The sequence below is a fragment of the Candidatus Tisiphia endosymbiont of Nemotelus uliginosus genome, from assembly GCF_964264755.1.
GTDB lineage: Bacteria > Pseudomonadota > Alphaproteobacteria > Rickettsiales > Rickettsiaceae > Tisiphia.
Map to the genome: position 1 here is coordinate 57,672 of NZ_OZ183481.1, position 115,343 is coordinate 173,014.

Annotated in this window: 108 protein-coding genes, 3 tRNA genes, 1 other RNA gene and 8 pseudogenes (1 of these 120 only partly in view); 55 read left to right on the forward strand and 65 right to left on the reverse strand. The window is 32.3% G+C overall.

Annotation, left to right across the window (positions count from 1 at the left end; translation table 11 throughout):
- From secA to tyrS, 3 genes are all read left to right on the forward strand, one after another.
- Window positions 1-2,350 carry the 3' portion of a preprotein translocase subunit SecA gene (gene secA, locus ACFELW_RS00300; RefSeq protein WP_375330092.1) on the forward strand. 383 nt of this gene lie to the left of the window's left edge, so 2,350 of the gene's 2,733 nt are visible here — the last part of the coding sequence; its start codon lies off the left edge, out of view; the stop codon is at window positions 2,348-2,350.
- Between the two features lie 580 nt (window positions 2,351-2,930).
- On the forward strand, window positions 2,931-4,673 hold the full coding sequence (locus ACFELW_RS00305; RefSeq protein ID WP_375330093.1) for an ABC transporter ATP-binding protein: 1,743 nt from the start codon (window positions 2,931-2,933) through the stop codon (window positions 4,671-4,673).
- A gap of 224 nt (window positions 4,674-4,897) precedes the next feature.
- The gene (gene tyrS / locus ACFELW_RS00310) at window positions 4,898-6,178 is read left to right on the forward strand and encodes a tyrosine--tRNA ligase (protein ID WP_375330548.1); all 1,281 of its coding nucleotides are present in this window, start codon (window positions 4,898-4,900) and stop codon (window positions 6,176-6,178) included.
- Between the two features lie 111 nt (window positions 6,179-6,289).
- On the opposite strand, the gene ACFELW_RS00315 is transcribed toward tyrS, so the two are convergent.
- The 15 genes from ACFELW_RS00315 to ACFELW_RS00385 all read right to left on the reverse strand — a co-directional run bounded on the left by ACFELW_RS00315 (window position 6,290) and on the right by ACFELW_RS00385 (window position 18,623).
- Complete coding sequence (locus ACFELW_RS00315; protein ID WP_375330094.1) at window positions 6,290-6,778, reverse strand: adenylyltransferase/cytidyltransferase family protein; 489 nt, start codon at window positions 6,776-6,778, stop codon at window positions 6,290-6,292.
- Window positions 6,771-7,115: an iron donor protein CyaY gene (gene cyaY / locus ACFELW_RS00320; RefSeq protein WP_341759568.1), complete on the reverse strand. Its 345-nt coding sequence runs from the start codon at window positions 7,113-7,115 to the stop codon at window positions 6,771-6,773. The genes ACFELW_RS00315 and cyaY overlap by 8 nt, the downstream gene beginning before the upstream one ends.
- A gap of 2 nt (window positions 7,116-7,117) precedes the next feature.
- Window positions 7,118-8,098: an endolytic transglycosylase MltG gene (gene mltG / locus ACFELW_RS00325; protein ID WP_375330095.1), complete on the reverse strand. Its 981-nt coding sequence runs from the start codon at window positions 8,096-8,098 to the stop codon at window positions 7,118-7,120.
- 155 nt (window positions 8,099-8,253) lie between these two features.
- Window positions 8,254-8,592: a DUF2672 domain-containing protein gene (locus ACFELW_RS00330; RefSeq protein ID WP_341749387.1), complete on the reverse strand. Its 339-nt coding sequence runs from the start codon at window positions 8,590-8,592 to the stop codon at window positions 8,254-8,256.
- 3 nt (window positions 8,593-8,595) lie between these two features.
- Entirely contained in the window at window positions 8,596-10,263 is a 1,668-nt protein-coding gene (ettA, locus tag ACFELW_RS00335; protein WP_375330096.1) for an energy-dependent translational throttle protein EttA, read from the reverse strand.
- Window positions 10,264-10,381: 118 nt separating this feature from the next.
- Entirely contained in the window at window positions 10,382-10,849 is a 468-nt protein-coding gene (locus ACFELW_RS00340; protein WP_341759571.1) for a PD-(D/E)XK nuclease superfamily protein, read from the reverse strand.
- Entirely contained in the window at window positions 10,842-11,744 is a 903-nt protein-coding gene (locus tag ACFELW_RS00345) for a DNA adenine methylase (RefSeq protein WP_341759572.1), read from the reverse strand. Before ACFELW_RS00345 ends, ACFELW_RS00340 begins: the two co-directional genes overlap by 8 nt.
- Before the next feature lie 54 nt (window positions 11,745-11,798).
- Window positions 11,799-12,083 carry a hypothetical protein gene (locus ACFELW_RS00350; protein WP_375330097.1) on the reverse strand — a complete coding sequence of 95 codons (285 nt, stop codon included), beginning with the start codon at window positions 12,081-12,083 and terminating at the stop codon, window positions 11,799-11,801.
- Window positions 12,084-12,115: 32 nt separating this feature from the next.
- Entirely contained in the window at window positions 12,116-12,766 is a 651-nt protein-coding gene (gene fsa, locus ACFELW_RS00355; protein ID WP_375330098.1) for a fructose-6-phosphate aldolase, read from the reverse strand.
- Window positions 12,767-13,639, reverse strand: a complete 873-nt coding sequence (locus tag ACFELW_RS00360; RefSeq protein WP_250311630.1) for a ParB/RepB/Spo0J family partition protein — start codon at window positions 13,637-13,639, stop codon at window positions 12,767-12,769.
- Window positions 13,636-14,400 carry a ParA family protein gene (locus ACFELW_RS00365; RefSeq protein WP_375330099.1) on the reverse strand — a complete coding sequence of 255 codons (765 nt, stop codon included), beginning with the start codon at window positions 14,398-14,400 and terminating at the stop codon, window positions 13,636-13,638. Before ACFELW_RS00365 ends, ACFELW_RS00360 begins: the two co-directional genes overlap by 4 nt.
- Window positions 14,375-14,974, reverse strand: coding sequence for a 16S rRNA (guanine(527)-N(7))-methyltransferase RsmG (gene rsmG, locus ACFELW_RS00370; protein ID WP_094648981.1), 600 nt, complete (start codon window positions 14,972-14,974; stop codon window positions 14,375-14,377). The genes ACFELW_RS00365 and rsmG overlap by 26 nt, the downstream gene beginning before the upstream one ends.
- A complete protein-coding gene (gene mnmG, locus ACFELW_RS00375; RefSeq protein WP_094648990.1) occupies window positions 14,974-16,824 on the reverse strand; it encodes a tRNA uridine-5-carboxymethylaminomethyl(34) synthesis enzyme MnmG in 1,851 nt (616 codons plus the stop codon). Before mnmG ends, rsmG begins: the two co-directional genes overlap by 1 nt.
- 7 nt (window positions 16,825-16,831) lie before the next feature.
- Window positions 16,832-17,254, reverse strand: coding sequence for a nucleoside-diphosphate kinase (gene ndk / locus ACFELW_RS00380; RefSeq protein ID WP_094648980.1), 423 nt, complete (start codon window positions 17,252-17,254; stop codon window positions 16,832-16,834).
- A gap of 88 nt (window positions 17,255-17,342) precedes the next feature.
- Complete coding sequence (locus ACFELW_RS00385) at window positions 17,343-18,623, reverse strand: MFS transporter (RefSeq protein WP_341749396.1); 1,281 nt, start codon at window positions 18,621-18,623, stop codon at window positions 17,343-17,345.
- Window positions 18,624-18,790: 167 nt separating this feature from the next.
- On the opposite strand from ACFELW_RS00385, the gene ACFELW_RS00390 reads away from it, so the two are divergent.
- From ACFELW_RS00390 to ACFELW_RS00400, 3 genes are all read left to right on the forward strand, one after another.
- On the forward strand, window positions 18,791-18,970 hold the full coding sequence (locus ACFELW_RS00390; protein WP_375330100.1) for a DUF2706 domain-containing protein: 180 nt from the start codon (window positions 18,791-18,793) through the stop codon (window positions 18,968-18,970).
- The gene (locus ACFELW_RS00395; protein ID WP_375330101.1) at window positions 18,957-19,457 is read left to right on the forward strand and encodes a ComF family protein; all 501 of its coding nucleotides are present in this window, start codon (window positions 18,957-18,959) and stop codon (window positions 19,455-19,457) included. The genes ACFELW_RS00390 and ACFELW_RS00395 overlap by 14 nt, the downstream gene beginning before the upstream one ends.
- A gap of 124 nt (window positions 19,458-19,581) precedes the next feature.
- Window positions 19,582-19,695, forward strand: a complete 114-nt coding sequence (locus tag ACFELW_RS00400; protein ID WP_341750996.1) for a ComF family protein — start codon at window positions 19,582-19,584, stop codon at window positions 19,693-19,695.
- 67 nt (window positions 19,696-19,762) lie between these two features.
- Here ACFELW_RS00400 and der read toward each other — a convergent pair whose 3' ends face one another.
- Complete coding sequence (der, locus tag ACFELW_RS00405; RefSeq protein ID WP_341749305.1) at window positions 19,763-21,124, reverse strand: ribosome biogenesis GTPase Der; 1,362 nt, start codon at window positions 21,122-21,124, stop codon at window positions 19,763-19,765.
- Between the two features lie 177 nt (window positions 21,125-21,301).
- Here der and tolQ point away from each other — a divergent pair, with 177 nt between their 5' ends.
- Genes tolQ through ACFELW_RS00420 form a run of 3 tightly spaced genes read left to right on the forward strand, consistent with a single transcriptional unit; the run spans window position 21,302 to window position 23,416 of the window.
- Entirely contained in the window at window positions 21,302-22,027 is a 726-nt protein-coding gene (tolQ, locus tag ACFELW_RS00410; protein WP_094649069.1) for a protein TolQ, read from the forward strand.
- Complete coding sequence (gene tolR, locus ACFELW_RS00415; protein WP_375330102.1) at window positions 22,027-22,461, forward strand: protein TolR; 435 nt, start codon at window positions 22,027-22,029, stop codon at window positions 22,459-22,461. The genes tolQ and tolR overlap by 1 nt, the downstream gene beginning before the upstream one ends.
- Window positions 22,451-23,416, forward strand: a complete 966-nt coding sequence (locus tag ACFELW_RS00420) for an energy transducer TonB (RefSeq protein ID WP_375330103.1) — start codon at window positions 22,451-22,453, stop codon at window positions 23,414-23,416. Before tolR ends, ACFELW_RS00420 begins: the two co-directional genes overlap by 11 nt.
- A gap of 69 nt (window positions 23,417-23,485) precedes the next feature.
- On the opposite strand, the gene ACFELW_RS00425 is transcribed toward ACFELW_RS00420, so the two are convergent.
- The 21 genes and pseudogenes from ACFELW_RS00425 to ACFELW_RS00525 all read right to left on the reverse strand — a co-directional run bounded on the left by ACFELW_RS00425 (window position 23,486) and on the right by ACFELW_RS00525 (window position 43,722).
- Window positions 23,486-25,723 carry a hypothetical protein gene (locus ACFELW_RS00425; RefSeq protein ID WP_375330104.1) on the reverse strand — a complete coding sequence of 746 codons (2,238 nt, stop codon included), beginning with the start codon at window positions 25,721-25,723 and terminating at the stop codon, window positions 23,486-23,488.
- A gap of 731 nt (window positions 25,724-26,454) precedes the next feature.
- A complete protein-coding gene (locus ACFELW_RS00430; RefSeq protein ID WP_375330105.1) occupies window positions 26,455-27,741 on the reverse strand; it encodes a citrate synthase in 1,287 nt (428 codons plus the stop codon).
- Window positions 27,742-27,853: 112 nt separating this feature from the next.
- Window positions 27,854-29,059: a dicarboxylate/amino acid:cation symporter gene (locus ACFELW_RS00435; protein WP_341748633.1), complete on the reverse strand. Its 1,206-nt coding sequence runs from the start codon at window positions 29,057-29,059 to the stop codon at window positions 27,854-27,856.
- Window positions 29,060-29,208: 149 nt separating this feature from the next.
- Window positions 29,209-29,523 (reverse strand): divalent-cation tolerance protein CutA, encoded by a 315-nt coding sequence (gene cutA, locus ACFELW_RS00440; RefSeq protein ID WP_094648709.1) that lies wholly within the window; start codon window positions 29,521-29,523, stop codon window positions 29,209-29,211.
- A complete protein-coding gene (locus tag ACFELW_RS00445; RefSeq protein WP_375330106.1) occupies window positions 29,524-29,940 on the reverse strand; it encodes a 6-pyruvoyl trahydropterin synthase family protein in 417 nt (138 codons plus the stop codon).
- 120 nt (window positions 29,941-30,060) lie between these two features.
- Window positions 30,061-30,243, reverse strand: a pseudogene (locus ACFELW_RS00450) (hypothetical protein); the annotation flags it as partial.
- 201 nt (window positions 30,244-30,444) lie between these two features.
- Window positions 30,445-31,386, reverse strand: a complete 942-nt coding sequence (locus tag ACFELW_RS00455; RefSeq protein ID WP_341759582.1) for a DNA-methyltransferase — start codon at window positions 31,384-31,386, stop codon at window positions 30,445-30,447.
- Window positions 31,387-31,447: 61 nt separating this feature from the next.
- Window positions 31,448-32,839, reverse strand: a complete 1,392-nt coding sequence (locus ACFELW_RS00460) for a Ppx/GppA family phosphatase (RefSeq protein WP_375330107.1) — start codon at window positions 32,837-32,839, stop codon at window positions 31,448-31,450.
- A gap of 30 nt (window positions 32,840-32,869) precedes the next feature.
- The gene (locus ACFELW_RS00465) at window positions 32,870-34,639 is read right to left on the reverse strand and encodes a type IV secretory system conjugative DNA transfer family protein (protein ID WP_375330108.1); all 1,770 of its coding nucleotides are present in this window, start codon (window positions 34,637-34,639) and stop codon (window positions 32,870-32,872) included.
- A 2-nt stretch (window positions 34,640-34,641) separates the two neighbouring features.
- Window positions 34,642-35,634, reverse strand: a complete 993-nt coding sequence (gene virB11 / locus ACFELW_RS00470) for a P-type DNA transfer ATPase VirB11 (protein WP_341759584.1) — start codon at window positions 35,632-35,634, stop codon at window positions 34,642-34,644.
- Window positions 35,631-37,082, reverse strand: coding sequence for a TrbI/VirB10 family protein (locus ACFELW_RS00475; RefSeq protein ID WP_375330109.1), 1,452 nt, complete (start codon window positions 37,080-37,082; stop codon window positions 35,631-35,633). The genes virB11 and ACFELW_RS00475 overlap by 4 nt, the downstream gene beginning before the upstream one ends.
- 62 nt (window positions 37,083-37,144) lie before the next feature.
- Window positions 37,145-37,597, reverse strand: coding sequence for a TrbG/VirB9 family P-type conjugative transfer protein (locus ACFELW_RS00480; protein ID WP_341759586.1), 453 nt, complete (start codon window positions 37,595-37,597; stop codon window positions 37,145-37,147).
- Window positions 37,584-38,324, reverse strand: a complete 741-nt coding sequence (locus tag ACFELW_RS00485) for a virB8 family protein (protein WP_375330110.1) — start codon at window positions 38,322-38,324, stop codon at window positions 37,584-37,586. The genes ACFELW_RS00480 and ACFELW_RS00485 overlap by 14 nt, the downstream gene beginning before the upstream one ends.
- Before the next feature lie 232 nt (window positions 38,325-38,556).
- The gene (gene mlaD / locus ACFELW_RS00490; RefSeq protein WP_341759588.1) at window positions 38,557-39,006 is read right to left on the reverse strand and encodes an outer membrane lipid asymmetry maintenance protein MlaD; all 450 of its coding nucleotides are present in this window, start codon (window positions 39,004-39,006) and stop codon (window positions 38,557-38,559) included.
- On the reverse strand, window positions 39,006-39,347 hold the full coding sequence (locus tag ACFELW_RS00495) for an NADH-ubiquinone oxidoreductase subunit NDUFA12 family protein (RefSeq protein WP_341759589.1): 342 nt from the start codon (window positions 39,345-39,347) through the stop codon (window positions 39,006-39,008). The genes mlaD and ACFELW_RS00495 overlap by 1 nt, the downstream gene beginning before the upstream one ends.
- A complete protein-coding gene (gene rnhA, locus ACFELW_RS00500; RefSeq protein ID WP_375330111.1) occupies window positions 39,335-39,838 on the reverse strand; it encodes a ribonuclease HI in 504 nt (167 codons plus the stop codon). The genes ACFELW_RS00495 and rnhA overlap by 13 nt, the downstream gene beginning before the upstream one ends.
- Window positions 39,839-39,888: 50 nt before the next feature.
- On the reverse strand, window positions 39,889-40,371 hold the full coding sequence (locus tag ACFELW_RS00505) for a ClpXP protease specificity-enhancing factor SspB (RefSeq protein WP_375330112.1): 483 nt from the start codon (window positions 40,369-40,371) through the stop codon (window positions 39,889-39,891).
- 117 nt (window positions 40,372-40,488) lie between these two features.
- Window positions 40,489-40,832: a transfer-messenger RNA gene (gene ssrA / locus ACFELW_RS00510) on the reverse strand.
- Between the two features lie 163 nt (window positions 40,833-40,995).
- Window positions 40,996-41,790 (reverse strand): GNAT family N-acetyltransferase, encoded by a 795-nt coding sequence (locus ACFELW_RS00515; protein WP_375330113.1) that lies wholly within the window; start codon window positions 41,788-41,790, stop codon window positions 40,996-40,998.
- Between the two features lie 37 nt (window positions 41,791-41,827).
- Complete coding sequence (locus ACFELW_RS00520; protein ID WP_375330114.1) at window positions 41,828-42,538, reverse strand: class II aldolase/adducin family protein; 711 nt, start codon at window positions 42,536-42,538, stop codon at window positions 41,828-41,830.
- Between the two features lie 14 nt (window positions 42,539-42,552).
- Window positions 42,553-43,722 (reverse strand): mechanosensitive ion channel family protein, encoded by a 1,170-nt coding sequence (locus ACFELW_RS00525; protein ID WP_375330115.1) that lies wholly within the window; start codon window positions 43,720-43,722, stop codon window positions 42,553-42,555.
- Window positions 43,723-44,011: 289 nt separating this feature from the next.
- On the opposite strand from ACFELW_RS00525, the gene lgt reads away from it, so the two are divergent.
- From lgt to ACFELW_RS00560, 7 genes are all read left to right on the forward strand, one after another.
- Entirely contained in the window at window positions 44,012-44,803 is a 792-nt protein-coding gene (lgt, locus tag ACFELW_RS00530) for a prolipoprotein diacylglyceryl transferase (protein ID WP_375330116.1), read from the forward strand.
- Complete coding sequence (locus ACFELW_RS00535; RefSeq protein WP_375330117.1) at window positions 44,782-45,861, forward strand: class I SAM-dependent methyltransferase; 1,080 nt, start codon at window positions 44,782-44,784, stop codon at window positions 45,859-45,861. Before lgt ends, ACFELW_RS00535 begins: the two co-directional genes overlap by 22 nt.
- Window positions 45,862-45,948: 87 nt before the next feature.
- Window positions 45,949-46,434: a helix-turn-helix domain-containing protein gene (locus tag ACFELW_RS00540; protein ID WP_375329860.1), complete on the forward strand. Its 486-nt coding sequence runs from the start codon at window positions 45,949-45,951 to the stop codon at window positions 46,432-46,434.
- A gap of 20 nt (window positions 46,435-46,454) precedes the next feature.
- On the forward strand, window positions 46,455-46,952 hold the full coding sequence (locus tag ACFELW_RS00545) for an IS630 family transposase (RefSeq protein ID WP_375329846.1): 498 nt from the start codon (window positions 46,455-46,457) through the stop codon (window positions 46,950-46,952).
- Window positions 46,953-47,117: 165 nt separating this feature from the next.
- Complete coding sequence (locus tag ACFELW_RS00550; RefSeq protein ID WP_375330118.1) at window positions 47,118-48,389, forward strand: HlyC/CorC family transporter; 1,272 nt, start codon at window positions 47,118-47,120, stop codon at window positions 48,387-48,389.
- On the forward strand, window positions 48,367-50,244 hold the full coding sequence (locus tag ACFELW_RS00555) for a heme lyase CcmF/NrfE family subunit (protein ID WP_375330119.1): 1,878 nt from the start codon (window positions 48,367-48,369) through the stop codon (window positions 50,242-50,244). The genes ACFELW_RS00550 and ACFELW_RS00555 overlap by 23 nt, the downstream gene beginning before the upstream one ends.
- Window positions 50,245-50,396: 152 nt before the next feature.
- Window positions 50,397-51,077, forward strand: coding sequence for an HD domain-containing protein (locus ACFELW_RS00560; protein ID WP_375330120.1), 681 nt, complete (start codon window positions 50,397-50,399; stop codon window positions 51,075-51,077).
- Between the two features lie 127 nt (window positions 51,078-51,204).
- On the opposite strand, the gene ACFELW_RS00565 is transcribed toward ACFELW_RS00560, so the two are convergent.
- Window positions 51,205-52,533 carry an MFS transporter gene (locus tag ACFELW_RS00565; protein ID WP_375330121.1) on the reverse strand — a complete coding sequence of 443 codons (1,329 nt, stop codon included), beginning with the start codon at window positions 52,531-52,533 and terminating at the stop codon, window positions 51,205-51,207.
- A 269-nt stretch (window positions 52,534-52,802) separates the two neighbouring features.
- Window positions 52,803-53,566 (reverse strand): IS5 family transposase gene (locus tag ACFELW_RS00570; protein ID WP_375329685.1). Its coding sequence is split into 2 segments (ribosomal slippage): window positions 52,803-53,209 and window positions 53,209-53,566, totalling 765 coding nucleotides; the frame shifts between segments, so codons are not numbered across the junction.
- Window positions 53,567-53,752: 186 nt separating this feature from the next.
- On the opposite strand from ACFELW_RS00570, the gene ACFELW_RS00575 reads away from it, so the two are divergent.
- Window positions 53,753-54,007 (forward strand): type II toxin-antitoxin system Phd/YefM family antitoxin, encoded by a 255-nt coding sequence (locus tag ACFELW_RS00575; RefSeq protein ID WP_375330122.1) that lies wholly within the window; start codon window positions 53,753-53,755, stop codon window positions 54,005-54,007.
- Window positions 54,007-54,429 (forward strand): type II toxin-antitoxin system VapC family toxin, encoded by a 423-nt coding sequence (locus ACFELW_RS00580; RefSeq protein WP_341759601.1) that lies wholly within the window; start codon window positions 54,007-54,009, stop codon window positions 54,427-54,429. Before ACFELW_RS00575 ends, ACFELW_RS00580 begins: the two co-directional genes overlap by 1 nt.
- Here ACFELW_RS00580 and ACFELW_RS00585 read toward each other — a convergent pair.
- The 4 genes from ACFELW_RS00585 to hemE all read right to left on the reverse strand — a co-directional run bounded on the left by ACFELW_RS00585 (window position 54,426) and on the right by hemE (window position 59,102).
- Entirely contained in the window at window positions 54,426-56,378 is a 1,953-nt protein-coding gene (locus tag ACFELW_RS00585) for a primosomal protein N' (RefSeq protein ID WP_375330123.1), read from the reverse strand. The genes ACFELW_RS00580 and ACFELW_RS00585 overlap by 4 nt on opposite strands.
- Window positions 56,379-56,542: 164 nt before the next feature.
- A complete protein-coding gene (gene hemJ / locus ACFELW_RS00590; RefSeq protein ID WP_341759603.1) occupies window positions 56,543-56,980 on the reverse strand; it encodes a protoporphyrinogen oxidase HemJ in 438 nt (145 codons plus the stop codon).
- A 27-nt stretch (window positions 56,981-57,007) separates the two neighbouring features.
- The gene (hemH, locus tag ACFELW_RS00595; protein ID WP_375330124.1) at window positions 57,008-58,105 is read right to left on the reverse strand and encodes a ferrochelatase; all 1,098 of its coding nucleotides are present in this window, start codon (window positions 58,103-58,105) and stop codon (window positions 57,008-57,010) included.
- A complete protein-coding gene (gene hemE, locus ACFELW_RS00600) occupies window positions 58,083-59,102 on the reverse strand; it encodes a uroporphyrinogen decarboxylase (RefSeq protein ID WP_375330125.1) in 1,020 nt (339 codons plus the stop codon). Before hemE ends, hemH begins: the two co-directional genes overlap by 23 nt.
- A gap of 393 nt (window positions 59,103-59,495) precedes the next feature.
- Here hemE and ACFELW_RS00605 point away from each other — a divergent pair, with 393 nt between their 5' ends.
- The 4 genes from ACFELW_RS00605 (at window position 59,496) to ACFELW_RS00620 (ending at window position 62,306) form a co-directional block, all read left to right on the forward strand.
- Window positions 59,496-60,320 (forward strand): pyruvate, water dikinase regulatory protein, encoded by an 825-nt coding sequence (locus ACFELW_RS00605; RefSeq protein WP_375330126.1) that lies wholly within the window; start codon window positions 59,496-59,498, stop codon window positions 60,318-60,320.
- 132 nt (window positions 60,321-60,452) lie between these two features.
- Complete coding sequence (gene trxA / locus ACFELW_RS00610) at window positions 60,453-60,776, forward strand: thioredoxin (RefSeq protein WP_375330127.1); 324 nt, start codon at window positions 60,453-60,455, stop codon at window positions 60,774-60,776.
- A gap of 16 nt (window positions 60,777-60,792) precedes the next feature.
- Window positions 60,793-61,530 (forward strand): ABC transporter ATP-binding protein, encoded by a 738-nt coding sequence (locus ACFELW_RS00615; protein ID WP_375330128.1) that lies wholly within the window; start codon window positions 60,793-60,795, stop codon window positions 61,528-61,530.
- Entirely contained in the window at window positions 61,530-62,306 is a 777-nt protein-coding gene (locus ACFELW_RS00620) for an ABC transporter permease (RefSeq protein WP_341749373.1), read from the forward strand. Before ACFELW_RS00615 ends, ACFELW_RS00620 begins: the two co-directional genes overlap by 1 nt.
- Before the next feature lie 132 nt (window positions 62,307-62,438).
- Here the strand turns inward: ACFELW_RS00620 and ACFELW_RS00625 are convergent.
- A tRNA-Val gene (locus ACFELW_RS00625) sits at window positions 62,439-62,515 on the reverse strand.
- 309 nt (window positions 62,516-62,824) lie between these two features.
- On the opposite strand from ACFELW_RS00625, the gene cmk reads away from it, so the two are divergent.
- From cmk to ACFELW_RS00650, 5 genes and pseudogenes are all read left to right on the forward strand, one after another.
- Window positions 62,825-63,475, forward strand: coding sequence for a (d)CMP kinase (cmk, locus tag ACFELW_RS00630; RefSeq protein ID WP_375330129.1), 651 nt, complete (start codon window positions 62,825-62,827; stop codon window positions 63,473-63,475).
- A 200-nt stretch (window positions 63,476-63,675) separates the two neighbouring features.
- Window positions 63,676-65,421, forward strand: coding sequence for a 30S ribosomal protein S1 (locus ACFELW_RS00635; protein WP_375330130.1), 1,746 nt, complete (start codon window positions 63,676-63,678; stop codon window positions 65,419-65,421).
- Entirely contained in the window at window positions 65,402-65,554 is a 153-nt protein-coding gene (locus tag ACFELW_RS00640) for a hypothetical protein (protein WP_375330549.1), read from the forward strand. The genes ACFELW_RS00635 and ACFELW_RS00640 overlap by 20 nt, the downstream gene beginning before the upstream one ends.
- Window positions 65,521-65,755 (forward strand): annotated as a pseudogene (locus tag ACFELW_RS00645) (helix-turn-helix domain-containing protein); the annotation flags it as partial. The gene ACFELW_RS00640 and the pseudogene ACFELW_RS00645, both read left to right, overlap by 34 nt.
- A 158-nt stretch (window positions 65,756-65,913) precedes the next feature.
- The gene (locus ACFELW_RS00650; protein ID WP_375330131.1) at window positions 65,914-69,105 is read left to right on the forward strand and encodes an FAD-dependent oxidoreductase; all 3,192 of its coding nucleotides are present in this window, start codon (window positions 65,914-65,916) and stop codon (window positions 69,103-69,105) included.
- A 224-nt stretch (window positions 69,106-69,329) separates the two neighbouring features.
- On the opposite strand, the gene rplI is transcribed toward ACFELW_RS00650, so the two are convergent.
- Genes rplI through rpsF form a run of 3 tightly spaced genes read right to left on the reverse strand, consistent with a single transcriptional unit; the run spans window position 69,330 to window position 70,574 of the window.
- On the reverse strand, window positions 69,330-69,881 hold the full coding sequence (rplI, locus tag ACFELW_RS00655; RefSeq protein ID WP_341759612.1) for a 50S ribosomal protein L9: 552 nt from the start codon (window positions 69,879-69,881) through the stop codon (window positions 69,330-69,332).
- 13 nt (window positions 69,882-69,894) lie between these two features.
- Window positions 69,895-70,179, reverse strand: coding sequence for a 30S ribosomal protein S18 (rpsR, locus tag ACFELW_RS00660; protein WP_341750523.1), 285 nt, complete (start codon window positions 70,177-70,179; stop codon window positions 69,895-69,897).
- 20 nt (window positions 70,180-70,199) lie between these two features.
- Window positions 70,200-70,574, reverse strand: coding sequence for a 30S ribosomal protein S6 (gene rpsF / locus ACFELW_RS00665; RefSeq protein WP_341759614.1), 375 nt, complete (start codon window positions 70,572-70,574; stop codon window positions 70,200-70,202).
- A 464-nt stretch (window positions 70,575-71,038) separates the two neighbouring features.
- Here rpsF and ACFELW_RS00670 point away from each other — a divergent pair, with 464 nt between their 5' ends.
- Window positions 71,039-71,749: a winged helix-turn-helix domain-containing protein gene (locus ACFELW_RS00670; RefSeq protein ID WP_375330132.1), complete on the forward strand. Its 711-nt coding sequence runs from the start codon at window positions 71,039-71,041 to the stop codon at window positions 71,747-71,749.
- A 273-nt stretch (window positions 71,750-72,022) separates the two neighbouring features.
- Complete coding sequence (locus ACFELW_RS00675) at window positions 72,023-73,246, forward strand: multidrug effflux MFS transporter (protein ID WP_375330133.1); 1,224 nt, start codon at window positions 72,023-72,025, stop codon at window positions 73,244-73,246.
- Between the two features lie 393 nt (window positions 73,247-73,639).
- On the opposite strand, the gene ACFELW_RS00680 is transcribed toward ACFELW_RS00675, so the two are convergent.
- Window positions 73,640-74,403, reverse strand: a protein-coding gene (locus tag ACFELW_RS00680) for an IS5 family transposase (RefSeq protein ID WP_375329687.1) whose coding sequence is annotated in 2 segments (ribosomal slippage) — window positions 73,640-74,046 and window positions 74,046-74,403 — 765 coding nt in all. Because the reading frame shifts where the segments join, the coding sequence is not laid out codon by codon here.
- 266 nt (window positions 74,404-74,669) lie between these two features.
- Between ACFELW_RS00680 and ACFELW_RS00685 the strand changes: the two genes are divergently transcribed.
- Window positions 74,670-74,746 (forward strand) — tRNA-His (locus ACFELW_RS00685).
- 127 nt (window positions 74,747-74,873) lie between these two features.
- Window positions 74,874-75,674 carry a hypothetical protein gene (locus ACFELW_RS00690; protein WP_375330550.1) on the forward strand — a complete coding sequence of 267 codons (801 nt, stop codon included), beginning with the start codon at window positions 74,874-74,876 and terminating at the stop codon, window positions 75,672-75,674.
- 34 nt (window positions 75,675-75,708) lie between these two features.
- Here ACFELW_RS00690 and ACFELW_RS00695 read toward each other — a convergent pair.
- Together ACFELW_RS00695 and iscX are read right to left on the reverse strand one after the other, a co-directional pair.
- Window positions 75,709-75,840 (reverse strand): annotated as a pseudogene (locus ACFELW_RS00695) (transposase); the annotation flags it as partial.
- A gap of 124 nt (window positions 75,841-75,964) precedes the next feature.
- On the reverse strand, window positions 75,965-76,174 hold the full coding sequence (gene iscX, locus ACFELW_RS00700) for a Fe-S cluster assembly protein IscX (RefSeq protein ID WP_375330134.1): 210 nt from the start codon (window positions 76,172-76,174) through the stop codon (window positions 75,965-75,967).
- A 216-nt stretch (window positions 76,175-76,390) separates the two neighbouring features.
- On the opposite strand from iscX, the gene ACFELW_RS00705 reads away from it, so the two are divergent.
- Window positions 76,391-78,202 carry a Ulp1 family isopeptidase gene (locus ACFELW_RS00705; protein ID WP_375330135.1) on the forward strand — a complete coding sequence of 604 codons (1,812 nt, stop codon included), beginning with the start codon at window positions 76,391-76,393 and terminating at the stop codon, window positions 78,200-78,202.
- Window positions 78,203-78,221: 19 nt separating this feature from the next.
- Here ACFELW_RS00705 and dusB read toward each other — a convergent pair whose 3' ends face one another.
- The 3 genes from dusB to ACFELW_RS00720 form a co-directional block, all read right to left on the reverse strand.
- The gene (dusB, locus tag ACFELW_RS00710) at window positions 78,222-79,193 is read right to left on the reverse strand and encodes a tRNA dihydrouridine synthase DusB (protein WP_341759621.1); all 972 of its coding nucleotides are present in this window, start codon (window positions 79,191-79,193) and stop codon (window positions 78,222-78,224) included.
- Window positions 79,194-79,439: 246 nt separating this feature from the next.
- The gene (locus ACFELW_RS00715) at window positions 79,440-79,706 is read right to left on the reverse strand and encodes a hypothetical protein (RefSeq protein ID WP_375330136.1); all 267 of its coding nucleotides are present in this window, start codon (window positions 79,704-79,706) and stop codon (window positions 79,440-79,442) included.
- A gap of 64 nt (window positions 79,707-79,770) precedes the next feature.
- On the reverse strand, window positions 79,771-79,980 hold the full coding sequence (locus ACFELW_RS00720; protein ID WP_375330137.1) for a palindromic element RPE2 domain-containing protein: 210 nt from the start codon (window positions 79,978-79,980) through the stop codon (window positions 79,771-79,773).
- A gap of 126 nt (window positions 79,981-80,106) precedes the next feature.
- On the opposite strand from ACFELW_RS00720, the gene ybeY reads away from it, so the two are divergent.
- The 6 genes from ybeY (at window position 80,107) to lpdA (ending at window position 85,586) form a co-directional block, all read left to right on the forward strand.
- Window positions 80,107-80,604 (forward strand): rRNA maturation RNase YbeY, encoded by a 498-nt coding sequence (gene ybeY / locus ACFELW_RS00725; protein ID WP_375330138.1) that lies wholly within the window; start codon window positions 80,107-80,109, stop codon window positions 80,602-80,604.
- A 59-nt stretch (window positions 80,605-80,663) separates the two neighbouring features.
- On the forward strand, window positions 80,664-81,530 hold the full coding sequence (locus tag ACFELW_RS00730; protein WP_341759915.1) for a hemolysin family protein: 867 nt from the start codon (window positions 80,664-80,666) through the stop codon (window positions 81,528-81,530).
- Window positions 81,531-81,550: 20 nt separating this feature from the next.
- Window positions 81,551-83,161, forward strand: coding sequence for an ABC-F family ATP-binding cassette domain-containing protein (locus tag ACFELW_RS00735; RefSeq protein WP_375330139.1), 1,611 nt, complete (start codon window positions 81,551-81,553; stop codon window positions 83,159-83,161).
- Between the two features lie 247 nt (window positions 83,162-83,408).
- Entirely contained in the window at window positions 83,409-83,576 is a 168-nt protein-coding gene (locus ACFELW_RS00740; protein ID WP_341759625.1) for a hypothetical protein, read from the forward strand.
- A 1-nt stretch (window position 83,577) separates the two neighbouring features.
- A complete protein-coding gene (locus ACFELW_RS00745) occupies window positions 83,578-84,111 on the forward strand; it encodes a GNAT family N-acetyltransferase (protein ID WP_341759626.1) in 534 nt (177 codons plus the stop codon).
- A gap of 77 nt (window positions 84,112-84,188) precedes the next feature.
- A complete protein-coding gene (gene lpdA, locus ACFELW_RS00750) occupies window positions 84,189-85,586 on the forward strand; it encodes a dihydrolipoyl dehydrogenase (RefSeq protein WP_375330140.1) in 1,398 nt (465 codons plus the stop codon).
- A 129-nt stretch (window positions 85,587-85,715) separates the two neighbouring features.
- Here the strand turns inward: lpdA and ACFELW_RS00755 are convergent, their stop codons facing one another.
- Both ACFELW_RS00755 and ACFELW_RS00760 read right to left on the reverse strand, forming a co-directional pair.
- Window positions 85,716-86,066, reverse strand: coding sequence for an HIT domain-containing protein (locus tag ACFELW_RS00755; protein ID WP_375330141.1), 351 nt, complete (start codon window positions 86,064-86,066; stop codon window positions 85,716-85,718).
- A gap of 22 nt (window positions 86,067-86,088) precedes the next feature.
- Window positions 86,089-86,439, reverse strand: coding sequence for a DUF2628 domain-containing protein (locus ACFELW_RS00760; RefSeq protein WP_375330142.1), 351 nt, complete (start codon window positions 86,437-86,439; stop codon window positions 86,089-86,091).
- A 104-nt stretch (window positions 86,440-86,543) separates the two neighbouring features.
- Here ACFELW_RS00760 and hslV point away from each other — a divergent pair, with 104 nt between their 5' ends.
- From hslV to ACFELW_RS00775, 3 genes are all read left to right on the forward strand, one after another.
- A complete protein-coding gene (hslV, locus tag ACFELW_RS00765) occupies window positions 86,544-87,089 on the forward strand; it encodes an ATP-dependent protease subunit HslV (RefSeq protein ID WP_094648690.1) in 546 nt (181 codons plus the stop codon).
- A gap of 107 nt (window positions 87,090-87,196) precedes the next feature.
- Window positions 87,197-88,507 (forward strand): ATP-dependent protease ATPase subunit HslU, encoded by a 1,311-nt coding sequence (gene hslU, locus ACFELW_RS00770; protein ID WP_375330477.1) that lies wholly within the window; start codon window positions 87,197-87,199, stop codon window positions 88,505-88,507.
- Window positions 88,508-90,028 (forward strand): YifB family Mg chelatase-like AAA ATPase, encoded by a 1,521-nt coding sequence (locus tag ACFELW_RS00775; protein WP_375330143.1) that lies wholly within the window; start codon window positions 88,508-88,510, stop codon window positions 90,026-90,028.
- Window positions 90,029-90,170: 142 nt separating this feature from the next.
- Here ACFELW_RS00775 and ACFELW_RS00780 read toward each other — a convergent pair whose 3' ends face one another.
- Together ACFELW_RS00780 and ACFELW_RS00785 are read right to left on the reverse strand one after the other, a co-directional pair.
- The gene (locus ACFELW_RS00780) at window positions 90,171-90,395 is read right to left on the reverse strand and encodes a hypothetical protein (RefSeq protein ID WP_341759629.1); all 225 of its coding nucleotides are present in this window, start codon (window positions 90,393-90,395) and stop codon (window positions 90,171-90,173) included.
- 182 nt (window positions 90,396-90,577) lie between these two features.
- Window positions 90,578-92,464, reverse strand: a complete 1,887-nt coding sequence (locus ACFELW_RS00785) for a DUF3857 domain-containing protein (protein WP_375330144.1) — start codon at window positions 92,462-92,464, stop codon at window positions 90,578-90,580.
- 737 nt (window positions 92,465-93,201) lie between these two features.
- Between ACFELW_RS00785 and rpmG the strand changes: the two genes are divergently transcribed.
- The 7 genes from rpmG to ACFELW_RS00820 all read left to right on the forward strand — a co-directional run bounded on the left by rpmG (window position 93,202) and on the right by ACFELW_RS00820 (window position 98,850).
- A complete protein-coding gene (gene rpmG, locus ACFELW_RS00790; RefSeq protein ID WP_094649033.1) occupies window positions 93,202-93,372 on the forward strand; it encodes a 50S ribosomal protein L33 in 171 nt (56 codons plus the stop codon).
- A gap of 17 nt (window positions 93,373-93,389) precedes the next feature.
- Window positions 93,390-93,725, forward strand: a complete 336-nt coding sequence (gene rpsP, locus ACFELW_RS00795) for a 30S ribosomal protein S16 (RefSeq protein ID WP_341759631.1) — start codon at window positions 93,390-93,392, stop codon at window positions 93,723-93,725.
- A 192-nt stretch (window positions 93,726-93,917) separates the two neighbouring features.
- Window positions 93,918-93,992: transfer RNA gene (locus ACFELW_RS00800), tRNA-Thr, on the forward strand.
- Between the two features lie 26 nt (window positions 93,993-94,018).
- The gene (locus ACFELW_RS00805) at window positions 94,019-95,764 is read left to right on the forward strand and encodes an ABC transporter ATP-binding protein (protein WP_375330145.1); all 1,746 of its coding nucleotides are present in this window, start codon (window positions 94,019-94,021) and stop codon (window positions 95,762-95,764) included.
- Window positions 95,765-95,918: 154 nt separating this feature from the next.
- Complete coding sequence (locus ACFELW_RS00810) at window positions 95,919-96,089, forward strand: hypothetical protein (protein WP_375330146.1); 171 nt, start codon at window positions 95,919-95,921, stop codon at window positions 96,087-96,089.
- A 560-nt stretch (window positions 96,090-96,649) separates the two neighbouring features.
- Window positions 96,650-97,413, forward strand: a protein-coding gene (locus ACFELW_RS00815; RefSeq protein ID WP_375329689.1) for an IS5 family transposase whose coding sequence is annotated in 2 segments (ribosomal slippage) — window positions 96,650-96,982 and window positions 96,985-97,413 — 762 coding nt in all. Because the reading frame shifts where the segments join, the coding sequence is not laid out codon by codon here.
- 78 nt (window positions 97,414-97,491) lie between these two features.
- A complete protein-coding gene (locus tag ACFELW_RS00820) occupies window positions 97,492-98,850 on the forward strand; it encodes an ankyrin repeat domain-containing protein (RefSeq protein ID WP_375330147.1) in 1,359 nt (452 codons plus the stop codon).
- 269 nt (window positions 98,851-99,119) lie between these two features.
- Here the strand turns inward: ACFELW_RS00820 and fabG are convergent, their stop codons facing one another.
- From fabG to mnmE, 5 genes are all read right to left on the reverse strand, one after another.
- Entirely contained in the window at window positions 99,120-99,845 is a 726-nt protein-coding gene (fabG, locus tag ACFELW_RS00825) for a 3-oxoacyl-ACP reductase FabG (RefSeq protein ID WP_094648950.1), read from the reverse strand.
- 65 nt (window positions 99,846-99,910) lie between these two features.
- The gene (recA, locus tag ACFELW_RS00830; protein WP_375330148.1) at window positions 99,911-100,945 is read right to left on the reverse strand and encodes a recombinase RecA; all 1,035 of its coding nucleotides are present in this window, start codon (window positions 100,943-100,945) and stop codon (window positions 99,911-99,913) included.
- A gap of 315 nt (window positions 100,946-101,260) precedes the next feature.
- Complete coding sequence (gene dksA / locus ACFELW_RS00835) at window positions 101,261-101,680, reverse strand: RNA polymerase-binding protein DksA (RefSeq protein ID WP_094649386.1); 420 nt, start codon at window positions 101,678-101,680, stop codon at window positions 101,261-101,263.
- A 64-nt stretch (window positions 101,681-101,744) separates the two neighbouring features.
- The gene (locus ACFELW_RS00840) at window positions 101,745-102,689 is read right to left on the reverse strand and encodes a tyrosine recombinase XerC (protein WP_094649387.1); all 945 of its coding nucleotides are present in this window, start codon (window positions 102,687-102,689) and stop codon (window positions 101,745-101,747) included.
- A 3-nt stretch (window positions 102,690-102,692) separates the two neighbouring features.
- A complete protein-coding gene (mnmE, locus tag ACFELW_RS00845; RefSeq protein ID WP_375330149.1) occupies window positions 102,693-104,051 on the reverse strand; it encodes a tRNA uridine-5-carboxymethylaminomethyl(34) synthesis GTPase MnmE in 1,359 nt (452 codons plus the stop codon).
- 446 nt (window positions 104,052-104,497) lie between these two features.
- On the opposite strand from mnmE, the pseudogene ACFELW_RS00850 reads away from it, so the two are divergent.
- The 7 genes and pseudogenes from ACFELW_RS00850 to ACFELW_RS00885 form a co-directional block, all read left to right on the forward strand.
- Window positions 104,498-105,037, forward strand: a pseudogene (locus tag ACFELW_RS00850) (glutamate dehydrogenase); the annotation flags it as partial.
- Between the two features lie 312 nt (window positions 105,038-105,349).
- Window positions 105,350-106,921: pseudogene (locus ACFELW_RS00855) on the forward strand (palindromic element RPE1 domain-containing protein); the annotation flags it as partial.
- Window positions 106,922-107,068: 147 nt separating this feature from the next.
- Window positions 107,069-109,588, forward strand: a pseudogene (locus ACFELW_RS00865) (NAD-glutamate dehydrogenase domain-containing protein); the annotation flags it as partial.
- A gap of 6 nt (window positions 109,589-109,594) precedes the next feature.
- Window positions 109,595-109,948 (forward strand): helix-turn-helix domain-containing protein, encoded by a 354-nt coding sequence (locus ACFELW_RS00870; RefSeq protein ID WP_375330150.1) that lies wholly within the window; start codon window positions 109,595-109,597, stop codon window positions 109,946-109,948.
- Entirely contained in the window at window positions 109,945-110,154 is a 210-nt protein-coding gene (locus ACFELW_RS00875) for a hypothetical protein (protein WP_094649411.1), read from the forward strand. The genes ACFELW_RS00870 and ACFELW_RS00875 overlap by 4 nt, the downstream gene beginning before the upstream one ends.
- A gap of 5 nt (window positions 110,155-110,159) precedes the next feature.
- The gene (locus tag ACFELW_RS00880; RefSeq protein ID WP_094649410.1) at window positions 110,160-110,477 is read left to right on the forward strand and encodes a cell division protein ZapA; all 318 of its coding nucleotides are present in this window, start codon (window positions 110,160-110,162) and stop codon (window positions 110,475-110,477) included.
- Between the two features lie 239 nt (window positions 110,478-110,716).
- Window positions 110,717-112,942, forward strand: a complete 2,226-nt coding sequence (locus tag ACFELW_RS00885; protein ID WP_375330151.1) for a DNA translocase FtsK — start codon at window positions 110,717-110,719, stop codon at window positions 112,940-112,942.
- A gap of 196 nt (window positions 112,943-113,138) precedes the next feature.
- On the opposite strand, the pseudogene ACFELW_RS00890 reads toward ACFELW_RS00885, so the two are convergent.
- The 3 genes and pseudogenes from ACFELW_RS00890 to ACFELW_RS00900 all read right to left on the reverse strand — a co-directional run.
- Window positions 113,139-114,233: pseudogene (locus tag ACFELW_RS00890) on the reverse strand (DUF2748 family protein); the annotation flags it as partial.
- 11 nt (window positions 114,234-114,244) lie between these two features.
- Window positions 114,245-115,008 (reverse strand): IS5 family transposase gene (locus tag ACFELW_RS00895; protein WP_375329687.1). Its coding sequence is split into 2 segments (ribosomal slippage): window positions 114,245-114,651 and window positions 114,651-115,008, totalling 765 coding nucleotides; the frame shifts between segments, so codons are not numbered across the junction.
- Window positions 115,009-115,092: 84 nt separating this feature from the next.
- Window positions 115,093-115,329, reverse strand: a pseudogene (locus tag ACFELW_RS00900) (DUF2748 family protein); the annotation flags it as partial.
- Between the last annotated feature and the right edge of the window lie 14 nt (window positions 115,330-115,343).

Below are 115,343 nucleotides of genomic sequence, written 5' to 3' on the forward strand. Positions count from 1 at the left end.
TACGGTAAATGATTATTTAGCAAAACGTGATGCTGAGTGGATGGAGAAGATATATAATTTCTTAGGATTATCTGTTGGGTGTATCGTTGCTAATATCAGTGACAAAGAGAGACATGATGCCTATAGAGCAGATATTACTCATACAACTAATAACGAGCTTGGATTTGATTTTCTCAGAGATAACATGAAATATAGCGAAGACTCTAAGGTACTTCGTCCCTTTAAATTCGCTATTATTGATGAAGTTGACTCAATTTTAATTGATGAAGCAAGAACTCCACTAATTATATCGGGTCCAGTAGATGATCGCTCGGATTTATACACTAAGATTGATAAATTGGTTTGTCAGTTTAAAGATGAAGATTACGAAAAAGATGAGAAATTACGAACCGTTAATCTTACTGAGGATGGTATAACTCATGTAGAATCAATGCTTGTGACCAATAATCTTATTGAACAAGGTTCAAGCCTTTATGATTTTGAGAATTTAAGTTTGGTTCATTATGTCAATCAATCATTGAGAGCCCATATTCTCTTCAATCGTGATGTTGATTATTTGGTGCGTGATGGTAAAGTGATGATTATTGATGAATTTACTGGGCGGGTGATGGAAGGTAGACGTTATTCTGAAGGGTTACACCAATCACTAGAGGCAAAAGAACATGTGCCAATTCAAAACGAAAATCAAACTTTGGCTTCTATTACTTTTCAAAACTATTTTAGGAATTATCCCAAATTATCAGGCATGACTGGTACGGCAATGACCGAAGCTACAGAGTTAAAGGACATATATAATCTTGATGTACTAGCTGTTCCTACTCATAATCCAATCACTAGGGTTGATTATGATGACGAAATTTACGGCAATAAACACGATAAATATCAAGCTATTATAAAATTAATACAAGAGTGTTATGATCGCGGTCAACCTGTTTTGGTTGGAACGGTTAGTATAGAGAAGTCTGAAGAAATTTCTAAGTTACTTACCATAAATAAAATAACCCATAATGTTTTAAATGCAAAATTTCATCAACAGGAAGCGTTTATTATAGCTCAAGCTGGACGATTTAAAGCTGTGACTATTGCGACAAATATGGCAGGTCGTGGTACCGATATTATGCTTGGTGGTAATCCGGAAATGCTAATAGAGCAACTTTCTCTACAAAACCTACCTGAGGAACAGTATCAATTAGAAATGATCAAAATAAAGGAGCAAATATCTGAAGAGAAGCAGCGGGTAATAGAGGCTGGAGGGTTATTTGTTATAGGTACCGAAAGACACGAGAGTCGTAGAATAGATAACCAGTTGCGAGGAAGAGCCGGTAGACAAGGTGATCCAGGTAGTACAAAATTCTTCTTGTCTCTAGAAGACGACCTTATGCGTATTTTTGCTTCAGATCGTATTTCTGGAGTCCTAAGAACGTTAGGCTTAAAAGATGGTGAAGCAATCCATCACCCTATGATTAGCCGTTCACTTGAGAAGGCTCAGCAGAAGGTTGAAGGACATAATTACGAGATACGTAAAAATTTATTACGTTTTGACGATGTTATGAACGATCAACGTAAGATAGTTTACGAACAACGCACTGATATCATTGCATCAAACTCTGCCCATGATTTTTTAGCTAGCATGACAAAAGAACTAGTAGAAAAAGTGGTATTAACTTTCATTCCCCCCGGTTCTTATAGGGAAGACTGGGATGTAAATGCTTTAACAGGAGAGTTGCAACGTATTTTTGCTGTAAAACTAAATCAAGAATCTATAACCAAGGCTAATGTCACCGAAATAGAGGTGACATCTAATGTTGTGCAAATGGTAAATGACCTATACCAGGCAAAGAATGAAGCATATAGCGTTGACTTGATGAATGACGCAATTAAATATATTCTACTAACAACTTTAGACCAAGTATGGAAAGATCATTTACATAATTTAGATCATTTACGACAAGGTATATCACTAAGGGCTTATGCTCAGAAAGATCCACTTAACGAGTATAAAAGAGAAGCGTTCAATTTATTTGAACAAATGCTTGATAATTTGAAGGAGCTATTTATCCAGAAAGTTTGTCATCTTCATATGGATACTAGCCACATTAAAAAAGAATCAATGTCTTTGGCAAACAAAACACTGCAAAAGACCATGCGAGAAACTAGGGAAGACCCGGCTTTTAGTAAATATAATGCAGGGATTAGTATTGAAACTCAGCTTAAACCTATTAAAACTCAAGTCAATCCACAGGATAGAATACCATCAGATCAATCAAGTTGGGGAAAGGTGGCTAGAAATGAGATATGTCCTTGTGGTTCCGGTAAGAAATATAAATATTGTCATGGAAGTAATGAATAAACCTCTCCGACAAATTATTTCATTCCCGCTTTCCATTGTCATTCCCGCGTAGGAGGGAATCTAAGACCCCTGCTTTCGCAGGGGTGACACAAAACAGGATTGCTTTGTCGCTACTAAAGTAGCTCCTCGCAATGACGTTTTTACCCTGTCATTCACGCGTAGGCGGGAATCTCTAGCCCCCACAACTGTTGAAAGTTAGAAGGTAAAGCGGGTTTTAGATAGGTTTTTTGTCATTGCGAGACCACGCAAGTAGGTCGTGGCAATCCATCTTTGGTTACTTTTATGGATTGCTTCGTCGACCTAAGGTCTTTCTCGCTAATAGACGTTGACCACATACGACTTTTAAACTATTCGGTCTAAAACCGCTTCCTCTTCTAACTTTCAACAGTTGTGCGGCTTACGCCTTCTCGCAATAACGATGTGTTGCAACAGTAATGTACTGAGTTAAGGAATAAAAAAAATAACCAATACCGCAAAAATAATGAAAACAGCTATTAGTGGAGCAAAAAAATCTGTTATATATAGATATAACCGAATTTGGAATAATTAGTTATTCTAATTCTTAAACAAAAAATAACTCATGCAAAATAAATCTATTATTACATTTTTTTGGCACCATATAAAACCATATAAATGGTTTTATATGGTTATGCTACTTGCTCCTACTGTAAGTAGTTTTTACCCGTCTGCTAATTATTATGCGATTAAATTATTTCTTGATACAATAGCTGGGCAAGAAAATTTAACTTACCAGTTAGTTCTACTGCCGATTGTAATATTCATGTCTGCACAAGTGATGTTAGATTTGGTTTGGCGTATCAGTAACATAGCTGAATGGAAAGCGGCACCTTATGTTCGGCGTTCTATATTGCTTCAATCATATGACTATGTTCAGCATCATTCTTATCCGTTCTTCCAAGAAAATTTTACAGGAGCTATCAGCAGCAAAATCAAAGGCATTTTGGATGGATATGATAAATTCTGGGCGGAAATGCATTACGGATTGCTGCAAAAGTTTTTTAAATGTGTTGTAAATTTTTGTGCCCTTAGCCTTGTTAACACAAATCTTGGCATATTTGTACTAATATGGTGTAGTTTTTACATACCAATTATGTATAAACTCTCAACTAAATTAAACCAACTATCTTGCTTAGAATCCGAAAGCAAGCATTTTATAATTGGACAAGTTGCCGATAAAATTACTAATATTATTTCACTTTTTTCTTTTGCTTCTAGGACAAGAGAATTAAAGGCACTAGATAATAATATATTAAATGATTTTATTCCCAAACAGGTAAAAGCATACAAATATAACTTTAAGACTCAAATAGTAGCTATGTGTTTCTATTTTGTTTTGTTTGTTTTTATTCCATTCTATATGCTGCATTTGAGAATACATGGCTTAATTTCTGTTGGAGATTTTGCTTTTGTCTTTGGTATTGCCTTGATTGTTGCAGACGATATCTGGGATGCAACAGTTTCATTGCAGAATTTTACCAGATCAATGGGTGATCTGAAAAGTGCTTTGTCACTAGTTACTATCAACCAGCAGGATTTGGATAAATTTAGTGCAAGTCCGCTAATAGTTGATAAAGCTATTATTGAATTTAAAAATATAAATTTTGGTTATAACAAAGAGCTGATCTTTAAAGATATGACTTTTTCTATTAGTCCTGGTGAAAAGGTAGGAATAGTTGGTCATTCTGGTAGCGGCAAATCAACACTTATTAATCTCTTGTTACGTTATTTTAAAGTGGCAAATGGTCAAATTTTAATAGACGGACAAAATATTGACAATGTTACTCAGGATTCATTACGACAAAATATCGCGGTAATCCCTCAAGACACTTTGTTATTTCATCGAACGCTGATGGAAAATATCAGATATGGGAACCAAGAAGCAACTGAGGCGGAAGTAATTGAGGCAAGCAAAAAGGCACATATCCATGAATTTATTACAACATTGCCAGAAGAGTATAATACTTATGTTGGAGAGCGAGGTATCAAATTATCTGGTGGACAACGGCAAAGGGTGGCAATAGCGAGAGCTATTCTAAAAGATGCACCTATTCTTATCTTAGATGAAGCAACTTCTGCACTTGATAGTCAAACTGAGCGTTTTATCCAAGATAGCCTTAACTTCCTAATTCAAGATAAAAGAAAGACTGTGCTTGCAATTGCCCACCGCTTATCCACTTTAAAACATATGGATAGGATAATTGTATTAGATAAAGGGGTAATTATTGAAGAAGGCACACATACTACATTAATTCGTAATAAACATAGTCTATACAAAAAATTATGGAAGTTACAAGAAATTTAGGTTAGGATATAGTCAATTCAGGAAAATTGGGTAAAAGGAGCGATGGAGCAACGCATAAGTGTAAGTTTAAGAAAATAAATTGCAAGCCATCGTAGGTGGCGTGGCAATCCATTAATCACTTTTCTGGATTGCTTAGTCGACCTACAGTCTTCTTTACAATGACGCTGAAGAATTTTGTGTACATCGCCTATGTTCTATTGTTTAATTTTATTATTTTGTGAATAATTATGTTTATTAAGGATTTTGAGAATAAAGGTTTTTTATATCAATGTACTGATTTAGAAAAACTAACAACACTAATGAACAATAGTAAAATATCTGTTTATATTGGCTTTGATTGTACAGCTCAATCTTTACATGTTGGGAGTCTGATGCAAATTATGATTTTGCGTCTATTGCAACAATATGGTCATAAACCAATAGTAATCCTGGGAGGGGCGACTAGTAAAATTGGTGATCCTACTGGTAAAGATGAGGCAAGAAAATCTTTAACAAAAGAAGAAATTGCCAAAAATGCCGAAGGTATAAAAAAATCATTATCAAAATTTATTAAATTCGGTACTGGGACAAATGATGCAATATTAGTTGATAATTCAGAGTGGCTCGAATCGTTAAATTACTTAGATTTTCTTGGCAAATTTGGTAGTTTTTTTTCTGTGAATCGTATGTTATCTATGGACTCGGTGAAATTACGTTTGGAAAGAGAACAGCATATGAGTTTTTTAGAATTTAACTATATGTTACTACAAGCCTACGATTTTTATCATTTAAATAAAGTATATGGTTGTTCTTTACAAATAGGTGGTAGCGACCAATGGGGTAATATCATAATGGGCGTTGATTTTACCAGGAAACTAACTGGTAATGAAGTTTTTGGTATGACTACGCCATTATTAACAACTGCTTCTGGCAATAAAATGGGCAAGTCTGTTGGTGGGGCGGTGTGGTTAAATGAAGATATGTTAAGCCCATATGATTATTATCAATATTGGCGAAATTGTGAAGATCAGGATGTAGTTAAATTTGCTAAATTATATACTGAGCTAGAGGAAGGTAAAATGCAAGAATTTATCTTACTTGCTGGATCTGATATTAATGGTGCCAAGAAGCAATTAGCCTTTAATTTAACAAAACTTTGTCATGGTGAACAAGCAGCTATAACAGCCTTAGAAACAGCTACAAAGGTTTTTGAACAAGGAGAAATCGATATAAATTTACCAGCTATCTATATTGAACATAGCAGGTTAACTATAGGTATTCCGGCATATGAATTGCTTTATGAACTAAACCTTGTTGAGTCAAAATCTGAGGGGCGTAGGCTCATTAGAGGGGCTGGAGCTAAAATCAATAATCAACTAATCGAAGATGAAAATATGATGATTAATTTGACTTTTATGCAGGATAATCAAGTTATTAAAATCTCTGCGGGTAAGAAGAAACATGTGTTAATAAGGTTGAGGGAGTATGGTGGTTCACTTTCTCTAGACAAAAATTTAGCAATTTAGAGATATAATTCCCATAAAATTAGTATTGTTACTATTATGAAGTGAAGGTAAGCATTTATAATATCCTGCAATAAATAAAGCTGTTCAAAAATCAAACATACATAAGGTGAGTCATTTGACTATATTACTGGTGCTAAACACTGCTCCTATTTCTTGGTCTCTTACTAAGTCAGTAACTTCAATCACCTTTGCTCCTATAAGTTTAGCTTGAATCTGTTTATTGCTAAGTTGAGGATCATTCTTTGTTATGGCGATTATCGACGGACAAGTATTTTGTACTAATTTATTATAGTCATCAAAACCTTTAAGTTGAGGTAACATAAGTACTTTATCAACAAAACTTAAGCTACTTAAAATTTCTGCACGTTGCAACTGATTATGGATGACTTCACGTTTCTTATAATTATTAATAGTTTCATCTGGTTCCAAAGCTACAATTAGATAGTTTCCTTGAGCTTTAGCATTACGTAAAAACTGTATATGACCATAATGCAATAAATCAAAACATCCTCCAACTAAAACTAGTTGATTATTTTTTGAACATTTATGCAATAATGTACCATTATAATAAATTATTTTTGTGTGATTATCTTCAACCATATTCAAATTCTCCAAATCTTTTTAAGTTTTTGAAGCATATTCTGAAATTAATTTTTAGCTCCTGTTCTAAAATGGCAACTAGCTCATCAGATGATTTTGATTGCCATCTATCAGCAGCGTAATAAAAATGGTAAGGACCGCTAATCGGTGAAGATAGCCAAATTTCCTTAGCAGCTGAGTGTTTATTAATAACAAATATGCCTTGGTTGGTAGTTAAAGTTAAAATATCACCCTGGAAATCAATATCGATAAGGCAATCTTTATCTTCTGTTTCAATTATCTCTGCAATTAAAGATATAGTTTGTTCAGCTAATTTAGCAAATTCAGTATTATCCATGCTTAAGGTTCCTTCAAAGTTTTACGATAAGCATTAACATGCTTACTATGATCATTAAAATTATTAGAAAAATTATGCCCTCCAGCACCGTTACCAACAAAATATAATGAATCAATTTTAGCAGGATTTACCACAGATTCTAGAGATTTTATTCCAGGACAAGAAATAGCTCCAACTGGTAAATTAGCAATATAATATGTATTATAAGGCGATTGCATTGCAAAATCTTTTTTAGTTAATGGTCTTGTTAGTTTATCTTTCCCAAGTGTTATAGCATAAATTGTTGTTACATCTGATTGTAGTTTCATATGTTTTTTTAGGCGATTTAGAAATACAGCGGCAATTGAAGGTTTGTCGGAGTTTAAGCTAGCTTCCTTCTCCACAATGGATGCTAAGATTAATACATCAAGGCGAGTTTTTAATGGAGAATCAGGTGATAATTTTTCCATAATTTTGTCGAGCTGTAAAGACATTAATTTTCGCATTTTATCAATGATTTGCTCTTTTTGATCGCCATATGAAAAGAAATAGGTAGATGGCATTAAAAATCCTTCCGGAATTGTTCCTATAATCTCTCCCATTAATCGTTCTTCGCTATTAATTTTTTTTATTATTTCATGGACAAGCATACCTTCAGGTATAAGCATTTTATGAATAATTGATTTACCACTGGATAATATCCTTAGAGTTTGCATAGGAGAAATATTTTGAGTAAAAATATATTCCCCACTCTTTATAGAATGTTTTAATGAATATATTTTGGCAAGAAAGGCAAATAAAGCAGGATATTTAATGATGTTATGATCATTTAATGTCATAGAAATTTGATCAGTTGACAATCTAGGTTTGATTATTACCGTCTTGTTTTCTACAAGTTCCCCAGGGGCAAATAAGTAAAATATACAAAAATTGATTCCACTGACTAGTAGAATCAATGTAATAGTTACACAAATAAATTTTATTTTTAGTATTTTCTTAAACAAGATACACCTAATAAGAGTTAAACAGATTCATATAATTATATAGTCAATTCAGGAAAATTTGGAGCTAGGAGGCTGCCTACGATAACGTTCCCAATTTCTCATCAATTGACTATAGCACAAAATAAGCTAGCACTAATAGCATATGAAAAAATTTATTATTTTTTATGATTTTCCACTATATTCCCATATTCTGTACTTTTTATTTTTATAAGCTTATCATATTTTACTTTAAGTTCATTTAGGGAATAATTACCATCATAATATCCTTGGATATTAATAATTCTTTCTAAATAAAAGTTCAACTGCTCAACATCATTTTCTACAATATCATTATCAATTTTTAAATCTTTTGTAATATATGTTAATGCCTGATTTTTGACTGCTGAGCAGTATAATTTAAATTCTTGGATTTTTTTTATAATCATAGGAATATCTTCTGGCTTTGTTACTATCATTGCTACTAACATAACCACTAATATTTCTCCTATAGACATATTTTATACTAATTTTTTATGACGATATTTAGGATTAATAACATTTTCACCTGTTAAATTAATCATATAATCATGATAATCTTGGTAATTTCCTTCAAACCATGTAGCATTTCCATCTTTATCAAAAGCAATAATATGGGTTGCTATTCTATCTAAAAACCAACGATCATGGCTTATCACTAATACACATCCAGCAAAATCTAAAATAGCATCTTCTAAGGCTCGTAATGTGTCAACATCCAGATCATTCGATGGTTCATCAAGTAAGATAACATTAGCTCCTTCTTTTAATAATTTGGCTATGTGTACCCTATTACGTTCACCTCCAGAAAGTTGCCCTACTTTCTTTTGTTGATCGCCCCCTCTAAAATTAAAGGCTGCACAATAAGCACGACTTTTCATTGATCTAGAACCAAGTTGTAGCTCCTCAAGACCTGAAGAAATTTCATGCCACACAGTATTGTTATCATCTAAACTATCCCTTGATTGATCAACATAACCAAGCTTAACAGTTTGTCCTAATTTAATAGAACCGTGATCTGGGTTGGTTTTACCAGTGATAATATTAAATAAGGTAGATTTGCCGGCTCCATTTGGACCTATAATACCAACAATAGCCCCTGGAACCACCTTAAAACTAAAATCTGATAACAGTACCTTATCATCATATCTCTTTGCTATATGTTCTGCCTCTATGACTAAATCGCCTAGACGTGGACCATTAGGTATAATAATTTGTGCCACGCTTGATTTTTGTTCTTTTTGTTTGAGTAACAGATCTTGATAGGCAGTAATTCTAGCCTTGCTTTTTGATTGCCTTGCCTTTGGTGATTGGCGTATCCATTCAAGTTCTCGTTTTAATTGTTTATTCCTATCATCATCTTCTTTATCTTCATTTTCTAATTTTGCTTGCTTTTGTTCAAGCCAAGCACTGTAGTTAGAATGCCATGGAACACATCTACCTCGATCCACTTCTAATATCCAATCCGTTACATTATCAAGAAAATATCGATCATGGGTAATAACTACTACTGTGCCTTTATAATTTTTTAAGTAATTTTCTAGCCAAGAGACCGATTCAGCATCTAAGTGGTTTGTTGGCTCATCAAGTAATAACATATCAGGCTTTTCTAGCAAAAGTTTACATAATGCCACTCGCCTTTTCTCTCCACCTGAGATTTTTGTAACATCAGCATCTTTATCTGGACACCTTAATGCAAACATAGCAATCTCTATTTCTCGCTCTAAGCTCCAAGCATCACAACTATCTATTTTTTCCTGTAGATCAGCCTGTTTTGCTAGAAGTTCATTCATTTCATCATCGGACATTTCTTCAGCAAATTTATTGCTTATTTCATTAAATTCGTCAATTAAGGCTTTTTTATCATTTAAACTTTCCATAACATTATCGAAAACATTTAGAGTAGGATCAAGATATGGCTCTTGAGCTAAATAACCAACTTTAACCCCATTAGCCACAAAAGCCTCACCATCATATTCTTTATCAATAGCTGCCATGATTTTTAGAAGAGTAGATTTACCTGCTCCATTTGGACCAATAATACCAATTTTTGCCCCTGGTAAGAAGGACAAATAAGTTTCCTTTAAAATTTGTTTACCGTTGATGGTCTTACTTAAACCATTCATAACATAAACATATTGATACGACATAATCATTAATTCCTTTATTTTTTGTAGTTTATTTGTAGTTTTTAAATAGTTAGTGAAACAGATTAATCTTACATGAATTTTTTAATCATTAAATTTGTAAATTATATACATATATAGCCTAAATATTTTGTTTGTTTGTCCAAGTTGTAAATTCAGACATACTAAAAACACCTTTTAAGTTTCCATGAACTTGATCTTTTAACCATTGTAAAGCACCTTTTTTGTAACCATCTCCATCTATAATGATAATAGCATCATAAACACTTTGTTTTTTAATATTTAATATTGTATAAGGGTATTTTTCATCTGCAGAACCGCTTGATTGTTGCCACTTAGATTCAATAACAAGACAATTAGAATGTTTTATAGGATGATATAGAATAAAATCACATTGCCAAACAGTATTATAAATAGTTTTTCCTAAATTAAATTGCCTAGTATAAATTGGTTGTGCTAATGTTTGTGAAGCAATAAATCTAATCTTAGGAACAAAAACGTAACCTTCCCTAACAAGACGATTATTTATAAATACCTCAAGTTCATTACCTGTTTTATTTGCAATTGATCCACCTTGTGTTTTATTCATAATTTCTAATCAAAACCTCTTCTGCATTTTTCCTTTCATTAGCTTTACAATTAATAGTGCGTGGTGCTTCGATAATCTCTATATAAAAATCTTTATACATCTGCTTTATAAACTGAATATTAGAATTTGAAAGCATAAAATATACACCCTTATCGTTTAACTCTTTACATTTTTGATAAAGTTTTATCTGATCTGTTTCTATAAAATCAAGTTTGGTATATTTAGTAAAAGATGCATTAGTTATAGGATGATAAGGAGGATCAATATAAACAAAATCACCCTTATTTGGAGAGACTTTGCTGAAATCTTGATATTTTATGTCAACATTTTGTAGTAATTTACTACAAGCTATTATAGTTGTCTCATCAACTATTGCTGGATTTTTGTATCTCCCCATAGGCACATTAAATTCACCTTTTTTATTGACTCTATAAAGCCCATTATAACAGGTTTTATTAAGATATATAAAACGTCCAGCAACTTCTATATCATTATCATTAATAAATTGTTTTCGGATTTTGTAATAATACTCTTCACAATGATTTACTTTATGTTTTGCCAGTAGCTTTATTAATTCTTGAGGTTTATTTTTAATCACAGCATATGTAATAACTAAATCTAGGTTTATGTCTGATATAGTTGCACTAGCTGGAGCAAGAGCAAACAAAAGTGCTCCTCCCCCTACAAATGGTTCATAATAGCTTTTATAAGTTTGTGGCGTTCTTGAGGATAATTCTTTTATTAAACTTCTTTTTCCACCTACCCATTTTACAAATGGTTTTGCCTTATCGTCGTTTTCAATTATCATGTCATCATTTTTTACTACAGCTTTTCCTATCCTTGATAAAGCTTCATTAAACGATATTTCTAAATTGTTTAATGATTCAATTTTCATAAGAATTTACCAAATATTTTTTGACATTTAAAAGAATGTTATTAAACATATTGCCTATTTAAAGATAAATTCATTCAAATATCTTTCAGTGTGTTTTTCACTTATAGAATGATAAACACCAAATACTCCATGCTTAAACAGCACATTATAGAAGTTTTGTAATACTCTAGATAAAATTGTCGAACCAATAGTTATATTATTCATCGTTGTTTTTTCTATGGTTTTTATCTTAACCTTTTCAATAACCTGTGCTTTGACATTACCACTTCTTTCTACCATAACCAAACTGTAAGCTCGTTCACTTGGCAATTCGTAACTTTTGCAAAAACATATTTGCATAAATGTTTAGGTTATACAAGTATATAATTTTCTTAAATTTTTAACCCCGATTTATTCCAATCCTTATTAAAAATCTCTAAACCTGAATCTGTTAGTGGATGATTTAATAATTGCTTAATAATTTTACCAGACATTGTAGCAACATCAGCCTTATACATAGCAGCTTGATAAATATGGTTAGGGCTTCTTATAGATGCAGCAAGGATTTTTGTTTGATACTGATAATTATCGTATACTTGTCTTATATCACTTATTAAACTAATACCATTTTGACCTATATCATCAAGTCTACCGATAAAAGGTGATATATAAGATGCTCCAGCTTTTGCAGCGATAAGTGCTTGATTAACAGAAAAGCATAAGGTCATATTCACTTTTTTTCCTTTATCTGCAAAATATTGGCACGCTTTAATACCGTTCCATGTCATAGGTAATTTAATCACAATATTGTTGGATATTCCTAGGATCTTATTACCTTGACTAATCATAGTATCAACATCATTAGCAACTACTTCAACACTAACATCAGAAGTTATTATCTTACATATTTCTGCAATAGTTGATACAAAGTCGTATTTTGTCTTAGACATCAAGGAATGATTAGTAGTTATGCCATCAATTATACCTAATTGGTTAATCTCATCAATTTCTTTAATATCAGCACTATCTAGAAAAATTTGCATTTAATTTAACCTCGATAAAATTGAATCAAGTTCTTCTAAATTACTATAGTGAAATATCAATTTCCCACCAATTGGGTAATCTTCAATGGTTACTTTTATATTAAATCTTTCTGACAATGATTTAGCTAATAATTGTAGATCATTCTCTTTACTACTCTCTTTTAGAAGACCTCTCCCTATACGTTTATCATGTTCTGGGGTTTTTGTATATTCATTTTTAGACCAATTTCTTACTATATCTTCAGTTTGACGAACACTTAAATCATTCTCAATAATATGATTAGCTATTACCTCAGCTTGCTGGTGATTAATTAGACATCTTGCATGTCCCATAGTTAAAAGCCCCTCATTTATTTTATCTTTGATAGATTGTGGTAACTGATTTAGTCTTAATAAATTAGCTATATGACTACGGCTCTTGCTAACTTTTTCTGCTAATTGCTCTTGTGTATAACCAAACTCTTTTATTAATCTCTCAAATCCTTCCGATTCTTCTATAACAGATAATTCCTCTCTTTGAATATTTTCAATTAGAGCTATTTCTATAATTTCTTTATCTCCTATATCTTTTATAATAGCAGGAATATCAGTAAGCTTAGCCACCTTACAAGCACGCCAACGTCTCTCACCAGCTATAATTTTATATTTCCCATCACTGACTGAGCTAACAATAATTGGTTGTAACAAACCATTATTACTTATGGAATCGGCTAATTCTTTTATTTTATCATATTCAAACTTTTTTCTTGGTTGATTATTCCTAGCTTCAATTTTATCAATATCTATAATTTTTACTAACTCATCCTTCTCTACAGTAAAAACTTCTTCTCCAAGCAAAGCTGATAATCCTTTGCCTAAATTTTTATTTTTCATATATTTCTACCTAAAATCTCTTTTGTAAGTTCTATATAAGCAATAGAGCCAGTACATTTATGATCGTAGATAATTGCTGGTTGACCGTGAGATGGTGCTTCAGATAGTTTTACATTCCGTGGAATAACTGTCTTAAATACCAATCCTCCTAAGCATTTTCTAACATCATTCTCTACTTGCTCAGTTAATCGATTGCGTTTATCATACATAGTAAATAAAATGCCGGCAATTTTTATTTTGGGGTTTAAATTCTTTTTTACAATTTCAATTGTTTTTAGCAAATGACTTAATCCTTCTAATGAATAAAAATCACATTGCATAGGGATTAATACATAGTCACAAGCCACTAATGCATTAACTGTCAATAAGTTAAGAGAAGGAGGGCAATCTATAATAATGTAGTCATATTTATTGACTAATTTATTTAACAAATTTGATAATAAATATTCACGCTTTTGTATACTTAATAAATCTATCTCAGCACCTGATAAATTAGTGTTAGCTGTAATTATTTGTAAATTTGGAATATTCGTTTGTATTATGGCTTCTTCAATCGTTTTTGAACCAATTAGTACCTGATAAATAGTAACTTTTCTATCCTGTTGGCTTATACCAAAACCAGTGCTACTATTTCCCTGAGGATCTAAATCTATTACCAAAATCTTTTTACCCATCACAGATAAAGCTGTTGACAAATTTACAGTAGTTGTGCTTTTTGCAACTCCACCTTTTTGGTTAACTACCGCAACTATTTTTGTCATATATGTTACTAATTTCTAAAATCTTACTATTATTAGAAGTCTCACTATCATATATAGAATGACAAAAAGACCATCTCTTTTTAGCAATCTCAATTTCTTGTTGATACTTCTCACCTTTAAATAATAAATACTTATTTCTTACATTAATATGTTTAGTATAAGCCAATATTTTATCTAACTGAGTACAAGCTCTAGAAGTTAATATATCACAATCTAATTTAACACTTTCTATTCGTTGATTAACCACATTAATTTTATTACTAGAAATTTTGGAAGCTTGCAATAAAAAAACAGATTTTCTTACATCAGACTCTACTAAAGTAACATTCTTTATCCCGGCAATAGACAAAACTATTCCTGGAAATCCACCACCTGAGCCAACATCTATTAAATGAATATTTTGGTCATTTATGTACTTCATTAGTTGTAAAGAATCTAAGATATGTCTCACCCAAAAATCATTCTTGGTATTACAAGAAACGAGATTAATAGCTTTATTCCATTTCAACGTTAATGATTGATACTTCTCAAGAGCTTCTAATACTTCACGTGAAACACTACTATAATTATACATTAATGTCTATATTTTGTTTTTATATAAATTATAATTGCTATTAAAGCAGCTGGAGTAACCCCAGATATTCTTCTAGCTGCACCAATAGTAGCTGGTTTGTGATACTGGAGTTTTTCCCTTACTTCTGTAGACAAGCTGGGTATTTTGAAGTAATCAATATCATCATCTAATAATTCTAGCTCTTCTTCTTTAAATAATTGAATATCTGCATTTTGTCTAGTCAAATAAGAAGAATATCTTGATTCAATACAAAGATAATGAAGAATTTTTTTATTTAATGAAATAAGCTCTGGAAAGATTTCTATCGTTTTATCAACACCAAAATTTGGTAATCCTAGTAAATCAAAGGCTGTTTTATATGAACCATCTTGTGCGATAGAGACGCCCAGGTTGGCTAATTTAGTAGTTGTTAAAGAGATAGTTTTTACAATGTTTTCTACCTTATGAATATCGTCACATTTCTTACTAAAAACTTCTTTACGTAAATTAGATATAATACCAATATCTATAGCCATTTGAGTTAGTCTTAAATCTGCATTATCTGCCCTAACCGAAAGTCTATATTCAGATCTAGAAGTAAACATTCTATAAGGCTCTATTGTACCAAGAGTGATTAAATCATCAATCATAACACCAATATAGGCATCTGCTCTAGTCAAAATAAAATTTGATTGATTTTTTAGTGATAAGGCTGCATTAATGCCAGCCATAATTCCTTGCCCCGCGGCTTCTTCATAGCCAGTGGTGCCATTAATTTGACCAGCAAAATACAATCCCTTAATTTTTTTCGTTTCTAACGTTATTTTTAACTCTCTAGGATCAACATAATCATATTCTATTGCATATCCTGGTTTTAACATAGTGGCATTTTTAAGACCAGGAATTGTTTTTAGCAATGCTAATTGTATATCTTCAGGTAATGATGTAGATATGCCATTTGGGTATATAGTATGGTCGTCCAAGCCTTCAGGTTCTAAAAATATTTGATGACTTGCTTTAGAGAATCTAGTAACCTTATCTTCAATGGATGGACAATATCTTGGTCCTATACTCTTGATTTGTCCAGAATACATAGCTGACTTATCTAAGTTATTCCTAATAATTTCATGAGTTTGTTCAGTTGTTCTAGTAACGAAACAATTTATTTGCTTTATCTTAACAGAAGTTGTGAGTTCGGAAAAAGGGCGTGGCACAGCATCTCCAGCCTGCACCTCTATTTCGTTATAATCAATTGTTCTTCCATCTATTCTTGGAGGAGTACCAGTTTTTAACCTACCAAGAGCAAAGCCGAAAGATTTTAGTGCGTTAGATAAACCGTATGACGGCTTTTCACCTATTCTACCCGATGGAATTTTTTTATCTCCTATGTGAATGAGTCCGGATAAAAATGTACCGGTAGTTAATATAACTTTTTGACATTCAATTCTAGTACCATCATCTAAGGTTAATGCTTTTACTTCAGAGTTGTGTATCTCAATATTTTCTACAGATGCACATAAAATTGTCAAATTTGGATGATTTATCAAGGCATTATACATAGCTTTTTTATAAAGCTTTCTATCAGCTTGAGCTCTTGGTCCCCAAACTGCTGGACCTTTGCTTTCATTAAGCATCTTATAATGGATACCAGCTTGATCTATAATTTTACCCATGAGTCCATCAAGAGCGTCTATCTCTTTTACTAAAGTACCTTTTGCTACCCCACCTATTGCAGGATTGCAAGACATTTCACCAAGATTATCTAGTTTTAAAGTAATTAAAAGAGTATCTATGCCAAGACGTGCAGCAGCCGAAGCTGCCTCACAACCAGCATGACCACCGCCAATAACTACAACGCTATACTTCATAATCATTGTGTTATTCTACAATTTCTTTTTCAGCAAAGAAAAATCTCACTTCTCTTTCAGCACTTTCTAAAGTATCAGAACCATGTATACTATTTTCCTCAATATTTTTTGCAAAATCTTTTCTAATAGTACCTAATTCAGCATCATTTGGATTAGTAGCTCCCATTATTTTACGATTTTGTAAAACAGCATTTTCTCCTTTAAGAACCTGCAAAACAACCGGACCGGAAGTAATAGACTCTATTAAACTATTAAAAAATGCTCTTGATTTATGTTCTGCATAAAAAATTTCTGCTTGATCTCTAGTTAAAATAGTCATTTTTTGAGCTACTATTTTTAGCCCATTATTTTCTAAGTAAGAATTAATTTTACCAATTAGATTTCTTTTCGTAGCATCTGGCTTAATCATTGAAAACGTATATTCTTGAGTCACAGTAAACCTTTATTAATTTATTATTAACATTTATATAAATTTATATATTTTTGGCAAGTAAATTCTGATAGTACAGTTAGGTAACATGTTATGCAGTTCTTCTAGAGCTATAATTCCAAGTTAAGGAAAGAATTATTGCTCCCAAGAAAGCGGACAGGCTAAAAAATAAAAAAACACCATTCCAACCTAAGTTATCAGAAATCCAACCAACACATACGCCAGCCAGTGCAGCACCAAGATAACCAAATAAACCTGAAAGACCATTAGCTGTACCAACGGCTTGTTTATTAGTAAAATCTGCTGTAGCAACACCTATTAATACTTGTGGTCCAGATACAAAAAAACCAACCAAAGCAAGAGTAATAATACTAAATATTTCATACTCATTTGGCATTTGCCAAAATAAAATAATAGTAAAAGCTAAAGCAAACATAAATACTGAACCAACTGGTCCACGTCGTCCCTGAAATATTTTATCTGACATCCATCCAGCAACAATACCACCAGTTAAACCTAAAATGTCATAAGAAGCAACTTGCCAACCAGCTTGAGCAATAGTAATGTTTTTTAGCTCGCACAAAAACACAGGAGCCCAAAAAATTATACCTGAACGCACAATATAAATAAACATGTTGGCAAAACACACATACCACATTAATCTATTACAAAATACAATTTTTATTAATTGAGTTGTTAATAAATTATCACTATCAAGAGATATATCACATTCTTTGTACTCTTCCACTATAGGTAAATTAACCTCACTGGGAGAATTACGTAATCTATTGAATAGAAATAATGATACTAATAATGCAATTATTCCAGGAATTATAAACGCTGCTTTCCAACCGTAAGCATCTATTAAATAACCACATACTATCATAGTGATTGCTCCGCCAATTTGATTAGAAGTGGCTCCTAGAGACCATTTCATTCCTAATTCCTTAGAAGCGTACCAATAAGTTAACATACGTGTTGCAGGTGGCCAACCCATAGATTGAAACCAATTATTCATAATCCATAAAATACCAAGAGATGTTATGCTTGAAGCAAAACCTGATAACAATGTTACAACACCTACACATATAAGACCAATTACCATAAATATACGAGCATTTGATCTATCACTTAAGAATCCATTACATAACTTTCCTATACCATAAAATATAGAGGCAGTTGTTAAAATCCAACCAAGTTGAGTTTTGGTTACATCAAAATGCTCCATTAAAGCAGGCATTACAATATTAAAATTCTGACGACAAAGTATGAATGTCGAGTAACCAACAATTATCGAATATAAAATTCTAATACGCCAACTATTATACTTTTTTGCATAAGGGGGTCTTTCTTTAAAGGGTATATTTGCCATCACTGCCTTGATTTATCAATTTTGCATTATATATCCTTGTCAAGAAAAATACCACAAGCTATTATGTTTTTTATATCTAAAACTTATTTTTCATCAAATATACTTGAGATATATTGCAAACTAGGATAACTTACCTATAAACTCTAAAATTATTTTAAATGACAATTATGACAAAATTATTAAGATTTCTTCTGCCTTTTGTTGTGTTATTACAATTATTATCATGTACCTCTAGTCCTCCTTATGAGATTAAAAGTCCTTGTGTATCTATTAAATCAACAGATCCGTCTGGTATTAGAAACCCATGTGTTCGTAGACCAGTAAATTTAACCATTGACATCGCTTAAAGATTTGCTTCATTACGTACACAAAATCAGTAGACTTTATGATTATCTTATAGATTACATCTTACCAGCAAGATGCTTGTCTTGTATCGAAATGACTGAAACTAAAGAGGATTTTTGTCAAAATTGTTGGAAAAAACTTGATTTTATTACAAAACCCTACTGTATTATTTGTGGTAGTAGATTAGATATATCAATTTTAGATAATATGTGTTGTGCAAAATGCTTTCAACATAAACCTTGTTATGATAAATCTCGTAGTCTAATTAAATTTAATGAGCATAGCAAAAAAATAATTCATGCCTTTAAATACCAGGATAAAACTATTCTTGCTAAAACTTTTAGTAAATTATTTTATACACACTATAATAGTGAAATTCAAGACATTGACTTAATTATTCCAGTTCCCATGAATAGGTTCAAGAGGTTGTTTAGAATGTATAATCCTGCTTTGATTCTAGCCTTAGAAATTAGCAAGAAAGTCGTTTAGTCCGGATGTATTAATTAAGTCAAAATGGACTAAATCTCAAACATTTTTATCTAAAAAAGAACGAGAAAAAAACTTATCAAATAGCCTTATACTCAATAAAAAATATCAGATTATAGGTCAAAAAATATTATTAGTAGATGATGTATTGACCACTGGAACTACAGTTAACAAATGTGCTAAAATCTTAAAAGATTCTGGAGCTGAATGTGTTTATGTTATGACAATTGCCATGACATAAGTACCATAGGGCTACGCCTTCTCGCAATGACCTTATACTTTAACTTTTTTTCGTGAACGCTAACATTCTATGATTTTACATATGGATTTTCAGTTTTAGTATAAATAAATCTTATTGGAACACCTGGTAAATTAAAAGCTGCCCGCAAGTTGTTTATAAGGTACCTAGTATAACTATCAGTGATTTTTTCAGGATTATTGGAAAATAGCTTAAAGGTCGGTGGACGAATTTTTGTTTGAGTCATATATTTAATTCTAACACGTCTTCCGCCTTTTTGTAAGGGTAACGGATGCTGTTCAAGGGCAAAACCTAACCAATCATTCAGTTTACTTGTTGTAATTTTTTTATTCCATAAATTATAAATTCTGATAGATTCATCTAGCACCATATTAATATTATGTTTTTTTAAGGCTGATATGAATATTATTGGCAATCCTCTAACTTGTGGTAGATTGGTTTCTATCTTATAAGCAAATTCCTCTTTAAATTTATCCTGATCTCTTCTCTCAATCAAATCCCACTTATTAACTACTATAAGCAAACTTCTGCCTTGATCTATAACATAATTGGCAATATTTAGATCTTGTTGTTCTAGAGGAGTTCGTGCATCAACCATCAGAATAACTGTATTAGCAAACTTGATGCTATTAATAGCGTCAGAAGATGATAATTTTTCTAAGGATTTAGTAACCGTTCCTTTTTTTCTTAAGCCAGCCGTATCAATTAATTTAAATTTATTATCATTATATAGCCAATCAATTTCTATAGATTCTCTTGTTATACCGGCTTCAGGTCCTGTTAATAATCTTTCATTGTTAATAATGCTATTAATAAAAGTAGATTTTCCTGCGTTTGGTCGACCACTCACCACTATTTGTATATAGTTAGCTTTTATTGGATCGGTTAATTGGTCAGTTAATTCTTCCTCTCCATCTTCATTTTCTAATTCTTCAGTTATTGCATCGTATAAATCTGCCATACCAACACCATGCTCAGCAGAAATTGGTACTACATTATCAAAACCAAGCTTGTAATATTCTTTAGCAAAGTCAAATCTTCCTTCACATTTATTAACGATTAACACAGATTTCTTATTATATCTTCTGATAAAATTAGCAAAAAACTGATCTTCAGGTAACACCCCCTCCTTGCCATCTACCACAAGACATAGCAAATCTGCCTCTATAATCGCTTCCATAGTTTGTTGCATCATTCTATATTCTAATTTTTCATCTTCTGCTTCTTCTAAACCAGGAGTATCAATTACCGTAAAATCGAATGGACCAATTTGTGCATCAGCGTATTTTCGGTCGCGTGTTACCCCAGGGAGATCATGGACGATTGCCTTTTTCCTGATAGCTAAACGATTAAAGAGCGTAGATTTTCCGACATTGGGTCTGCCAATAATTGCCACAATTTTTTTAGTCATGTCACTTCATTTTATCATAATAACGCGTTAACACTAATATCAAATCATTTGAATATTAGCAATATTTGCTATATTATTAGCACTTAATTATATAAAGTTAAACAGTTTATTGTACCTATCAGGGATTTTGTATATAGTTATTCAAAATAACATTTTAAATAATATATAATGGCAACAATGAGCACAAATAACAATATTAATGATGTTGTAGAAATTACAGCACAAAGTGGTTCATCAATTTTTTCTCTGATATCGTCATCTGATATCATCGGAAAATTTGTTATGATAATTTTGGTAATTGCCTCAATCTGGGCATGGACTATTATTATAGATAAGATACTCCATTTAATTCAGGTAAGAAGGAAGATTGCAGTTTTTGAAGTTACTTTTTGGTCTGGAACAGTTTTAGACCAATTATATGAAACTACCAAAAGAACAATCAATAATCCTCTTGCTGCAGTTTTTGTAGCCGCGATGAATGAATGTAACCGTCAAAGTTCCAAAAACCTCACTGATGCACTTAAAATTAGTCATAAAGAGCGAATAATACAATCTATGTATTTGATCAGAAATCGTGAAATTGAAAGATTAGAACAAAATTTAGGTTTTTTGGCAACTGTTGCTTCTAGTACACCATTCATAGGATTGTTGGGTACTGTCTGGGGAATTATGCATAGTTTTCAGTCTATTGCAGCATCAAAAAACACCTCACTTGCTGTTGTTGCGCCTGGTATTGCAGAAGCTCTATTAGCAACGGCAATTGGCTTATTTGCGGCAATTCCGGCAGTGATTTTTTATAATTACCTTTCCTCGCAAATAATTAAGATTAACAACAAAATCGATGATTTTATTAATGAGCTTAGTTCTATATTATCAAGAGCTATAGATGAAGGAAAAATGTAATGGCAATACAATTACGCAACTTAGGTAATCAAAGAGCAAGAAGTAATTTAGTCAGCGAGATTAACATTACACCACTCGTTGACGTTATGCTAGTATTGTTAATTATCTTTATGATAACCTCTCCAATGCTAGTATCAGGTATTAATGTTGATTTACCAGAAACAACTTCTAGCCCACTGTCAGGACAAGATGAGCCTTTAGTGATTAGTATTAACAATAAAGGAGAATTATATTTATTAGAATCTAAAATAGAAAGACAAAATTTGGCTAGCAAGCTAACTAATATTACAAAAGAAAAAAAAGATACTAGAATTTTTGTAAGAGGAGATAAAAATGTATCCTATGGTGAGGTAGTTAGTGTTGTAGCTGAAATCCATGCAGCTGGCTTTTCTAAAGTAGCACTAGTTTCAAATATTAAATATAATGAAAAATAATAATATTGTTTCTGTCTCTTTTATTTGCTCGGTAGTACTTCATTTACTAATAATTTATTTCTTTTTATTTGGTCTACCATCATTGTTTAAAAAGCTTCCTGAAGAGCAAGTAATAGTTTTTGAAATGTTACCGATTAGTAATCAATCTAATGTACCCAATAAAACTAAACAGCCTGAAAAAGCTATAGAGAATCAAGATGCAAAAAAGGTAGAGCAAAGTAAACCTGACTATGTAGAAGAGAAAAAACCTGTAGAGAAGGCTGTTGAAGAAAAGAAATTGGTAGAAGACAAACCGGTAGAAGAGAAGAAGTCCATTGAAGAGAAGCCTATTATTGAGGAAAAAAAGCCTATAGAAAAGCCTATTATTGAAGAAGAAAAGCCTCTAGAAGAAAAACCTATTATCGAGAAAAAGAAGGCTATAGAAGAGAAGAAACCTACAGAAGTGAAAAAGCCTACAGAAGTAAAGAAGCCAATTGAGAAAAAAAAGAAAATTCCTAATAAAAGTGACTTAGATTCTTTGCTTAAAAATTTAGAACAATCATCTGAAGGCTCTAATGCAAAGTCAAATAAACAAGCAAGAGCCAAAGAAAATAAAGAAACTCAGGAATCGAAAGGTTCATACGATGACACGTTAGCTCTTTCTATCAGTGAAATATCTTTAATTAAGCAACAAATAGAGAGATTATGGAGTAAGCCTATTGGGATACAAAATCTTGAGCAGTTAAGGGTAATTTTGTATATTGCTTTAAATAAAGATGGTAGTGTTAAAGAAGTAAAAGTAAAAGAAACAATATGCCCAAATATAACGAAAACAGCTTGTGACGCTCTATCTGACAGTGCAATGAGAGCCGTATGGCAAGCAAGCCCTATTAATAATCTAGACCCTCAGCGTTACGATAGCTGGAAAGAATTTAATTTTCTTTTTAATCCGAGTAATAGCAATTCCTCAAATTAATTTTTGGGATTTGATATAGAATATTTTAGGATATAAGAGCCTAGGTGCTATACAACTTTTAGCTAACTCTTATGATTCTTCTCCAATACAGCTTACTTCATCATATGGGCTAGGATAATCTTCAATGTTAGGATAACTTTCTTGAGGAACATTGTACTTTAAAGTAGACTCTTCTTCCTGTGTATGATAATCTGCACCAGAAACTTTTATAACATTAATAGCATTAGACTTAAATGCCTTTCTTATACCAGCATGGTTAGTTTTGTAATCAAATTCTATTAAAACAGCACCATTATTGTTCTCATAAATTTTGCTTGCCCATAACCTAGTATCTTCATTTATTTTAAGTTCTGGAAAATATTTTTCTAATATTTTAATCCCACTATTAGTATAATTTTTTACTATACCTTTAGTTAAAGCATTGATAAATGCTGTCCGTGTAGAGTCCTCTAATGAATCTAGCAGATTAGGGGCAATCATAGCATAAATATTATTGTGTTTCTTACTAATACTAACAATATCTTTATTCTTTGTTGTATATGATACCTTGTCGGGAATGTACCAAATTTGATAATTTTCTTGATGAAGATCAGAAATCTTATCATGAAAGGGTTGAGTACTCTTTTTAAGGTTTTGATAATATTTATGTATAATTGTCCAGTGGTTTAAACATTTTGTAACAAAACTTTCTTTGTATAAGGAATCTTCTTGAGTAGTAGCAGTATTATTTGCTTTAGTTTCAGACTTTTCTTCAGAGCTGTATTCTTTTGAAGCATAATTAGATGCCTCAATATGCTCACTAGCCGGAATTACAACCTGTTGTTCTTCACTAATATGTTGTTCTTTAATACGTTGTTCTTCACTAATAGTTTGATTGATAATTTCTAAAGCAAAAGTAACTTCATCATCTTCAGTAATGTTACGAATAATGTTTTTAAGTTTTTCTCCTAATTTTGGATCTATTGTAGTATCTCTTGATAATAGATAATACTGACATATATCAAGTATGTTTTTATAGTAACTGAAAAATTTTCCCTTTATGGCATTACACGCATTGTATGTTTCTTTAATATAACCCCAGTTCACTTTTAGAAAATCTTTATTCTTATCTGCAAATGCCTTTAACATCAAACCTAATTTAACCTCATAAAGGTAAACTTCAGGTTCTATTTCATATTCAAACTGTTTGAATTTATAGGGTTTTAACAATTTTGTTGCGGTATCTAAATGATTTTTAGTTTGATCTAAGTTTTCAATAGCTAAATATAATTCTGCCACTTTTATGTTAGTTATAGGATCTTTCTCTAGATGATCATTGTTTCGGAGCTTATCTAAAACTTTTTGATAATTTATTTGTTCTATCTCATTTTTAGACCAATTTTTTAAACAACCTAAAATCCTTAAGGAACTCTCAGACGTGGTACTCTCAAAATTCGGGTCATTAATTATCTCCTGCATAGCGTTAACACTACACTTTCCTGTTTGCATAATGAATGCATTTAAGAATTTTGTAATAGTTGTATGAATTCTTGGGCTTTGTTCTGAAAAAGCTTGATCAATTATTTTTAGATTTTCCTGTATCTTTTTAACAAATTGTTCAGAAGGATGATATGAAAACAGTTCTATAAATATTTCTAGAGCTTCACCAGATAATTTAAATTCTTTAACTAAATAATCAAGGGTACGATTTTTAAATGAACCACTTTTCATATTATATAGAGCTATTAATAAACCATACAAATCCTCCTCTATCTGAGTACTATTAGCATATTTCATTAATTCTAATGATACTTCAATTGTTTCTTTTAAGTCGTTCTTATGCTTACAGTAATTAAGTCGTAGACTATAAGCATGGTGTTTCATACTATTGTCAATTATTAGACTACTATTATCCTTAGTATGTAATGCAACTATTTCTCTAGTATAATTATCTAATGAATCTTCATCTGTTTTTGTTAATATCCCATTTTTATTATATCGCTTTATTAACTCTTCACCTAACTCTTCATAGTAAACCCGCTTCAAGAAATCTGATGGTATATCTTTGACAATAGAACGTATTATTTTTATGTAATTATCAATATCTGTATCTTTATAACATTCCCTTAGAAATGCATTTACAACATGAAACTCATAACATTCATCATTAGTCTTGGGAGAAAATAATCTCATACATCGAGGAATATCATCTGTTTTGTAATTTAAGATAGCATCCAAACAGTCTAAAAGTTCTGCTGACGTCCCTAAATCTTCTGCTAACACACTCACTTTCTTGGCTATACATAAATATCCTTCTGATTTTCTCATGGATGTAGACGAATCTTCTTCTAATTTTTTTAAATTTCTCTACATTTTTATCGTAATCTGCTTTATTAGGGTTTTGTGTTATTTCTAAAGAACTCTTAGCACCTTTGTCTTTCAAAAATTGAATTAATTCTTTGTTTTTCTTTATATCTGAGTTAATGTTTAATTGACCATGTAAAGATTCAACCAAATCCAGTAATGTTAGTTCATCATTGGTTAATCTGTTAGGATTAAATAAATTCTTACCAAGAGCTTCACTATTCACTAAATATTTGATAACACTGTTCTCGTCTTTCTTTATCTTTAAATGCTCACGAGTGGATATAAGCTTATATAATATCGTCCCACATAGTTGAAAGATTTTTGCAGTCTCATCTATTTTTTGAACAGAACTTAATAAGAATTGCTCGATAATATTTACATATTTTATTTTTTTTTCATTAGTTATATCAGCTGCCCCGAGGGAACGTAAAATATGTTCGACTATAAAATCTCCCATAGTAGATTCACCATGACCATGTATAAACTGTAAAGATATAAAATCCTTTAAAGGTATAAGTAAAATTTTTTCTAATTGCTCAAAGTGTTTTTGTTTTATACTAATATTACCTGCTGAGCTGCTAGCTGATAAGCTAGTATTTGTAGACGTTTCTGCAGAATGCTTCTGTTTTGCAGGGTATTTATGTTTTGTAGATATTGTTTTTTCATATAAATAAAGCTACCTTATTTTTTAGCTATCTTTTATCAAAAGGCATAAATTCTCTTTGTACATACCCAGTATATAATTGCCGAGGTCTGCTAATTTTTTGTTCTGGATCTTCATGCATCTCTTTCCATTGCCCCATCCAGCCGACAGTTCTTGCCATAGCAAACAATACTGTAAACATCTGTGATGGTATACCCATAGCCTGATAAATAATACCAGAATAAAAATCAACATTCGGATAAAGCTTGCGATCGATAAAATATTGGTCATTGAGAGCAATTTTTTCAAGCTCAGTAGCAATTTGTAATAAGGGGTTCTTACGGTTCCCTAACTCATCTAATACTTCTTTGCAAGTTTCTCTAAGTACAATTGCTCTTGGATCATAACTTTTATAAACTCGGTGACCAAAACCCATTAATCGAAATGGATCATTTTTATCTTTTGCCCGTGCGATATATTCCGGAATACGGTTTATGGTGCCAATCTCTTTCAACATGTTAATTACTGCCTCATTAGCTCCACCATGGGCTGGTCCCCATAAAGAAGCTATGCCAGTACTGATACAAGCAAATGGATTGGCTCCGGACGACCCGGCTAAACGTACTGTTGAAGTGGAGGCATTCTGCTCGTGATCAGCATGAAGGATGAATATTTTATCTAAGGCATTCTTTACTACCTGATTCACCTTATATTTTTCACAAGGGGTTGAAAACATCATATAGAGAAAATTTTCAGTAAAATCTAGACTATTATCAGGATAGATAAAAGGCTGTCCTATTGAATATTTATATGCCATTGCCGCAATAGTTGGCATTTTGGCGATCATTCTAATAGAAATCAATTCACGTTCATTTTCTTCTACATTTAGAAAATCTGGATAGAATGCAGATAAAGAACCAACCACAGCCAACATAATTGCCATAGGATGATCTGATGGACAAAACGCCATAAATAAATTTCTAAGCTGCTCATTAATCAAAGAATGATAGGTAATTTTCTGAGAGAAAGATTTATATTGATCAATAGTCGGCAATTCACCATTTAATAGCAAATAGGATACCTCTAAGAAATTACTTCTTTCTGCTAATGTTTTAATATCATATCCCCGATATCTCAATATCCCCTGATCACCATCTATATATGTCATAGCTGATTTACAAGCTGCTGTAGACATAAATCCAGGGTCGTAAGTGAAATAGCCTGTTAATGAATATATACTGCTAACATCAATAACATCTTGACCGATTGAGGCTCTTTTGATTGGTAAATTAAAGGTTTTATCTCCTATTTTTAGTTCAACATTTTCTACTTTCATATATCCTTCATTTTTTCATAATGATGCCAATTTACTATTGCTAACACCTTCTCGGGTTAACCATCATGTTACTATATCATATTTTTATTGTCCACTAATACCAAAATTCTAATTATATTGAGTTATATGTATCTTTATCCAGAGTACCTTCACTATTATCGATAATCAAGGTAATTGTTGCATCCCCTGTAATATTAATGGTCGTACGTAACATATCTAATATCCTATCAATTCCAGCGATTATAGCAACCCCTTCAATCGGTAAATTGATCGAAGACAGTACCATAGGTAGCATTATTAAAGAAGCTCCAGGAATGCCAGCTCCACCTATAGACCCGAGAGTTGAGGTAATAATGATTACTAAATAATCATGCAATGCTAAATCTACACCCATCATTTGGGCAAAGAATATAGTGGTAAGAGCTAAATTTATTGCAAACCCATCCATGTTTATCGATGCACCAAGTGGTAATACAAAAGAAGTGCTAGATTCAGATATACCTAGTCGTTCACGACAAACTTGCATAGTAGTAGCAAGCGTTGCTTTACTACTAGAAGTAGAAAAGGCAAGCACTTGATATTCTAGACTTTTTCTATAAAAAGGTAATGGTGATATTCGACAGAATAGATAAATTAACATGCCAAAAATACCATATTGACATATCATAGCAATAACTACCGCAACAACTAATTTGGACAAACTAATCATTACATCAAAGCCCTGAGTACCAACTATCCAAGCCGTTAAAGCAAATGCACCATATGGAGAAAGCTGAATGATCATTGAGATCATTTTTAACACCACTTTTGATAATATATGAAATAAATTCTTAATTGGTTCAGCACTAATACCCATTTTATTTATCACAAGTCCAAAAAATATTGCAAAGAATACAATTTGTAAAACATTAGAATTGGCAAATGAACCTACTACATTCTCAGGCACAATACTTACAAAAAAGTTAAGTATGTTAAAGGATTTTTCTTGCGGTATAGTTTGTGCAACATCAAAGTTAATATGTACACCATGCCCTGGCTTTAATATAAGAGCAACTGTAATACCAAAAACTACGGCAAAGAAGGTCGTGCCTAAGAAAGCTGCAACCGCCTTTAACCCTACTCTACCAAGAGAAGCAGGGTCATTCATACTAGTTATACCCGCTACTAAACTAAAAAATATTAAAGGAGCAATAATCATTTTTATCAAACGCAGGAAAATATCTCCTAGCGGTTTTATGTAAGATACATATTCAGGAAAATATATACCAAACACTATACCTAAGATTAACCCCAATGTAACTTTTTTCCATAATTTCATTATTATACTTAATTAAATTAAAGAGTGTTTTAAACTTATTTTGCTGATTTCAGGTGAATGTCTATAATAAAAACTAGCTGTACTAACTAATTACAACTCTTTTTACCATAATTGAGTAAATCTTAATTCTAATAAACACTCTCTTAAAATTAGATACTTTGAGTTACCCAGTTTAAGTACGCCGGTAGCCCATCTTGAATGTCGAGCTTTATTATTTGAGGAAGATCATAATTGTGTATATCAATAATCATCTTTTCTATTGCATTGTAGTTATCAGACTTGGCTTTTACTACAATACGAAATTCTGGTACAGAAGATATCTTACCTTCCCATTTAAAATAGCTGACTATATTGTCTACTTGTATGCAAGCAGCTAGATTTGCTTCCAACAAACTAATGGTTAGTTTGTCTACTACTTGCTGGTCATCGGTCGTAGTTAAAATTACACAACATCTTTGTACCACTTATACCTCAACAAAGCAATTAGGTGTTTCAAATAATTTGACTTTTGTAATAAAAAAGGAACTATTAGTAAATAATAGTGGCAAAATATCCAACTTTAAGTGCAACGCTATATTCTCTGCTGTTGGATTTTGTTGCATATAATATATTTTCTGACCAGTCCAATCACATATTTTATCTCCTATCTCTTTATCATTTTGATGTAATATAATATTATGATCAAAATTATCATCTATCCAGTTTTTTATTACTGATTTTAGGTAACTAAAATCTACCACCATACCAAGATTATTGGTAACATCAGATCCAGCGGTAACTTCAAGGACATAACGATGACCGTGTAAAAATTGACATTTATTCTTATGCCCGATCACCCTATGACCTGCATCAAATTCAATTTTGCGCGTACATTTTATCATAATTTCTTGTTCAGTATCTTATATTACCCAAAAATATTTTGTCAGCAATGGTGTAAACGTCATTGTGGGAAACCACTTTAGTGGCGACGAAGCAATCCAAATTTATAGTAATTTTGGTGATTATATATTTACTTCCCCTATATCAACCAGAATTACATAGACAGGCACAGAAGGAAAATGTCTTTTTAATTGCTCAATATCGTAAACAAATTGTTCTCCATAAGAGACACCTATTGACATTTGTTGTTGTAAACTATGACATGGTACTATTTCTAGCCCTACATCAGCCTTATCTTCATTAAAAAAATATGAGAAAAAGCATTATTTAATTCTTTTGGCGAATAAAGCATTTTTCCTTTGCTTGTTTTCTCTTGGCTGACCTTATTTTTCTTTATGTCATTTATCGCTTTTATTGATTCATGAACTTCTTGAAAAATTTTAGGATAATCAACTTGTAAAATTTATCTTCCCCCAAGATGAGAATATTCATAAACTATTTTCATATTATACTGTTTCAGGTTCATAGACGGGTTTATTCATTTCTCTAACCCTAATAATTCCGTTTAATGTTTCTTTAATTCTTTTTCTTGAAATATTTACATATTTTTTATCTATTTCTGCACCTATACATTTTCTGGAATTTTTTAGACTTGCAACAAAAGAACTACCAGAACCAACAAAAGGATCTAAAACAATATCATTTTTTTTGGTCATTGATAAAATCAACCTTTCAACTAAACCGACAGGAAATTGACACGGGTGTTCCGTTTTTTCTATATGATTACTTTTTACATTTGGAATATCCCAAACATCTGATGGGTTTTTGCCTTTTGGATTGCAAGACAATTCCCCTTTTTTGTTGCCCTTAAAATATTTTTTATTAGGATATTTTTGAGGTATCCTAACAGCATCTAAGTCAAAGTAATAATTGTCAGTTTTACTAAACCACATAATAGTTTCGTGTCTTCCAGAGAATCTTTTTGAAGCATGTAATCCATGTCCAAAATGCCAAATAACCCTATTTCTCATTTTCATTTTTAATTCTGAAAATATAGGATATAATAAAATATCTAAAGGTATTACCTCTCCATTTTCTACATAATTACCGACCTGCCAACAAATATGTCCATCATCTTTTAGCACTCTATAACACTCATTGATGACTTCTTTTTGCCAATTATAATATTTATTAATATCTAATTTTTTTTCGTATTCCTTACCTATGTTATATGGCGGTGATGTTATTATTAAATTTATACTGTTATCTGAAATCTGTTTTAATAATTTCATACAATCACCTTCAAATAGAATTGCTTGATTATTTAAATCAAAACTATTTTTTAAGATATTATGTTCTTGTTTTTGACAAGGCAATTTATTCACAAATTCACTAAAACTATAATTCTTTTCCTGTATTTCAGGTACTCTAATTGCTTCTTGTGCCATATTCTAGAAAGTTAAAGTTTTTTATAAGTTATATTTAGTATTAGATAAGTTACTTAGAAATTCAACAAATATTCTTTCGTGCTAAACCTATAGCTTTCAAACGTTCACACAGTTTTGCAAAAACTTGTTTTGGTAAAATATTTAGTGTAGAAATTTCAATATATTTATCATCTTTTAATTCAAAAGAAAAAGATGGTGACTGAAATCTTGGTCCATCAACCTCTCTAGCAATTTTTATAAAATTACCTATTATATAACTGTTACAATAATCATACTGAGAAATCATTCTTTTTGCCAGCCTATTAATATATGTATCACTTTTGGATGCATAGCTAAGTGCAAGAGCGTTACTCAGCATTAACCGTTGACGATGACTAAAAGGAATATCTGAAGCTAGAATAAATTCAACAATAAAATTAGAACGCAGTGTTCTATCAATATTCTTATTATATTGTGCAAGCATTACGACCAAAGCAATTATACTAATTGTTGTGGTATCTGGTTGAATTAAGATAGGTTTAATAACTTCTGTATAATTTTTGATATTGCAAGTAGCCTCGTCAAAATTTACTAATGTCTTGATTCGTTCATAAATAATATCTTTTTGCTGTTCTTCTTCAGGAAGGCAATCAAATCTAACACCTTCTTTTAAACCATAATTTGAAATTATTACCTTTTCTGGTGAAAAGACATTTAACATAGATTGTGCCACTAAAATTGCATTACCATGAATTTTTGACTTGTATTGCTTTTTCTCACTGATAGAATTAGCCAATCTTTCAAGATACAGCTCAAATTCCTTACTGTTTATTTCAAGGTTATGTAAGTTTTTAAGAGGGTAATGAGCAAACTCCATATAAGAACGCCCCATTAATCTTAAAGCTCCTCCTATTAAGTATAAGTTTTGGCAATGTAATTCTTCAAATTCTTTCTTGATCATTTGACTAATTATATCAATATCATCAAAGTGATTATTAGCGATTATACCAGTACCTAAAGGTAAAGACTTTAAGATACCAACCTTTCTGTCTTTAATTTGAACAAGCTCAAGACTACCACCACCTAAGTCTGCTACTATACCACAGGCATCATTAATACCAGAAATTAATCCGGTAGCTGTAAGATAAGCCTCGCGGTCACCAGAAATAATTTCAATATCAATATTAAATTTTCCCTTAACTATCTCCCTAAACTCTTCCGCTCTTGGATGTCCTCTAAGTACAGCAGTAGCAACGCATTTAACATCTGTTACTGATAACCTATCAAAAATATGTACCAAATATTGTAACGACAAATATGCTTGATGCTTTATGTCTATGTTATCTAGATTAAGTAAATTAATAATATCACTTTTAAATTTATCATTAAAAATTTCTGGAGCTCCAAGCCTATCACATTCATAAACTACAGCTCTCACGGCATTATAACCAATATCAATAATAGCTGAACGCATAGAGATTTATCTTACTTCTTACTTACAAAATTAATCTTCTTTAGTGGTAGAATCTGTATTTTCTTGATCCTCATCTACATTATTTTTATTTGGATCATAAGGTTTTTGAGTTGGAACAAATGTAGGGGGTAATAATCTATTTGTAAAGAACTTATCTTCATAATACTTAATTTTTAAAGATTTTATAGGCGGGAAAGATTCAATTAAAACGATTTGTTCATCTTTTGGCAGTTGAATTACTTCTTGAGGTAAAAGCAGAGCTCTTGAAACTTGTGATACATTCTGCGTTCTTGTTGAAATATTAAGATCAAAAAATATTGGTTTACTATAAGATCGTTGTTCAACTGTTTTATTACCAACTAGCTGAGATATTAAGTTAGCTGTTTCATAGTTATTAGCTGCAAAAGTAATACGATATGTAGAATTTGACAGAAATGAATTCATGCCAGCATCCTCATAAGTTCCTTTGAGCTGTTGAGTATCTTGGATAATCAAGAATAGGCGAACTCTATATCCCCTGAAGAATGCGATACCAGCCTTAAATGTTTCCATTTTTCCTAAAGTAGGGAATTCATCAAGTAAGAACATCACCCCATAAGGATCTTCTTTTAGATCAGGCATTTTACGACTTAAAAATTCTGTAGCTTGCTGGTAAAAAACCTGCATCAGTTTTTGTAAACGTTGTATGTTATCAGGGGTTAAACCAACATACACTGTTGTCTTAATCTTCTTAAACTCAAGTATATTAAAGTCAGATGAGGCGGTAGCAGCATCAATAAGGGGATTTGCCCATAATTCTAAAGAGGAGTTCATTGTTGAAATAACACCCGAACGTTCTTTATCTGCTTTTTGTAGAAATGCTGCTATATTCATATAGGCAACAGGATGTATTACCTTGCCTAAAGTATCTAGAACTACTGCCAAATTATACACTACGTCATCGCTACGCATTGTTCTCACCACTTCGCCAAAAGATTTAGTTTTTGTCGGATCAGCAATTAAGTATAGTACCACACCAAGAAATAAACTGCGTGCTTCATTATTCCAAAAATCTTTTTCAGGCATAATCAGATTTGAGATTTTTTGGACGTCATCCACCATTTGACCTGGTTTGGTACTTACCCAATCTATCGGATTGTAGCAATGAGTTATCCCATCAGGATTTGATGGTTCCCAAACAAATACACGTTGCCCTTGTTTTTGCCGCCACCCACTTGTAATACCATGATTCTCTAGCTTAATATCATGCACTATCATAGAATGTTCCCAAAATAATAAATTGGGAATTACAAATCCTACACCTTTACCTGAACCGGTTGGGGCGAAAAGTAAAGCATGTTGAAACCCATCAGCAACAAAATACCCACCACTATTAGTACCAAGTAACATACCATGTTTTGCACGTAAATTAGCTCTACTTATATCATCTTCAGTAGCCCAACTAGCATCACCATAAACTTTCTCTGGCTGAGTAAAAAATTGTAAACTTTTTATTCTTTTAAAATTTTTCCAATAGAATATGATAACTATAATTGTTGGCATAGTCAGAGCTAATATTAACTTAATTTTTAAGTAATTATATGCTTGGAGAGTTAATTGTGACCACACACTAACTAGCCAATAAGACCACTTATAAGCTATGTCTATGGCTACTAAGTCAATATTTAGGGCTCTAGTTTCGTTAGTAATAAATGCAACTATCGCTCCACTTACCCATATCGTACAAAATATTACCAATGGGTGTATTATAGCATGCCCTAAAATGTTACGAGTAAGTTTTTGTATTTTATGCCATTCCATCGTTAGCCTTGCCTATTCTTACTATAGTATATTTCTGAGACATATCTTTTACCGCCACTACCTCGCTTTAATTGTACCACAATATCGACGACCGCTAATATATATTTTTTTACCTCATCCGGTGGCATACCTAAACTAGCTTGCATAACCATTAACTTAAGTTGTTCTATAGCCATGGCTGGTGTATCAGCATGTAAAGTAGATATAGAACCAGGATGCCCTGTATTAATGGCTCGTAAAAAACTAAATGCCTCAGCTCCCCTAAGTTCACCAACAATAATTCTATCAGGTCTTAGACGTAAACACGCCTCAATCAAATCCTGAGTAGTAACTTTTGCACGACCTTGCCCCCCTTTTGAAGCTAGGAGATGTAATTTATTAGGATGGCTTGTTAGAATTACCTCTCGTGCATCTTCCACAGTAATTAATCGCTCACTACTTGGAATTTCTGCTAAGGCAGCGTTAGTAAAGGTTGTTTTACCAGTTGATGTTCCACCACTAATAATAATATTTTTCTTAGAAATTACCGCATGCCGAATAAATTCTTTAATTTTATTTTCTTTCAGATAGTTGTTTAATACTTCTTCATTCTCGTCAATCAATTCCCCTGTAGATGTTGAATCAAAAGCTCCCATCTTGTCATATTGATCTAGCGTAAGACTCATTGCACTACCTTTCCTGATAGCATAGCCAACATAACCCGGTTCACAAGCAGGAGGAAATACTACTTGGATACGGTAACCATTGGGTAATGAGGCGGAAAGTAAAGGTCTTTCTTCGGAAATTATCTGATCAGTTGACTGAGCTACCAACCTACCAAGTGATATAAGATGTTCAAAATCAAGCTCAGGTACCAATTTACAAAATTGATCTCCTTTCTTTTCAATCCATACTTCTCCTGGTTTGTTTACCATGATCTCATTAATACCATCTTCTGCGAATAATTCTTTAAATGGTAATAGAAAAGTCTCTAATGCCGCAAAATTATCACTCATTTTATTAATCTTGATTTTCTTAGTACAGCTTGAGGAAATTTATAATCTTTATTAACATAAATTTTTATTAACGTACCTTGATCTATGGTAATAGTTGGTTTAAATGCCTGTTGCTTCATCATATCTTTCACAGTATTGCTAACATCAGTAAATGCTTGTTTTGAAGCTGCTTGTGCCTGAGTTGGAGTGCTAGCATTTGTTGTACTAGATAACAAACTAGCTGCTGCACTAGTTACTGCACTCATTAATGCTATAAGTCTTTGACCAGGTTGCGAACCAGTTGGATTACGAGCAGTATTACAAGCCTGCATCATTGAAATATATGCCGTTGAGCTTTTATCAGTAATGGCACTCATCACATTAGTACATATCTGTGCAATTTTAACATCCTCAGTACCAGAACTATTATTAATACTTTGTGCCAAATTCTGTATATTAACAGCGATAGCAGTATTAGCAGCAGTAGCTTGTGCATTAACTGGCGGAGCTACCACCTTGTCAAGAGCATTGGCAAGTACAATATTAAATGCTGATGATAATACAGCATTGGTTAACCGCTCTTTAAATTTATTATCTACTCTTCCTTGTTCGCCTGGTCTTCCAAGATTATCAACAGCCAAAGCATCTAAATTAATGGTATAACCGCTTGATAGATCAATACGATTCCATATTATGGAAATTCGACCATACGCTCCATCAGTACCAGTTGCATAAACACCAAAAATCTTTGACCCTTTAGGAATTAAAATAATCTTCTCCTTTTCAGAGAATACATCTCTGCTAATTATTGCTCTTATCTCTCCACCAAAATCAGTATTAATAGCACTCTCTAATACCGCTTCCATTATCTTACCACGAGCCAGAACAAATGCCATATCCCCACGATCTTGGAAATTTGCTTCTTCGGCAATTTGATCCGGTGTTTTTTTCTCTGGAACTCCTGCAATTAATACTATAGCAGATTTTCTCTTTGCTTCACGACGGTTCTTTTCCTCCTCACTTTCAGTTAATTTCCCAGGAAGAGCTGTTGGCGTAACGGAAGGAAGAGTAGCTTTGTCAGCACTATTATTCTCTCCAGTAGGTAAAGCAACTTGAGGGAGAATAGGTTGTGGAGGAGGAGGTGGTGGTGGTGGTGGTGGTGGACGCTCCGCAGGGGCTTCAAGCTTAGGGGCTTCTGGTAATTTTGGAATTTCTGGTATATTTTTAGAGTTATCTTGTGTCGGTTTAGTAATATCAGTAGGTGCTGACGGAGCTACTACCACCTCAGATTGTTTATTATCACTAAGAAAAAGTTTAAAAAAAATAAATATAAAAACAGCAGAAATGGCAAGCAAAATCACAATACTTTGCTTAGGATTAGTTGCAACTTTTGACAGTTCATTTTGAACTTCTGGTATGTCTTGTTCCTCTGTACCAGATTGAAAAGTAGTATTATCTTGTTCTGCCATGTTAAATTAATATCAATTTATAAAAAAATCGTCTAAAATGTAGATTAGAGCTAACAATAAATTTATTGTGTAGTACTAAAGGTTTTCTTAGGATAATAAAACCTAACTACATACACCAAATCCTTTTCACGTCCTTCTTCCAATTCTTTAGATACAACATCGAATTGGTAAGTTCTTTTATTCGTTATTATAGTCATATTTGTTCTAATGTTTTTTTCCAACGGCTTAATGAACAATCTGTTTGCCAACGGAGTCATTTTCCAAGCATATGACTCTCCTAGAACAATATTTTGTATTTCCTCATTTTTGGCAAATTCTATACTTGACTGAAACCCAAAATGTAGAACTAATAAATAAACCTCATTAGGATTATGTATATAAGTTTTAATTCTGTTATCAGTAGTTATGGCTAGATCATCTAAATCATTATCTATATGCATATTACCTGTATAAGCATTGACAATAACCGAATGCAATAATATTATTATTGAAAAAAGAAGTCTAGCTATTATCATCATCTACCCTGTACTCATTAATTTGAAATCCTACTGGATTAATATCTCGGTCTGCATCTGTTAATTCCATTGGAATATAGGCGAAACTTACTACAGCTATTTTATTAGAAACCTTTTTACTACCTGCTGTTTCATTAATAGAGAACCTAACCATATATTTATTTTTATTTTCTTGTAAATTTTCTTGTAATTTTGACCAAGATTTAATTAATAGAAAAGTTGTATTGTTTTGACCATACATTAAAACTGGATCTATATCTTTATTTTTTATGTAGCCGAGATAGTTATAATATACTGAACTCGAAGATAATAATCTAATGCTTTTCCGGGCTTCAGTATCAAAATCAACAGGATTATAGGTTTCTCTAGCTATTAGGTATTTTTTAATAAAATATCTTGAAAGAGCATCATTGCCACTTAATATCTCCGAAGATATTGGATTAACAATCGTTGCCATACCTGTACTATTATCAATTTGGATAACAAAAGGGCTAAATTCTCTTGAATTTATTACTATAGTTACCGCTGCTATAGATGCCATTACTAAAAGTATCAGTAATATAGATATTACCAACAAGATATTACGCTGTACAATGATTTTATCAGATCTTTCTTCGTACCAATTCCTAGTAATTTTAACAGAGTTACCAGACTGAACATTTTTGGGTTCTATCGTGGGATTAGTAGGTGATTTTAGTATATTTAATACATTCGCTAATTTAAACATTGTGATTATAACTTATTTCATTTTGTAATATAGCCTGAATTCGATATAACAAGTTATGGCAAAATCTGTTATATCTATAAATATAACAGATTTTTTTGCTCCACTAATAGCTGTTTTCATTATTTTTGCGATATTACTTATTTTTTATTCCCTAACTAGTTAATATAATAATCCTTGTCACTACAATTATACACTAATTTGCAATGTACACTAATAGGATTTTTAATATTATTTATTTTTTACCAAAGGAATAAATTAATTTACCTATCAAGGATTCAATATTAACCGCCGACTGAGTGTATTTTATCTGCTCACCTATCGCCAAATTCTCTTCAGATGAACCTGGAGTTACGGATATATATCTACTACCAAGTATTCCACCTGTAACTATTGCTATACTAGTGTCTTTAGGTAACTTTATATCGTTATTGATGCAAATAGTTAATAAGGCAAAAAAACTAGTCTTATCTAAAGTTATATCAATTACTGATCCGATTTTTACACCAGCTAACATCACATCACTTCCCCTGACTATCCCTTCAGCATTTTGAAAATTTGCTTTAAGCATATACCCAGATTCAACTCTTGATGAGTTGCCAATTTTATAAGCAAAAATAAAAAAACCTATAGCAACTAATATTACTATAAAGCCAACTAAAGTCTCTATAACATTCTGTTTCATTATTTTGATTCACCTAAAGGTTGCCACCTACTATATTCGGCTTTGGTTGTCTTATTTTTTACTATCTTATGAGACAAGCTAGTACCAGTGATATTAGGAAGATAATCTTGTTGCCAGTCGAATTTATCATTATTGATTGGCACTTCATTGATCATATAGTGCAGCCAAGCATGCCACATAGGGGGAACTTTTGATGCTTCTACTTTACCTTTATAAACCACCTGTCTTCTAGCTTGACCTAAATAATCAAGCTTTTTACTTTCATAATATTTGTTACCAAATTGATCTTTCCCAATTTCCTTAGAGAAAATAGATATAAAAAAATTATCTATGAATGACATTTGAGCATTTTTATAGCAGTTTCTTTTCCCTTAACAGCCAGACTATCGGCTATCTGATTTCCCTTATTATTACCATGACCTTTAACCCAATTCCAGATAATAGAGTGTTTACCTAGTTCGTCGTACAATTTTTTCCATAAATCAACATTCTTGATAGGATCATTGTTGTTTTTATGCCAGTTATTTTTTATCCAGCTGTTAATCCACTGAGTTATTCCAAGCTGTAAATACTTACTATCTGTATAAAGTTCTACACAGCATGATTTTTTAAGAACTTTTAACACTTCAATTGCTGCTGTCATTTCCATGCGATTATTAGTAGTGTGTAGCTCATGACCAAATATCTCCTTACAAACTCCATTAAATTGTAACAACGCCCCCCAGCCGCCTGGTCCAGGATTACCTGAGCAAGCTCCATCAGTATATATGATAACTTTAGGTAAACTCAAATGATTCTGTGAATCTGTTCCATAAAACGACGTGGTACTCATGTGATCACCTCTTATTTTAAGCTCCAATTCTTCAAATCATTTGAGTATATCTATAATGGTTTACGGGGTTTCCGAAACTTATCCAAAACTATTATATTATCTGCTGAATTAGATTTACTGCTAGAATCAACACTCCCCTTGATTGTTTCTCTTTGTTTTTCGTCCGATAATTGATTAGATTTGATTGCTTCTGGCTTAAATTTTAGGCTATAACCACTATTAGGATCAACAAAACTGATCAGAGAATCAAATGGTACATTAATCGTTTCTTTGATACCATCAAAACTAACTGTTATGGAAAAGCCATTGATTCCTACAGTTAAATCTTCAAATTGATATTGCATTACTATAGTTATTTCTTTTGGATAGCGTGCTTTTATCCTAGAAGATAAGACCACGGCAGGATTGTCAGTTCTATAAGAAATATACAAGATTTGATCCATCTGCAACTTATCCGCACGAACTCTTGTAAGAATCTTTTTTACAAATTCCAACATACATTCATTAAGAAATTGTTGATATGAGTTGTTCATAGTTATAAAATAAATAAAGAAAATAACACTTTGGAGGCTACCTGCAATAACTAATTAATTCTATAATCTTCTGTTCTGCACTTATAAACTAACGGTCAATCCAACATAATTACTATTAGTGGGGCTTTTTCTGTTGCCCGGTTAAGCCCCCAACCGCGTAGGATTAAGCAGCTAGTGCTTGATTTCCTACGAAACGTTCATTATCATTTGCGTTTCTTTTTTTTAACCCAAAGACACAAGGTCCGGCGGAATTATACCGAGTAAAGATAATTTTTTTATTAAGCACGTCGATCCTATTTCGCCCCCATAAAGTTTCGCTTACAAAATATACTACAACTTATTTGGTGGAAGCGCCGGGTACCGCCCCCGGGTCCGCAACCTCTATTCTAAATTATGTTTATTACTATAGCTACAAAAATAGCAATTTTATATTACATCAATCATAATGAGATGTAAAGGCTAATTTTAACACAGGGCTACCTCATATAAAAACAGTAAATATTGTAAGCGTTCACGGTTTTTTTGCTATTTTCTTATGATGAATAAAAAATCTGAGTTGCCAAACATCTATTAGCAAAGAGCGGCGATACAGCAACGAAACAATCGCATTACATAAGTTTACTCTCACGGGTAAGAATTATTTTTCAGCCAATTTGCCAAATTAGAGCAAAGAACGTTGCCGCGATCAGGGACAAGTAATGTATAATAACGGTTTATCTCAAAGCCCAGTTTCATAGCTGTATGTAATGAGCTTCTATTATCAACGTTGCAACTCCATTTAGGAGTTATTTTGGTATTGAAACACTGTGTAATTAAATGAGATACAATTTGTCTACCGTATCCTTTACCGCGATAATCAGGATGGGTGATAACACCTATTTCAGCGTAATCGCCACCAATACTAGCGTAAACTTCACTCACAACTTGCAAACCAAGACATAACGCATATCCAGTACCATGCATTAAAAAATTTTTATCTGAACCATATAGCTGAGATTGCTCTTTGTACCGAAAGCATTTTTTAAAGATATCCAACGTCTTAATTGGTTCAATATCTACATGTTGTTTTGGCACTCCAGTATCTTTTAGATTTTTGAGTGAAAGTTCAGTGCGTAAGTGAAAATTCCACCCAAGCCGTAAAAACAAAGGATGATATTTGGGGTGGCAGTAAACCATTGGAAACTTTAAATTACCAACAAGGGAAATCGTATCCTTAATCGCCTCATCTGTTAATAACCCTACAATAAAGACAAATGGATCGGGGCAATTTTCCATAATTAATATAGCTCCACCTGATAACTCAAATATTTTTCCAGATTGGTTTTTCTCTATAATTTCCCAAAGTACACCTTGATTTGGAAATTCTTTTAACTCTGATGTTAAGTTAAGATTGTTGATATTCTTAATTTCTTGAATCATTTTTGACCAATATTAAATATTCTATACCATAAACCTGTTAAAAATTTTTCCTAGCCGTCTTGAGCAAATTAAGCCAAGCTATCCAGTCACGTTTGCCTAAATCTTCCTCAAATGACAATAAATCTTGCACTGATTTCTTGCAAGTTTCTGGAGATGGTATGATTAACTCCTGATTTGTTGAACATGCTAAACATTGGGTTTTACATGCTTGCTCTAAATGATAAGTATAAAACATCGCTTCATGTATTGTCCTGCCACAGGCTAATATTCCGTGATTACGTAGAAACATAACATAATTCTGCCCAAGATCGTCTAGTATTTTACTAGTTTGATTGGAGGTCAGTATAAGAGAGTTATACTCATGATAAGATAGTTTTTCATAAAAATGTAGTGCCCACTGACTTATTGGCATCAATCCTACTCGCATAGATGATACAGCAACAATTGCTGGAGTATGCAGATGAAAGATAGATAAAATATCCGACCTTTCTTTGTATATATTACCGTGAGTAACGTAGCCGGTTTTACTATAATTATATTCATTGCCCTTTATAATTGCTCCATCTAAACTAACTTGCAGTAAATTATCGCTAGTTACTTCCTCAAACCTTAACCCAAAAGGATAAATATAGTAATAGTCAGCCCCTTTAGGTCTTGCAGATAGATGTGTATATGTATGATCATCTAAGCCCAAAATTGCAAGAATTTGGTAGGCAGAAGCTAAATTAAATTTGGTCTCTAAAGTCATTATTATATCCAGTTTTAATTACTACTATTTTGAAATATTTTTAATTTGAGTTCAGGTAGCACCGCCATCAAATGATCAAAAATATCTGATTGGATATCTTCAAATAGCCCCTTCCTCGTTTCATGGGTAAAGACACATAACTCTATTGGCAGACCATTAGGGGTTGGAGTCAACTGACGCACCAGAAAGGTGAAATTTTGCTGATAGATCATCGGGTGATTTTTCAAATATTCTTTTATATATAGCCTAAATATCTTGATATTTGTTACATAATCATCTAGCTGTTTCAAATCCACTTTATCCATTACTTCCTTTAGCAAATATGGTGATTTTTTTAACTCTTGTATAAATGCTATAGTCGAAACCGACAAAATACTGTTTATGTCAATACAGATTGCTCCCTGAATCCTTTTTGCCATTGAGTCAGTTATACCACGTGAGTTCACTACATTAGTCGTTAAAAGACTAGATGTCGGTATTGTTGAAATAGTCTGATCATTATTCCTAATTTTAACTAATGTAATAGTAATTTTCTCTACGGTACCTTCAACATTATACTGACTAATACTAACAAAATCACCAATTCGTATTATATCTTGCGAAATTAGTTGTAAGCTTGCTAGCAAAGCCACAACCGTATCCTTAAATAGAAAGGTTAACAACGCTGCTGCTGCTCCCAAGCTAGTAAAAAATGCACTAAGAGAAACATTCAAAATGCTGGAAATAATGATAATGGTAGCAACCGAGATAATAAGTATCTTTAATATTTGAGTGTATAAACTTAAATATGATTGGATGGAAATTGTCAGTCTGCTTCGATAAATATCCGCAAAAGCATCGATAAGAGATAGGATTAGCATTGTAACAAAGCTACCTGTATAGAGTATTATCGCAACATTCTTGATGCTAATCATCCAAGATAAAGTAGGAAATGTCTGTAAGATATTATCCCAAAATATAAGGTATAAAGCTAGTAATGTATGTAATAAATATGTGTATATAGAATATTTTTTAAATATTTTCTGATAATCAGGATGCCACTGATTAATATAGTTTTTGAGCATTGAAAATATTATTGTCTTAATAAAAATAATCAATGGAATGATTGAAACTATCATAATTATTAACATTAAAATTTCTTGATTGCCTTTATGATAAAGATCCAATAAATATTGTACTAGCATATAAACTAACCTTTCTGATGGCTATTACGTTAACGATAAATAACATTAATTTGGGATAAGAATAATTATTTTTCTACCCAATTCATATAGTATACAACAATTATAATGGGCACTAAGTGTTATTATGAATATTTTATAAAAAATATTCACACACTTCTCGTAATGACGTTTTTATGCTGTTGTAATACTTATATAATAAAAATTGTAGGATTGCTATGGGTCTAATGACACCTAACATTTTTTCATACTACTGCTTGCAATCGATAAAGTCTGTGTATATAATAAACGTATGCTCTTTCCAAATATCAATCCTGTTATTTTTTCTATCGGATCATTTACTGTTTATTGGTACTCTGTGGCTTACGTTTTGGGTATAATAGTTGGGTGGTTCTATGCTTATAAAATTATAAAAAAATTCGAAGTTGGGGTTACTGCAACACATTTAGAAAATTTTGTTACTTGGGCTATTCTTGGTATCGTAATAGGTGGAAGATTAGGCTATGCGTTACTATATAATCCGATTCAATATTTTTCTGCTCCTCTTCTCATTTTGAAGACTTATGAAGGTGGTATGTCATTTCATGGTGGGGTGATTGGTTTAATTATGTCTAGTTATTTTTTCTGCTATAAGCATAAAGTTAACTTCTTGCTTATGTGTGATATATTAGCTACGATTTGTCCTATTGGTTTATGTTTAGGTAGAATGGCCAATTTTATTAATGGTGAATTATATGGCAGAGTGACCACAATGCCTTGGGGCATGATTTTTCCAAATAGTGACCTACAACTAAGACATCCTAGCCAACTCTATGAGGCATTTTTTGAAGGAGCTGTATTATTCCTAATTCTAGCTTACGCCACTTTCAAATATAAAACTATAAATATCCATGGTTTGAATTTTGCTATATTTTTAATATTCTATTCGGTATTTCGAATTATTATAGAAATGTTTCGTGAGCCAGATTTTCACATAGGTTTTATTTTTAATAATTTAACTATGGGGCAAATTTTATCATTACCTATGATAATACTAGGAATTTATTTAATAATACGAATTAAATGCCAATCGATTCCAAAATAAGAAAACTTATTGAGCAAAATGGTAGTATTAAGCTTGATGAAATGATGCTCCAAGTAACGTCTGTAGCCCCTTCTTCCTATTACCAAAAACAAGATAAACTAGGTTGCTTAGGAGATTTTACAACAGCTCCAGAAATTTCTCAGCTTTTTGGTGAAATGATAGCTTTATGGACTATTGACCAATGGTATAAAATGGGTTGCCCAAAAAAAACTAATTTAGTCGAATTGGGTCCTGGGCAGGGAGTGTTAATGCGAGATTTGCTAAATGTTGCTAAATTAGTTCCAGAATTTTACCAATCTCTCTCTATAGAATTAATTGATATTAATCCTCATTTTATCAAAAAACAAAAAACAAACCTAAAGTTAACAGGTCTGCCTATCAAACACTATACAACCATACAATATATATCTAAAATTCCTTCTATTATAATAGCTAATGAATTTTTTGATGCTATGCCAATTAAGCAATATATTAAAAGCAAAAATCTTTGGTATGAGCTAACACTTATTATTGACCCAGCTGATGGTAAAATTAAATTCGATAAGATAGAAGTTAATAAGAACTTGCAACATTATCTACTGCAAGAGTACTCAAACGCACATGATGGAGCAGTAATAGAAGAATCACCTAAATCATTAGAAATCATAAAATTTATTAGCAAGCATATAATGAAATTTGGTGGGGCGAGCTTAGTTATCGATTACGGTTATGATATAGAACCAATAAAAAGAACACGTAACCAATACAACCCTACTTTACAAGCGATAAAAAATCATAAATATTACCCACTACTTGAAACTTTAGGAGAAGCCGATTTGTCAGCCCATGTTGACTTTTATGCCTTAAAGACAGTAGGTAGAAATATAGGAATAAATGTGTATGGATCAATAACTCAACGTGATTTCTTAATTAGCAATGGTATATTATTACGAAGTCAAATTTTACAAAGTAAATTACCTATTATAGAGGCAAATATCATAGCAAAACAAGTTGATAGACTAATTGCTCCCAATAAAATGGGACTATTGTTTAAAGTATTGATCTTTGTGCAGAAGTAAGGTATTATACCAATTCCCAAATTTAATTTAGTATAAAGATGAGAAAAATAGGTTATAATGTAAAAGATAGATAAAATTAGGAATGTAATGGGTACTCATCAAAAATTAATAACAGAAGATTTATACAAACAGGCTATAGCTCAACTTGCAAGTACGAACAAAGAGAATAGGATCGCTATTAGGTTAAGAGCTATAGTAGCTGCAAAAGAACATGGTATTGGTATGGTGTCTAAAATATTTGATATCACAACTAATACGCTAAGAAACTGGATAAAAAGCTTTGCCCAAGGCGATGATAAAAATCTTGAATATAAAAAAGGTAGGGGAAGGAAAAGCGATTTAACGGAAAGCTGCTATGAAGCAATAAACAAATGGATACAAGAAGATTGTAACATAACAATAAAAAGTATCGTCATAAAACTTAAAGAAAATTTGGGAATTAATGTAAGTAAATCGGCTGTACACAGGGCATTGCACAATCTTAAGTTTGCGTACATTACTCCAAGACCAGTGCATTACAAACAGAATAAAGAAACTCATGAACAGTTTAAAAAAAAATTCAAGAAAAAATAACAAGCAATCCAAGAAGTTTTTTGTATTTCTTTGATGAATCGCGTTTTGGAACTCATTCTAAATTAGGTCATGGTTGGTTTCGCAAAGGTATCAGAACTCAAGTTAAAATCAAAATAGGTTTTCAGAATTTTTATGTTTACAGTGCTGTTAACCCAATAACAGGAGATGATTTTAGCTTAATGATGCCAAATGTTAATACTATGTCTTTGAACATGTTTCTTGCGGAAATGTCTAAACATATAGGCGTTCAAAAAGCCATTGTTGTTATGGATTGTGCTGGATGGCATAAGGCTAAGGACTTAGTGGTTCCTGCTAATATAGAAATTCTTTATTTGCCACCATATTCTCCTGAATTAAATCCTGCGGAGCGATTATGGGAGCATTTAAAGTCTGAGACTATAAAGAATAAAGTATACAATACAATTGAACAATTAGAAATAGTAGTATCTTCCTCTATTAAAAATTTAAATACCTTGCTAATTCAATCTATTTGTTGCATGAATCATTTACTAAATTAAATTCGGGAATTGGTATTAGTTTATTATAAGGCTTAAACTTTTATAAATTTTTGCCTACTCAGGAAAGAGATTGCCTTCGCCATTTTTTCAGCAAAAAAGTATTAGGGGAATTGTTCAGTTAGCAATATAATCAGCTTTATACTAAATAATTTATACAAAGGATCAATGACTATTTTCTTGATAATCATTATTGTTCTAATGATAGGATGTTCCGCACTACTCTCAGCTACTGAAACGGCTATAACCGCCTCTTCTCCTGGGAAAATACAAAAATTTAAGGCAGAAGGCATCAAACGTGCCACGATTGTATTACAGGTTCTAAAGAAAAAAGAAAAGGTAATTGGCACATTACTAATTGGTAATACCTTATTTAATACTGTTTGTACTACGATTGCTACAAGTATATTTATCGACTGGCTAGGTGATAATGGGACTATTGCGGCATCAGCAATTATGGCTTTCTTAATAATTGTTTTTGGTGAAATAATACCGAAAGCTATTGCTGTGGCAAAAGCAGAACAGTTAGCATTATTCACTTCTCCAGCTATTATATATCTTTTAAACATTTTGAGACCAATTAACTATATCTTTGAATTGATAGTTAAAGGGTTTTGTTTTATTTTTCGTATTAATCTACAACAAAATATCTCAGGAGCAGAGGAAGTTAGGGGAGTTATTGAACATTATCATCAAGAAGGTAATGTTTATAAATCTGACCGTGATATGTTAGGCGGTATATTAGATATTAGGAAAATGACAGTATCTGAAATTATGATACACAGAAGCAACGTAATAGCCATTAATATAGATTTGCCTAAGGAGGAGATAGTAAGGAAAGCATTATTATCCAGCCCTCACACCAGAATACCATTATGGAAAGATACTCAGGACAACATAATTGGTGTACTTCACATACGAGATCTACTCCGAGCTCTCTATGAAAAAAATAACGATGTAAAAAAAATTAATATCGAGGAATTAGTAATTCAGCCTTGGTTTATACCTGATAATGCTTTGGTCACTCATCAACTTCATGCTTTTAGAGAGAGAAAAACCCATTTTGCTTGTGTTGTTGACGAATATGGTGATTTACAAGGTATTATTACTTTAGAAGATATCTTAGAAGAGATTGTTGGTCCTATTATTGATGAACATGATTATCCTATTAACACAATTGTAAAAAAATCTGAAGTGGAGTTTATTATTGACGGATCTGTAACTATAAGAGATGTAAATAGAGAACTAAATTGGAATCTACCTGATTATAATGCAAATACCATAGCTGGCTTGATTATCCATGAAGTTGAGCGTATTCCCAATCAAGGAGAATCTGTCAAGATATTTAATTTAAATATTACTATTAACAAAAAAATAGGCAACAGACTTGATAGCATAAAAGTCACTGTTTTACCAAATGAAGAACTTGAAAGTGATTAGTAGTCTTGGCAATTATCTACAAATATTGGCAATGCTGTTCAGTGTACTAGCAGTTATTACTGCTTCATATCGTGCAGGTACTTTATTTTTTTACTGTAGCTGGCTGTCAACATTACTATCTTTTTTGCTATTAGTATGTGGATTTATTATATCGGATTTTTCTATACAGAATGTTTTTCTAAATTCTAGTACATTAAAGCCGCTAGGATTTAAAATTGCTGCCAGCTGGGCGAGTCATGAGGGGTCTATTCTGTTGTGGCTGTGTTTATTACAAACTATAGGCGTTATTTATATTGCACTATTTAATAGCCGTCCAACTCGAGTCTACCACATAATTGTACTAGCACTAATACAATTATTGTTCAGTAGCTTCATTTATTTTACCTCCAACCCATTTGACAGCCTATCATTCCATCCCACTCAGGGTCTCGGCTTAAACCCTATGCTTCAAGATATTGCCCTAATAATACATCCACCTATATTATATCTAGGTTCGGTCTGTTATGTCGCCCCTTTTACATCGGCTTGCGTTATGTTGCTTACCTCTAACTTAGACTCGGCTAATCTTAGAACTATTAAAATATTTAGCAATTTAGGAATAATTTTTTTAACCTTAGGAATAGCCCTAGGATCATGGTGGGCTTATAGAGAACTCGGCTGGGGTGGCTTTTGGTTTTTTGATCCAGTAGAAAATATTTCCCTACTACCATGGTTGTCGGCTATCTCTCTACATCACTCAATCTTGGTAACAATCAAATCTGGACGAATGAAAAATTGGACAATAACCTTATCCATCATCACTTTCTTACTGGTAGTTTTGAGTACGTTCTTGGTACGCTCAGGGCTAATCACCTCAATTCACTCTTTTGCCTCATCAGCTGAGCGGGCAATCTATATGCTGGCAATATTTGCTATTATTGCCATATCAAGCTTAGTTCTACTACTAGTAAAAGGGCAAAATATCACTCAACCTGATTCGATAGGATTAGACAAATACCAATTCAAGCACAAGCTTATTGTTTGGGGAAGTATATTTTTCTTAACGGCTCTATTAGTATTACTATGTTCCACCATTTACCCCGTAGTTTATTCTTTATTATATCAAGAATCTGTTACCATTAGTGAAAGATTTTTTATCAATAATTTTATAATTTTTATCATCCCAACGGTTCTACTAGCTGGTATCGCTCAAAGAAATCATATAAGAAAAAAAAACCTACTCATTTTAGTTTGTTCTTTTGCAATAACGTTTATCAGCTCATACCAAATTCAGTATGGCTTCATTTCAGCATGGGCTGTAACATTTTCTCTTTTTCTAATAATACAAAATTGTTATTATGTATTAACAAATAGCAATTTTTTTAGAACTAAACTACAAGCCAATATTGCCATGATATTAGGACATTTAGGCTTTGGCTTACTTGTTTTAACTATTACTGCTAATTCATTATTACAAAGCGAAGTAGATTTTATAGGCAAAGTTGGAGACAAGGTAACAGCAGGTGGATTTGAAGTTACCTTAAAAGATATTAGAGTATCATCATCGCAAAATTATTATCGGCAAATTGCTGAATTTTGGATTCAGGATCAACAAAATAATATCACTATATTAAAGCCTGAAAATAGATTTTATATAATAGAAAAACAACTATCCCAAGAAAGTAATATATATTCTTATTTAACTTATGATCTTTACGCGGTGTTAAGTAAAATTGATGATGATGTAATTCATGCAAAAATATATTACAAACCAATGATGAGTCTTATCTGGCTATCTATTATACTTATAGCCGGAGGATTCTTAATTGGACTATTTAGTCGCTCCGTCAAAAGTTTAGGAGGTTGCCTACGATAACTATTAATTAGACTATACTCGATCTCATTGCTTATGAGCAGGTAATTGAAAACATTTGTCATAAATTCCAAAAGAATTTTAAAATATATCATAAAATCATTGGTAATATTATTTTAATTTAATGTACAATTAAAATAATGGAGAGGTATTTTATGGAAGATCTTAAAAATTGGCAGACAAAGTTTAAGCCTTGCGAATATTCTGCTAAGTTACTTAATAAATTGATTTTACTAAATGAAGAAGTAACTCAACCAGTAGATATCAGAGAAATTATCAAAGCTATCTATTACGCTAAGAAATATCATGATAGTCAAATGAGGCAATCGGGTGAACCTTATTACTCTCATCCAATAGAAGTAGCTTACATGGTTGCCGAATACACAGCCCAAGAAATTCGCCAATTGTTTAGAACTGACATGATCGTTACTAGTTTACTGCATGACACGATCGAAGATACAGCCCTTACCAAAGAGATGATTGCTCGAATTTTTGGGAGTAACGTTGCTAGCCAAGTGGAATCTCTAACAAGGATCAAACCTTACGGCAAGATTAGCTCCAAAGAGATTTTGAATTTATTATCTCAACAAAATAGATTTGACGTGGCATTAATTAAATTATTTGACCGTATTCATAACCTACAAACACTAGGGGTTAAATCACCGGAAAAGGCACTGAAGATAGTTAAGGAAACTATAGCCTATTTTGTAACTCTTTGTTTCTACTTGGAAATACCAACAGCCGAGCAACAATTAACAGATCTCTGTTACCAAAACTTACCTATTACCCATGACCCACTTGATCTAGGTTCTGTGAAAAAAATTTTAATTGTCTAGATTTTGACTCTTTTTAGCTGCAAGTATAATATTTTTTTGAAATAGGTACACTATTCCTGCAAAAATCTTATCAACTTTCGCTTAAAAACACTCAAAATCTAGACAATTAAAATTTTTTTCACGGAACCTAGACTACACATTTCTTTGAGTAGATGATTTCAGCTGATTTTTCCAGATTTTCAAAATGAGATAACCCATAGACAAAACCGATAATTGTCGGAATCATAATAAACCATATTCCCCAATTGCCAAAATACTCAATAAGGTAGACAAAACCAAAAGAGCTAATAACATACATTAAAGCACGATATCCAGAAAATGTAATGCTAGCACAGGTAAAACGTTTTAATATAGGAAATCTTTTTAAACAAATGGGAATAGCAGGACTTAGGCATTTCCCAAATAAAACTATAAAGAATTGAATGAAAAATAACTGACAAGGAGAATTAATATTATTTAATAAATAAGGACAAAATATCATAAAAATAGAAAATATTAGCAGTATAATTTTCATGGTTACTAATGGATACACTTCTAAACTTAAATAACATAATATTAATGTGATTAACACCTCCATTAGACAAACAATAAAATTATGATAAATAACTTCGGACAATGTGTAACCAAAGCTAGTTTTTAAAATATTACCACAATATATATAAATAAAATAAACACATACCGGTAAGGCACATTGTAATAAAAAGAAAGCCATTGCTGTTTTTTTATTAACTTTTTCTTGTAAAAGAGGATAGTCTTGTAAAATATTTATATCTGTATTAGTTTTTTTTAAAACTTTTTTTATTCGATGCTTTGCATCAGCAAATTCTGGTGTCTCTCTTAATTTTGTACGAGCTACTGAACCAATTAATGCAACTATTGCACCTATCCAAAATGCCATACGCCAGTTAAAGATATGAGAAGCAACAAGTGAGGCAACTCCTAAAGCAGCTAACGTTCCTAGGATAGCACAAACCCCTATCAATCCAACACTTGCATATTGTATAGGTGGATGAAGCATTTCAGTTAAATAAAGTTCTGCCCCTACTATTTCACCCATAGAAGATATACCTTGAACAGCTCGGCAGATGATCGCTATCCAAGCCGCTAAGCTCCCTATTTGTGCATAAGTAGGCAGATTAGCCATAACAACACATGATACAGCCATTGTAATAGTTGTGATGATAACTGTTTGCTTACGCCCTATATTATCACCTATCCATCCAAATATTAAAGCACCTAATGGTCTAAGTAAGTAAGTTGAGCAAAAAGTAGCTGCATAATACAAAGAAGTAGTGTGTGGGTCGGTTTTGGGAAAAAATAATTCATTAAGAAATATCGCCATGTGAACATATATCATCAAATCAAAATATTCAAGGAATGTTCCTATTGACAATAACCACATAGTTTCTTTTTGTTGTTTTTTTAAACTTCTTTGTTCTTGAGGGTACCCTATCATTTTTTTTACCATCAATAGCTTGGCTATTGATGATAGCAAGAAAAAAATAATATTAAAAGTAAAATAATAAAATTTAGTGAACAATATCACCAAACATTAATAAATCTTCACTTGAGAGCTTGTCCGCAAACTAAAATTAAGATATAGTTAATTCAGGAGAATTTGGGGCTAGGAGTGATGGAGCGACAACGTCACCAACTTCTCATCAATTGACTATAGCTCAAAATATGATTAATTAGTTATCGCAGGTAGCCTCCTAGGGTATGTCGTCACGAGATTTGAGCCCACATTAGTAAAGCCCTTAAACAAAGACCCACCATGTATGATTTTGTATTTTTAGCATATCTTGTTGCTATACCACGCCATTCTTTAAATTTTTGAAATGTATTTTCAATAATGTGCCTTAGCTTATATAGATATTTATCTATCTCTCTTTGAATCTTCCTGTTTCTTTTTGATGGTATTACAGGAATTATGTTTGCATTCACAGCCGATTCTATTATGGCGTTTGTATCGTAAGCTTTATCAGCCATAAGATGTTGTGCCTCCATATTCTGGATTAACTCACAAGCTTGAGTACAATCATTTCTGGAACCTTCTGTAACAATAATTCTGACCGGCATACCATACGCATCCACGGCCATATGTACCTTTGTATTGAGCCCCCTTTTGTGCGACTAACCGTTTGATTCCCGCCTTTCGCTCCAAGTCCTGCTTTGTGAGTTTTTACAAATGTAGAATCTATCATTAACCATTCAAAATCAGGAGCATTTATAAAAATATTTAGCAAATTCTCCCATATCCCATTATCACGCCATCTACAGAATCTTCTGTGTACATTCTTCCAATTGCCATAATCAGGAGGCAAATCTCTCCATGGAGCTCCCGTTCTAAATATCCACATCACTGCATTTATAAAAGTTCTATTGTCTCTTGCAATACCTCCCCAACAACCTTTCTGACCAGGTAAATTACTTTCTATCTTATTCCAAAGCTCATCGCTTATATCATGTCTTCTATGTGCTAAACTCATTGCTTCTTATCGCCTATTTTTATTACTACAATTATAATAACAAATCACATAAAATTATGCAATCACAATCTCGTGACGACATATCCTAGTATTATCAAACTTACACCAGAAATAATATTGACATTATCAGATATAAATATAAACTAGTTTAATACTAGTTTATATTTAATTTAATCAGCAAATATTATGAAAGAAAAGCTTTCTAACCAAATTAGTGCATTTGAAGCAAAAACACATTTTTCTAATCTTATTAAAAGAGTAAAAGATGGGGAGAAATTCACTATTTTAAAACATAATGCACCAATTGCAATTCTTATGCCCATTCCTTCCCAACAAAGGTTCAATATTGAAGAAATAATAAAAAATCTTGGTGAATTTCGTCAAGGAAAAAAACTCGTTGGTTTATCTCTCAAAGAGTTAATAACAGCAGGAAGAAAATAATGACTAAGTCTTTTATATTGGATTGCTCCGTTACTATGTCATGGTGCTTTGAAGATGAATTTGATAGTTATTCCGAAATAGTTCTTAACTCTCTTACTCAATCCAAAGCTTTGGTACCACCACTTTGGAGCCTTGAAGTAATCAACGTTTTGCTTATGGCTGAAAAACGCGGTAGACTAAAAAATGCTGACTCAACTAGGTTTATAGATTTGTTAGGTTCTTTAGCAATATACATTTCTGATTTGTCATTTTCTATGTCTGAGATTATAAATACCGCTCGTAGTCATAAACTGACCTCATATGACGCAAATTACTTATTATTGGCTATGCACGAAGGATTAGGTATTGCTACTAAAGACAATGATTTAATAAATGCTTGTCAGATAAATGGAGTAGAGATTTTTTTGGACATAGTCAATTAATGAAAACTCTTAGGATCAATGTCTATTTTCAAGTGACAAAAAGAAGGGATTTTGATTAAACTTAACCATATTTGCAAGAATTTCTGTAGATTAAATTTCCTATCTACTATGATTAAGATACGATAACGAAATTTTCCTGCTAATTTAGACATTAATGCACTAGATGGTCCAAGTATTCGTGCTGAACTTTTTGGAGCAATGGCAACTAAATTTTTGGATATTTCAAACACTTTATGCTCACTTTTTCCAGATAAAATTATCGATGCCATTTTGGTAAAAGGTGGCATATTTTCTGCTTGTCTTGTTTTAAGCTCATATTGCAAAAATTGATCTCCTCCATTTTTTATATAGCTAAATATAGCATTATCTGGATAATAACTTTGCATTAATACTACACCTTTTTTATCTTCTCTTCCTGCCCTACCTCCAACTTGATGAAGTAATTGATAATTACGTTCACTTGATCGTAAATCTCCACTATTAACTGTTCCAAGATCAGCATCAATAACACCCACTAAGGTAAGATTGGGAAAATGATAACCTTTAGTAATCATCTGAGTACCAATTAAAATATCAATTTCCAAATGCTCCATTTTATATAGTAATTCTTGTATGTCTTTAGATTTTTGAGAATAATCTTTACTAATTACAGCAATTTTACTATCAGGAAAAATACTCCTAGTTTCTTCTTCAATTCTCTCAATTCCAGGACCACAGATAGTTAAAGAATCTTTTTCTAAACAATCTGGACAAAAAATATGAATCCTACTCTGATAACCACAATGGTGACATTCAAGTTTTTTACTAGATTTATGTACCACTAACCAAGCAGAACAATAATTACAAGTAAAACGATAACCGCAAAGTTTACACAACATTAACGGAGCATAACCTCTACGATTTAGAAACAATAATACTTGCTCTTTGCTTGCCAGCTTTTCACGAATTAACTCTATTAACTTTGTAGATAAATAAGAATTTTTTGGTAAATTCTCCTTCTTCATATCTATTATTTGAATTTCTGGTAAAGTTGCATCTTGGTAACGACTTGACAATTCAATTAATTGATATTTATCTGTATTTACATTATAAATTGTTTCAATAGATGGAGTAGCTGAGCATAATACTACTTTTGTTGCAGATAGGCTTCCCCGCAATATTGCTACGTCACGAGCATTATATAATATACCATCATCTTGCTTATAAGAACTATCATGCTCTTCATCAATAATAATTAATCCAAGACTAGGGTACGGTAAGAATAAACTACTTCTAGCACCAATTATGACTTTAATTTCATTGTTCAGCAAACCTCTTAAAATCATCTTTTTCTGAGCTTTAGTAACTGCTGAATTCCATATTATTGGATTAAAGCCAAATCTTTCTATAAAACGATTTATAATTTGTTGACTTAAAGCAATTTCTGGTAACATTATCAATATTTGCTTACCTTGCCTCAAATATTTAGCTAATAAATGAAAATAAACTTCTGTTTTACCTGATCCGGTTACTCCCTTAATAATTGATGGTTTATCTGATTGACTTAATAGAGAAAGTGCCTTTTGTTGATCTATTGAGAGGGGTGGTAAAGTAAAATCTTTATTTAATTCTTGGTGTTTTACTTTTATAGGTTGCTCAGCAATATCAATTGGTAAAACCAACTTTGCAATTGAACCAAGCTCTACCATGTAATAATTATCAGCCCACTTAATTAGCGATAATATCTCTTGATTAAGTTTAAATTCAAGTGGTACTTTCTGTTTAATAGATTTGATTTTGTTATATTTCTCTGAAACTTCAATATCTAACTGCCAGACTATACCAGTTAATTCCTTATTTCTAAAAGGAACTATTACTAAATCCCCTATAGCTAATTCTAATTCATTTGGAATTGAATAATCTAATGGAAAAAGATTAGCTAATGGCAATAATATTTTAGCAATTTGCATTAAAATTCATTTTTATACTATTTTATCATATTAAGCTATATAGTCATTGGGGCTAGGAACAATACCTATAAGTAATAGACAAGCGACGAGTGGCAACGTCCCTAACTTCCCATTAATTGACTATACATTATTTTTTCAATACACTAATAGGTAATTGCATAAAATTAATCAAATGGTTTAACAATAACCATAATAACCGCTATGATCATCAATAATGCCGGCACTTCATTGACCATACGATAAAATTTCTCAGAATGATTATTTTTTCCATCAACAAAATTCTTTCGCCATCTAGATAATAAACCGTGAAAAATAGTTATGCCTAAAACTGCTGTCATTTTTATATAAAACCATGTTCCTAAAGCTACTAACCCATATATATAACTATTGATTATACCTAAAGTATAGGTACTTATCATAGCAGGATTCATGATTATTCTGAGTAACCTACTTTCCATTAACTGAAATGTTTTATCAGATTCACTCCCTACCGCAACTCTAGAATGATATACATATAATCTTGGCAAGTATAATAAACCCACCATCCAAGAAATTGCCGATATAAGATGGAATGCTTTAAACCATAAATAATAACTAGCCATTAATATTACCTCCTGTTACTTAATTTTTTAAATTCCTGAATTGAATATACAAGGACACATAGTAAAATTACCAGGACATATTTTCTTGTTAATTGAACTACATATCAAGTTTTTCGTTTCTTCTCCACAATCAATTAAATTTGATATCATCTTAGTTAGACTATTAATAAATAATTCATTTACCCCCACAGTGGGAGTTCTAATATATTCTATCCCATATTTGTCAGCTATTTTTCTATATTCAATATCTAATTCTACTAATGTTTCAACATGCTCTGATACAAATGCTATTGGAACTATTATAAGAGGTTTATTTTCTTTACCAGCTATTTCAATTTCATCCTCTGTGTTAGGTTTTAACCATTCCACCGGACCAACACGGCTTTGATAAGTTATTTTATAATCTAAATTATCTATGTTAAGATTAGACACTATATTTTCTACGGTTTTTTCAATTTGCCATTGATAAGGATCACCTGCTTTTATTATTTTTGTAGGCAATCCATGAGCTGAAAATAATATGCGAAAAATATCTTTGTTTTTTAACTTTTTTAATGATTTTTTTATTAACAGTAAGTGAGATTTAATAAATTGATCATCAATGGGATAACAACAAATAGTTTTAATTGGTATATCTAAATTTGAATGTATATTTTTTTGGAAAGAAGATACAAAATCTTTAATCGAAGACCCAGTAGTAGTGCTAGAAAAATGTGGATATAATGGTAATAATATTATTTCTGAAGGATTATATTCATTTATTCTTCTTACAGATTCTTCAGAATTAGGGAAAAAATGACGCATTGCTATAAAAACTCTAAAATCATCATTTATAGTATTTTTTAACTTTTCTATAATGGCATCTTTCTGAGATTCTGTTTCCTGTAAAATAGGTGACTTATTACCTATTAGAGAGTATATTTTTTGAGATTTTTTATTTCTGGTAATTGATATTATTTTAGCAATAATAAATCTTAGAGGATTTGGTAGATTAATAATCGCTCTGTCATAAAATAAATTAAATAAGAACTGCTTAACTGAGCTTAAACTCTCTGGTCCACCAAGATTAAAAAGTACAATAGCTACTTTTTTTTGAGAGATTTTAATATCTAAATTTTCTGACATAATTAACTAAAAACTCAACATTTTCAACTGGTGTATTTGGTAATATACCATGTCCAAGATTAAATATAAAGTTCTTTTTTTTAAAATTTAAAATTATTTTACTAACTTTTTCCTCAATAATCTCTTGATTAGTAAGTAATATAAAAGGATCTAGATTACCTTGTACAATAATTTTTTCGCTCCATAATTTCATAGAACTAACCGGTACAAATTGATCCACCCCAATAACATCTACACCAGTATTATTAATATATTTTTCATATAAAAGCCCAGAACCTCTTGGAAAACCTATAATCGGTAAGTAAGGAAATTGTTCTTTTAAAGCTATTACTATTTTTTTTGTTGGTTGTATAACAAACTGGTCATATTCTTTCTCTTCTAATATCCCTGCCCATGAATCGAATAATTGTACTAAGTCCGCTCCAGCTCTTACTTGTCCTATTAAGTGGATAATAGTCTTCTCAGTGATAAAGTCTAGAAGTTCTTGTGCTAAATTATTATTTTCATAAATAAATCTTTTACTTGTCTCAAAATTTTGTTTACCTCTTCCTTCAAGCATATAAGTCATTACCGTCCATGGACTACCGGCAAAGCCTATTAGTGCAGTATCAGTTGGCAAATTTGCTTTAATTTTATTTATTATCTCATAAACTACATTTAATTTTTCACTAGAATTTTCTTTAAGATATTTAAAATCTTCTTTTGATTGAAATTTACGTAATATTGGTCCTATATTTTCTTCAAATTTAACATCCCAGCCTAGTGCATCAGGTAAAACAAGAATATCAGAAAAAACTATAGCTGCATCAAAATTATATCTTCTTATGGGTTGTAAGGTAACTTCTACAGCCTTATTAACATCATAACATAAATTTAGGAAACCACTAACAGTTTTTCTTATTTTTTGGTATTCAGGTAAATATCTACCAGCCTGACGCATTAGCCAAATTGGAGTATAATTATTATTTTTCTTAAAAGTTTGTAATATCTGGTTCATAAATATAGTCCATATTAATCTATATAGTTATATAGTATTTTTTTAGTTGTTGTAGAGATTGTTTATATGTAGATATATTATATATACACGTAGTTATACACATTTTTTATTGTTAAATTACTTAGTATAATATATTGATTGTAATTATTACTCACATTATTTATATAATTATTTTTTAAGTGGATAATTATAGTAATTTATGTGTTTAAAGTTAGGAAACGTGATGGATATTGGATATCTAGCATTTTACACACAAAATTATCCACAAAGTTATTCTTTGTATTTTATAGGTTATTAACCTCTTGATACATGATATATATACCTAATTACTGGTTAATTTTAATATAGATATTAAAGTATGAATAAAAAATTATCCACAAATACTAATAAGTTATGAACAAGCTAGTTATTCACTTGGTTTCAGACTCTTCAGTACAAGCAGTTAAGCATGCAGCTCATACTGCTTTGTCACAATTTAGTAAAATTGAGTCAAAATTATATCATTGGCCAATGTTAAGAAATGTAGAATTGTTGAATGAGGTTTTGAGAAAAATTAAAATGAAGCCAGGCTTGGTATTATACACTATTTTAGATTATGAACTAAGAAGAAATTTAACTAAATTTTGTTATGATTTGAAAATTCCTTGTATTTCTGTCGTAGGTAGAATTGTAAAAGAAATTTCAGCTTTTTTAGGTGTAGAAACAGAAGGAAGTTTAGTTTATGATTATGAATTTGATGAAAGTTATTTTGATAAAATTCATGCTATTGATTATACATTTAGACATGATGATGGTCAGATGACTGGTGAATTAGACGAAGCTGATATTATTCTGGTTGGTCCTTCTAGAACGTCAAAAACACCTACTTCTGTATATTTAGCATATAATGGATTTAAAACGGCAAATATACCTTATATACATGGTTATCCATTTTTAGATATTTTAGGAAATGTAACAAAACAACTTATAATTGGTTTAGTTATTGATCCAGCTAGATTGATTGAAATAAGAGAAACTAGAATGCATTCTTTACAGATAAGTGATAATACTAGCTATACTAATTTTAAAGTAGTCCAGGAAGAATGTATGCAAGTAAAACAAATTTGTGAACAACAAGGATGGTCGGTAATTGATGTTTCAAGAAGATCTGTAGAAGAAACTGCTTCTGTGATTATGAAACTTTATTATGATCGTAATAAGTCTGTTTTTAAAAAATAGATTATAATATTTTTAAGCAAATTTAAAGCAGTCATTTACAATGGGAGTTTTAATCCATATAATTTGTTAAAATAAATTTTGAATTTGAATAAGTTCTATAGCTAATATATGATAATTAAAAATTAAGGGACTATGACAAGTAATATAACAGATGATTCTTTTGATAAAGAAGTTTTACAATCTACTGATCCTGTATTAGTTGATTTTTGGGCTGAATGGTGTGGACCATGCAAAATGTTGACCCCTATTCTTGAAGAATTGAGTAAGGAATTGGTAGGAAAGGTAAAAATTGTTAAAATGGATATAGAGCAAAATCCTAATATACCTTCAAGTTTAGGTATCCGTGCTATACCTACGATGATTCTATTCAAAGATGGCAAACAATTAGCTACTAAGACTGGATTATTTCCTAAAAATTCTATTGAAGAATGGATTGATTCTTCAATAAAAATGTAAATCATGTTTTTAGTATATGACGTCTAAACTAGTATCTATAGAAATAGTTGATGGTTTTGTTGAAGGAATCAACAATCAACAAAGAGTAGAAAGCTTAAGGCGTTTTCTTATTAAAGGTGGTAGTATTTTTCCTTCGTCAATTCCTATCTTAAATAATATAAATTTTTCCTGTAAAACAGGTGAAAGAATTGCCTTTATTGGTAGTAATGGTTCTGGAAAAAGTTCTTTGCTTAAGGTAATTGCTGGAATTTATCCATTAAAATTTGGAACAGTTAAAGTTCATGGTGATTTTGCCGCTATAATTGAGACTGGTATAGGATTTGAGTTAGAACAAACTGGCAGAGAAAACATTAAAATGCTTATGCTTTATAATAATATGTTAAGTAGATACAGTAAAGAATTAGAACAAGAGATTATAATTTTTTCTGAACTAGGTAGTAAGATAGATTTACCAGTAAAAAATTATAGTTCTGGTATGTTATCAAGATTATCTTTCTCTGTATCGGTTTTTCAAGATGCAGATATTCTTTTGCTAGATGAAATTTTTGCTACTGGTGATAGTTATTTTGTTGAAAAATCTACTAATTTTATGAAGAATAAGTTACAAAATATACCAATTCTAATATTAGTAAGTCATCAGGAAAATATTATTAGGGATAATTGTAATAGATGTATATTATTAAAGGAAGGTAGTATTATCGCGGATGGCAATCCAAGTGAAATATTAGAAATTTATAATAGTGGGAATTACTAATGTTAAAGTATTTTTTTTCCAAAAAATACTGGTTGGCAGTAATATTATTAACCCAAGCTTCTATATCTCGTCAAAATAAAGATTCTTTCTTGGGTTCATTATGGGGTTTAGTTCAGCCTTTTGTCTATATAATAACTATTTCATATTTTGTTGGATTTTTACTTAAACAACCAAGAGAAACAATGATTATGAATTTAGTTGGAGCTATACCATTATGGACTTTTATTACTACTAGCTTAAATATATCATCAAATTCATTAATTAGTCGTAGTGGAATTATAAAAAAGATCATAATTTCTAGAACTATCTTTCCTATATCGGATAGTTTGGCACAAGTTTATACTCTAGTTTATTCATTTGCAGCTATGTATATAGCTTTTATCATCTTATATCCTGAAAGACTTAGTGTAAATATATTTTTTGTGCCAATTCTTGTCTTACCGTTAATTATTTCTGTATGTAGTAGCTCTATTGCCTTTGCATTTTTAACCCCATATATACGAGATGTTCCTCAAATTTTAAATCTAATTTTTAGTGTTGTATATTGGAGTATACCAATAGTGTATCCATATTCTATGGTACCAGAATCAAAAAGGATACTCTTTGAAATTAATCCTATTTTTCTTGTTATAAGACCAGTTCAATTCCTAGTAACAGAAGGAATACTGCCAGATGCATTCATGATTATCAAGTCTATTATTGTAGCTGTTATTGTTACCTTCTTTAGTTATATTAGTTATAGGTTTTTTGCTAAAAATGTCATATATTATGTATGATACTTTTTAACATGGTTAAAAATAGATTTTTTTGTAGGTCAAATTTCAGGATTTTTGTCTGAGAAGTGACATATGAGTTACATATGAAATGGTTATTAAGATTATAAAAAACCCTGAATGGCTGATAAATACTGGTGGGCGGTAGTGGATTCGAACCACCGACCTTTACGATGTCAACGTAATGCTCTAACCAACTGAGCTAACCGCCCTTATTTTTTCCTGCTTTAATTTTATACTTAAAGCAACAAAATATTCAAGTAACATGTCTAATCTATAATAGCCCTAATTTCAAGTTTTATTTGCATTATTTTAAATATTCAGCTAAAATCTACGAGAGTGTCTGCGATAACGAAAGTAATTCTATATCGGGTTCTTTTTGGCTGCGAATAAACATGATTTTTTTGAAATAGATACACTATCCTGTAAAAATCATATCTATTCTTGTCGAAAAATAGCTCAAAATATAATTAATTAGTTCAGTTATTATAGGCAGCCTCCTAGCATAAAATTATTAATAAATGACCTTAAAATCTCAAGCTTTGGATATCTGCAATAATTTTGTAGTGGCACTGGATGGTCCAGCGGCATCAGGTAAAAGTACAATTGGACGAATGTTAGCACAAAAACTTGAGCTCACCTATTTTCAATCAGGTATTGTATATAGAAGCCTTGCTCTTTCTTGTATAAAGCAAAAAATTGATCTTACTGATATAAATAGAATAATTGAATTATCTAAATCCACGGAATATATAAAAAATTCAGAACTTGATAGTGAGGTTGTAGGTAATATAGCCTCACAGCTTGCCGTTATACCGGAAGTAAGAAATAATCTGGGAATATATTTGGTAAAATTAATAAAAACAATTCCTAGAATTGTAATGGAAGGTAGAGATATTGGAACAGTAGTGGCACCGAAGGCTGATTTAAAGATTTTTATTAAAGCAGATATTGTTATTAGAGCAAAAAGAAGGTATAAAGAGCTGCAAAAGAAAGATGGAGAATGTCTTTTTGATGTAGTTCTAAAGCAACTGGAAACGAGAGATAAAAGAGATATAGAGCGTGATATCGCTCCGTTAACTGTCTCTCCAGGAACTTTAGAAATTGATACTTCTTATCTATCACCAGAAAAAGTGATTGATAAGATTATGGAGTTTATTTTAGTTAGGTAATATCAACATATTTTATGTGCAATAGGTTGTTTTATCTACATTTATTAACCATTCATAGTTAATTTAGTTGGATTTGCTGATCAGTGAGATAGAAGTGAAACCTAAATTTAGGTCAACATCTAAGCAACTCACTCGAGCAAATTCAAATCAATTAACTATATTTATTATACTAGGTGGCACAACTAGTATTAGAGAATAATATGCAAAAAATTAAGAAAAAATTTGTTTCCCAACTTGCAGAAATTAGCCTTCAATCTCATGAAGATTTTGCACAAATGCTTGAAAGCATAAGTACTAGCCATATAAAAGAAGGTACTGTTGTCAAAGGTCAAGTAGTAGGTATCGCCAAAGGAATTATCATAGTTGACGTTGGCCTAAAGAATGAAGGTAGAGTTCCGGTAGAAGAATTTGCCTTGGCTAGTAATCAACCTTTACCAGAAGTTGGTGATATAGTTGATGTCTATATTGAGAAAATTGAAGGTTGCAACGGTAGAACTATATTAAGCCGTGAAAAAGCTATTAGAGAAGAATCATGGGGACATTTAGAAATTGCATGTGCTCAAAAGCAGTTTGTGGATGGTGTAATATTTGGGCGTGTTAAAGGTGGGTTTACCGTTGATGTGTCAGGGGTTGTTGCTTTCTTGCCTGGAAGTCAGGTAGATGTTAGACCAATAAAAGATATTTCTTCGTTAATGGGTATCAAGCAGCCATTCCAAATTTTAAAAATGGATAAGAAACTTGGTAATATTGTAGTTTCTAGAAGAGTCATACTTGAGGAATCAAGATCCGAGGCTAGAGATGAAATGTTATCGAAAATTAAGGAAGGGATAATATTAGATGGCACAGTAAAAAATATCACTGATTACGGTGCATTTATTGCTTTAGGTAGTTCAGGTAATGTAGACGGTCTATTGCATGTTACTGATATTTCATGGAGCAGAATAAATCACCCTTCAGAAGTTTTATCTCTAGATCAAAAAGTTAAGGTTATAGTTATAAAATTTAATGAAGAAACTAAGAGAATTTCACTTGGTATGAAGCAACTTGATCATAATCCATGGCAAAGTATAAAAGAAGAATTTCCGGTTGGTACGATAATGACCGGTAAAGTAACAAATATTGCTGATTATGGAGTATTTATTGAGCTAAAAGATGGTATTGAGGGTCTTGTACATTCAAGTGAAATTAGTTGGGTGAAATTAAATCAGCATCCTAAAAAAATGCTTACTATCGGTCAAGAAGTGCAATTCACCATTTTAGAAGTTGATACTGATAAACATAGAATATCTTTAAGTATTAAACAATGTCAAGATAACCCCCTTATTGAGTTTGCTAAGCGTAATCCAATAGGTAGTATAATTAAAGCTCCAATACGAAATATTACTGACTTTGGTATGTTTGTAGCACTTGATGACAATATTGACGGCATGATTCATGAAACGGATATAAGCTGGGACGGTAATGGTATTGAATTGTTAAAGACATATAAAAAGAATGACCAAATAGAATGTAAGGTTTTATCAATTGATATTGAAAAGGAACGTATAAGTTTAGGTATTAAACAGTTAAGTGAAGAGACGCAGCAAGATGAATTTGAGCTGTATAAAAAAAATATGATCGTTACTTGCTTAGTCACTGCAGTTCAAGATGATAGAATAGAAGTGGCTTTAGACGATAAAGTATCGGGCTTCATCAAGAAGGCTGATCTTTCTAGTGAAAAAACCGAACAAAAAACTGAAAGATTTGCCCCTAATGACAGAATTGATGCAAAAATCATCACCATTGATAAAGCATCTCGTAAAGTTACTTTATCAATAAAAGCCCTTGAAATAGACAGGAGAGAAAAAGCTATCAAAGAATATGGTTCTGCTGATAGTGGTGCTAGTCTAGGAGACATACTTGGAGCAGCTCTTGACGATAGTAAAGATGATAGTAAAAAACAATAAGGGTGTATTAATAACAGACTTTTTGCATAAGGCTACTAGGTGTTTAGTCCCAGGGTGTAATGGAGTATATTATAAAGAATTACCATCAAGAGAGGAATTATGGGACAAATATTACACGGCTGTGCCAAAATGACAGAGGTAATACGTTTTGCAATCCAAAGTAGTCAAGAGAGCTTAAAGAGGTTTAGCAAGAAAATATTCTATTAATCCTAAAACAGTTGCTAAGTGGAAGAAACGAACTACATTACAAGATAGTTGTATGGGTTTCAAAGAACCATCTTCTACAGTATTAATTTCTGAAGAAGAAGCTATGTGTATAGTATTTCGTAAACACTTATCTTTTCAGTTTAGCAAAGCGTTACTTTAGTAGTGACGAAGCAATTTAAGAAAACGAGTGGGTTTACTTCATTTCAGCAAAGCTATTGTCGCAATGACGACGTAATGCTATTCGGGTTAGCTTGTAGCCTACAAAACCATAATTAGAATTACGGTATGACACTTGTTCTTGGTTTAAATTCCGGTTTAGACTTTGTTGATTTAAACAATTTACAAGGTCTAAAAAAATTAGATGAAATTTTTTTAAATTTCCTGTGTAGTCATAGTTATTCTCTCTATCAAACTATTTTATCATTAAGAACTAATCCTGAGCAAGTTGATCAGAAATATTACTCAGATTTTTTATTAGAAATTTCACCTATTTTTGATGATTTTCTAGCTGAATTATTTGATATCGAGCAAGAAATAGCAAATATAAGACTTAGCCATCAAGAGTTTGATATAATTTACGAATGTAAGAGAAAATTTGTTCAGCGTGTTGCAGTAAAAAAATATCCTTATGAGAAATTACAAGAGATTGATTTTGCTAGTGTATCAAATTCTCTAGAAAAACTTTTGAAAGTAGGATGTCACCCTTGTGGTATGTGTCATCCTGCTTTGGTACGGGAACTAGATTTCCACCTATGCGAGAATGACAAAAGTGATTTTACAAATAAGTTTGCTCGTCAAGTAATGGAATGGCAATTAGATGCTGAAAAATATGCTTCTGAGTTAGATATAGCAGCAAAATATGCGGCTTTTATGGTTTACAATAATGTTGAAAGCCAATTATTTTCTCTACCCCAAAAAATAGATAAAGATAATCTAATAGACCATGAAAAAGTCGCTAAGTATAGAAACAATGCAAGAATAGGATTTGATTATTTAGATTCTACATCCAATCTAGATGTGGTTTTAAATAATACTCATTATTGTATCTATTGTCATAAACAAGAAAAAGACTCATGTTCTAAAGGGTTATTATCAGCAATATACTCAAATCAGAAGAGTATGCTGTCAAAGTCAGGATGTCCGCTGAAGCAAAAAATCTCTGAGATGAATTATGTAAAATCAAAGGGATTTAATCTAGCTGCCCTTGCTATTATTATTATTGATAATCCAATGGTAGCTGCTACTGGTCACAGAATTTGTAATGATTGTTCCAATGCTTGCATCTATCAAAAGCAACAAGCTGTGGATATTCCTCTTGTTGAATCTAATATCTTAGGGACTACTCTGCTTCTGCCTTATGGGGTAGAAATATATTTATTACTTACCAATTGGAATCCGCTTAACATTTTTGCTCCTTTACCAAATCTTCCAACTAATTATAAGGTTTTAGTAGTTGGTCAAGGACCAGCTGGCTTTAGTTTAAGTCATTATTTATTACGGGATGGGCATGATGTAGTAGCCATAGATGGTTTAAAAAGCACCCCATTGCCTTTTGATGTTAACCAACCTATTAAATATTGGTCTGATTATAAAAAAAACTTATCAGAGAGAATACCAGGAGGTTTTGGTGGAGTGGCTGAATATGGTATCACTCCAAGATGGGATAAAAATAATTTGACGATATTACGTCTGATGTTACAAAGAAATAGTCGGTTTAAGATTTTTGGTAGTGTAAGCCTGGATAGCAATATAACTATGGAGCAGGTATACCATTTGGGATTTGATCATGTTGCCTTGTGTACTGGGGCTGCTAAACCCAAAATCGTTGAGATGAGAAATTTTCTTGCAAAAGGTGTTAGAACAGCTTCCGACTTTCTAATGACCTTGCAATCAGGAGGAGCTTTTTTAGAGCAATCTATTACTAATTTACTTATCAGGATGCCTATTATCATTATTGGTGGTGGATTGACCGCTATTGATGCAGCAACTGAAAGCTTAAATTATTATAAATTACAAGTAGAAAAGTTTCTAAAGAACTATCAGTTATCAGTTGTAAAGAATGGTAAAAAGCACACAGAGCAACATTGGACAAATGAGGATAGATTAATAGCTGAAGAATTTATTTTGCATGCAAAATTATTTAAGCAAGCACAAACTAGACCATCTATCAAGCAAATCCTAGACGAATTAGGCGGAGTAACAATTTGTTATAGGGGTAAATTAAAAGATTCTCCTGCCTATAAGTTAAACCCTGAGGAAGTGATGTATGCTATGGGGGATGGTGTAAAATTTGTTGAGGATATGATACCTTTAGGTATTGATGTTGATCAGTACAACTATACCCAATCGATAGAATTTGATAATTTAGGTGTAAGAAAAAAATTTAAGGCACGAACTGTACTGATGGCAATAGGTATCGATAAAGAGGTAGTAAATAATCATTTAGAAGATAATATAACATATTTTGGTGATTGTAATCCTTTATACTATGGAAGTGTGGTTAAAGCCATAGCAAGTAGTAAAGAGGGATATAAAAATATCGGAGAAAAACTTACCAAAAATAGTCCAATTTTTCCTGGTAGTTATATAGATTTCTTTGCTAAACTAGATTATCTATTAACGAGTCGTATTGAAGAGGTTAATATTCTATCTGATAAGATAGTAGAGCTTGTAATACATTCTCCTCTTGCTGCTAAGAATTTTCAACCAGGGCAATTTTTCCGTTTGCAAAATTATTCTAGTGATATTGCAAAAATTATTGAACCTTTGGCTATTGCTGGAGCTTATGTTGATTCAAAAAATGGGTTAATTCATTTGATAGTTTGGCAAAGTGGTAAATCAAGTAATTTATGTAGATATTTATCGAAAAATGAGCAGGTAGTACTAATGGGGCCTAATGGTAAGCCAACTGAGATATTGAAAGATAGTAATATAGTTCTTATTGGAGGAGGGGTTGGAAATGCTGTTTTATGCTCAATAGCCAAGGCTCTTAAAAATAATAATTGTAAAATTATATATTTTGCTGGTTATAAAAATTTACAAGATAGATTTTATCAAGAAAAAATTGAAGAATCAGCTGATATAGTAGTTTGGTGTTGTGAAGAGGGGATTTTATCAAAAAATCGGTCGAAAGATATTAGTGTTAAGGGTAATTTGCTGTATGCTATAATGGGGTATTGTTCTCTCTGGGAGAATTTGGCTATAGATAGGATAATAGCCGCCGGTGTTTCAGAAATGATGCAAGCTATAAGAGATAAAAAAGATGATTTTTTTGGTAAAAAACCCCAACTAATAGTAAGCATTAATTCTCCTATGCAGTGTATGATGAAAGGCATTTGTGGGCAATGTATTCAAAAAATTACAGACAAAAATAGATATATTTTTACTTGTGCCTGCCAGGAGCAAGATGCAAAAATAGTCGATTTCATAGGGCTTAAGAGTCGTTTAGAACAAAATTCTCTGCAGGAAAAATTATAGTTAATTTTTCCTTATGGTATATAGAGTTTGTCCGCAAACTAAAATTAATTGGAATGAAAACATGATTTTTTTTGCTATGAGTTGATTACTTCTTGGTAGGATACTTACTTCTATTACTTAGCTTTTGGACAAGCTATGAAGAGTGGAAGAAAATTTCAACAAAAAATAATCACCAACTAGATCGACTTATACAAGAAGCCTCTTTTCAAAATGAGTCTCTAATCTTATATTGCTCCATCGTTAGGAGTAAAATTTTCTTGTTGATCAAAACTCTCAAGAGGACTAATAGCATCTTGCTTGTTGCTCCTTGCATAATCTTGTGCTTCAGATTCTGATCGTGCCACAATTACTGTTATGTTTGTGCTAAGATCAGCGTGCAACCTGACCTCTACCACAAATACACCTGTTGATTTTATTGGCTTGTTAAGAATGATATTTAAATGTGATATTAACTGTGAAGAAGCCTTAGATAAACTTTCGGCAATTTCTTTATTATTCACTGAACCAAACAACCGACCATCATCAGAAGACTGTCTAATAAAGACCAGTTCTTTACTACTTATGATATTATTAATAGCTTCTGCCTCAGATCTTATTTTTAGGTCTTTTTCCTCAAGATCATGTTTTTGAGTTTCTATGAACTGTTTATTAATCTCTGTTGCCCTAATTGCTAATTTCCTAGGGATAAGATAATTACGAGCAAATCCTTTTTTTACCTTAAGAATTTCTGCAATTTTCCCGAGCTTTCTTACGGGTTTAATCAAAATAACTTCCATTTTATTCCTCTGCTCAAACTTGAAACACAAAAGGTAACAATGCTAGAATTCTAGCAATTTTTATAGCGTTTTTCAGTTTTCTTTGTTTTTTTGCACATACATTGGTGATCCTGCTAGGTAGCATTCTGCCACCCTCCGATACAAATTTTATTAACAAGTCAGGATTCTTGTAATCAATTATTGGAGCATTTGCAATAGAGAGAGGGCAACCTTTACGTTTTCTAAAAAACACCCTTTTATTGGTTCTATCAGCCATTCTAGTCATTGACTTGGAGTCAGTAGCATCATTTTCAAACATTTTAATCTTTTCCAATTTTATTATATTGAGTCTTTATTAATTGTTACATCCACTATTTCTTCATGGTCTAAACTTTTACTTCTTAAAATCGGCGAAGGTTCAATACTTATTGAATCAACATTTATGTTAATAAACCTAATAATATTTTCACTTAACTTCATTTTCCTTTCCATTTCAGTTATCACTGAAAAGTCAGTTTTAAGTCCCATAAAAATATAATGCCCTTTTTTGTTATTACCAATTTTATAGGCTAAACTTCTTAAACCCCAATATTCAGTTTTAACAACCTCACCATTACTATCTTCAACAATTTTAGTAAAATCATCGGTAATTTTATCTACATCAGCAGACGAAATATCTTGCCGTATGATAAAAACTGATTCGTAAAAAGCCATATATAAGAATCTCCAGCTACAAAATAAAGTTATTTATAACAATAAAAAATATTTAATTCAAGTGTTATCTTTACTATAAGGCATAATTAATGAATCTACTAAATAATCTTTTGATTGCATAATTGCAACTGTTTTGCACGGACTGTAAACAAATAATTAAATTAGTAGACTTATGTTAATAAATTTAGTAGAAATTTATTAATTAATTCGATAATATTGCACTTTAAAAAGTTAAGTTTAATATCATTACAATAATTTACAATAATGTAATATTAGACTCTTGCTATACTCTTTTGCTTTAGAATTGGTTTCGCAAAACTTTGGATATTGATGTACTTATGCTTAATAGCTGTATACGTTGTCTTAACTCCACCTTTTGTTTATGCTACAATTTTTTAAATCATTTGGATATACAAGAGAAGAATTTAGTTATGCCTAAAATCTTCATTTAATTAGTATTTAAAATGTTTGATAAATTACCACCTAGAATTCTTATTATAGAATCAACTAAAAGCATTAACGCTTCTTTATCTAATGTTATAGAGAGAGCGTGGTTTAATCTTATTAGGGCTAATACAGTAGAAAAAGCTATATCTTTTTCTACTGTGAATCATCCTGATGTCATTATTATTGATTCGATAGTACAAGATAAAGTTGCTACAGATATAGCAATTACAATAAGAGAAATTGACGGCTTAGCGAAAGTACCAATAATTTTTTTGTTACACCCTGGAGAGTTTCCGTCTAACTATACTTTAGAAGATAGCAACTTTGTTGCTTGTCTCATTAAACCATTCACATCAGATCAATTAATGCTCTTAATAAGATCTTTATTAAGACGCTCTAATTTAATTCTACAAGATAAAGTTATAAAGTATAAAGAAGTAAGTATGGATCTTACCACTTATAAAGTAACTAATAACGGTAGGGTAATTCGTTTAGGACCAACAGAATTTAAGATTTTACAACTTTTCATAAAATCCCCTAAAGTAATATTTTCTCGCCAAGATATTGTAAATAAAGTGTGGGGAAAGGATGCGGTTATTGATCTACGTACTATTGATGTACATATAAATAGAATAAGAGCATCTCTAAATAACAAAGACTCTGAAGTATTTATAAAAACTGTTCGTTCCATAGGGTATTGCCTTGATTTACCAGATATTCAGGATTAAAGTAAGAAATTATCAGAAATTTCTCATATAATTCTTGTAAAAGATATACAACTTGCAATTTAAAAAATTGGTGTAATATTCTGAATACTTTAATAGACCTCTTGCATAACCTAATCTAATTGGTAATTTTATTGTCAAAACTCGTCTCCGTTCCTCACTTACATCTTAGTACGCTGCGGTACTCGACTTCGTTTTTCCTAAAAATTCCTCAATTATCTTTAGGTTATACAAGAGGTCTAATATATATAAGTACAAACCAATAGCTTAGTTGTTATGAAATCAGATAAAATTAAAAATACCTTCATTATACCATTATACATTATTATATTAATTATTGCAATACCGATACTAAGCGAAACTATTTATACTCCCTCACTTCCTAGCTTAGCCAAGGATTTAGCAATTAGTGCTAATTTAGCTGAATATACCCTTACTATTTATTTGTTTGGTTTTGCTGTTGGGGTTTTACTATGGGGTAACTTATCTGATTCTTATGGACGTAAGCCTTGTCTACTTATAGGATTTTTAATTTATGCTTTATCATGCTACATTTGTTATCTAGCAGATAATATAAATATGTTACTAGCTGCAAGATTTATGCAAGCTTTTGGTGCTAGTGTTGGCTCAGTATTAGGGATGGCCATAGCTAGAGATACAATAAACCCGCAAGATCGTGGTAGGATATTCTCAACTATAAGTATTGCTATGGCTCTTGCTCCTGCTATAGGACCAATTATCGGTAGTTTGGTAATAAAATTTTATCATTGGTCAGCTGTATTTCTTGTATTAATCGTAATGGCAATATTAATTATGTTGTTAATATCAGCTAAACTTCCAGAAACTAACCAAAATCTAGAGGCTAAACGCTCGATTATTATATTGTATCAAGAATGTTTTAATAAAATGATCAGAGATATAAGATTGCTCGGTTTCGTATTTTTAATTGGAGCAGTAAATGGTATTGGATTTGGCTATTTTGCTGAAGCGCCTTTTTATTTTATCTCAGGACTAAATATGGCAGCTTCATCATTTGGTATGATAGCATTCTTTATGTGTATTCCCTCAATTTTAGGTGGGCTGATATCTAAAAAGATGCACAAATTGCAAATAACATCTGACAATATTATTTTTGCAGGTGTTAAGCTTATGTGTTTAGGATCTCTGCTATTCTTTTTATCTAACTATTTTAATCTAATTAATAAAGATGATGTAATCTGCTCTGTATTCCAAACTTTATTATGGATGGGCATGATTAACACTGGTGCTATGATGGTAATTCCCAATTGCATCAGTCAAGCTTTGGAAAATTATGGTCAATTTGTTGGTACTGCTGCCTCACTTTTTGGTTTTATGTATTATGTAATTATCGCAGGTTTCACAATGCTAATGGGATATATGCATGACGGAACATTGATACAATTACCATTATTTATACTGAGCATTGCAATTAGCATGATGTTAGTGTTTTATATTGCCATTAATAAGAAACAGATATAAGTCAATTCAGGGAAGGTTGGTGACCATAACTGTTGAAAGTTGAAAAGAGAGCTAAATTATAACTAAAGGTTGTGTGTAAATATAAACTCAGGGTAATTACCATACAAACCCGTCATTGCGAGCTGATGTATCCCCACGAAATTGTTGCAAAATAATGCGAGTTGCCAATTAATTGATTTTAGTAAACCCTAGACTTCACAAGGTTTGAAGAACATTTAATCAGGTCAAAAAATGCAATAAATTCTCAAAATTAGAAATTTTTTAAAATACATAGCGTTTTGATTATACTTTCCACGTGTCAAATAGTTCGTAAACTGCTTGACATCTAGGTTTCATGTAGCAAGAATTTCGTGGGGATACATCAGATTGCGAGGAGGTCGCTAGGGTGTGTCGTCACGAGATTTGAGCCCACATTAGTAAAGCCCTTAAACAAAGACCCGCCATGTATGATTTTGTATTTTTAGCATATCTTGTTGCTATACCACGCCATTCTTTAAATTTTTGAAATGTATTTTCAATAATGTGCCTTAGCTTATATAGATATTTATCTATCTCTCTTTGAATCTTCCTGTTTCTTTTTGATGGTATTACAGGAATTATGTTTGCATTCACAGCCGATTCTATTATGGCGTTTGTATCGTAAGCTTTATCAGCCATAAGATGTTGTGCCTCCATATTCTGGATTAACTCACAAGCTTGAGTACAATCATTTCTGGAACCTTCTGTAACAATAATTCTGACCGGCATACCATACGCATCCACGGCCATATGTACCTTTGTATTGAGTCCCCTTTTGTGCGACTAACCGTTTGATTCCCGCCTTTCGCTCCAAGTCCTGCTTTGTGAGTTTTTACAAATGTAGAATCTATCATTAACCATTCAAAATCAGGAGCATTTATAAAAATATTTAGCAAATTCTCCCATATCCCATTATCACGCCATCTACAGAATCTTCTGTGTACATTCTTCCAATTGCCATAATCAGGAGGCAAATCTCTCCATGGAGCTCCCGTTCTAAATATCCACATCACTGCATTTATAAAAGTTCTATTGTCTCTTGCAATACCTCCCCAACAACCTTTCTGACCAGGTAAATTACTTTCTATCTTATTCCAAAGCTCATCGCTTATATCATGTCTTCTATGTGCTAAACTCATTGCTTCTTATCGCCTATTTTTATTACTACAATTATAATAACAAATCACATAAAATTATGCAATCACAATCTCGTGACGACATACCCTAGACCAACGAAGCAATCCATTTCTAATCGCTTTTCTAGATTGGATTGCTTCGTCGACTACGCTTCCTCGCAATGACGCTATGCTATTTTTTCTATTACTTTTAAATACCATGCTTAAGGTGAGATACAAATATACTTGACTTACAGGTAATAATAATTTACTTTAATGCAGGTTATATGGCGGATGTAGCTCAGTTGGTTAGAGCATCAGATTGTGGATCTGAGGGTCGCGGGTTCAAGTCCCGTCTTTCGCCCCACCTTCTCGAGGTTCTACAACTTCACTCAAACATTTTTATTTTGGTTTTATTTTGGTTTTCCAGCAAAACTCCCCAAAATTGACCTACAAAACAGTCTATTTTTAACCGTTTTTCACGGGGAGGAAGTATGACAGAATCGTTAACTTTTTCCGATAGCTTAGTTAAAAATCCAGATACTATTTTCTATAATATAGTCGGTAATTTCGTCCCACCTGAATGGCGAAACCTTACTAATAATTGTGGTAAGCAATTAAGTAAAACTTCTCGTCAGCTCCTGTCGTTGATAGTTTCCCGTCTACAGTTTTATAATAAGGATAAGCAAGTAGAAGAATTACAAGAAGGCTATCATTTCTTCGAAAAAGAACTAGGAGTTTGCCAAAAACGGATTGCACAATGTCTAAGAGAATTACAAACAAGTGGGTTCATTAATTTCACTTTAATTACTACGATTAAACATAATCTAAAATGCCGCAATATTTTATGTATCAAACTCCTTAAGAAATTTATAAATTTTCGTAAAGCTAACGATAATTCTTCTCACTTTAATCACATAAATAATCGATCTAGCCATAAAAAAATTTTCACTCAACCGGAAAAAAATTACCACTCAACTGAAAAAAATTTTTCTCCACTCAATATAATAGATAATAATATATCTATATCTTTATCTAGATATAAAAAAAATGGAAAAAATTGTGGACAAAATTGTGGACAAAGTTTGCCAAAAGCTGAATCAACTGAAGAACAAAGTTTTAATTTGCCGTCTGAGGTAACGGTAAGCTCAGTAAGTGAAGCGTCACCCTACAATTCCACAGACTGCAATTCCAGCGATGTAGCTTTAACTGATGACGAGTCAGACCCAGATTCTGATTCAACAGGCGGGGCTTCAGGAAATAGCGGAGATCACTGCTCTGTGCCTTACTCTTAAAACCTTGTACTAACAGTTCAAGACCTTGTTTTTTCCAGTTACTTATCTGTGTAGCATGAACCCCATACTTGCTAGTTATCTGGGCTATAGTTAATTCCCCCTTTATCGCCTCTATGACAATTTTAGTTTTTTCTTCCGCACTATACTGCTTAGCTTGTTTTTTCATCTCTAGCTCCTTATTCTTTTGCTAAAGAATTCTATCTCATTTCCTCTTATTTTTTGTCTAAATTTTGGGGACCATTATATTACCATAAATCTCCATTTAATCTTACAATTTAAAAAATTTACTATTAACCCTCAAAATTACTATCTTTCATTTCTTTCCAAGCTTCAAGAATTTCTTTTAACACCTCTTTATTTGTTTCAATTTCGTGGTCATCAAAATCACTCAATGATTTTATTAAGTCCTCAAGATCTTTTAGTGTTAATTCAGATATATCTTCATCTGGATAGTTTTCTTCTAAGCTCATAGCAATTTCGTCAACATCATTCCAATGCATTATTTTCCCCTATATTATTTTTATAGCCAATTACTATTACCATTTAATCAACTCTACCAATAAATAATATATTAGTGCATGTTTATAATAGTATATTATTAAAGGGGGTGAGATTATTATACAACTAATATGCTGTTTTGCTTTGAAGAATTGACCTTGCTTGTTTTTTAGTTTAAACTGATAGTCGTTCAATATTATAGTTAGTTAGAGGTGCATATGCCATTAGATGAAGGAAAAAATAATGTATTGTTATTTAATATTGGTGGTAGTCATGAAAGCCAAGAAACTCAGCATAGCACCAATATGTCTAAATTTAGCTCAGCAATATCAACTATTGAGCTTAAACCCCACATACAAGATGGTAAACTAGATAAGGAAAATATAGTAAGTGAAATATTTGATAAAGCTGAGAATCTAGGAAAAACACCCATACTTAATATACAATTTAATTCAAATATGGAAAAACCGTTATTTGATGAAGATGATTTAACGGATTTAAAAAACTTAGGGGTCAAGGTTTGTTTAACCTTTAGCAATTATAACTCACAAGCTCAAAATCTACAATCTAGTTGGCAACCTCTTCTTACCGGGGTCAACCATGTGTTTTTTGCTAATGCTAATGACCAAATTAGGGCTGTGGCTGAAAAACATGTAGCAAAAGAAAAAACTTCGCACATCCAATCTATGCCAGTTAGCAATTTAATAGAGTCAGAGATTCTAAACAGACCTCCTAATATATTATTGTCAGGGGGATTACCTAATAAAGAGAGATTAATTGAGGTAGTAAAAGCAGCAAAAGACTTAGGTAATACTAGGGTAATTGTAGCCAGCAATCCTTCATCTATTGATGATGTAGCTAATATTATTGCAAACAAATTTGATATCATTAACAAAGATCAACAATTAGGTATTAAGTTAGAAGTTGAAGAAATTTTACAAGATAAAGTTGGTGGTGCTAAAAAACTGGAAAATTATATATCACAATTATCTCAACAATTCCAAAAAGATATTGGTAGAACAGAAATAAATCCTATTGATATATATTTTGACCTATCTGATCCTCAAAAACTTCAGAATCTTGCCAAACAAGCTAAATATACCGTAACTCAACAGGGATACACTATCGAAAATTTTAACAATGGCTGTATCCCATTAGCTCAAGGTCAAGGAAAAAGCTCTTATATTGTGGGTGAAATTAAACAAAGGGAAGCTATTCCTAGCATTAATAGCGGAACTATTTTTGATATGCAAGAGAATCTAAACGACTATAAACCAGAGAGTGTCCTTAAGAGAGTTATCAATGCTTTTAAACAAATGGCAAATGAAGAGGGAAAATCGATACCGATACTAACAAAACAAAACAAGGTAGAATCCTCTCAGGAAAATAATCTAACAAAAGAGAATTATTGGTATAATGATTTGGATATATCCAATTTACTAAAAGCCTCATTAAACGAAAATGTTTCTATCCAACCAGCTGTATCACTAGCTTCTGAGCAGTATAACAATGAAATGTTACGACATGTTATGCTTGAAGCTATCGCATCGGTAAATAGTGGAAAAGACTATGCTGTTATGCCAATTAATACGGGACATGAACACTGGGTTAGTTTAGCAATCACTAAGGATAGGGATAATAAGATAGTATTTACCTATAATGATCCTATGGGAACGGAGATAGAGCAAAGATCAAAGTTGGTAGAGATGATTAAAGAAGTTTGCCCTGATAATGCTAAAATCGTTGATTTAAAGACTAAACAACAACAAAACGATAAAGATTGTGGACCTTTCATTGTAGATAATTTAATTAAAATGGCAAAAGGCGAGAAGATTCTTACTACTGAACAATCTCAAGATATGGGAGCAAAATTACGTGAGGGGCAAGCAGAAACAATGAACATCGAAAAAATCAAGAAAAAAGCTCATGATATAAGAAAAACCATAACTTCCTCTACATCTCTACCTCGTTCTGTTACATCTTCTGCTATTAGGAGCAATAATCGCTTTAGAGGGAGTAGTATTGCTTAAGAGATGAGGGGTTACAAGGTTAAAAACATTTTTCATAAAATTCAGTTATCTTGTCTTTAACCTTAACTGGATCAAGCATTATGTTAACTCCTCCTCTAAATTCCGCTGAGTTTGCTAAACCACTACTATACCAACCTATATGCTTTCTCGCTAGCTGAACGCCGGTATCGTTCCCGTAATATTCTAGCATGGCATCATAATGACTTAATATCACTTCTAACTGCTCTGCCATTGAAGGGGAGGGTAGTTCTTCTCCTGTTGCAAGATAATGGGCTATTTGAGAAATAAACCACGGTCTACCATATACTCCCCGACCAACCATTATACCATCAGCCCCCGATTTTTGTAAGCATTCCTTAGCTTTAGACAAGGAAGTAATATCTCCATTAGCGATAACGGGAATCTTTACCGCATCCTTAACCTGTCGTATAAACTCCCAATCTGCTTGACCAGAATAAAACTGGCATCTTGTCCTACCATGAATGGTGATCATTTGTATACCAGCATCATAGGCTATTTTTGCTAAATTTGGGGCATTCTTAGTTTGTTCATCCCAGCCAGTACGCATTTTTAAAGTTACTGGGATTTTTACCGCTTTTACTGTAGTTTCTAAGATTTTTGCCGCTAATTTCTCATCTCGCATTAAAGCAGAACCAGAATAGCCGCCAACTACTTTTTTAGCTGGACAACCAAAGTTTAAATCAATAATCTTGGCTCCCATATCCTCATTCATTTTAGCTGATTCTGCTATTATATCGGGTTCGCATCCAGCAATCTGTACGCATGAACCAGTAGCATCATCTTGAATGATCGCACATCTTTGTAAAGATTGCCTTGTTTCAATAATCATTGCCCTACTAGCAACCATTTCAGAGATTACCAGACCTGCACCAAATTTTCGTACTAATTTTCTAAATGGTAAATCAGTAACCCCCGACATTGGGGCTAATATCACCGAATGAGGTAGCTGAATATTGCCTATTTTTATCATCAACTTATTTTAATTGCTTAAATCAGGATTATAGCTGAATAAGAAATAATTTTGCTAGAAAATTATGAAGTTTATTGATTTTAATGACTCATCTTACGTATGGCATTTACAGACCATATATATTTCGTCATTGCTAGGAGTATTTTTGCTACAACGAAGCAATTCTAGTTACTTTTTGAATTACTTCGTTGCCTATGTTTCAATGCTTAGATTTATCTATAGCAAAACCTATTGAATTAGGTGATATTATGATAAAGTAATATGCATATCTCCTATAACGTCTATGCTATAATCCTCGTCACCATAGTTAAATTCTAGATGACCATCAGGGGTAAGAGATAAAAAGAGGAGATGGAAATCATGTCCTGTAAGAGTGACAGTACGCCCTCCTGCCCTTACAGTTAATGATTCTCCAAAAGTCGAATCTCTAACAACTACAGCAGGTTCTGCTGCTTCTATTCTTTCTTCTGTTCTCAATATTCTTGGTGTATTTGGTATATTAGGGGCGGTCATAATATTTCTCCTATTTAAAAATTATTTTGTGCATTATATATAGTTTAATTTTTTACGCAATATCTTATACGTTTTTAAAGATTTTGTATGAAAAAAGCTGATCGATAAGCGTCATTGAGAGCGAATGTATGTGAGCGTGGCAATCCATAAAGCTCGTATAGTCAATTGATGAGAAGTTGGTGACGTTGTCGCTCAATGCTCGCCTATTACTTATAGGCGTTGCTCCATCGTTCCTAGCCCCAAATTCCCCTGAATTGACTATAATATGGAGCAACTATGTTTCGCAATAAAAATTTAAATAAATTTGGTGTAAATTAATTATAAAGCTATATAATTAAGGCTATTTAAATCAATTGTAGAAGCTATATTTGCTCAGCCATATTCAACAACAAATTATATTATGAAAATCAATGTGGAAATTATTCGCACTTATCAAGATTGGGAAAATCATAAATTTATCAATAAACTATTAGTGAAGAAGGTTGCGTGTGCTATACTAAGTAGATATAAGAATTTTAAAGGAGTTGCAAGGTTTGAGCTAGCGATATTACTAACTGATAATAATGAAATGTTAAATTTGAATAGCCAATTTTGTGGTAAGGAGAAACCTACAAATGTGCTATCATTTCCTGATATAGAATTAGACTTTCGGCATTTACTTGAATTTACTCCTAATGTAGGTTATATGTATTTGGGAGACATAGCTTTTGGGTATGAAATAATTCAGAGTGAAGCGATAAGTCAAAATAAAAGCTTTAGGGATCATTTTATACATCTTTTGGTACATAGTATTTTGCATTTACTTGGCTTCGATCACCAAAATGACGAAGAAGCAACTATTATGGAAAATTTAGAAGTAGAAATATTAAAGGATTTTGCTATTGTTTCTCCATATTAACAATTATGCTAGGTTATGTGAAAAAAGAAGATATTTCCTCTATTAACTCTAAAAAGGCTATGCTTACAAATCCTTCAAAATTTGATATTCTTAAGTCTTGGTTTTTTCGTCTGTTTTTTAAAGAAAAGATAGAGGATAATTTTTATTATACTATTAAAAAGCTAAAATCTAACAGTAAGAAAATGACGTTAGAAGAACAAAAGATTTTCATGAATCTTTTGAAATTTGGTCATAAAACTGTAGAAGATGTAATGATCCCTAGATCTGATATTAAGGCAGTAAAATTAACCACTAGCATAGAGGAATTAGGTCAAATACTTAATAGCAAAATACCTCATACTAGAACGTTAGTTTATGATGAAACTTTGGATAATATAGTTGGTTTTATTCATATAAAAGATTTGTTTAAACTCCTTGTTACTAAGCAGAATTTGCCGTTAAAAAGAATAATTCGTAAGCCTATCATCTCTGCTCCTTCAATGAAATTGATAGATTTACTAGCAAAAATGCGAAGAGATCGTGTACAGATATCTATAGTTGTTGACGAATATGGTGGAACTGATGGCATTGTAACCATTGAAGATATTATGGAAGAGATAGTTGGTAGAATAGATGATGAACATGATAAAAAATCGGATATTGATAATTTTAAAATTATCAATAGTAATACCATTTTATCAAATGCTCGAGTGAAGGTTGAGGAGCTTGAATTGGCTCTTGGAGTGAAGTTAAAAACAGAAAATGATGAATTCGATACAATTGGTGGTTTAGTTTTAGCAAAAGTAGGTAATGTGCCTTCGGTTGGTATTAAAATTGATATTGAGGAACAGGTTGAACTTGAAGTAATCGAGGCAGATCCGAGATCACTTAAGCAGGTTAAATTAAAATTAAAAAATGGTGCATTATTACCTAATTATACCTTATGATTATCGCAACTAATTTAGCCATGAGTTATGGTGCAAAAATATTATTTACCGATGTAAATGTTCATATCAAAAATGGTAATAGATATGGGCTTGTTGGAGCGAATGGTGCTGGTAAATCTACTTTTTTTAAAGTTCTAATTAAAGAAGAGGAAGCAAGCATTGGTGAAGTCAATATAGTTAAGAAGGCTCGTATTGGTTGCTTAAAACAAGATCAATTTATTTATGAAAATACTTCAATTATTAATACTGTTATTGCTGGTAGAAGCGAATTATGGCAGGCTCTACAAGAAAAGGAAAAAATATTAGGGAATGAGAAATGTGATGAGGAAAGCGGTTATCGGTTAGGTGAATTGGAACAAATTATTGCTGATAATGATGGATATATCTCAGAAATTTTTGCCATTGAGTTACTTCTAGGTTTAGGGATACAAGAAAAATATCATCATCAACCGTTATCCGTTTTATCCGGTGGCTACAAACTTAGAGTATTACTAGCCCAAAGTTTATTCAACAATCCTGATATATTATTACTTGATGAGCCGACCAACCATCTTGATATAGTATCGATTTATTGGCTAGAAAATTATCTAAAACAAAAATTCAAAGGTGCTTTAGTATTTATTTCGCACGATTTGGCTTTTCTTAATAATATTTCTACCCATGTTTTGGATATAGATTACGGTACCATCAAAACTTATACTGGTAATTATGATATTTTTATTCGTGATAAACAGCTAATTGCCGATCAAAAGCTTAAGGATCTCACTAATATAGAGAAAAAAATTGCTACTATGCAGGTTTTTGTCGATAAATTCCGGGCTTCCGCTAACAGAGCTAAGCAAAGTAGCTCACGAGAAAAGCAAATAGAGAAAATGGAATTACCTGATATACAAAAAAGTTCACGTATTAGCCCGTATTTTAATTTTAAGCAAAAAAGACCATCTGGAAAATTAGTGCTACAAGTTAAGGGTATTTCTAAAAATTATGAGAATAAAAAAATATTAAATAATGTAAGTTTTACTGTAACAAGAGGAGAAAAAATTGTTATTATTGGTCCAAATGGTATTGGTAAATCTACTTTACTAAAAATCCTTCTTGGTAAAATATTCTCAGATTTGGGAAGTTATGAATGGGGATACGAAACTCAAATTTCTTATTTTGCTCAGGATCATCATGAATTACTCAATGAAAATATCAACGTTATTGATTGGTTATCCAACCAAATACCTACTGAGAATGACAATACGTTGCGTAGTATATTAGGTCAATTATTATTCCGTAAAGATGAAGTAACTAAGAATATTTTAAATTTGAGTGGTGGGGAAGGAGCTCGTTTATTATTAGCCAAAATTATCTTAGAAGAAAGTAACATATTGGTATTAGATGAACCAACCAATCACTTAGATATTGAATCTAAGCATATGCTAAAAAATTCACTAATTAACTACCCAGGTACTCTAATATTGGTAACTCATGATAGAGATTTTGCTAGCAGTATAGCCACAAGGATTATTGCACTATCCCGCCAAACTATTACTGATTTTAAAGGTAAATATCAGGAATATTTAGCTAAATATAGCAATGATTACTTAGATAGTAATTGGGTATTGGCAAATAAGGCGGGGAAGTAATCTATAGTCGTGAGTGTTCACGGAAAAAAGTTAAAGTACAAGACATCTATTAGCGAAAAGACTTAAGCCAAGAAGCAATCTAACCTCACAACGTCATTGCGAGAAGACCGTAGGTCGACGAAGCAATCCAGAAAAGTGGTTAGAAAGGATTGCCACGCCACCTACGGTAGCTCGCAATGACGCTTGGCGAGTAGGTTGCCGCGTCGCCGTAAAGCTACTCAAAAATATTTAAAGGAGACGAAAAACAATGAGAAATAAAAACCATAATTCTTCAAAAATACTGCTTGATGAAGAGGAAAAATTATTATTAAGCTCTTTTGAAAATAATGAATGGCGTACAGTCGAAACCATTAAGGAAGAAAAAGAAAAGGCTATAAAGGCTGCAACCAACTATTTACAAAAAGACATAGTTTGATATGAGTAAATATACAGAACTAAATGATGCTAAGATAAGTTTTTGCCTAGCTCAATCACGGGATGAAGGTTTAATAAAATCTTGGCTTGATAAACCACACATTAAAAATTATTGGGACAATAGTAGCGATCTACTGGAAAACCTACAGAATTACTTGCAAGGTACGAAAGATATTTTTGATTATTGGCTAGGCTTTTATGATATGCAACCCTATGCGTTAATAATGACATCAGATGCAAACGACTCTACACCAGAACATCTACTATCTTGGGTTAAACCTAAGGAAATCACTTGGACTATAGATTTTATGATAGGACAAGAAAATTTTCTAGGATTGGGTTTAAGCTCAATGACCTTAGCAAGATTTATAAATACAACAAAACAAGTTAGCACTTGGATAATTGATCCTAGTGAATCAAACCATAAAGCAATTAGTGCCTATAAAAAAGCTGGTTTCAAAATAGTTGATAGTTTTGCTCCATCTACAGGCTATTTTAAGGATGTACCACATTATTTAATGATTTTGAAGAATTAAAAAGCAATTATTTTTTTAGAAACTATTAGTGTTGGTATGTTTATGGTTTATAATGCTATTATTATGGAGGAAAATATATGAAAGAATTTGATTTAATAGTGATTGGTGGTGGTCCGGCTGGTTATACAGGAGCAATAAGAGCAGCCCAGTTGGGTATGAAGGTTGCCTGTATAGAGAAAAGGGTGACGCTTGGTGGTACTTGCCTAAATGTTGGCTGTATTCCTTCCAAAGTATTACTAAATTTTTCGGAGAAATATCATGAAGTATTGAACCATTGTGCCGATATTGGCATTATAACCTCAGCCAAACTTGATTTACAGAAAATGATGACTAGAAAAAGTCAGGTAGTATCAGACTTATGCAAAGGCATAGAAGGTTTGTTTGTAAAAAATAAAATCACTAAATTTACGGGAAGTGCCAAGTTTATTTCAGCCAATCTTGTAGAAATTACTAACGATGCATCAGTTGAACAAATATCGGCTAAGAATATTTTAATTGCTACTGGCTCTGATATTATTGAAATGCCCAATATTACTGTTGATGAGGAATATATAGTGTCATCAACAGGAGCCTTGAGTCTTGCTAAAGTTCCGGAAACTATGGTAGTAATTGGTGGGGGTTATATCGGTTTAGAGCTTGGTTCGGTATGGAACAGGCTTGGTTCCAAAGTAACGGTTATTGAATATGCTGGAAGTATTGTGCCAGCTTTAGATAAAGAGATTATCAGTCAATTTACCAAAATCCTACAAAAACAATCTATTGAATTACGATTAAACACTAAGGTGATATCTGCTGAGAAAAAAGCAGGAAAAGTTGTTTTAGATATACAACAAGCAACTGACAATTCAGCACAACAGGTAATAGCAGATATAGTGCTAGTAGCCGTTGGTAGAAAAGCCCATACAACAAATTTAGGTCTAGATAAATTAGCAATTCAAACGGACAAACACAATAGAATTACGGTTAATGATCAGTTCCAAACAATAATTCCTAATATTTATGCTGTCGGTGATGTAATTGCTGGACCTATGCTCGCTCATAAAGCAGAAGAGGAAGCTGTTGCTGCCGTTGAAATTATGGCAGGTTTAGCAGGTCATGTTAATTACAACCTTATCCCAAGTGTCATCTACACTTATCCAGAAGTGGCAAGTGTTGGCTTAACAGAGGAGCAATTAAAAGAAGCTAAGATTGAGTACAAGGTCGGCAAATTTCCATTTTTGGCAAATAGTCGAGCGAGAAGCACAGGTTGTACTGATGGGATGGTAAAAATATTGGCTGATAGCGTAACGGATAAAGTACTTGGAGCACATATTATAGGCCCTTCAGCTGGTACTATGATTGCAGAGCTTGTAGCATTTATGGAATTTGGTGCTTCTTCAGAAGATATAGCAAGAACTTGTCATGCCCATCCTACCTTAAGTGAAGCCATAAAGGAAGCAGCTTTAGCTGTAGATAGGAGGGCTATTAATTTTTAGGAAGCTTTATATTGACTTGAGCGTTCACGGTTTTTTGCTATTTTCTTATGATAAATAAAAAATCTGCTTGCCAAGCGTCATTGCGAGACCACGAAAGTAGGTCGTGGCAATCCACTATTTTTCTAGAACCTATACCAACTTAGAGATAGTTCTTCCACCAATAATATGGAAATGAAAATGAAACACACTCTGTCCGGATATTGCACCTTTATTGGTAATTAAACGGTAGCCATCTTGCTCTAAACCCACTAGAGACGCAATATAAGATAGTCTGGTGAAATAATTTTTAATTTCATCGCTGGAAGCTTTAAGGATAAAATCACTATAATCAACATATTCCTTTTTTGGTATAACTATTACATGTACCGGAGCTACAGGATTTATATCGTTAAATGCTATTAGATTCTCATCTTCATATATTATCTCTGCTGGTAGATCCTTGCCAATAATTTTCGCAAAAACGTTGTTCTTATCATACATATTCATTATACTCTAATTCTTATTACCTACTTAAGTGTTTTAAAAATTTTAATTCAGCTTCTATCTCAGATTTTGCTAATATTACCTCTTCAAGTTGGTATTTCTTTCGTTGCAGATCATATTCTCTCATATCGCTACTAAAAAAACCAAATATTAACATAATAGCTATTCGACTGGCAAAGGTAAGATAAGTAAAACCTAAGCTTGATATAGCTACACTTATTATTAAAGTAATGATTAGTGCTATCCACATTCTATGATATAATGCCCAAAACATATTAAAAAATGCAGCAAATAATGAAAAACCCTGCTTGATAATGATAAAATCATTATCTTTTTTTTGAGGATTAACATATATTGAATAAATATTCATAGGAGAGTCTTGTAATTATGATACTGAATGATTACTTAAACATCATAATAATAAACAAACAACTAAACATCAATAGCTAAACATCAATATTTAGAAGATTATTTATGTCAGACAACTCATTACACGGGACTACTATACTGTGCTTAAGAAAAGGCGGAGAAGTCGTGATTACCGCTGATGGTCAGGTTTCCCTTGGTAATACAATTTTAAAATCGACAGCCAAAAAATTAAGAACTATGTTCAATAATAGTATTATTGCAGGCTTTGCTGGCTCTACTGCCGATGCTTTAACTTTATTTGAAAAACTAGAATTAAAGCTAGAAAAACATTCATACCAGTTACTGAGAAGTGCAGTAGAATTGGCAAAAGAGTGGCGTAGCGATAAATATTTACGTAAACTTGAAGCAATGATGATTGTTGCAGATAAAAAAAATATATTAATTCTAACTGGTAATGGTGATGTAGTTGAACCTGACGGGGATGCTGCTGCCATTGGTTCTGGTGGATTATATGCCCTGGCAAGTGCTAGGGGATTAATGTCTTTTGATAATAACCTAACTGCAGAAGAGATTGCTTTAAAATCAATGCATATTGCAGCTGACATTTGTGTTTTCTCTAATCATAACATTATTTTAGAAAAAGTTATATGAGTACTAGTATTAAGAAAAAATCCGCGGGAACTCCTGCTAAATCTGTAAAAACTTCGGTTAAACCTGTAAGAACTCCACCTAAATCAGTGGAAATTCCTGCTAAATCTATGGGATTAACTCCTTCTAAAATCGTAGCTGAGCTTGATAGATTCATTGTTGGACAATATAAGGCCAAAAAAGCTGTGGCGATCGCTTTACGCAATCGCTGTAGGCGTAGAAATGTAGCCGAGCCACTTCGTCAAGAAATCGTTCCAAAAAATATTTTAATGATTGGACCAACTGGCGTAGGTAAGACTGAAATCGCTAGAAGGCTTGCTAAGCTTAGCGGCTCACCTTTTCTTAAAATAGAAGCCACTAAATTTACTGAAGTAGGATATGTTGGACGAGACGTTGAGTCAATAATACGAGATTTAGTGGAGATAGCTGTTAATACCCAAAAAGCTAATGCTAAAAAAGAAGTTATTGCTAATGCAACTTTAAAAACTGTAGAAAGAGTATTGGACGCTTTAGTAGGCAAATCGGCATCAGTTGAGACTAGAGAGAAATTTCGTCTTAAGCTTGAAAAAGGTGAACTCGATGATAATGAAATTGAGATCAATATAGCAGATTCAGGTAGCATATTTGGTGGTAATTTTGAAATTCCTGGTATGCCAGGAGAGGCTATGGGGGTGTTAAATGTTTCTGATATGATCAGCAAAGTCATCGGTACTAGTAAAACAAAAAACAAAAAAATGCTAGTTAAAGATACTATGTTAACTATCTTGGCTGAAGAGTCAGATAAATTGATTGATCAAGAAAAAATTACTCAAGATGCATTAGTGCTAGTACAAAATGATGGTATAGTATTTTTGGATGAGATTGATAAAATCACTTCAAGACCTGAGGGAAAAAGCTCAGAGATTAGTAGAGAGGGAGTACAGAGGGATTTATTACCTATTATTGAGGGTACAACAGTTAATACTAAGTATGGTCCTGTAGAAACTGCTCATATATTATTTATAGCATCAGGGGCTTTTCATTTATCAAAACCATCTGATTTATTGCCCGAGTTGCAAGGAAGGCTACCTATTAGAGTAGAGTTAAACTCACTTACTAAGGAAGATATGGTGAAAATCTTGGTTGAACCAGAATCAAGTTTAATAAAACAATATTCAGCCTTAATTGGCACCGAAGGGGTAGAATTACAATTTACTGATAAGGCAATAGATAAGATTGCTACTTATGCAGCAAAAGTTAACTTAGAAATTGAAGATATTGGAGCAAGAAGATTGCATACTATTTTAGAAAATTTATTGGAGGATATAAGTTTTAATGCAAGTGACATGAAAGAAAAAAAGGTAGTTATGGAGGATCATTTTGTCGACCAGCAATTATCAAAAATTATCAAAAATCTGGATTTAGTAAAATTTATTTTGTAAATGATAGTTCATCTTGGCAGTTTAACCTTTAGTGGTATAGACATTATTGATGTCGATGTGCAAGTACAGATATCGCCAGGTATACCTAATTTTACTATAGTAGGGCTAGCGGATAAAACCATTGGTGAGTCTAAAGAAAGGGTTAGGGCAGCTCTGTCTTCCATAGGTCTTGCCCTACCTGCCAAGAAAATACTTATAAATTTAGCTCCAGCCGATTTGGTTAAAGAGGGTAGTCATTTTGACCTTGCTATTGCTTGTGCCATACTTAGCAGTATGAAAATTTTACCAGCTGGAGAAATGCAAGAATATTTAGTAATAGGGGAATTATCTCTAGATGGTTCTATATTACCTGTCAGTGGAGCTTTGCCTGCTGCTATTGGTGCTGCAGCTAGAAATAAAGGGCTAATTTGTTCAAAACAGAATGGTCAGGAAGCTGCCTGGTCTGGCAATAATAATATTTTGGTAGCAAGTAATTTAATAGAGTTAGTTAATCATTTTAAAGGTCTGCAAATATTATCATCACCAGAATTGGAAATTGACACTAGCATCATAAATTACCCTGACTTTAAAGAGATCAAAGGGCAGAAAACAGCCAAGCGAGCTTTAGAAATAGCAGCTTCAGGTAGCCATAATTTATTAATGTTTGGTCCACCTGGTACTGGGAAATCGATGCTGGCACAATGTATACCTGGCATATTACCCAAAATGCGACCCGAAGAAATATTAGAGTGCAGTACTATAGCAAGCGTTGCAGGCAAGTTAGCAAATGGCAAACTATCAAGGGTTAGACCCTTTCGTGCTCCTCACCATTCCTGCTCGATAGCAGCAATGGTCGGTGGTGGTGTGGGTAAAAGAGTAAAGCCAGGTGAGATTTCATTAGCCCATAATGGGGTATTATTTTTAGACGAATTACCAGAGTTTCCACCTAATGTTATCGAATCTCTAAGGCAACCAATTGAAACTGGGGAAATACTAATTGCTAGATCAAATTCGCATATTAAATATCCAGCTAACTTTCAGCTAATAGCCGCAATGAATCCTTGTAAATGCGGTTATTTAAGCGATCCGCATAAAGCATGTTCAAGAGCTCCAAAATGTGGTAGTGATTATCAGATGCGTATTTCCGGTCCAATCATGGATCGATTTGATCTACATATAAATGTAGGCTCTATCGATTCATATAATTATAATTTAATAGGAGATGATACAGAAGAAGGGTCTGAACAAATAGCCAATAGGGTCGAAATAGCTCGCAATATTCAACAAACTAGATATGAAGGATATAATATCAAAACAAATAATCGTTTGGATGGGCAACTGCTTATTGAATATGCACTACCAGTTGATGATGGAAAAGATTTACTTAACGAAGCCGCTACAAAATTTCGTATATCAATGCGGGCATATAATAGAATCTTACGAGTTGCAAGAACTATAGCTGACCTAGAAGGTTCTCGCAATGTCTATAAGATACATATTGCCGAAGCACTAAACTATAGAAAAATGGATAATAATCCATAAGAATAGGAATACAACCGTCATTGCGGAGGTGTAAGCCGACGAAGCAATTGTAAGTTAAAAGTATAGTATCCATGAAGTAACCAAAAATGGAATACTTTGTCGACCTTACGGTCTCCTCGCAATCTGATATATCCCCACGAAATTAAGCACGACAAAGCTCCGTCTTTATAATAGATGCTAGGGGTTCTACCAATGGTTTTATGGCATGCAAATAATTAAATTCAATAATAAATTTCCCAAGGGTAAAATACAAATAAATCTTTTTGTCTTTTACTGTGTTAGGTTGGAAAATTCTTTGCATACCTTGGCTATAGCCTACCACACCTATAACCCAATATGTTATAATAACAATGGCAGATAGTAACATTAAAACTCCCCATCTATTATTACTTCATTTAATACTGTTTTTACATCCATAACCTACTATTTCCATCATCATTAAATAATGATGATATTCTATCAATTCTTGCTATTTTGCAACAATTTCGTGGGGATATACATCAGCTCGCAATGACGTTTTGTACTTTAAATTTTGTTCACAGAGCCTAGTTACTCACATAATATTATCGCAACTCGAGCAAATTCATTTTCTAACTTAGTTTTAAGATTTTTATACTGAGAAGTTTTTAATTCTTCCTGGGTAATCAAGCTCTTTTTTATGGTTATTATATCTGTGAATACAGTATCTTTATCCTGATATTTACATGATCTATTCACATATATCCAGGGAGTATCAATCTCAAAGTTTAATTTTTTACAATCTTTAACTATAATATTTTTGATAATCATATATTTCTTGTTAGTTTCAGGCATACCTATAAAGATGTCTGATATCTGGTCAGAAGCTGTATGGGTGATATCATCTGATCTATTAGACTTTAAAGTTAAAGCAACCCCCATATTTGTTTTAGAAATTCTATTTCTTTGCTGTAATGCATATTTGATTGTAATATCTTTAACAATACGAGAAGTAAGATCAGGTAATTCTAAGAATTTTTTGTCTTCTTCATTAAGATATTCTCCACTCAACCTACGGAAAGTAAAATCCTTTAACTGTTCAGTTGAATAATATAATCCCCAACCACTCATGCTTGATGCCACTTCTCCCTTCATATCAAACTGACCAGACAGTTCTACAATATTATTTTTTATAACTAATTCCTCGCGTGATATAGTTTGTGAAGTTTCAGGCTGTATATTGGCAATTTTGGTATAACCAGCTTCTTGAACATCCAAGGTCAATGCTATCTTATCAGCAATATCTGGAAAAATTCCTTGTGCCATACTAACAAGATTTGTTGGATCAATCCAATATACTTTGCCATTTTTATTAGTTACTTTAAGCATCGCATGATTAAAATTTCCCATGTTAGGTAAGGCATCTGGATTAGAAAAATTAGTAATACCTCGCATTACAAAAATAGGTTGAACTTTATAATCAAGTTTTTGCAAGATAGCAGCAGTACTTGCAGAAAAATCTTTACAATCACCAATTTGCGAACTGGCTACTTTTTCTAAATCTCTAGGAAAGTAACGACCTGATACTGTTCGCCAATCACCCATATATTGGATTTTTTCATTTAATGCAGAAGTGACAAAATTAATTTTTTCTTCGTCGGTATTCTTGTCTGCAGCAGATTCGGCTATATTCATGAAAATTGCAGGAAGTGGTTGGTTAATTACACTAGAATACCCAGGAGCAAGTTGTTTAGCCAAGTCTTGCCATTTGGTTAAACTTGACAAGGATACCCAAGTAGTATGCTTAATATTTAATATAGCATGACTTGGTTCATTTGTTATAAAATCGTAAACAGGCTTTTCTAAGATAATTTCTGCCGAATGAAAATCACTTTCAGCATCTTTAATAATTTTTAATACGCCTTTTGGATCATTTACTTTAATATTCAAAGGTAATTTAGAATTAATCTTAGTATGACTTGCCTGCCAATAACAGTCCCCACCGTAAAATAAATTAGTACTATAAAAATTATCTACAGGAACTTTTGTTTCAACATGCTTATATTTTAAATATATTTCTGCTCCAAGTTCTGCTTTAGGAAATGATATGGTTATTTGTCTTAATTGATCAAAACCTTTACCAAAAAAGGCTAGTGGTTTATCCTCAATCATATCTTTAGTGACTATATATTCTTGTCCATTATAAATAGTTTTAGCTTCTAATATAGAAATTGCAGAACTATTTTCATTATAAGTTAAACGATGTTGGGAAAAAGCATCACGCCCTGATTCTTTTAGTATTTTTGCATGCATTTCTGTTATTGATTCAAAAGTGCCATCTTGATTGACATTAATATTGTGGCTATAAAGTTTAATCTCAACAGGGGCATCTTCATAGCTACTCCACCTAGCTTGAGCGGTAGGGTTTATTACAAATACTAATAATATTAGGTGCAGAAAAGATTTTAAATAACTCATTATATAATCCTATAAAAAATTAGTTGTTAGTTGTATAGCTAACCCGAATATGTTTTAGATATATCTTAAATATAACAGATTTTTTTGATCCACTAATAGCTGTTTTCATTATTTTTGCGATATTGCTTATTTTTTTATCCCTAACTTAGTACATTATAGTGAATTAACTTGAATTGGCAACGTTATAAATCCGATTAGTATTTAGTCCCAACGTTATTGCGAGGAGTGGGTAAACACGACGAAGCAATCCAAAAAATGATTAAAAATTGCTTCGTCGGCTTATGCCTCCTTGCCAATAGACGGTTAAGACCTCACCTTACGCATAAACCACATGACAATTTAAAAATTCTGGAAAAGTACAAAACGCTATTAGCGAGACCACTACGTGGACGAAGCAATCCACATTCATTAGATTGCTTCGTCGCTACTAAAGTAGCTTCTCGCAATGACTATGTGTTGCAAAGTAGTTCCTCACAACGACGCTAGGTTATATTTTCCCTATGATTTTTAAATGGTATGTGTAAGGTGAGTTTAAAAGTCGTATTTTACTCTTGACTATTTGTTAGCTTACTTTTATTATGACTGAAAATTTGTAAAAACTACAAAAATATTTGTAAAAACTACAGAAATATCTATAAATACTACAGAAATATTTGTGAATACTACAAAAAATTTGTAAAAACTACAGAAAATTTTGTAAAAACTACAAAAAGATAATACAAAAAGGTTTGATAGTTGTGGCTAAAAAAAATAAAAATGTTTTGGTAAGACTTGTTAGTACAGCTGGTACAGGGTATTTTTTGGTAAAGAAGCGCAATCCTAAAACCCAAACTGAGAAGTTAGCATTTAAAAAATATGATCCGGTAGTTAGGAAACACGTTCCTTTTAAAGAAGAAAAGATTAAGTAGTGAAATAGTAGGAATATATGGCAACAAAAATTCGTTTGGCAAGAGGTGGGGCAAAAAAACGTCCCCATTATAGAGTGGTTGTAGCAAATGCAACAGCTCCTAGAGATGGTGATTTTTTGGAGAAGGTAGGTACTTATAATCCTATGCTTGTCAAGGGTGATGCAAATCGTGTAATTCTAAAATCTGATCGTATAGAATATTGGTTAAGTACTGGTGCTCAACCTACAGAGCGTGTGGCAAAGTTTATTGAAGAAGCTGGTATAGCACTTCCAGCATCGATCAAAAAGAAAATGGAAATAAAAATTAAGAATCGTAAAATAAAACCTCCTAAGAAAGAGTCCAAAAAAGCTTAAATAACATGGCGTAAGCTGAAGAATTAATTATAAGTCTAAAAAACGTCATTGCGAAGAGCTGCAAAGCGGCGACGTGGCAATCTATAAAAGTGATTAGAAATGGATTGAGGTTTACACCTCCTCGCAATGGCGATGTGTTGCAAAGTATCTCCTCGCAATGACATTAAAGGTCACACGAGCTTTTTCTTATCTGCCGGATTAGCTCAGTGGTAGAGCAACCGCCTTGTAAGCGGTAGGTCGTCAGTTCAAATCCGACATCCGGCACCACAGCAAGTAACAAAATTATTTTTGTAATGCATAAGACAATTCCTTGTAGATTTATCAACTATTTAAAGTTCTATAAATTAGATCTTGCAATTGTCATGTTGGCATTATTATGTGTGTCAATTTCTTTGCTAGCAATAGGTGGAGCTTTTAGGCAGTTAATCGATAGCGGTTTGAAAGGAAATTATCTACAATCAATCAACCAATCAATATTATATATTAGTATTTTAATATTAATTTTTAGTACGGGTAGTTTTTTCCGTTCTTATTTCATTAATAATATTGCTGAAAAAATCGTTAGTCAAATTAGGCAAGAGGCTTACAGTAACATAATTAATTTCGATATTGTTTGTTTTGAGGATCTCAAAATTGGTGATATCATTTCCCGCCTGAGTGTGGATATAGAACTTATTTATAAGTTGATTGTCAATTTTCTCTCTTTTTTTGTTCGTAACTCAATAATGCTAATTGGTGGAATTATCTTAATGTTCTGCCAGAGTCCTAAACTCGCTGCGATTGTCATTATTATTATACCATTATTATTGCTACCACTAATAAAATTTGGCAAATATGTACGAAATTTATCAAAAAATGTTCTCCAATCACAAGCCAATATTACCGCTAATTTAGAAGAGAGCGTATCAAATATTTGTGCAATACAAGCTTTTAATCAGCAGGAAAATAAAGTAGCGGCTTTCAATAAGCAAATTTCTGATTATTTACAACATGCGGCAAGTCGTTTAAAAGTCCGTTCAGTATTTTTTGCTTTGGCTATTTCAGTTATACTATTCTCCATCACTATAGTTATATGGGTAGGTAGCAGAGATATAGTACAGGGTCATTTATCATCAGGTCAGATGATATCATTTATTTATTACGCTATCATCGCTGGTGTAAGTAGTGGGGGTATTTTTGAGCTTTTAACTGAAGTCCACTCATCTCTTGTAGCCTCGGAAAGAGTTTTTGTTCTTATAGATTATACTTGCAAAAATCAACTAACTAATGTTCCAATGGGTGATTATCAAGATAATAAATCTTCTTTGAGTATAGAGTTTGACAATGTAAGTTTTGTCTATCCATCAAGATTAGACAATTTAGTTATAGATGATCTGTCATTTAAGATAGATAAAGGTAAGTTTATTGGTATAGTTGGCAGATCGGGTGCTGGTAAAAGTACTATTATGCAATTAATGTTAAAATTTTATTTTCCTGAGAAAGGAACAATTAGAATTGCTGGTCAAGATATATCCAAAACTCAAGATCATCAGATAAGACGCAAGATTGCCTATGTTCCACAAGACTCAAGTATTTTTTCTGGTACAATTAGGTCAAATATTGCTTTTGCTAAACCTGATGCAAGTATGGAAGAAATAATAGAAGCAGCTAATAACACCGGTATAATGGATTTTGTCCAGAATCTTAAAGAAGGATTAGATACTGAAATTGGTGAGAAGGGTATTAGATTATCTGGAGGACAAAAACAACGAATAGCTATCAGTAGGGCAATTCTATATAACCCAGAAATTTTACTTTTAGATGAAGCAATGAGTGCCTTAGATAGCGAGAATGAACAAAAATTACTGAGTAAATTGCAACAAATAATGAAAGGCAAAACTATATTATCGATTGCTCATCGTATTTCAAGTATAGAACAGGCTGATGAAATTTTGCTAATTGATCATGGAACGTTAATTGCTCGGGATACTCATGTTAAATTGTTAGAAAAAAGTGAAATCTATAAAATAATCTGCCAAGAACAATCAATAAATTTGTAAAGAATCATTATAATAATAGATATTTTAACTAAAATGACACATAGTTATCATATTAATAATTTATTTTTATATTGGAAGGTAATTTTATCAATTATTTGACTTGAATATTACACAGTTTAAGCTAGAATCACCAATACAAAAAATGAGGTTTATTATGAAAAATTTATTAACTATTATTCTAACTTTAGCTTTCTCTATTTCTGCTTTTGCTGGAGCAACTTCTGAGAAAAAAGATTCAACTACTACGGATCATCAAGAAGAAACTACGGATGCACAAGATCCAAACATGAAGAAGAAAGACGACAAGAAAGAAGAAAAGAAATAATTTCTTTATTCTACAGGCTGGTATAGGATATTTTCTATACCAGCTCTCTCTTTGGAGTACTGCAAAAAAGCAGTATCATTTCTGTAGGTTCTTATCCTATTGCTATTCTCCCGTTATATCCCTTAGCTATACGTAAACTATTGTTATTTTCGCGTCTTATCTTCGAGATAGAAAAGTGCTAAGAATGTTAATGTAAAGAGGTTTGTAGGGATTTTGTTATAGGATTTGTAGTCATGTAAATGATATTTTTTGTTTGATATTATCAGATTCCAGAGATATAATCTCTTTCATGTATATTACAATCGTTCCAAACAGAAATTCTCGCCCTGCAATATTGCTTCTTGGCTTACGCCTTCTCGCAATGACGTTTTTATTGCTGTTGTAATACTTATAGAATAAAAATTGTATGGTACTATCGGAAGAAGAATGTACAAAATTTTTACCATAGCTTTTTTTCAAAAAATAGAGTATACTTTAATTAGGGCGTGTCATCAATTAAGTTGACATAAATATTAGGATGAGGCAAATTAGATATTGGTAAAAAAATAAGAAGGTGACCAATGCGCAGATATGCTTTAAGAGATGATCAATGGGAAAGGATAAAGGATATTTTACCTGGAAAAGAAGGAGACGTAGGAGCAAGTGCCAAAGATAATAGATTATTCGTAGAAGCTGTATTATATAGATATCGTGCTGGTATACCGTGGAGAGACTTACCAGAAAGATTTGGAGATTTTAGAGTAATTCATACAAGACATACACGTTGGAGCCAAAAAGATGTATGGAAGAAGGTTTTTGAACTACTTGCACAAGATGCAGATAATGAATATAGTATGATTGATTCAACGATTGTTAGAGTACATCAACATAGTGCCGGAGCTAAAAAAAAGTCATAGTAGATGACCAAGCAATAGGTCGTAGTAAAGGTGGTTTATCAACTAAAATTCATGCAACTGTTGATGCTTTAGGAAATCCGACAGCTTTTTATTTAACCCCTGGTCAGTCGCATGATTTACAAGGTTCTGATGCTTTAATGGAAACTTTGACAAAAGCGGATACCGTAATTGCAGATAAGGCTTATGATGCTAAGGCAAGAATGAGGAATAAGATAAAAGATAAGAATTGCACTCCTGTAATTCCATCCAAGAAGAATCGTAAATTTCCTGTAGAATATGATGTAGAGCTTTATAAGTATCGTCATTTAATTGAAAATTTCTTTGCAAAACTTAAACAATCTCGAGGCATTGCTACGCGTTATGATAAACTAGCTCAGAATTTTCTGGGAGCAATTTATTTGGCTTCTTCTGTAATATTACTTAATTGATGACACGTCCTAGATTAATTTTCAAAATAATTTTTATTCTTCAACAAAACCACAATTATTAACTAAAGAATATCAAATATGTCAAAAAGCACTTACAACTCAGTTACCCAAAAAGCAATATTTGCTGCGATACAATCAGTTAATCTACCAGCGATAAAACATTTATTGTCTAACAATGACATTGATTTAACAGTACAAACTACTACTGAGTTGAATATTCCTGGAATAGAAAAAATGGACTATACACATCTTACGCCTTTCTCTGCACTATGTGTATTGTATAAATACTGTCCAGGTAAGCATAGAGAAATATTAGATGCGTTTGATCAAATGTTTAATATTTTCTCAAAGTCAAATAAATATACCAACCCTGTAGATTCACAGGGTTGCACAGAATTTATGTGGGCTGTGTCGACAGGAAACCTTGATTTGATTAAAAAATCTTACGAGCTTATAAAGCAATGTGCTAATTACAACGTTAATCAGCAGGATAAAAGTGGTCGTACAGCTCTACATATGGCTGTGCAAAATAAGGTAGAAAAAGAAATTATTAAATATTTAATTAACGATGTAGGGGTAACAGTAGACTTACCGGATTGTCAAGAAAGGACTGCTTTATTTTACGCTACATCAGTAGACGATTTATCGGCACGAGGTAATAACCCGCAGGTGTATCTAAAGCTAGCAAATATACCTCTAACTCATGAGTTGTTAGAGGATGGTGCTAGTCCTAATATACCATACCATGGAAAATATTTGCTATCAATGCTATGTGAGTATATATGGCGATTAAAAATCTATATAAAGTCTACTGATACTAAGGAACAGCTAAAATATGGGGCAGACATTAAAGGCTGTATCCCTATAGTAGAAAATCTAATAGACAAAATAATACACAGCGAAAAGTTTGATCATACTGCTAAAGATGCTGATACTGGCTTTACAGCTGTACACTGGCTATGTGAGTTAGGTGAGAAAGGTCCTGCTCTTTTACAAAAGTTACAAAACCTTGGGGCTGATATAAATCAGGGTGATGTTAGCGGACGTTCTACGCTAAATTGGTATTCTGATTATAACGTTCTTTCAATAGTAAAAAAACTGTTAGAGCTTAATAAAGCAAATGTAAATACACAAGCTCTTAATGGTGAAACTGCAGCACATGCTTTGTTTTTCAATGCAAGTAAGATTAATTCTGCTAAAGCAAAATTACCAACATTAGAACTTTTGTTAAATCACAACAACAAACCTCCTTATGATCCAACTTTGACTATGCAAGGTTTTACTGCTAAAGGTTTGTTACAGTTAATAATAACCCAGCATGGTGATAATGAAGACCTAAATAACTGTAGCAAATTATTAGATGAGTATAAGGAGTGGTATGATGAGACAGGTGTAAAACTATTAGAGGAGTGCATAATGAGCAAGCTGCAATATTAGGGGCAGAATTGGCTAGTTTTAATCTCTATGAATAAATTAGGACTCTATCGCTCATCTATAGCTAACTCTACATAACATACGCCAAATTCGTAGACGTTTTTAGTAAAGAGTACACAAAAACCTAGACCCTCTATTAGCGAGGAACCATTTTTGGTGGCATTGATGCAATCCAAAAAAACGATTAAAATGGATTGATACGTCAGTGCTTAAGCCTCCTCACTAATAGACAGCACGATGGATGTTTTTCGGCACTAATTCAGGTTAATTGACTATACCAGCACCAATCCACCATTAACATGGATAGTTTGACCAGTGATATAAGAAGCTTTGTCACTTGCTAAAAAAGCTACTACATTTGCAACATCTTCAGGGTTTCCCAAAGTTTTTAGAGGAATTTTTTGCATTATCGCTTCTTTTTGAGTTTCATTTAATTTATCGGTCATATTTGATTTAATAAAACCAGGAGCAACTGCATTAACTGTGATCCCTCTACTTGCCACCTCAAGGGCTAGAGACTTTGTCATACCTATCATCCCAGCTTTGGAAGCACAATAATTTGCTTGCCCTGGATTACCAGAAACTGCAACCACAGAGGCTATATTAATTATTCTCCCATAACGAGTTTTCATCATTTTTTTTATCGCTTCACGATTTAGAATAAAACTAGCTTTTAAGTTTATATTTATAACTTGCTCAAATATCTCATCGGACATTCTTATTGCTAGCATATCGTTAGTGATTCCAGCATTACAAACTAAAATATCTATTTGTTCAAGATTAGCTACCAAGTTATTACATTCCTCGCTATTGGCTAAATTGCATGGTGCTATCGTATAATTATTTTTTAAGTTATTACCCAATTCTTGTAGTTTTTCTTGGTTACTACCACTAATTATTACATGGCTACCAAGAGAGTGTAATAGCTTAGCAATGCTACCACCAATTGCTCCAGATGCTCCAGTAATTAGAGATTTTTTATCAGTTAAGTTTATCATTTTAGCTCCAATTTGTAGTTATTTAAGTATATTAGTTAACCAGAATAGCACTTAGCAGATATTTGTTATTCATCCTCTTCCATAATTACTGTTTCACTATCAAAGCTAATATTATGAGAAGATTTTTGACGAATTAGCTGTTCTATTTCACAGCAGATAGCAAGGTGTTCTTTCAGGTAATGTTTAACATTTTCTCTACCTTGTCCTATACGAATGTCTTTATAGGAAAACCAAGAACCAGACTTTTCTATTATTTCCAATTTAACACCAAGGTCTATTATCTCGCTTTCTTTAGAAATACCACTACCATACATTATATCAAATTCTGCAGTTTTGAATGGTGGTGAGACTTTATTCTTAACAACCTTGACCTTAGTTTGACTACCTACTACTTCATCTTTATCCTTGATTGATGAGATTCTTCTGATATCTAGCCTTACTGAGGCATAAAATTTTAAAGCATTGCCACCTGTGGTAGTTTCTGGACTGCCAAACATGACGCCTATTTTCATTCTAATTTGATTAATGAAAATAATTACACAATTAGTTCTGGAAATTGATGCGGTGAGTTTCCTAAGTGCTTGGCTCATTAATCTAGCTTGTAACCCCATATGGGAGTCACCCATTTCTCCTTCAATTTCTGCTTTAGGCACAAGGGCAGCAACACTATCAACAACGACCATATCAATAGCTCCAGAGCGTACTAGAGTATCAGTTATTTCAAGAGCCTGTTCACCAGTATCTGGTTGAGAAATAATAAGCTCGTCAATATTTACTCCTAATTTTTTGGCATATGCTGGGTCTAAAGCATGTTCTGCGTCAATAAAAGCACAAGTGCCACCTTTCTTCTGTGCTTCAGCAATTACATGTAAAGTTAAGGTAGTTTTTCCCGAACTCTCTGGTCCAAAAATTTCAATAATCCTTCCCTTAGGGAGACCGCCTATACCAAGTGCTAGGTCAAGTCCTAGCGATCCTGTTGGTATTGCCTCAACGTCTACAGCTCGACGTTGCCCAAGTTTCATAACCGAACCTTTGCCATAACTTTTTTCAATTTGGCTAAGTGCAGCAAGTAGTGCTTTTTCTTTGTCTATAACATTCATTTTTAGAATCTGCTAAATAAAATCAAGTTAAATTTATAAAGTAACATACGAGAGAAATCCAGTAAAATAATATCACGACGATTTACAAACCACAACTAAAAATAGAAATATAACCATTCCTTATTTCTTTATATTTTCTTCTTATAGCTAATCCTTGTTGTCATTGCGAGGAGCCGCTTTGCGGCGATCCAAAAAATGACCATGAATGAATGCTTCTTGGCTTAAGTTTTCTTACTAATAGACGTCTTGTACTTTAACTTATAAATTTATCTGACAATGTAATAATAAAGTAACATATAATGGGAGAGAAAATCACTATAAATCTATATGCTGTTTTTCATAGCTTTCATGTCGCTCTTGCGATTCAATACACAAAGTTGCAACGGGTCTTGCTTCTAAACGTTTTAAACCAATTGGTTCTCCAGTTTCTTCGCAATAGCCATATTCATTTTTTTCTATCCTTACCAAAGCCTCTTCTATTTTATCAATAAGCTTACGATACCTGTCTCTTGTTCGTAACTCTAGTGCCGTATCCGTTTCAATTGATGCCCGATCATTAAAATCTGGTTCATTCCAATTTTCTTCCTTGAGATGGTTTAAGGTTTCTCGCGATTCTTCCAACAAAGAACGTTTCCACTCAAGAAGTTTTTGTCTAAAATATTCTAACTGTTTAGGGTTCATATATTCTTCGTCGTTAGAAGGCTTATATCCTTCCAGTAAGGTAATTCTAGACATATAGGTTTCTCAATATTAAAAGTATGGATAATATAACGTATAACTAAAAATTATGGCAAGAAGATTATAATATTTTGCTATCAGATTTTGATATTGGGTGGGCATTATTATAAATATTCTCCAAATGTTTTAGACTAACCTTAGTATAACGCTGGGTAGTTGATAAGCTTTTATGCCCAAGTAATTCCTGAATAGACCTTAATTCTGCTCCATTTTCAAGTAAGTGTGTCGCAAAACTATGCCTAAAGGAATGAGCTGATAAATGTTCCGGTAAACCATAGAAGCGACGTAATCGTATTAATTCACGATTAAACACTGGAGCTTGTAATTTTTTACCCAACTTACCTAGAAATATTGGATCTTTTTCACCGATACTATAAGGTAATTTATTTAAATATTGTTCTATAAAATCTTTAGCTATTGGCGTCCATGGTATTATCCTCTCCTTTTTACCCTTTCCTGTTATTTTTATAAACTCTAAGTCTTGTAGATGAGATTTAGTTATCGATAATGCCTCAGATATTCTAAGCCCAGCAGCATAAATAAGCACCAATAGGGCTTTATTTCTCCATTCTACCCATTCTAAATCAGTAAAATTATCAATATGTTCAATAGATAATTGAGCGTCATCCTGCGATAAAGATTTAGGTAATATTTTAGCTTTCTTAGGACTTTTGATGGAAAAAATGGCATGGCAAGTAATATTAGTGGTCTTTTCTAGATATTTATAAAAATTCTTGATCGCCGACAAGCCTCTAGAATTAGAAGCTGCTAGGTAATTATCTTGCTGCCTTTTAGAAAGCCAGCTCCGTACTAGCCTTATATCAACTTGCCTTAGAGAATTAATGGTTATGATTTCCGAGTTATAATGATTTAGGAAATTTAGAAAATTTTCTAAATCATTTTTATAAGAAATTATCGTATGTTCCGAACAATTTCTTTGTAATTTCAGATATTTTTGCCATTTATCTATCAACTCTAATATTTCTTGTTGTTTTTTTTGAATCATCGATTATTTACCTATACAAAAATTACTAAATATTTCTCCTAACACTTCTTCAACGCTAATCTTACCAGTAACATTACTCAAACTTCTAATAGCCATTCTAACATCTTCTGTAGCTAACACTAAGTCATTTTCGCCATTAAAATTCTCATTATTGAATTTTTTTAAATATTCTAAGGCTTTTTCTATAAATGCTCGTTGACGTTGTCTAGTAATATGCGGGGTTTCGGTTAAACCAGCTATATTATGAGCAATATTTTCAATTTCCTTTAACAGACTATCCATCCCAATATTATCTTTTATAGAAATCTTTAAATAATTTTTCTTTAATTTATTGATACACATATCTATTTGACACTTATCATCTAGCAGATCAATTTTATTGATCAATATTATTGTATTGTCATCAATTAAATTATCCAATGAGGGTGAGTTGCTTAATTTTACCGCATCAAGCATAACTATTTTGATATCAGCCATTCTTGCTGATTCAATTGCCCGTTTGATGCCTTCTAATTCTATTAAATCATTACTATCCCTTATGCCAGCTGTATCTTGTAATATAATTGGATATCCTCCAATATCTAGATGTCCCTCAATTATGTCACGAGTTGTTCCCTCAATATTTGAAACAATGGCAACATCTCTTTGCATCAAAAAATTAAGTAAGCTAGATTTACCAACATTAGGAGCTCCTAAAATGGTTAATTTAATGCCTGTTCGAAGTAATTCCCCCCGTCTATTATCGTCAAGATGTTTTATTATAGCATATTTAAGTTCACCACTAAGAGTCATAACCCTATTTAATATTTCTTGCGGAATATCTTCATCGGGGAAATCAATATAAGCTTCCAGTAAACCAATAATAGTCAGTAAAGTTTGTCTCCACCCATTATAAAGTGTTTCGAGTTCTCCTCCAACTTGCTTAACCGCCTGCCTATGTTGCCAAACAGTTTCAGCTTCAATTAAATCGGCAATACCTTCTGCCGCAGTTAAATCAAATTTACCATTTAAAAAAGCCCTACGGGTAAATTCCCCAGGCTCTGCCATTCTTAAACCTTCGATGGTTAACAATGTTTCAGTTAGCATAGCAGCAATTGCTATACTGCCATGAGTATATATTTCTACTACATCTTCTCCAGTAAAGCTAGCTGGAGCTTGGAAGTATGCTACAACTGCTTCATCAATTAATTCTTGATTCTTAGGGTTGATAAGTTTTTTACAGTACATGACTCTAGGAATAAACGTGGCATTATCATTTTTAATTAGGTGTTTTAATGCAACCAAGCTGTTAGATCCAGAAATACGAAAGACTGCAACACCAGCTTTTCCTGGTTTAGAGCTTTGAGCAAAAATAGTTTCCATGATGGTGCGAGCCTCTTGCTAAGTAATTTATTTTAATTATAATACATTAAATAGCTTAGTCTGGGATAAGAATTATGCTAATCTAAATAAGTTTTTGAGAATACAGGTGTTATTGTGAAGAGAACGAGGCGATCTATAAATTGTCATTCCAGTGTAGGAAGTTATCCCTGCGTAAGCAGGGGTCTAGATTCCCGCCTACGCGGGAATGACAAGGTAAAAACGTCATTGCGAGGAGACCGTAGGTCGACGAAGCAATCCAGAAAAGCGATAGAGATGGATTGCCACGCCACCTACGGTGGCTCGCTAATAGACGACTTTTCTACTTTATTTTCTTAAACTAACGCCTATGCGACCACACAGTGGTCTCGCTAATAGGCGGAGTAATATTAATGGGGTTAGCTATATAATGCTTAATCTTTGAAACAATAATAAAGTTTGGTAACAATATGACAATAGAAAAAGTTACAATAAATAAGGCTGCAGAGAGAGTGTCTTTATCTTTAAGTAGACTTACTTGTCAAGTGCCTAATTATAAATCAGAAATTTTATCATTAAGTAAGGTAAAAAATGGAGAGCCACTTTTTAATAAATTTATACAAAAATTTTTAGTTTATATTCCTGTAGATTATAGGTTTAGAGATAGACAAGAATTATTTGGCGAGTTTGCTTATAGTGCTTTTCAGTTCTTTAAAGAAAAGCAACCTAGTAAAAGGAAATTGCAGATTGTCAGTACGGTAATTGAAAATAATCCTGCTATTAATATTTTGTTATTGAACGAAAATAAATCATTCATAGTTGATTCGATTATTTGTTTGTTAACAACTCTCAACTTGAAAGCTAAATTTTTACTTCATCCTGTTATAGCTTGCGTAAGAAACAATGATGGTCATTTACAAGAAATATTGGATGTAAAGCAAGATAGTGACGAATCTTTAGTACATATAACTATTTTAGGGAATTTTGATCAGAGCGATATCAATTCTTTAGAAAATTCTCTGAATAAAACTTTAGATCAGGTCGATACTATTCATAATGTGTGGTCTAAATTATTGAACAGAGTAACAACGATTTCAAATGAGATTCAAAATAATCAACAATTACACAATAACTATTTAGATTATAATGAGTCTATAGATTTCTTAAATTGGCTAAAAGATGATAATTTTACTTTTTTAGGTATGATTAACTTTGATCTAATTTCCAAAGATTTTTCCTCAGAGGAAGGTGTCCAGAAAATATGGCAAGGACAAGATACTAAAAATGAAGTTATTGATATTATTGAACGCTCAGCAAGCCCATTACATAACAATAAATTAGTCATTTTAGGTAAAATTAATACCCTATCAAGTGTACATAGAAATAACTTAGTAGATTATATTTTAATCAAGAAGATCGATCAGGATAAAAAGTATCTTTCAGGTAGCATAATTTTTGGTTTATATAGTTCTGCAATATATTACCAGCTAATTACTGATATTCCTATATTAAGACAAAAGCTACAATTCGTTCTAGATAAATCTGCCTTTCCGACTGATGGATATAATACCAAAAAGCTTAAAAGTATAGTTCAATCTCTACCGAAAGAAGCTTTGATACAGATTGATGAAGGTGATCTATACTGTATGTGCTTACATGTACTTTCAGGTATGATGAGTAGAAAACTCAAATTATTTATTCAACAAGATTGGTCTGGTTCTTTTATTAATATCATAATATTCTTATCAAGAGATCGTTTAACACCAGAAGTACATAGTGCCATAAATTGTTATTTATCCGATACACTTAATGGGATAATATTATCAGATTATATGGCAGAAGTGGCAGAAAATTTTTCATATTTATTTGTTACGTTAGAGGTGCAGAATAAAAATAGCCTTAATTTTGAAGTTGAAATAATAGAGCAAGAATTAGATAAACTTTCCACTCGTTGGAGTGAAGATTTTTATCATAAATTATGTAAAAATTTTGGTGAATATCAGGGAGGAGTAAATTTTAAACTTTTTGATCCAATTTTTCCTATTGATTATAGAGAGAAATTTAATGGGCAAACAACTTTAATAGATATTGAGTATCTAAAAGAGGCAAGTATTTATCACAAGCCTATATTTAATTTAATTACTATAAATAATAGTGAATTCCGGCTAAAAATTTACAGTCCTGCTCCCAAATTAGCTCTTTCCGACCTACTACCATCTATAGAAAATTTGGGATTCAAGGCTATAGATGAACAAAGCTTTGCTATAAAAGGAACAGAAGATATTAGACTTCCTGCAAAAGTCGCTTATGCTGAGGGATTTGAAGGAGACTTGGCACGCAGAACCGCAGCGTACTTAAAGGTACGTGAGGATTCGAGTACCGACTCGACGTACAAATCACCAGCAGAAGTAGAGTTTTGCGGGAAGTCTATTAAAGAGAGTTGGATATATGAGTTCACTCTCGAACCATTAATAACTATTGAAGGCAATATTGATTTGCTTAAAGCCAATGTAGAAGAGGCTTTAGATAAAATATCTCTCGGACTTTTAGATAATGATTCTTTAAGTAAATTAATAGTGTTATCAGGATTTAATTGGTGGCAAGTTAAGTTAGTCAAAGCATTAACTAGATATTTACATCAAACAGGCTTTATCTATGGTAAGGGTTATGTTCAACTGACCTTAATAAAGCATTTTCTATATACTAAAATGCTAGTTGATTTGTTTGATGCTAAATTTAATCCGGCAAACTTTTCAGATGAACGTACAAAAACTATAAAAGACAGTATCCTTAGCTATCTTAATAAAATCACTAGTAGCAGTGAGGATAAGGTTTTAAGGCATATGTTTGGTACTATTGAAGCTATTGTTAGAACTAATTGCTATCAATCTAGTTCTATAGTCAATTCAGGAGAATTTGGGGCTAGGAGCGATGGAGCGACGCCTATAAGTAATAGGCGAGCGACGAGCGACAACGTCCCCAACTTCTCATCAATTGACTATAATTTACAGAATGGAGATAACAAACATAATATAGTCTGTAAAAATTATTTTTCTTTTAAATTTGATTCAAAAAAAGTTCCTAATTTACCTTTGCCAGTGCCATTTGCTGAAATATTTGTTTATGCTAATGATTTTGAAGCTATTCATTTACGAGGTGGCAAAGTATCTCGTGGTGGTATTAGATGGTCTGATAGAGGAGAGGATTATAGAATAGAAGTATTAGGGCTAATGAAAGCACAAAGTACCAAAAATTCGGTCATTGTGCCTTTTGACGGCTCAAAAGGTGGGTTTTTCGTTAATTTCACTGATGATAATATGACTCGTCAAGAATATATGGCAAGAGTTATAGAATGTTATAAGAATTTTCTCCGTGGTTTACTTGATATCACTGATAATATAGTTAATGGCAAAATTGTCCAACCACAAAACACTATTATCTATGATCAGGAAGATCCATATTTAGTAGTTGCAGCAGATAAAGGTACAGCAACGTTCTCAGATCATGCGAATAGTATATCTGCTGAATATAATTTTTGGTTAGGTGATGCTTTTGCTTCCGGGGGATCAGCCGGTTATGACCATAAGAAAATGGCTATTACTTCAAAAGGAGCGTGGATTTCTGTAGCAAGTCATTTCTATGCTATGGGTCTTGATATACAAAAGGATCCTATTACTGTTGTTGGTATTGGTGATATGTCTGGAGACGTCTTTGGTAATGCTATGCTTAGGTCTAATGCAATAAAACTTGTTGCGGCATTTAATCATAAACATATATTTATTGATCCACAACCCGATCCGATTATTAGTTTTAATGAACGTATGAGATTGTTTGAGTTACCTGCATCAAATTGGTCTGACTATAATCAACAGTTAATTTCAAAAGGTGGCGGGGTTTTTGAACGAAGTAGTAAATCTATTTTGTTATCGGCAGAAGCTAAATCATTGCTAAAGATAGATGTTGACCAACTAACCCCAGAACAGCTGATTAGAGCTATTTTACAAGCAGAAGTTGATTTGATATGGAATGGTGGTATAGGAACCTATATAAAAGCTTCGACAGAAAGTCACCTAGATATAGGTGATAAGGCAAATGATAATCTGAGAGTCAATGGTAAAGATATTAGAGCTAAAGTAATAGGGGAAGGTGGAAATATTGGCGTATCGCAACAAGGTAGAATAGAATATAGCAAGCTCGGTGGACAGATAAATACTGATTTTATTGATAATTCAGCTGGTGTTGATTGTTCAGATCATGAAGTAAATATAAAAATCGCTCTTAATCAAGCTATGGTTTCTAAAAAAATCAGTTTAGAAGAACGTAATAAACTACTGTTTGCTATGACCAAACAAGTTGAAGAGTTGGTATTAGTTGATAATTATAAGCAGAATCAAGCGATTAATATCATGCAATTATCTCGTATTTCGACTATCGAAATATTTAGCCAATTTATTGATACTTTAGAAGAAGAAAAATTAATTGATCGAACTGTTGAGTTCCTACCAACTAGGGAAGAGTTAAATAGAAGGGCTCTTAATAATGAAAGTATAACTCGTCCTGAGCTTTGTGTATTACTTTCTTATAGTAAACGCTCAGCCTATCATGATTTAATAACAGCAACATTCTCAAAAGATAAATATTTTGAGTCTTATCTGATTAATTACTTTCCAGCATTAATGCAAGAGAAATTTCGTGAAGAAATTTTATCTCATCCACTTAAGCATGAAATTATTCGAACCGTTGTAACAAATAAAATTATTAATCAGTTAGGTGGTCCATCACTTAATCTTATAAAACGTGACACTGGTGCTGCTCTTTGTGATATAGTTCGTTCATATACCATTATTTGTGAAATTTTTGATTTAGATAATTTATGGACTATAGTGGAATCTCTAAATGCTATAGAATATAAAGTTAAAATTGACATGTTTACTGAACTTGCTAAAATTATGCGTAGAGGCATCTCCTGGTTTTTAAAGCATATAAAACATCCTATCAATATTAGCGATACCATTGATGAATTTTATCAACCATCTAGAATGCTTAGCAAAGTGGTGAGTAAATTTCTCTTAGGAGAAGCTAAAAATAAATTCGATGATAAAGTTAAGCAATATGTTTTGTTGGGAGTGAAAGACGAGATAGCTCAAAGGGTCGCAACTCTCGATAGCTTAGTGTCAGTTTTTGACATAATCTATATTGCCAAAAGAACCCAGGCTACAAATAATGATGTTGCTAGTTTATATTTTGCTACTGGTAGCAAATTTAGTATTGATTGGCTTCGTAAATCTTGTGATAAACAGCTAAATGATTCTTATTGGAATAGATTATCAACGCAATCATTAAAAGATGACTTGTATGATAAACAAAGACAATTATTAACTAAAATAATTAACAAATCCAAAGTAAATATTGATTTAGATTTATGGATTGATAATAATATAGATTCTGCGTCTATTTTCCTAGATTTTGTCAAAGCAATTAGATTGCAGGAAAATATTGACTTAAATATTTTAATTTTAGCAAATAAGAAGTTTGAAACCTTCTTGCGTAAACTTGAGTAGCGTGTTATGTCGTCATCCCTAAAACAAGCAAGAATAGAGTCTGGCAAAACTCTTGAAGAGATATCTGATTATTTGAAAATTAGAAAGCAATATTTAGAAGCTCTTGAAGAAGGAGACCTAAATTCAATGCCAGCGGAAGTTTATGTGAAAGGTTATCTTAAGTTATATTCAAATTATTTAGGGATAGTTTTGGATACAGGTGAGGAAGATGAGCAGGAACCCCCTAAAGATATTGATTTCAAAAATAGGGCTGGTTCAATGGTATCTGATTATAAATGGAAAAAACAGCTCATTATAATTTCTATTTTAACATTAATAATAATTCCAATAATTTTTCACTTAATATTACCATATGAATGACAATAAATACTGATTTGTTACTTAAATTAATGCAAGAAGTGGATCAAGGGATTGAAGGTCTTTTGTCGGATATTGCAGAACAGCATCAAGAAATTAATAGACTGAAAGATGAAAATAAATATCTCAAGGATAATTATACAAAAATACTTGAGCAAATAGCTGTATATATTGCTGAACTGGAAGAAATAAAACATAAAAACACATAATATAGATGTCTATAGTAACAATAATACTAGGTAGCAAAACTTTCCAACTGGCATGTAGTGACGGATCGGAAGAAGAATTGTGCAATCTTGCAGCCAAGTTAAATGAAAATATTACCCAGATAAAAAAGGCTAGCCCATCAGCATCATTTGAACTATTATTAGTTATGTCCGCCTTAAGTTTACAGGAACAAGTACAAAATTTGACTAATAAAATTGCTAAAATCGATGGTGATAAAATACCTTGTGAAGAAGAAAAATTTGCAGAAACATTAAGTACTATAGCAGGATATTTAGAAGAACTTGCACGAAAGATTGGAAAGTGATATTATCGTAAAATACTTGGAATATTTACTTAAAAAACACTTTTTAAAACAGAAGAGTGTAATAGACGAGCTACTTGGTTCGTGAGCTTAACGTATTGCCCTGGGACTATAATTTTTACTATTAGGAAACATTCCTGTCTGAGTCTATTATGCAGATATATGGATTCCATTTATATATACTAGGTTCTTTGAGGATCTTAGGCAACGACCAAAGTGGTTCATTTTTTTAGGCAATTTTTGTGTTATACTACATCAACAGGATTCTTACTAATAATAGAGTGCGGTCTGCTCTATTAATGTTGGTAGGCTGCTTTACTACTTTATTACTAGTAACTTATAATCCAGACGATCCTTCCTTTAATTCTGTGACAGCCAAATATCCAAGTAATTTATTAGGTTATTTTGGTTGTTATTTGGCAGATATTTTTTACCAATTTTTTGGTATAGCGTCGTTTATTTTACCCATTTGTTGCTTTTTTTGGTCTTTGAGTGTGTGGCGTTTAGAGAAAAAATGGGTTACCATCCGGATAATGGTGATGCTGCTTTCAATTATATCATTATCGATAGTCTGCACTAAGATAAAAATTGATTATTTACCGGCTGGTGCCGGCGGAACAGTCGGTACTATTATTTACCCACTAGTCAAACAATTAGATGCTAGAGCCGATTATGCTTTAATTATTGTCACGTTTATTTTATTATTTTTACTGGCAGAAATAAAATTTTCAGCTTTTTGGAATGCTATAATTAAATCACTCAAACTAATACCTTATAAAAAAATTATATCCTTACCTACAACATCAACAAATAGCAACTCAACTAAACCAGTTTTGATAAAAAGGGCTCCTTTTGTTAATCAAGAAGAAGCTTCATATGCTGACAAAATGGATGTATCTTTGGGGAAAAATAATGATCCACAATCTCATTATTTAAAGAAACAATCTGCATCAAGAAAAGAAAATAACCAATTACCAGACTTACCACCTATCGAATTATTAAAACAAGCTGATAGCCAAAATATAAAAGTGGAAACTTCATCAGAATTACAACATAATGCCCAAATATTGTTGACTGTTCTTAATGATTTTGGTGTTAAAGGTCAGGTCATTAATATTAATCAAGGTCCGGTTGTCACCTTATATGAATTTGAACCAGCTGCCGGTACTAAATCTTCTAGGATTATAGGTTTATCAGACGATATTGCCAGATCATTATCTGCAATATCAACTAGAATAGCTGTAATACCGGGTAGAAACGTCTTAGGTATTGAATTACCAAATAAACAACGAGCTTTCTTTTGTCTAAGAGAATTAATTGAAACACCAGAATATCAAGATAATAGCATTATGCTACCATTGATTTTAGGTAAGGATTTAGCTGGCAAGCCTTTTGTTGCAGACTTAGCAAAAATGCCCCATTTATTAGTTGCAGGTACGACTGGTTCAGGTAAATCAGTGGCAATTAATGCGATGATAATTTCCCTACTTTACCGTTATACCCCAGAAGAATGTCGGTTAATAATGATCGATCCTAAAATGCTTGAATTATCAACCTATGATGGCATACCACATCTTCTAACCCCAGTGGTTACCGAACCAAACAAAGCGGTAGTAGCCCTTAAATGGGCAGTAAAAGAGATGGAAAATCGTTATAGAGCAATGTCAAATATTGGGGTAAGAAATATAGCTGGTTATAATGCTAAAATTTTGGAAGCTGCGTCAAGCGGTAAAATATTAGAGCGTTCTATCCAAACAGGATTTGATTCAGAAACCGGCAAGCCTATTTATGAAACAATTGAAATGAATATGGAGAAATTACCGTTCATTGTAGTAATTGTTGATGAAATGGCTGATTTGATGCTGGTAGCTGGCAAGGATATCGAATTATCGATACAACGTCTTGCTCAAATGGCAAGAGCTGCAGGTATTCATATTATCATGGCAACCCAAAGACCTTCTGTTGATGTTATTACTGGGGTAATTAAAGCTAATTTTCCAAGTCGTATCAGTTTTAAAGTAACTTCTAAGATTGATAGTAGAACTATTCTTGGTGAACAAGGCTCTGAACAGTTACTCGGTATGGGAGACATGCTTTATATGGGTAATTCGTCAAAGATTACCAGGGTTCATGGTCCATTTGTTGATGATAAAGAGGTAGAGAAAGTAACCGAATATTTAAGAGCAACAGGAACTCCTGAGTATCTTTCAGCAGTGACCCAACAACTAGATGATGATGAAGTAAATGTTGAAAGTTCTGGAGATGATTCAACTAGTGACGAGACTCTATATAAAAGAGCGGTACAAATAGTACAATTAGAACGAAAAGTATCAATTAGCTATATACAAAGATGTTTACGAATTGGTTATAATCGAGCTGCTACTCTTGTGGAGAAAATGGAACAAAATGGGGTAATATCCCCTCCTAACCACACTGGTAAAAGAGAAATATTATTGCCAGAAAGTTAGTGAGTGTTCACGGTTTTTTTGCTATTTTCTTATGATGAATAAAAAATCTGCTCGCCAAACGTCTATTAGCGAGAAGCTGCTTTGCAGCGACGCGGCAATCCAAAAAACTAACCAAAAATAGATTGCTTCGTCGCTACTAAAGTAGCTTCTCGCAATGACGTTTTGTACTTTAACTTTTTTTTGTGAAAGCTCACCATTATATTTCCCTGACTTGTTTAAATACTAACTTTTTTTCTCTAAATATGTTTATTTTATGAAAAAAATTCGCTATAGATCGTGGCTTTGACATATCGCGTTTGTAGCTTTGCTTAGTCATTGATCCATAATTAGAAATTAAAGAGGGTATAACTTCAGAGTAATATACTTTATATAATCCTTTCATTGTTTCCATAGTTGTTAAATATCCCCATTTCATCACCTGTTGTGGTACTCTGGCTAGAGCTTCTATACAAGCAATTGTTTCTTCGACTTCAGGGTCGCTACTCTTATAAACATCTGCGACTGGTGCCAAATTAAACTTCATATCTTCGATCATAGCTCTAATCATCAGTCCCATATATTGTTCTTTTGCGAACCTCTTAATAAAAAGTAATTTTCTCCTATGAACAGAAAATAAAAATTTCTGTTTATAAATCAATCCAAGTAATCTTGCCCAATAAACCCTTATGCCATGTACCTTATTCTTATTATAAAATTCTACCTTTTCTTCATAAGTAATCATTTGCCTCATTCCCATAGAAAGAAGATTGGCTAATAATTTATTACAATTAATAATATCATCCTGCCTCGCCTGTTTTACGTGAGGCGTTGCTTTTGTTCCAGAGAAATTTGCTGAATGACGACTTATTTGACGACCACTCGCATCTCTTTTAATATCAGCAAAATGCCCGAGTTCTTGCCCAGCTATAATTTGTAACCTAGCAACTGCTGCCCATCCATCACCATAAGTTGGATGAGTTTTGTCATTTTCAGCAAATGGATTACCACCACAGGACACAAAGACTGCAACATTCTTGCCGTCAGTACTTTGCATACCACTATTGGAGCCAGAACGTTGCCAATCAACTATATCCATCATATCGCCAATATTATGGGAGTAAGTAATAAATACTTGAACCTTATCATGCAATAACCACCTAATAACTATAGGATGGGCTGACTGAACAAAAATCCTTGTTAATCTTTCAGTAACTAATGGGTTAACTGGCTGTAACTTTTGGATTTGTTTTTTCAAATCTGTATAAATCGATGCCAGTTTCTTATCAGATAGAGAAGATTTATATAAAGACCTAGGGTATGTCGTCACGAGATTTGAGCCCACATTAGTAAAGCCCTTAAACAAAGACCCGCCATGTATGATTTTGTATTTTTAGCATATCTTGTTGCTATACCACGCCATTCTTTAAATTTTTGAAATGTATTTTCAATAATGTGCCTTAGCTTATATAGATATTTATCTATCTCTCTTTGAATCTTCCTGTTTCTTTTTGATGGTATTACAGGAATTATGTTTGCATTCACAGCCGATTCTATTATGGCGTTTGTATCGTAAGCTTTATCAGCCATAAGATGTTGTGCCTCCATATTCTGGATTAACTCACAAGCTTGAGTACAATCATTTCTGGAACCTTCTGTAACAATAATTCTGACCGGCATACCATACGCATCCACGGCCATATGTACCTTTGTATTGAGCCCCCTTTTGTGCGACTAACCGTTTGATTCCCGCCTTTCGCTCCAAGTCCTGCTTTGTGAGTTTTTACAAATGTAGAATCTATCATTAACCATTCAAAATCAGGAGCATTTATAAAAATATTTAGCAAATTCTCCCATATCCCATTATCACGCCATCTACAGAATCTTCTGTGTACATTCTTCCAATTGCCATAATCAGGAGGCAAATCTCTCCATGGAGCTCCCGTTCTAAATATCCACATCACTGCATTTATAAAAGTTCTATTGTCTCTTGCAATACCTCCCCAACAACCTTTCTGACCAGGTAAATTACTTTCTATCTTATTCCAAAGCTCATCGCTTATATCATGTCTTCTATGTGCTAAACTCATTGCTTCTTATCGCCTATTTTTATTACTACAATTATAATAACAAATCACATAAAATTATGCAATCACAATCTCGTGACGACATACCCTAAATAACTGATTAGTTTGTTCAATTAAATTTGGTTCTGTTATTTCCTCTTTACTTACCATCAAACTAATATTGAATTTGGGATCAGAAAATCTTGCAAAATTACAACTATTATCGGTATCTATTCTAAGTTTACCCGATTTGATTAATTGCTGAGCTAATTGTTCATATTCTATCTTCATATCTTCAGGATAGATAGCAGGAACCTTATCGAGTATGTGATAAATTGAACTCATAATAGTACACTTAA

Excerpts from the sequence above, each read along its gene's own strand:
- recA (WP_375330148.1), bottom strand. The coding sequence starts at position 100,945 with ATGAATGTTATAGACAAAGAAAAAGCACTACTTGCTGCACTTAGCCAA.
- ACFELW_RS00810 (WP_375330146.1), top strand. The coding sequence starts at position 95,919 with ATGAAAAATTTATTAACTATTATTCTAACTTTAGCTTTCTCTATTTCT.
- ACFELW_RS00315 (WP_375330094.1), bottom strand. The coding sequence starts at position 6,778 with ATGGTTGAAGATAATCACACAAAAATAATTTATTATAATGGTACATTA.
- mlaD (WP_341759588.1), bottom strand. The coding sequence starts at position 39,006 with ATGAAACAGAATGTTATAGAGACTTTAGTTGGCTTTATAGTAATATTA.
- hemH (WP_375330124.1), bottom strand. The coding sequence starts at position 58,105 with ATGTCAGAAAATTTAGATATTAAAATCTCTCAAAAAAAAGTAGCTATT.
- ACFELW_RS00760 (WP_375330142.1), bottom strand. The coding sequence starts at position 86,439 with ATGAATATTTATTCAATATATGTTAATCCTCAAAAAAAAGATAATGAT.
- hemJ (WP_341759603.1), bottom strand. The coding sequence starts at position 56,980 with ATGGCTAGTTATTATTTATGGTTTAAAGCATTCCATCTTATATCGGCA.
- ACFELW_RS00880 (WP_094649410.1), top strand. The coding sequence starts at position 110,160 with ATGTCTATAGTAACAATAATACTAGGTAGCAAAACTTTCCAACTGGCA.
- ACFELW_RS00340 (WP_341759571.1), bottom strand. The coding sequence starts at position 10,849 with ATGAATAAAACACAAGGTGGATCAATTGCAAATAAAACAGGTAATGAA.
- ACFELW_RS00465 (WP_375330108.1), bottom strand. The coding sequence starts at position 34,639 with ATGGAATGGCATAAAATACAAAAACTTACTCGTAACATTTTAGGGCAT.
- fabG (WP_094648950.1), bottom strand. The coding sequence starts at position 99,845 with ATGATAAACTTAACTGATAAAAAATCTCTAATTACTGGAGCATCTGGA.
- fsa (WP_375330098.1), bottom strand. The coding sequence starts at position 12,766 with ATGCAAATTTTTCTAGATAGTGCTGATATTAAAGAAATTGATGAGATT.
- ACFELW_RS00520 (WP_375330114.1), bottom strand. The coding sequence starts at position 42,538 with ATGACTTTAGAGACCAAATTTAATTTAGCTTCTGCCTACCAAATTCTT.
- ACFELW_RS00390 (WP_375330100.1), top strand. The coding sequence starts at position 18,791 with ATGACAAAATTATTAAGATTTCTTCTGCCTTTTGTTGTGTTATTACAA.
- ACFELW_RS00445 (WP_375330106.1), bottom strand. The coding sequence starts at position 29,940 with ATGATAAAATGTACGCGCAAAATTGAATTTGATGCAGGTCATAGGGTG.
- ACFELW_RS00480 (WP_341759586.1), bottom strand. The coding sequence starts at position 37,597 with ATGATAATAGCTAGACTTCTTTTTTCAATAATAATATTATTGCATTCG.
- ACFELW_RS00505 (WP_375330112.1), bottom strand. The coding sequence starts at position 40,371 with ATGAACAACTCATATCAACAATTTCTTAATGAATGTATGTTGGAATTT.
- dusB (WP_341759621.1), bottom strand. The coding sequence starts at position 79,193 with ATGATAAAAATAGGCAATATTCAGCTACCTCATTCGGTGATATTAGCC.
- cyaY (WP_341759568.1), bottom strand. The coding sequence starts at position 7,115 with ATGGATAATACTGAATTTGCTAAATTAGCTGAACAAACTATATCTTTA.
- ACFELW_RS00650 (WP_375330131.1), top strand. The coding sequence starts at position 65,914 with ATGACACTTGTTCTTGGTTTAAATTCCGGTTTAGACTTTGTTGATTTA.
- rplI (WP_341759612.1), bottom strand. The coding sequence starts at position 69,881 with ATGGAAGTTATTTTGATTAAACCCGTAAGAAAGCTCGGGAAAATTGCA.
- ACFELW_RS00875 (WP_094649411.1), top strand. The coding sequence starts at position 109,945 with ATGACAATAAATACTGATTTGTTACTTAAATTAATGCAAGAAGTGGAT.
- ACFELW_RS00635 (WP_375330130.1), top strand. The coding sequence starts at position 63,676 with ATGCAAAAAATTAAGAAAAAATTTGTTTCCCAACTTGCAGAAATTAGC.
- hemE (WP_375330125.1), bottom strand. The coding sequence starts at position 59,102 with ATGAACCAGATATTACAAACTTTTAAGAAAAATAATAATTATACTCCA.
- hslV (WP_094648690.1), top strand. The coding sequence starts at position 86,544 with ATGTCAGACAACTCATTACACGGGACTACTATACTGTGCTTAAGAAAA.
- ACFELW_RS00870 (WP_375330150.1), top strand. The coding sequence starts at position 109,595 with ATGTCGTCATCCCTAAAACAAGCAAGAATAGAGTCTGGCAAAACTCTT.
- dksA (WP_094649386.1), bottom strand. The coding sequence starts at position 101,680 with ATGTCTAGAATTACCTTACTGGAAGGATATAAGCCTTCTAACGACGAA.
- lpdA (WP_375330140.1), top strand. The coding sequence starts at position 84,189 with ATGAAAGAATTTGATTTAATAGTGATTGGTGGTGGTCCGGCTGGTTAT.
- rpsF (WP_341759614.1), bottom strand. The coding sequence starts at position 70,574 with ATGGCTTTTTACGAATCAGTTTTTATCATACGGCAAGATATTTCGTCT.
- ACFELW_RS00330 (WP_341749387.1), bottom strand. The coding sequence starts at position 8,592 with ATGTCTATAGGAGAAATATTAGTGGTTATGTTAGTAGCAATGATAGTA.
- ACFELW_RS00495 (WP_341759589.1), bottom strand. The coding sequence starts at position 39,347 with ATGTCATTCATAGATAATTTTTTTATATCTATTTTCTCTAAGGAAATT.
- ACFELW_RS00485 (WP_375330110.1), bottom strand. The coding sequence starts at position 38,324 with ATGTTTAAATTAGCGAATGTATTAAATATACTAAAATCACCTACTAAT.
- ettA (WP_375330096.1), bottom strand. The coding sequence starts at position 10,263 with ATGTCGTATCAATATGTTTATGTTATGAATGGTTTAAGTAAGACCATC.
- ACFELW_RS00775 (WP_375330143.1), top strand. The coding sequence starts at position 88,508 with ATGATAGTTCATCTTGGCAGTTTAACCTTTAGTGGTATAGACATTATT.
- ACFELW_RS00585 (WP_375330123.1), bottom strand. The coding sequence starts at position 56,378 with ATGCAAATTGCTAAAATATTATTGCCATTAGCTAATCTTTTTCCATTA.
- lgt (WP_375330116.1), top strand. The coding sequence starts at position 44,012 with ATGCTCTTTCCAAATATCAATCCTGTTATTTTTTCTATCGGATCATTT.
- ACFELW_RS00580 (WP_341759601.1), top strand. The coding sequence starts at position 54,007 with ATGACTAAGTCTTTTATATTGGATTGCTCCGTTACTATGTCATGGTGC.
- ACFELW_RS00820 (WP_375330147.1), top strand. The coding sequence starts at position 97,492 with ATGTCAAAAAGCACTTACAACTCAGTTACCCAAAAAGCAATATTTGCT.
- ACFELW_RS00605 (WP_375330126.1), top strand. The coding sequence starts at position 59,496 with ATGAACAAGCTAGTTATTCACTTGGTTTCAGACTCTTCAGTACAAGCA.
- ACFELW_RS00740 (WP_341759625.1), top strand. The coding sequence starts at position 83,409 with ATGAGAAATAAAAACCATAATTCTTCAAAAATACTGCTTGATGAAGAG.
- ACFELW_RS00455 (WP_341759582.1), bottom strand. The coding sequence starts at position 31,386 with ATGGCACAAGAAGCAATTAGAGTACCTGAAATACAGGAAAAGAATTAT.
- ACFELW_RS00805 (WP_375330145.1), top strand. The coding sequence starts at position 94,019 with ATGCATAAGACAATTCCTTGTAGATTTATCAACTATTTAAAGTTCTAT.
- rpsP (WP_341759631.1), top strand. The coding sequence starts at position 93,390 with ATGGCAACAAAAATTCGTTTGGCAAGAGGTGGGGCAAAAAAACGTCCC.
- ACFELW_RS00640 (WP_375330549.1), top strand. The coding sequence starts at position 65,402 with ATGATAGTAAAAAACAATAAGGGTGTATTAATAACAGACTTTTTGCAT.
- ACFELW_RS00745 (WP_341759626.1), top strand. The coding sequence starts at position 83,578 with ATGAGTAAATATACAGAACTAAATGATGCTAAGATAAGTTTTTGCCTA.
- ACFELW_RS00620 (WP_341749373.1), top strand. The coding sequence starts at position 61,530 with ATGTTAAAGTATTTTTTTTCCAAAAAATACTGGTTGGCAGTAATATTA.
- ACFELW_RS00420 (WP_375330103.1), top strand. The coding sequence starts at position 22,451 with ATGAAAAATAATAATATTGTTTCTGTCTCTTTTATTTGCTCGGTAGTA.
- der (WP_341749305.1), bottom strand. The coding sequence starts at position 21,124 with ATGACTAAAAAAATTGTGGCAATTATTGGCAGACCCAATGTCGGAAAA.
- ACFELW_RS00560 (WP_375330120.1), top strand. The coding sequence starts at position 50,397 with ATGGAAGATCTTAAAAATTGGCAGACAAAGTTTAAGCCTTGCGAATAT.
- iscX (WP_375330134.1), bottom strand. The coding sequence starts at position 76,174 with ATGCATTGGAATGATGTTGACGAAATTGCTATGAGCTTAGAAGAAAAC.
- ACFELW_RS00475 (WP_375330109.1), bottom strand. The coding sequence starts at position 37,082 with ATGGCAGAACAAGATAATACTACTTTTCAATCTGGTACAGAGGAACAA.
- ybeY (WP_375330138.1), top strand. The coding sequence starts at position 80,107 with ATGAAAATCAATGTGGAAATTATTCGCACTTATCAAGATTGGGAAAAT.
- ACFELW_RS00345 (WP_341759572.1), bottom strand. The coding sequence starts at position 11,744 with ATGAAAATTGAATCATTAAACAATTTAGAAATATCGTTTAATGAAGCT.
- trxA (WP_375330127.1), top strand. The coding sequence starts at position 60,453 with ATGACAAGTAATATAACAGATGATTCTTTTGATAAAGAAGTTTTACAA.
- rpsR (WP_341750523.1), bottom strand. The coding sequence starts at position 70,179 with ATGTTTGAAAATGATGCTACTGACTCCAAGTCAATGACTAGAATGGCT.
- ACFELW_RS00755 (WP_375330141.1), bottom strand. The coding sequence starts at position 86,066 with ATGTATGATAAGAACAACGTTTTTGCGAAAATTATTGGCAAGGATCTA.
- ACFELW_RS00715 (WP_375330136.1), bottom strand. The coding sequence starts at position 79,706 with ATGACCGCCCCTAATATACCAAATACACCAAGAATATTGAGAACAGAA.
- ACFELW_RS00615 (WP_375330128.1), top strand. The coding sequence starts at position 60,793 with ATGACGTCTAAACTAGTATCTATAGAAATAGTTGATGGTTTTGTTGAA.
- ACFELW_RS00555 (WP_375330119.1), top strand. The coding sequence starts at position 48,367 with ATGAAGAACTTGAAAGTGATTAGTAGTCTTGGCAATTATCTACAAATA.
- ACFELW_RS00735 (WP_375330139.1), top strand. The coding sequence starts at position 81,551 with ATGAGTTATGGTGCAAAAATATTATTTACCGATGTAAATGTTCATATC.
- tolR (WP_375330102.1), top strand. The coding sequence starts at position 22,027 with ATGGCAATACAATTACGCAACTTAGGTAATCAAAGAGCAAGAAGTAAT.
- virB11 (WP_341759584.1), bottom strand. The coding sequence starts at position 35,634 with ATGAGTGATAATTTTGCGGCATTAGAGACTTTTCTATTACCATTTAAA.
- ACFELW_RS00780 (WP_341759629.1), bottom strand. The coding sequence starts at position 90,395 with ATGTTACTATCTGCCATTGTTATTATAACATATTGGGTTATAGGTGTG.
- ACFELW_RS00670 (WP_375330132.1), top strand. The coding sequence starts at position 71,039 with ATGTTTGATAAATTACCACCTAGAATTCTTATTATAGAATCAACTAAA.
- ACFELW_RS00305 (WP_375330093.1), top strand. The coding sequence starts at position 2,931 with ATGCAAAATAAATCTATTATTACATTTTTTTGGCACCATATAAAACCA.
- ACFELW_RS00535 (WP_375330117.1), top strand. The coding sequence starts at position 44,782 with ATGCCAATCGATTCCAAAATAAGAAAACTTATTGAGCAAAATGGTAGT.
- ACFELW_RS00430 (WP_375330105.1), bottom strand. The coding sequence starts at position 27,741 with ATGAAAGTAGAAAATGTTGAACTAAAAATAGGAGATAAAACCTTTAAT.
- ACFELW_RS00785 (WP_375330144.1), bottom strand. The coding sequence starts at position 92,464 with ATGAGTTATTTAAAATCTTTTCTGCACCTAATATTATTAGTATTTGTA.
- ACFELW_RS00550 (WP_375330118.1), top strand. The coding sequence starts at position 47,118 with ATGACTATTTTCTTGATAATCATTATTGTTCTAATGATAGGATGTTCC.
- rnhA (WP_375330111.1), bottom strand. The coding sequence starts at position 39,838 with ATGAGTACCACGTCGTTTTATGGAACAGATTCACAGAATCATTTGAGT.
- ACFELW_RS00675 (WP_375330133.1), top strand. The coding sequence starts at position 72,023 with ATGAAATCAGATAAAATTAAAAATACCTTCATTATACCATTATACATT.
- ACFELW_RS00435 (WP_341748633.1), bottom strand. The coding sequence starts at position 29,059 with ATGAAATTATGGAAAAAAGTTACATTGGGGTTAATCTTAGGTATAGTG.
- tolQ (WP_094649069.1), top strand. The coding sequence starts at position 21,302 with ATGAGCACAAATAACAATATTAATGATGTTGTAGAAATTACAGCACAA.
- ACFELW_RS00360 (WP_250311630.1), bottom strand. The coding sequence starts at position 13,639 with ATGAAAAATAAAAATTTAGGCAAAGGATTATCAGCTTTGCTTGGAGAA.
- ACFELW_RS00840 (WP_094649387.1), bottom strand. The coding sequence starts at position 102,689 with ATGATTCAAAAAAAACAACAAGAAATATTAGAGTTGATAGATAAATGG.
- ACFELW_RS00460 (WP_375330107.1), bottom strand. The coding sequence starts at position 32,839 with ATGCGTTCAGCTATTATTGATATTGGTTATAATGCCGTGAGAGCTGTA.
- cmk (WP_375330129.1), top strand. The coding sequence starts at position 62,825 with ATGACCTTAAAATCTCAAGCTTTGGATATCTGCAATAATTTTGTAGTG.
- ACFELW_RS00575 (WP_375330122.1), top strand. The coding sequence starts at position 53,753 with ATGAAAGAAAAGCTTTCTAACCAAATTAGTGCATTTGAAGCAAAAACA.
- ACFELW_RS00365 (WP_375330099.1), bottom strand. The coding sequence starts at position 14,400 with ATGACAAAAATAGTTGCGGTAGTTAACCAAAAAGGTGGAGTTGCAAAA.
- ACFELW_RS00385 (WP_341749396.1), bottom strand. The coding sequence starts at position 18,623 with ATGGCAAATATACCCTTTAAAGAAAGACCCCCTTATGCAAAAAAGTAT.
- hslU (WP_375330477.1), top strand. The coding sequence starts at position 87,197 with ATGGGATTAACTCCTTCTAAAATCGTAGCTGAGCTTGATAGATTCATT.
- rsmG (WP_094648981.1), bottom strand. The coding sequence starts at position 14,974 with ATGTATAATTATAGTAGTGTTTCACGTGAAGTATTAGAAGCTCTTGAG.
- ACFELW_RS00425 (WP_375330104.1), bottom strand. The coding sequence starts at position 25,723 with ATGAGAAAATCAGAAGGATATTTATGTATAGCCAAGAAAGTGAGTGTG.
- ACFELW_RS00705 (WP_375330135.1), top strand. The coding sequence starts at position 76,391 with ATGCCATTAGATGAAGGAAAAAATAATGTATTGTTATTTAATATTGGT.
- ACFELW_RS00730 (WP_341759915.1), top strand. The coding sequence starts at position 80,664 with ATGCTTACAAATCCTTCAAAATTTGATATTCTTAAGTCTTGGTTTTTT.
- ACFELW_RS00540 (WP_375329860.1), top strand. The coding sequence starts at position 45,949 with ATGGGTACTCATCAAAAATTAATAACAGAAGATTTATACAAACAGGCT.
- ACFELW_RS00525 (WP_375330115.1), bottom strand. The coding sequence starts at position 43,722 with ATGCTAGTACAATATTTATTGGATCTTTATCATAAAGGCAATCAAGAA.
- ACFELW_RS00565 (WP_375330121.1), bottom strand. The coding sequence starts at position 52,533 with ATGATAGGGTACCCTCAAGAACAAAGAAGTTTAAAAAAACAACAAAAA.
- ACFELW_RS00350 (WP_375330097.1), bottom strand. The coding sequence starts at position 12,083 with ATGCAAATATGTTTTTGCAAAAGTTACGAATTGCCAAGTGAACGAGCT.
- ACFELW_RS00690 (WP_375330550.1), top strand. The coding sequence starts at position 74,874 with ATGACAGAATCGTTAACTTTTTCCGATAGCTTAGTTAAAAATCCAGAT.
- mnmE (WP_375330149.1), bottom strand. The coding sequence starts at position 104,051 with ATGGAAACTATTTTTGCTCAAAGCTCTAAACCAGGAAAAGCTGGTGTT.
- ACFELW_RS00515 (WP_375330113.1), bottom strand. The coding sequence starts at position 41,790 with ATGATTCAAGAAATTAAGAATATCAACAATCTTAACTTAACATCAGAG.